The organism is Sporolactobacillus sp. PKPK-6 (genome assembly GCF_056678885.1).
This window is the reverse complement of sequence record NZ_JBWXPA010000001.1, coordinates 2,074,351-2,189,693: the sequence shown is the minus strand read 5'-3', so window position 1 is coordinate 2,189,693 and position 115,343 is coordinate 2,074,351. Positions and strand designations below refer to the sequence as shown.

The window sequence follows — 115,343 nt, the reverse complement described above, 5'->3', positions numbered from 1 at the left end:
TAACAAAAACGGAGCACCTCCGCCCAAGGAGATGCTCCATTTTGTGTCCAAGTGATTCCGTAGCTGCCAACTACGAATCTGCTATTTTTCGTATATATGTTTCAAATAATTTGCCAGTTCTTCTTTTAATTTGCCGTGCTTATGCTCATTAAAATGCTTTTCTTCGTCGTACCAATTTGATGAGTCATACAGCCAAACAGGCATTTTTCTTCTCTCATCTTTTTCCCATTCATATCTTGGAAAAATATGTGCATGTAAGAACGCGTCTGTATTCCCCAAGATATCATAATTGATTCTTAGAGGATGGCACACGTTCATAATCGCGTCTCCTACTAAACTCATGTCTGTGAGAAACTGCGACCGCTCATCAATTGTCAGATCATTGAGGCTCAATACTTCTTTTTTGGGCAGTAAGACACAATAGCCGGGTAAAAATTGTGTATCTCCGATAACTGCAAAGCCGCTCTTCATTTTTGCTAGAACCATTGGATTTGTCCCGTTTAGAGCAGACTCAACCCTATTTTCTCTCCAATCCATTGCAAAAGCCTCCAGTATCGTTCGAATTAAATAATACTGTGTGCCATTACGCGCGCAATGCGGCCATAACAACAAGCAGCCAGCTTGCGAGAAAGGCAACGCCGCCGATCGGTGTAATGGCTCCAAGCATGCGAACACCGCTCAACGTCAGCGCATACAAGCTGCCGGAAAAAAGCAGAACACCGACTGCCATCAACCATCCGGACCAAGAAAGCAACGTGCTCTGCCCGCTGAATACGGTCAGTGCGAGGATGCCGATCACAATCAGTCCCAGCGCATGGTACATCTGATAATGAACACCCGTTTGAAATACCGCCAAATCTTGTTCGGTGAGCCGCGTTTTCAATATATGAGCCCCGAATGCGCCAAATGCTACAGACAGGAAGGCTAATACAGCGCCAATTACTATAAAACTTTTCATGAGTTCAGTCCTCTCAACAACGATTCTTTTCTTATTCTAGCATCTGTCCAATGACTCGTCTCATTTGCGGCTCAGAGAGGTTTCTATTAATTAGTGGTGTGAAATTTTCATCGAACATTTCCGTTTTTTATAGTTGAGTTTTTATCACAGCTACTAGTATAAAAAATGCTCCCATTCATCTCACTTCTGTTTCATTATCCTGATCCTTCATTAGGTAACGAGTAAAATAAGCGGAGATTTTCCGGTTATATGCACCATGGAGCTTGTTTCGCCGGTGAATAAGGGTAATTTTTCCGCTTATGCAAAGCAAAACCCTCCATTTTCATGTTTTTCAATTCGATAAGCGGAATTTTTCCGCCTATTTAAGCTATTTTTTCGTTCATTTTCTAAATAAGGGTAATTTTTCCTTCTATTTATCAGATTGGACGCTTACCTCATCGCCCAACTGATAAGAGCAGATTGGGAATCAGCAGCTTATGAGGCTTATCGTCATACCAGCAAGACAAAACCTTAACTTTCTTTACTTGTAAGAAAAACCGGGCACAAAACGCCCGGTCCTTAATCTCCAGCCATGTGTGATTGGTTTGTGTCTTTACAGTGTTGAATCATCGCTTCGGTTGCTCGCATCAACAGAGCACGACCGCGGGCGCACCGCGAGCCTCCTCAGACAAGCAGAAATCTGCGGGGTCTCGCTGGCACCTGATCCCGCAGGCGTCTCGCACCTCCGCTTTGATTCTCGGTCAAGACACTAGTGGTTTATTCGTTTAAAAATGGGGTAAAATCTTATACTTTCTTATCTTGCAAAAAAGGCTGCGACATCAGCCGCAGCCTTTCCTTTTCACTATTTATTGATTCCAATATTTTTTGTAGATTGCTTGTGTTCCGCTGTTTTCTTCGCCTTGTTCGGCGAGCTCATCATAGATCTTCTTGGACAATGCAAGTCCCGGTGCATCCATGCCCATTGCTTCGGCCGATTCGAGCGCGATTCGTTCATCTTTAATTAAATGCTTGATATAGAAGCCCGGTTCAAAATCGCCTTTCAGCATTCGTCGGCCGAGATTGGTCAGTGACCAGCTGCCGGCTGCGCCTGTTTCGATGCTCTCCATCACCGTATCGGTATCAAGTCCGGCATGCTTTGCATAGGCTAATGCTTCCGCAACGCCGATCATGTTTGAGGCGATGGCAATTTGATTCGCCATTTTCGTATGCTGACCCGAGCCTGCTTTTCCCTGATACACGATTTTCTGCCCCATGGCTTGAAAAACCGGTGCCAGTGTCTCAGCATCTTTCGAATCTCCGCCGATCATAATCGACAACGTACCGTTCTTCGCGCCGACATCGCCGCCGGAAACCGGAGCGTCAAGTGCGTGCAAACCTTTTTCCGCGGCTGCCTTATAAATTTTTTCCGCAAGCTGAGGTGATGAGGTTGTCATGTCAATTAAATAGGCGCCTTTTTCAGCATGATCAATGATCCCGTTATCAAAATAAACGGAAGCGACATCCTTTGGATAACCGACCATCGTAATGACTGCATCCGCTCCTTCTGCCGCTTCCTCAGGGCTCGATTTCCAAACAGCTCCCTCCGAAACAAGATCATCTGCTTTACTTTTCGTTCGATTATAGACCTGAAGCGCAAATCCTGCCTTCATCAGATTGCGAATCATACCCTTGCCCATGACTCCGGTTCCAACAAATCCAATCGTTTTCACTGCCATTCATCCCACTCGCTTTCCTATGTGTTTACCTAGGATTAACCATAGCATGAAAGACGTGCGTTTTCACGTGATATGCAGGCCGATTAAACCTTGCGAATCTGGAAAAAGTGGGTGAATACCCATGGATACTGTGGCATCGCAAAATTAATTTGCCAGGTACCAATGCCGCCGATCCGCGAATTATAAACAATCTGCGCTTTTTCAAACAGGCTGCGCACATCTTCAAACCAGACAACACGGTTTTGCCCACTGTCATCTGTATAGTAGAAGTATGCTGCCTGATCTGCTGTCGAATAGTTAATCGGCACTTGTTCACTCATGGCAAGATTTACCGCTGCTTGATACGTAATCGCTCTGCCCGGATTTTGGCTGGAAAAAGGAATCGGCCAGTCATAGCCATAAAACGGCGTACCCATGATAATCTTATTGCGATCCATCACACTAGCTGCATAATTGACTGTAGCGATGACATCTTGAATCGGTGCGGTAGGTCCCGGCTCACTGCCTGCATAATGCCAATCATAAGCCATGATAAAAAATTGGTCGACAATGGCTCCGATTGCTGCATAGTCATAGCCGCGCACCCACGGCACCGTATCGTCGGTCTTGGCCGGAACCGCAATACTGAGATTCAGCCCGGCTGCCTGCGTGCGCTGCTGCAGCGCTTGGAGAAACATAACAAAAGCATTCCGGTCAGCCGGAAGGACACCTTCAAAATCCACATTGATGCCGCCGTACCCATCAGACGTGGCATAATTAATCATGTTGTCAATCAAGCGCTGCTGAACATCCGGTGTGTTCAGAACGCGTTGAACAAGAGCTGAATTAAATCCTGTCTCGGTCAAATTGGTAACGGTAATGACCGGTGTCACCCGTCCGCGCCAAGACGCAAGTACGGCTGCATTGTCATTGAGCGGACTCAAATCGCCGTTCCAATTAAAATGAGTTTCGAACAAACCAATATAGGTTAGATATGGTGCATTGTCCGCAATTACCGCTTGATCAATTGCCGGTGTCCGAAGCTGCGAGTAGCTGAAATGGGTCGCCACACGGCGTTCAATCGCCGGAAGATTAATTTTCTGACCGGGACTTAAGCGATCAGGATTAATCCCTGGATTCGCTTGACGCACCGCGCTTAACGGAACATACGCCATGCGCGAAATCGTCCAAAGACTGTCGCCCGGCTGTACTGTATAAACATCACTTGTCACGAGCAGCGACTGACCGGTGACGATATTCGTCGCCGTCAGTCCATTTACTGCTCTTAATGTATTCACAGGAATATCAAATTTCTGGCTGATTCCAAATAATGAGTCACCAGCCCTCACTGTATAGACAAACATAGTTCCACCCTTCCCGCTCCTGTCATTTGCAGGCCTATTCATTCTGCAGATGCATAGGCATTTCACACTATTTTATTCAGCATGTTCGGAACGGTTCCGGCAGGTAGATAAGAAGACAAAAAAAGGTTATTATAGGATACGTTGCGTGTCTGAAAGATTGATAGACCGCACCATGGTTTGCTCAATTCGCAGCGAACGATTTTACTTAATAGGTCATAGTGTATAGAAAGAATGTAAGGAAAAGAGGGTTATTTATGGCTGAATTCATCCCATCCCGGCAGGTTCAAGCACTTCCCGCCAATTACTTTACAAGCATTGATCATCGGATCAATTCGGTGGTCAAGCAAGGCATTGATGTCATTCATCTTCATACCGGAAGTCCTGATCAACCGACCCCCAAACCAATTATTCAGGCAATGAATAAAGCTGCTCAGCTTCATGAAAATCAAGGATATCCTCCTGCGGGCGGTACAGCAACACTCAAAGAGGCCATCAGTGAATTTTATATGCGCGAATACGGTGTTTCCGTTGATCCGGAGACGGAAGTAACCGTGTTTGACGGCGCAACCGTCGCTATTTCAGCACTTCCGCAAGCGATGCTGAATCCGGGCGACGTCATGTTGACAACCGATCCCGGCTATCCGCTCTATTTTGTTTGCCCGCACTTGGCCGGCGCTGAAACCTATGGCATACCGGTTCATGCTGAAGACGGATTTTTACCAAACTACCAAACGATTCCTGAAAAGATTCTGCAAAAGTCAAAGCTTCTGATGCTGAATTATCCGAACAATCCGACCGGAGCGATGGCTACAAAAGAATTTTTTGCGGATACCGTTGCTTTTTCACAAGCGCATCATATTCCGGTTGTTCATGATTTCGCCTATGCAGCATTCGGCTTTGACGGTAAGCGCCCGCTCAGCTTTCTGCAAACTCCTGGTGCAAAGGAACAAGGCATTGAAGTTTACACGTTGTCAAAAACCTATAATATGGCCGGATTCCGCATCGGGTTCGCAGTCGGCAATGCCTCAATTATTCGAGCTCTCAGTCAGTTCCATGACATTGATCATTCGGACGTGCCAAGCGCCATTCAAGATGCAGCCGCAGCTGCTCTGCTCGGGCCGCAGCAATCCGTTCAAGAATTATGCGCGCTGTACGAGCATCGTCGCAACGTACTCGTCTCCGGCATACGCGCGATCGGTTGGGATGTTATCGCACCGCAAGGCTCGTTCTTCTGCTGGTTCAAGGTTCCAAGCGGTTATACCTCCGAAACCTTTGCCGACGCTCTACTTGAACGTGCTCATGTTGCGGTGGCACCGGGTGCCGGATTTGGTACCCATGGGAATCAATTCGTCCGAGCCGGACTGCTCGAATCCGAGGAACGCCTGAAGGAAGCCGTCATACGGATCAAAGCTTCCGGAATTCTCAATGAAACCCCTGTGCAAAATTAACCAATAAATGAAAAGAACTTTTCCCAGCATTTATCGGGAAAAGTTCTTTTTTAGATCACATGATAACCCATCAGCAAAATCAAGATCAGAAGCACGGCAATCAAAACAAGAAAGATCCAGGATGATTCTTTTTTCTTACGTTTGCCCATCGCCACTTCCATGAGTCCGATTAAGGCGAAGGAAAGCACGCCTTTAATCGTCGGCACCAGTGGGAAATGGATTAAGAAGAGCATGACTACTCCGGTTATAATCATAACCAGATAAGCCGTCCGCAGAATCATACTCCACACTTTTTGCTCCGTGAGAAGATAGCTTAGGATAAAAAGGATCACGACAAGCCCCCAAACGAGGCCATGTATTTGCAGTAGTACATGCATGTTTTTTCCTCTTCTCTGAATCATTTACTAGACTTGTCTCTATTTTAACACGAACAAATGCTTTTCCCAGTATTTGCATGATGGCCTATCTCATTAAATATCGAGTTTCTCAAATTTCATCGGTGTCATCCGAATGACGCGACAGATCGCATTGATCAAGCGGAATCAATTTTGACTTCATCTTCCATTTGGCGATCAGCCAAACAGCAAGAAAAATCGGAATACCAATGTAGGCGGCAACAATTCCGCCCCAATCGATCCGGCCGCCGGAAAATGCGCCGAAGCTTTGTCCGATCACGACCACCATGCATACCGCAAAAGCGAACAACGGACCAAACGGGAACCACTTTGCCCGATAAGGAAGGTCACTCACTTTTCCTCCTTGTGCAACATAGGCACGGCGGAAACGATAGTGACTGATCGCGATGCCGAGCCACGCAATAAAACCGCACATGCCTGATGCGCTAAGCAGCCAGTTATAAACAATGCCGTCACCGAATCCGGAGGCAAAGAAAGCAAGCAGACCGAACGCAGCTGTAACGACAAGCGACCAGATGGGAATACCATGCGTTGTCACATAGCCAAGGAATTTCGGTGCTTTTCCTTTTCGAGCGAGTGCATAGAGCATACGCGTCGATGCATACAGTCCGGAATTTCCTGCCGAGAGCACCGCCGTTAAAATAACGGCATTCATCACCGACGCGGCAATCGCAAGCCCCGCCCTCTGAAACACAAGCGTGAAGGGACTGACCATAACCTGATCGGTCGCAGACAAATTATGACTCGTATAAGGAATGATCATGGCAATAACAAAGATTGCTAGAATATAAAACAGGAGTATCCGCCAGAAAATCGTGTTCATTGCTTTCGGAACACTTTTTTCCGGATGCTCGCTTTCACCGGCACTCACACCAAGCAGCTCCGTTCCTTGAAAAGAGTATCCGGCTGCGAGGAATACACCGAACGTCGCCAGAAATCCACCATGAAACGGCGCGTCACCAACGGTAAAGTTATGAAATCCGGGCACACCGCCGCCAAGAACACGGAAAATCATCAGCAACCCGACAACAATAAAAAGGATGACTGTTGCGACTTTAATAAATGCAAACCAATATTCCGACTCACCGTAGCCCTTAACCGTTAAAGCATTAAGTAAGAAGATAACAAGCAGAAATAGACCGCTCCAAAGCATCGACGAACTGTTGGGAAACCAGAATTTCATGATCAGTGTTGCGGCGGACAATTCGCTCGCAATGGTAATCGCCCAATTGTACCAATAATTCCAGCCAAGTGCGAAACCGAACGACGGATCGACAAAGCGCGTCGCGTAGGTGCTGAACGATCCGCTTGTCGGCATGTAGGTCGCCAGTTCGCCAAGACTGGTCATCAGGAAATAAACCATGATGCCTGTTAATCCATACGCGAGCAGTGCACCGCCCGGACCGGCCGTATAGATTGCGTTTCCACTGGCGAGGAAAAGCCCTGTTCCGATTGCTCCCCCAAGCGCGATCATCGTCAAATGACGTGATTTTAACCCGCGCCTTAATTGATTATTTCTCTTCTGCTGCACTTTTTCTCTCTCCCTCTCTGTATTTCGGGGAGATATGTGAAGAATATAATTCATGGTTACTAAAAACGCCCGCCAAGGCAAGATCATGCCTTCGGCGGACGGGAAACTTTTATAGTAAAAAAGAATAAGATCTGTTTAAAATACAGGCTTATTGATCCATTTACTCCTCGCACATCTTCCACCGATAGCACACCACATGCCTAAAAAACATGTGACAGTCCCGCCCCTTTCGAAAACGGACCCAGCACACTCGGCAAGAGAAACCGAATGTACTTCGGCAACAGTTCCTTACGCGCACCGTCCGGCTTCTCTTCGCCTCAGATGCGCTTATCTTAACTGCCGCGCCTCTACCCCCTCGTGATCTTGTGAGGAGATTTGTTAACAACAGGACTCATTGTACCTGTATCCGATACTATTTTCAACCTAGGCAAGCGCATTGCATTTTCTCATACCGGGTCCTTCTCCTCAGAATGTTCGGTCTGATACTCGGCAATTGCTTCCATGAAAGCTTGTCCGTATTTTTCTAATTTTTGCTGACCGACCCCCTTGATCATCAGGAAGTCATGGTCAGTCGCCGGCAGTCGCGCACTCATCTCACGCAGGGACTGATCTGAAAAAATGATGTATGGAGGAACAAACTCTTTCTGAGCAAGCGTTTTGCGGACCTGCTTCAACGATTCGAAGAGTGCATCGTCTACAGCCAGCCGTTCTGCACGAACGCGTCCTTTTTTGAGGACCTTTTCCTCTCCTTTAAGTACCGGCAGCGACCGCTCGTTTAAAGCGAGAACGGGAAAGGCGCCGCCCTGTTGCACAAGGTATTGCTCGGCTGTCAGGAAGTCGATAAATTCACTGATCTGCTTTTGCGTTCGGTCCTTCATAATGCCGTATGTGGGCAACCGGTCAAGCCGAAAAGAGAGCAGTTTTTGATCTGATGCGCCGGCAAGCACCTTGGCAACCATCATTTTCCCATAGCGTTCACGCAGACGCTTGACACACGAGAGTACCTTCTGTGCATCAACCGTTACATCTGATTTTTCACGTGTATCGAGACAGTTGCCGCAATGGGCGCACGGCTCAGGATTCTGCTCGCCGAAATAGCGCAAAATATAGCCCTGCAGACAGGTCTCGGTATGACAATAGCCAATCATCTGATCTAGTTTGTGGTACTCTGCTTGCTTCAGCGTATCGTCCATCTCAGATTGATCGATAAAAAACTTCTGCAACCGGATATCTTGCGGCGCAAACAAAAGAATGCAGTCACTTTTTTCTCCATCGCGCCCCGCACGCCCGGCTTCCTGATAATAGGCTTCAATGTTTCGCGGCATATTGTAGTGAATGACAAACCGTACATTTGATTTATTAATACCCATTCCAAACGCATTGGTTGCGACAAGCACCGTCAAGTCATCATAAAGGAACCGCTCCTGACTTGAAGCACGCTCCTGTTCGGAAAGACCGGCATGATAGCGTCCGACAGCAAGCCCCTTCTGCTCGAGTCGCGCATAAAGCCGATCCACTTCCTTGCGCGTCGCCGCATAAACAATTCCCGGCTGATCTTGATTCTTCTTCAAATAGTCAAGCAAAAAGGTATCCGCATTCTGACCGCGGATCACCTGAAAATTCAAATTATCACGAGCAAAGCCGGTCGCAATGACCCCGTTCGGCTCAATACCGAGCAACTGACAAATATCCGATGTGACGTTCGGTGTTGCCGTCGCTGTAAGGGCGACAACCGTAGGTCTTTGCTCAAATCGAGTAATCATTACGGGTATAGACCGATAACTGGGACGAAAATCATGACCCCACTGTGAAATGCAATGCGCTTCATCAATGGCCACGAGCGAAACATGCATACGTTCCAGAGCACGGACAAAATCCGGAACCTCTAAGCGCTCCGGTGCAATGTAAACTAATTTATAGTCTCCGTTCGCTGCAGCTGCAAGCCTCGACTTTCCTTCTGCAAAGCTTAGCGAACTATTTATGTAGGTTGCGTGAATCCCGGCGTTGCCAAGCGCGTCAACTTGATCTTTCATCAAGGAAATCAGCGGCGAGATCACCAGTGTCACTCCAGAGAAAAGCAGCGCGGGGATCTGGTAGCAAAGCGATTTTCCGCCGCCCGTCGGCATAATGCCGACCGTATCCCGACCATCCATTAACCGAGAAATGATTTGATCTTGGCCCTTCCGAAATTGGTCGTAGCCAAAATATTTTTTCAGCGCTTGATGAGCCGCGTCGATCATCGATGAAACCACCTTTTCGTCCTTAATAAACTAGTTTTATCTTATCACAAATTTAAAGGAGAAATAGGAATCGGATCATCACAGCTCAATATCCGTTTGTGCGCGTGTATCCGCGCCAAGCACCTGATTCATCATGCGCAGCGCATACTCATTGTCCTCTTGAACATTCGATGCGCAGCAATCCTGTGGAACGATCAGCTTATAATCACGCATGTATGCATCGTTCGCCGTAAAAAGCACACAGATATTGCCTGCCACACCGGTAAGGATCAGCGTCTCCGCACCCAGATCATGCAGCAGTGCATGGAGTGGTGTAGCAAAAAATCCGGAATGCTTGGGTTTAATAATGAAATAGTCGGAAGAATCAGGAAGGATGCGTCGAACAACTGACGCTCCCGTTCCCTTTAATGCCTCACGAATCAGATAATCACGATCAGATTCCCATCTGCCCGAATTATCATTGACGTAAATGATCGGGATGCCTTCATGGCGTGCCCGCGTGATCAGTTCCACCAGAGGGTCAATCATATGCTTCATACCGTTTAGCAGCAATCCTGCCTTGCTGAATTGAAGCGGATTAATCATATCAATGACCAGCAAAACCTTATCTTTTTTTACCATCGTTTTCTCCCCCTCTGCTCACCCATTATTTCCAAATCGCACGCTGAGCATTCGATCTGGTTCCTTTAAAACCATGAAACAAAAAGCATCCTAATTCATATGCTGATGTTAGATAAGCATTCAGGAGGAGGGGATCATAGTGGATAACAAAGACCCTAGAGAACCGCAGCAGCCAAAAAAAAGAAATCTGATGAATGATCTCGATGCGTTTTTTCAAAGTAATCCGTTCGGCGATGTGTTGAAATCAATCGACGATTTTTTCAGCAATCATTCATTTACCGGGTTTCCGGTCAGGCTCTATGATACAAAAGATGAATGGGTAGTTGAAGCTGAACTGCCCGGTGCAGATCGTGACAACATTCATATCGAGCTGCTTGGCGATAAGGTGAAAATTGCTGTGGAAAATGATGTGGAAATGGAATCGCAGCATCAGGAAACCGGCGCGTACAGTCATGAGCGCCGCTTCGATCATGCTGAACGCGTGGTGACTTTGCCGTATGCCATCAACCGAGCACAAACACAGGCTTCCTACACCAACGGCATTCTCAAAATTCACGGACCGAAGTCACCAAAAACCGGACATAATCTTTCCATTGATTAAAAAAGAGAATCGGAGCAAGCTCCGATTCTCTTTTTTGGTGTCCTTTTATTTAAAACCGCGCAACAAAACGTTCCAAGCGATCCAAGCCATCCTTCAAAACGTCCATTGAATAGGCGTAAGAGAGTCGCAGGTAGCCCTCACCATATGAAGAAAATGCGCTGCCGGGAACAGCTGCCAGCCGTTCTTTATCAAGCAGCTGCAGGGCAAAGTCCTCTGAGGACAAGCCGAACTTTTTAATTGAAGGAAATACGTAAAAAGCACCTGCGGGACGCACAACGTCAAATCCCATAGCCTCAAGTCGGCCAATCACATAGTCCAGCCGTTCCTTATACGCTTGCCGCATCGGCTCGGCGTCATCCTTGCCGACCGTCAACGCCTCAATCGCCGCATACTGAGTAATGCTTGTAATGCAGGAAATGCCGTATTGATGGACTTTGATCAGTTCATTGGCAATCGGATTATCAGCCAAAATATAGCCCATACGCCACCCCGTCATTGCATGTGATTTTGACAGACCGTTAATCACCAATGTCTTTTCTTTCATGCCTGGGAACGTTGCAATTGAAGTATGCCTTTGTCCATAGGTCAGTTCACTATAAATCTCATCCGACACGACAAAAACGGATTTATCTTTTAACACCTCGGCGATAGCCGCGACCTCCGCCTCGCTGAGCACACATCCGGTCGGATTAGACGGATATGGAAGAATAACTGCCTTCGTTCGCTCAGTCAGATGTTCGGCAATTTGTTGCGCAGTCATTTTAAAATCCGTCTCTCGCGTGTCAATGTAAACTGGAATGCCGCCGGCAAGTGTGATCGGTGCTGCATAGCCCGGATATGCCGGTCCCGGAAGAATGACCTCGTCACCTGGTTCCAATAAAGTGCGAAACGCAAGGTCAATGGCCTCGCTCGCGCCAACCGTTGTGATGATCTCAGAAGCAGGGTCATAATGCAGATCATATTTTTCCGCAACATACCCGGAAATAGCTTGTCTTAGCTCAAACAGACCCGCATTCGCCGTATACGTTGTCTTGTTCTGATCAATTGCAGTCTTTCCTGCTTCCTTCACATGTTCCGGTGTGGCAAAATCCGGCTGACCAATTGTCAGTGATACCGCTCCGGGGTAGTCCTTCACTTTATTAAAAAATTGTCGGATACCACTGATCTGAATAGCACGAACCCGTCTGTTAATCAAGTTTTCCATTGATGCCAAATCTCTCACACTCCCGTTAATAGAGAAAAAGCCCGCGCGTTTGCATGCACGCGAAGGCTTGGGTTCCCATGACCGTTAATCAGTAACCACTGCTTTTTTTTCCTTTGGTTTTTCTTCTGCTTTTGCTTCTTTTGGCTTATCTTCCGTTTTTACGGCTTCTGGTGCTTCTTCCGCTTTCGGTTGGACTTTTTCAGTTGCTTCTTCATGATCAACCTTAACTTCTTGAGTCCAACCCAGCTTGTCTTCGATCTTACCGGTCTGGATGCCTGTGAGTGTGTCGTACAATTTCTGAGACAGCTTGCCTGTTTTCCCGTTGGCAACCTTAATCACATGGTCTTCCCATTTCAGAAATCCGACTGGAGAAATAACAGCTGCCGTTCCCGTGCCGAATACTTCTTTAAGCTTCTGTTTTTCCGCTTTCTTGAACAGCTTATTTACAGAAATTTTCTTTTCTTTGACGGTTACGCCCCAATGCTGGAGCATTTCGATCACCGAAGCACGCGTAACGCCGGGGAGAATACTGCCGTTCAGTGCCGGGGTCCATACTTCGTCGTCAAATTTGAAGAAGATATTCATGCTGCCGACTTCTTCGATGTATTTGTGCTCCACACCATCGAGCCACAGCACTTGATCAAAGCCCATTTCTTCCGACTTAGTCTGAGCCTTGAGGCTGGCAGCATAGTTGCCCGCAGTTTTCGCATAGCCGACACCGCCCTTAACAGCGCGGACATATTCGTCTTCAACATAGATTTTCACAGGACTCATTGAATTGCCGAAATAGGAGCCGACAGGGGACAGAATGATCAGCAGCTTGTAGGTCGCTGAAGGATGCACACCAAGTGCTGAATCCGTACCAATAATGAACGGACGAATGTACAGCGATTGTCCCGGCTGAGATGGAATCCATGCCTCTTCAATGGCAACCAGTTTCTTAATTGCTTTAATCACAAATTCCTCATCAATTTCCGGAATGTTCAGCCGTGCACAGGACTGATTCATTCGTTCCATGTTCTTGTCCGGACGGAACAGCAGGATACGCTTGTCTTCAGTTCGGTAAGCTTTTAAGCCTTCAAAGACTTCCTGTCCATAATGAAAAATCGTTGCTGCCGGATCAAGAGTAATCGGTCCGTAGGGAACAATCCTCGGATCATGCCAGCCTTCATCCAAAGAATAGTCCATTTCAAACATGTAATCAGTAAAATGCTTGCCAAAACCTAACCCGCTGGCATCAGGCTTCGCTTTTAGTTGATCAGCTTTATGGAACGCGATCGTCTGCCCCATGATTCGAATCCTCCTAAAATTTGTTTTCCTTCTTTGATTATATCAATCCGTTATCAAGTGCGCCACTTCACGTATAAAATCGTTAAGGAGAATCAGACACACCGAATCTGATCCATTTCATACATTATTATTCATGTTTCGCTGCATTAATATTCCATACGTTTATAGAGAAACTTCTTGCCCAGCTTTACATAAAAAAAGCTTTGAAAACAAAGTGTAAAAAAAGCAAAAAAAATGAGTTAAAAAGCTTCTCTTACCGAATTGTTCCTGCTACAATGTTCTGGTTGACTTAAGAAGACTGTGACATTTCTATTTATTAATCTTTATTTTGAAAGGAGCGCTTGCTATGCGCCAATTTACCTTTGCCTCCTGTGCCCTGTATTTTCTTACCGGATTGACTGCTATTTCAATCGGATCCGTGATGCCTGAACTCTTAAGTTATTACCATGTATCATACACAATTGGCGGAAGGCTGATTTTTGTTGGCGCAATGGGATTTCTTGCAGGCGTTCTGCTTACTTCATATCTGAATCGCCGTTTTCACCCGAAACCGATCTTGACCATTTCTGCCCTGATTATTGCCTTGGCGCAATTCAGTATTTTACTGCTTCCGCCGTTCCCACTGTTCATGGCTCTTTATTTTTTGAATAGTGTCGGCTCGGCTGCGATCGGTATTGTAGTCGCAACGATGTTCATCGAAGTGTTCATTGGCCGGCAGGCAGTTGCGATGAGCTATTTGGAGGTTTCTTTCGGGCTAGGCGCATTCACGATGCCGCTGCTTGCCAGCTTCTTCATTGCACATGGCATCTGGCGTTACCTGTTTGTGGTTACCGCTGTGCTCGCCGTTGTACTTGCCATTGTCTGGACGCGAATTTCCTACTCCAAACAAATGGTGGATAATAGCGAGCCCTTGGACGCTTCCGGTTCAAGTGATACACAGCGGCCGCTGAGCACGCATCTAAAATGGATCGTGCTCGGACTGTTTGGTCTCATCGTATTCCTGTATGGTGGATTTGAAGGCAGTTTGAATAACTTCATGTCATCGATTTTTATGCAGTATCTGAACCAAGCTGCGTACTACGCCTCGATCAGCGTCGGCATTTTCTGGGGTGCGATGGTTATTGGGCGCGCGGCTACTGCACTCATTATCCGCAAACTTACGTACAGCACATATTTGCTGATGAGTATCTGCGGCTCGATTGTTTCACTGCTTTTGTTTATTTTTTTAAAAAATGCGCTGATGGGTTACGTCTTCGTCGGCACCCTGGGACTCATGATGTCCGGCATCTATTCCATTACGCTTGTCTATGCGAACTATTCCATTCCGAATAGCGCGCAGCTGGTCACGCCAATCATATCAGGATTGTCTGGCCTCGGTTCGGCCATTTTCCCGGCTGTCACCGGAGTAGCTATCGACCGCGCAGGCATGTCTGTGACTTTGTGGTATATCGTCGGCATAGCGACCGCTTATTTAGTCTTCCTGCTCGTAATCAATCGACTGCGCAGCGGACGTCCTACCCGCCTTATTTTACGATTCAGTCATCATCGCCGGATGCAGCCAGCCTTTGCGATGCGGCGTTCACGTTATAAATAATTGAAAAGATACGAGACTCGCACGGATTGATCCGTGCGAGTCTTTTTTATATTGTGACCCTTCCGTTAACTGCGAGCATCTCCTTTGAAACCAGTCTAAACGAACACTATGATGAACTTGAATCAAGAAATTCACCAAAGTGCATTTCCTGATAAATATACCTAGGAGGAATAGGAATGGCTGAAAAACCCGCTAAAGAAGTATTAAATCAATATGTGCGTCGGTATCTTGCTTGATCAGCTACAACGAGTGGACAAGCTGATAAATCGGATTGTCGATACGATAACCTGAAAAAAATATATATAGATGTAATAAAAAGTGGCCATGAATCCAAAAGGAATTACAGCCACTTTATTAAATTACTATGAGATTTTATCTATCTCTTCATATTTCTCTTCAACAAAGTAACTTTTAAATTTCAAATTTATCCCCCTTATGTTTTTTAACTCTATTCAGTTATAAACATAATAAACGCTATGAAGTCACCATCTTTATGAAAATTCATGTAAGAAATTCTCTGAGTGCAGTTAAAATGGGGCAATTGACGTTTTAATTGAGGGTTTTCTGAAGTAGCGTAAATACAAAGGAGATAAATTTTAGATTACTCAAAAAAACATCACGATTATGTGAAACTATGGACGTAAATATTGTTTTAAGGATTAATATGGTGAACTTCTGCTGTCACTCCACTTTCTTTTGCTTTTTTTGATAATCGTATCAGATACCCATCCTTATTATATTTTTCCACCTCTTCCGGACTTAAATTGAATTTTTTCCCTTCTTCTTGAGTCATCATATGGGCCTTTGAAGTACTATTGTTTTCTGCACCCACAACATGAACTGATATTGTAGAAATTAAAGCTATTAAAAGAATTGTAACTATAGGTTTCTTGAGTTTCAATGCCAACACTCCTCATTTTTTCTTATTATATGTATGAGATATTTTTTCTAATTAAATATTGAAATAATTCACATAAGATCACTAGCGTTGCAGTAATCAAAACTGATGATTCAAAATACTAGGAATAGTCGAATTTAAAGAGGCTAGCCAACAAAAAAATCCTTTACAATGGAAGGATAGGTGATTCTATCCAAATCCAAAGAAAAGGATTCACGCATGGATAAGAATACACATCTCTCTTCATTTTCGCAATGGTTAAATCAGATAAACTTTAAACAGCTTGACGAAACCCTCGGACAAACCGGCGGTGACAAGTACGTGAAAAAGCTGACGACAAAGGCTTATATGACCCTTTTTCTGTATGCTCATCTCCAGAAAGAAGACAGTCTGCGTTCGATTTCGGACTGCGTCTTAAGTGAAGAGCTTCAGAAAGCAACGGGTCTCTCGTCGATCAGCGCCTCACAACTCTCAAGAAAAAATAACTCGGTTGACCCGCAACTGTTGATGATGCTCTTTCTTGATCTGGTCGCCAAGATTAAAGGCAAACGAGCACCCCAAATGGATGAACAGCTTAGGGTTGTGGATTCGACGACGATATCCCTGAATGCTCAGCGCTATCCATGGGCTCACTTTCGCAAAACCAAAGCCGGCGTCAAGCTGCACCTTCGCCTTGTCTTTATGGGAAAAGGGCAAGTGTTTCCGGAAAAAGCAGTCCTTACATCCGCTCAAGTCAATGACCGCTCGCAACTCGATGTGCTCGTTGACGAGAAAGAAGCCATGTATGTCTTTGATCGAGGCTATGTGGATTACCAGGCCTTTGATCGTTTTTCCGAAGAGGGGATGTTCTTTGCTTCCCGTTTAAAAAAGAATGCCGTTATCCATGTCCTGCACAACTATAAAGTCCCCGAGAAAAGTTCTCTTTTATCGGATCAAATGATCCTGCTGGGCAGCATTCAAAACCAAACGGAAAATGCCTTCCGTCTCATCGTGGCGCAAGACGATCAGGGGAAGAACATTCGGATCATCACCAATCGTTTTGACTTGTCGGCGACAGAAATCAGTGATGTCTATCGTCATCGATGGGCCATCGAACTTTTTTTCAAATGGCTGAAGCAACATGTTCGGATCCAAACATTTTACGGACAAAGTGAGAAGGCTGTCCAGAATCAACTACTTTTGGCGTTGATTCATTACAGTCTATTCGTTTTGATTCAGCAGAAACTTAAAACGACGAGTTCAGTACTTCAACTGAACCGATGGTTCAAAGCTGTGCTTTGGAAATCCTGTGAGCAATGGTTCCGCCGTATTCGTTTTCAAATGAATAAAAGGAAACGAGTAACCTAAAGGCACCTTAAAGGCTGTTGACACTTGGACACTGATTAACTGGATAAAATTGTAAAATGGATCGAGTCACCTTTTAGGTGGACATTAACTTTTTTGGCTTTGGTAGAAAAAATACAAATTCTGAATAGTTCGTCAATATTTATGCAACGCTAGTGACATAAGATAAACAATACGGTCGGTCAAAGAGTAATAATGGCAATGTCCGCCTTGCCTGCATCGAATTTTTGTATTGCCTCTATATAGTGATCTTAATGTGTCGATCGTTCATCCTAGTGACAACAATCACTTGAAGCCCATCATCTTAGCACAAGCACTTTGCACGTTTAATGCATCCATCCTTTGCAAGTCCATGCAGCGTCTTGTAAACTTCAGAACGCGCGAGATAGTGATCTTCGTCTTTATCAAAGGCTTGCAAGGGCGAATGTTCTCATAATATGAGAAACAGTTTTCTCTAAAAATGATAAACTTAAACTAATTCAAAATAACGTCTGAGGTGATGACATGTATTGGAAATTGAGAATCCCGCTTTTCTTACTTACAATCGGTGTAATCTCAGGGCTTTATCAAAAATTCCCTTGGTTATTTCTTGTTGATACAAACTACTTCATACGCAGTGCTTTATTCATCGGAACAGTCGGACTCCTTTACATTCTGCTGGAGAAAAACAAAATAAATGATAAAAAAGTTCATTTTACAATTGGATTGCTTTTCATCTGTATTGGTTTTGCCTTTGATCATTTCATGGTCTGATGCCCCGCAACCATTTTAGTGGATTGAATAAACTAGGCATATAGAAGTGATTGGCTTGGGGGAGCGTTCGATGAACGAGCAGATGCAGGAGGCAGAATATGCGCTGATCAACGCGATCGGCACCATTGTCGCTGCAATTGGAGCAACACCCGATTTAACAATTCCCGACAATCTAAAAGATGGCCTGGGCATTACCGGCAATGCGCTTCAGGCCGCCGGAAGTGCACTGGACGCGAATATAAGCGACGGACTGGACGCGATCGGCGGAGGAACCCAGGCATTCGGCAACTCACTGGTTATCTATGGTTCAATCGCCCAATGTTCCGATGAGGAAAACCTTCGCGCAATCATCATCGGTAACTCGCTTCAAGCACTCGGCGGCTCACTGTCACTCCATTCGGGTCTCATTTCGGCAGAGCGGAACCGAGCAGTCGCTCTATCGGTTATCGGCAATCTCCTTCAGATCGCCGGCAACTCGCTTCAAGCCGTCTCCACCATTTTTCAATTGAACCAAACCGTTGATGATAAAAAATCAGGCCAGATTAATGCGACCGGAAGCTGGGTACAAGCCGTTGGCGCATCACTGTCGTTCTTAGCTGCGCTTGATCAAGTGGATAGTGGTGAAGGATGAGTTATTCATCACCCGCTGATCAGCTTTCGCTATTTTTTGTCAGCAGCTTGCTGAACAATTTTTCAAACAAATACGGAACAGCATAAAACAGAATGACTGTAATAAATCGAATATCTGCGTTACCGATTATAAAGAGCGCATACAACGATATATTTATAAGCACTTGCATGGTTGCATAGGCTTTAACCATTGATAAACGTGACGGTTCAACTTTAGCTAACGCAACATGAGTGATGACTAAAGTCAGATGTGATTTAAACTGTCCAAGATATATGTATATCAGCCCTAACATTTGAACAATAGTCAAAGTAGTGAATACTAAAATTAAAAAATAGTTCAGTACATCATGCATGGATATCCCCTTCTCGTTTCATCACATAAAATGAACTACTTCCCCCATTTTTCATTAGCCGTTTGCATTTGCGGATACAGCGTTTTTTCCAACAAACCGTCATCATCGATTACATTTATTGCGACGACCTTGCCATCGTCAGTGGTATTTATATCTCCCATGATAGTGGCAGTGTTTGTTTTGCCATTTTTAATGTAGTCCACATCAATTTTGAACGTGTACCCTCCGGACTTAGCTTTTTTTACTTCGATTGGTGTTGTCGCTTTCAATTGATAATCAGCCATAAATGCCGTTTGCAGAAAAATGGTTCCTTGATTAGAATTTATGAACTCTTGAAGGTACTGTTTTGCGATGACAGACTTATATTTTTCTTCTAAATAGGGGGTCAATGCTTGCGGATCTTCTGTAGCCTGTATCTTAAACAATTTCTTTTGTTCTGCATCCGGACCTGTGACTATACTTTTCAAAACCGTTCGGATTGTTTTCTCACTTTTATTATGCAGACTTGTGTCCTCACTTGAACAACCCGCAACAAAAATAAAAACAGATATAAGAATTGCCCATTTCGGTAAAACGCTTTTCATAGATTAGGTCCTCCTTGCTTTAGAAAAAGGTTAAATATGAAGAAAATCGGTGGATGTGATGATTTAAAGGCTGCATGTCGAATCGTAGATGCAGGCAATAACAGATCGTTTTGCAGAAAAGGTTTAAGCTGGGGTTGGTTCAGTTTAATCATTGTGACTGGTCTTACAGACTATTTTTCTAAATAATAACATTATAGGTAATAGTGAGTAAACAAAAAATGTAAGGTGATTCAATGAGTGAGCGATTATATTTACACATTCCTCTATTCAATGAACTCAATTATCGGCAAAAAATACTTGCGCAGCCTGACACGATGTCCTACAACAAAGGCTACGACCTGCAGCTTGACAATTATGATCAGAAAACCGGATGTATTGATTTTAGCAAAGACTATTGGACAGACTGGTATTCACGATGGGGCAGCCAAGCATCGAAGCGTTATTACGCGTATATCATTCAAAAAAATGAGCAACTGCCTATCGGTGATGCCGCACTTCGCTACGATGAAGAACAACGGGCCTACTGTGTCAGCTTAGTTATCGAGGCCAAATATAGGGGTTATGGATACAGTGAAGAAGCCTTGCGCTTACTTCTTGATGTAGCATTCAATCAGTTAGATGCAGAAAAGGTATACGATGATTTTCCTAAAACAAGAATATCGGCAGAGAAAGCGTTTCAAAAGGTGGGGTTCAAAAGAATTTCTGATGAAATTGTCGAGCTGACCAAAGATGATTATTTTAGTAAACTTTAACTCAATCGGTACATGAAAAATACAACTAGTTTTTTACCCAAGCAGATATTCCGTAATTCACCTACATACTTCATGATAAAGTAGTTTTTTCTGCTCTATAATTGAGGAAAATGACTACTGCGTGGTTGACGGAAGATGTGCAGCAAGGGCTGATTTAAATCAGCTAAAGTTCAACCTAACGAACGAAAAGATGAACCGAATTTCTGGAAATTTCAACCGAAGAGAAGGAGTTAGACCGAACGCCCAAAAAGTTAGGCCGAATCCGATAAAAATTAGACCAAACCCGTGAAAGGTTAGTCCGAACCCGATAAAAGTTAGACCGAACCTGGTGAAAGTTAGACCGAATGAAGCAGAGTAACGCAATTTTCTCATACATTTTGTGAATTTAGTAATTTTGCTTTAACTTTTGGAGGATTGGCTTTAAGTTTTCCATTGTTGGCTTTCACTTTTCTCAAATTAGCTTTAACTTTTGAGGTTAGCTTTCACTTTCGGTAGGTTGGCTTTAAGTTTTGCATCATTAGCTTTCACTTTTCACGGATTAGCTTTAACTTTTGTATTTCACCACTTTTCTCATTAACTTCACTGCATACTGCGCAGTGCGTAATTACTGCGCACTATCAAAAATGAAATGACCTCATTTGTAATGAACTATCTTCATGATCATTCAACACTCTCTTCAGCCCTTATAACAACAATCGTTGTCTATTGAGAGTAAACGTTAAATATCGTAGTCGTCAATGAGCGGACAACCCACAACACTGCCTTATGCCCTCGGAAAAATATTTTTCTACGCTCTCAAAGTAGTCCCGTCCATGAAAAGTCTTGTCCATCTCTGTATAATAGAGACAACTTGTCAGAATGAGATGTGAGCGTATGAAACCATTAACCGAAGAGGCGCACCGTCGTCTGATTGAAACTGCGCGTAAAAAAGAACCGGCATCCGTATATTTTCCAGATGCTTCTGTGCTTCATGTCTATTCAGGAATCGTTCAAAAAGAAAATGTATGGATCAGTGGCGATCGGATTGCCTATGTCGGTCCGGATGAACCGCTGATCTCAGATAAAACGGATATTTTCCATTTAAAAGAGAACCAGATAATAGTACCCGCTTATATCGAGCCTCATGCTCACCCGTTCCTTCTCTATAATCCGCTCACTTTAGGCACTTATTTAACGGAAAAAGGAACAATGATTTCGGTCAACGACAATAGCTTCGCATCTGCGCATTTAAATGAAGAGCAAATGCGTGCTTTTGTTAATGAACTGGATCAAACCGGGCACCACACATGGCTTTGGTGGGCGTATTTCGAAGAACATCTCCCCTCTACGGCTACACTGGAAAAGTGGCTGGATCAGCCATATGTGATGCAGGGCGGAGAACTCAGCCACTGGCTGCCGTTCAAATTAGGTTCACCTGATTTATATGAGAAGCTTTTCGCAGTCAGGCATTCTGGAAAACGGATGGAAAGCCACCTGCCCGGCTCGTCGGTCAATACATTAAACCTGTTCGCGTCCGCCGGCATTTCGGCTGACCACGAATCCATGACTGCGCGTGATGTCATCAATCGACTGAATCTCGGCTACTACACGGCGATTCGTTATTCTTCCATTCGTCCGGATCTTCCGGAGATCATGAGTGGATTAGCGGAACATCCGGGACTTGATTTGTCCAAATTAATGTTAACCAATGACGGTGCCTCACTCCCTTTCTTGAAGCAGGCAACACACGCCTCGATGATCAAGCTTGCAATGAAAAGTGGAATTTCAATGCCGGACGCGTACCGCATGGCGACTTTGAATCCAGCCGTGTACTACCGCATGGATGACACCATCGGAAGCATCTCTCCGGGAAGAATTGCGGACATCAATATCATCGAACGATTGGATGATCCGGAACCGACAAGCGTTCTTTTCGAAGGAAAATGGCTTGTGCGTGATGGGGAAAAAGTGGCGAACCCAGCAAGCTTTGCATGCGAACATTACTTTAATCAAGCGAATCTCGCGCACCTGCCAAACCATTGTCCGGAGCAAGAAACGACAACCATTGGTCTTGAACTCCAGAACAGCGTCATTACCCGCCCGTACACCTTTGATCCGAAGAGTACATTAGCGGAAAACGAGTGTTATTTAACGTATGTTTGCCGTACAAACGGTGCACATCTGAGCACGCGAATCAAGAACTTTTCGCATTCTCTCCGTGCTCTTGCAAGCACCTATTGTGCCTCCGGGGATATTTTGATTATTGGACGAGACAGAAAGGCAATGGCGCATGCTTATCAAACGATTCGTGATGGATTCCAGGGCATTACCGCGCAATTTGATGAGAGCGGCGCATTCTCAATTAATCTCGATCTACTTGGTGTCATGAGTAAAAAGTCGATGAACGCACTGAGTTCCGAGGCCGAGCAATTCATCGAACACATGAAAAAGAACGGATTCGCCTTTGACGATCCGTTCTTCTGCCTGTTTTTCCTGACCGAACTGCATCTTCCTTTTATTCGTCTTACGTCAAAAGGAATCATCGAGATCAAATCAAACGAAATTATTGCCCCAAACATTAATAAGTGATCTTCTCCAAGTACAGTGGTTTTGTTGTCATATAATCACCTTAACTATATAATGAATGTATAAAGAACATGCAGTGATGAATAATAAAACCATACGGATCTATTCATCCGTATGGTTAACAAGGAATCAAGCAATATCCGCGTTGAGCGGATGCAGCGCAAAATCAAAGCAGCACTACAGTGAATGATTCACTTCAATTATTGCCACTGCGAATGGCATATGAAGCGGATCATTTCTTTTTGTTAGACAGCATGAGCACCAGAACACCGAAAGAAATCATCAGAGTCAAGGATTGAAACACTGTCATGGCGCCACCCCCTTTCACAAGGGTGCTACCGTATCCGCTCATATGCACAGCTATTACTTGATCCTGTCATTATAACATCTAAAGAGCCTAAACCTGCTATTTACGGGGTGCGTTTATTTAATAAGTAATCTTCTCCAAATACAGTCCGCAGGCTTCGGCCATGCGGCCTGTTTGTATGCGTTCATTTGACGCCAGAATTTGCGGGATCGCAGCTGCATCAATCGCACCGAGTCCGACCTCGATTAATGTGCCGACCATTTTCCGAGCCATGTTGTAGAGAAATCCGTCGCCTGTTAATCGAATGTCGAAGAATCCGTCATACGCATCGATCGTAATCGCTGAGATTGTCCTCGCCATCGACTTTTTCTTTGATTTTGCATTTGCGTAAGCAGTAAAATCATGCGTGCCAATGAAGTCCTGGCCTGCCTGCTTCATCAACGCGACATCTAAGTTTTCAGCCACATGCATGCTGTATTTTCTCATAAAGGGATTGCTGATCGGTCCGTTCCAAATTTTATATAAATAGGTCTTTTCCTTAGCATTATAACGAGCGTGAAAACGTTCGGGCACAATGGCCACGTCAATCACGCTGATGTCCTGAGGCAGCTGATGATTCAAATGCGTATAAATATCTTCCTCAGTCAACAATTTCTTCGTTTTAAAATTGGCGATCTGACCAAGCGCGTGAACGCCGGCATCTGTTCTGCTGCAACCGACGATCTCAACCGGTTCGCCGACGAGCACCGTAAGTGACTGTTCGATTTTTCCTTGGATTGTATTCTTATCATCGCCCAGCCGCTGCCATCCTTTATAGCGGCCGCCGTCGTACTGAATCGTTAATTTGTAATTGTTCATATTTTGCACCCTCTGCGGTTTCAATGGTGACCGGCGCTTATGCTCGGTCTTCCGCATTGTCCCCCAATATCAACCTCCTGTCAATTTTCCCTCATTGACCTCGTTTCTAAGTAAGCTCCTTAATCGGAAAAGCTCTATGAGTTGTGCTACAATATGAGTGTTACTTTTGACAAAACAGTGACAAATCAACCTATTTATGAGAAAGCCAGGTGAACTCATGTCCACAATCGAGTGGAAAAAAGTGAAAGACTATGAAGACATTTTCTTCGAAACCTACGAGGGAATTGCAAAAATTACAATTAACCGACCGCATGTCCGCAATGCGTTTACACCGAATACAGTAGTTGAAATGATCGACGCATTCGCTTGGGCACGTGATGATGCATCCATCGGCGTCATTATCCTTACCGGTGCCGGAACGAAGGCATTCTGCTCCGGTGGAGATCAGAAGGTGCGCGGCAATGGCGGTTATGTAGGAAAAGACAATATTCCACGTTTGAATGTGCTTGATCTGCAGCACCTGATTCGAATCATTCCAAAGCCGGTTATCGCAATGGTTGCCGGCTACGCCATTGGCGGCGGAAATGTGCTTCAGGTCGTATGCGACTTAACGATCGCTGCGGACAATGCAGTCTTTGGCCAGACAGGACCGAAAGTCGGCAGCTTCGATGCAGGTTACGGCGCAGGCTATTTAGCGCGTATTGTCGGCCATAAAAAAGCACGTGAAATCTGGTACTTATGCCGCCAGTATAACGCGCAGCAGGCCTTGGACATGGGACTTGTCAACACGGTTGTCCCACTCGACCAGCTTGAAGAAGAAACCGTAAAATGGGCGCGCGAAATGTTGTCGAAGAGTGCCACAGCGCTCAGATTCCTCAAAGCGTCGTTTAATGCGGATACGGACGGACTCGCGGGTCTCCAACAATTCGGCGGAGACGCGACGCTGCTTTATTACACAACTGACGAAGCAAAAGAAGGACGCGACGCCTTTAAAGAAAAACGCGATCCTGATTTCAGCAGATTCCCTAAGTTCCCATGATCTCAGATACACAGCCGTCCATGCCGCAGTGGCTTAGCCAACGGGCTCGACTGACTCCGGATCGGATCGCATTTGAAACGGAGAATGAGCAGCTCACGTTCAAACAATTGCTGGCGCGCGTCCATCAAGCTGTATCAGCGCTCCGGTCCGCTGGGGTTCATCCTGCCGATCACGTCGCGTCGCTTCAAGGCAACACCTTGCCTTGCGCCATTACGGTCCATGCGCTTATGATGCTTGGCGCGGTTATGGTGCCTCTGAATACCCGATTATCTGTGGACGAGCTTGCCGGACAAATTGAGGATAGCGGCTGTCAACGCCTAATCACGGATCAGAAGTACGAACAAAAGGCAGCGCAAGCTATCGAACAAATCAACTGCGCGCTCATTCATACAGATAAATGGATAGAATGCGACCCCTTGCTGGACGATTTCGATACAGAAATCCAGTTAGGGAATCCATGCACGATTATTTTCACCTCAGGTACAACCGGACATCCGAAAGGCGTTGTGCTCACCTATGGGAACCATTGGTGGAACGCGAACGCCTCTCTAATTAATCTCGGGCTTACACCTGATGACAAGTGGCTCTGCTGCGTCCCGCTTTTCCATGTCAGCGGCCTATCCATTTTAATGAAAAGTGTGATTTACGGTATGCCGGTATATCTGCAGGAAAAATTTGAACCGCAGGCCGTCAATCAATTAATTACGGATAGCGGAATCACACATATCTCCGTCGTTGCCTCAATGCTACAGCGGATGATGGACGAGCTTGATGATCATTTTTCCTATCCAAAAACTCTGCGCTGCATCCTGCTCGGCGGCGGGCCTGTGCCCAAATCATTGCTTCAGCGTTGTCTCGATCAAGAGATGCCCATCTATCAAACGTACGGCATGAGTGAAACCGCCTCGCAAGCGGTCACTTTGCCGCCTGAGTATATGCTTAAAAAAGCGGGTTCGGCGGGACAGCCGCTTTTTCCGCTCCAAGTTCGCATCTCAGCGGAAGCACCCAATGAGCCTGGAGAAATTTTGATTAAAGGACCAACCGTTTTCAGCCACTATTTAAATAATCCTGAAGCAACCCATGAGGCTTTTGATGGTGAATGGTTTCACTCAGGTGATATTGGTTATCTGGATGAGGATGGATTTCTGTTCGTTCTGGATCGCCGAAAAGATTTGATCATTTCCGGTGGGGAAAATGTTTATCCTGCTGAAGTTGAATCCGTTTTAAATGGTTGCGCGGGGATTTTGAGAGCCGGAGTGATTGGTGTTCCGGATACGCAATGGGGATGCGTTCCCATCGCTTTCGTCAGCCTTAAAGAAGGCACTGGTTTTTCCGAATCAGAACTCATCAACGAATGTAAGCAACATTTAGCATCTTACAAGGTGCCAAAGCGTATTTTTACTCTGGCGGAATTGCCTGAGAACGCTTCGCACAAACTGCTCAGGCGCAAGCTTTATGAAGAATATGAGAAAATGAATAGCATTAAATAAAAACCGGGACAAGCCCGGTTTTTTATTTTAGCAATGAACGATCTCTAGCGATTGGAATCTCACGGACAACAATTTCTGCGTGGCAGACCGGACAGTGAATTTTTTTTACGGCCCACTCGCTTGAACGATGTACACGCATGTCCGCTCCACTTTGGTAACCATTATAGTGATGACATGTATCCATGACTGTTTCCTCCCTTCATTATCTGCTATACCCGCATTAAACCGATTTTCATGGATAACATCGTTATTTTCAGCACTTTCCTGTCTGTATCGATTACGACATAAATATGCCACAAATACCACTTATTTCCTTTTAAGATCATTTATCCGGTCATGTTATACTTTTACTAGATAGAAAAAATTGACTGTTGCACGAGCCTTCCAAAAAGGGTCAAATACTGCCTCAGTATCAATGAAAGGTGGGAACTATTTGGAAAAAAGACAACTCAATCCTAGAATTCTAACGATTTGGCGCCAAAGGGCAATTATGACACATCTCATTGTTTGGCTAATTATCGGCGGATTCGTCACAAGTATCTTCTTTTTTGACTGGCCGCACTTCCTGTTCTATATTGCCGGCGCTCTAGCCGCGCTCAACATTCTCCAGCTGATCCTTTACGTGTTTGTTTTTCCAAGCATCAATTACCGAACGTTTTTCTATGCAATTAGACAAGAGGATCTATTAATTCAAGATGGCATTTTTATCATTACTCAGACTGTTATTCCGTTTACCCGCGTGCAAAATGTAGAGACCGAACAAGGACCGCTGCTGCGCAAGCATCACCTGACTGCCGTATCCGTCACGACTGCGGCCGGTGAGCATGAAATTCCGGCTTTGGAAGAGTCCGATGCACTCGCTCTTCGCGATCAAATAGCGGAGTTGATTAAGGAGAATCCTGCCAATGAAATCTAAAGGCAAACATCTCCATTTCTTCGCAATAATCAGTGATGCCGTCTCAACACTGTGGAGCATCATCGTTCCGCTCGGCTTCGGCTTTGCATGGGGGATGCGTCATCTCGGTCAAATTACCGGCTATGCCCTCATCATTCTGCTTGTTATTATTGTCTTTAACTTTTTTAAATGGCTGCGGTTCAAATATGAATTCGTCGATGATCAATTTCATATCCGTTCAGGGGTTTTAGTGCGCAGCGACCGTTACATTCGCATTCAGAGAATTCAATCGGTGCAGATCAAAACGAATCTGCTGCTTCGTCTGCTCGGTGTGGTTCAATTAAAATTCGACACCGCGGATCAGGCATCCAAAGGCGACATGGTCCTCTCCGCGCTCAAGCTTGAGGAAGCGGAGAAAATCAAGGCAGAGGTCAGCCGTGGAAAAACGCAGAAGTCGATTATCTTTGCTGTAGAAGATCCCACCGAGGCTCCAAAGGTCGTTGATGACTCACCAAAAAAAGTCTATGCGCTCTCCGGAAAACGGCTGCTCGGCGCCTCGCTGCTCACCTCTAAAGTCGGTGTCGTACTTGCGGCAGTATTTGGTCTTTGGTCACAGGCCGATGACTTTATACCCGACAGCATCCAAGGGCAGTCATTGAGCTACCTGGAACATGCTTCGCTGGTCGGAATGATCATCATCATCGGTATGGTGATTCTTATGCTTTGGCTTGTTTCTTTAGTCAGCGCGCTGCTTCGCTGGGGCTTCTTCAAACTTTCCGTGCATGAAGGAGAATGGCGAATCCATCGCGGCGTGTGGGAGACCAGCGATGAAACCTATAAAACCGACCGAGTTCAAGCAATACGTATCAAAGAACAATGGCTGCAGCAATTATTCGGTTGGTGTACGGTCTATGCTGATTGCAGCGGCAGTATTGATTTGGAGAAAAGCAACGGCGGATCAGTTCTCGTCTTCCCGCTCCTTCGAAAAAAGGAATTGCCTGATTTTCTTGAAACAGCTATTCCCAGATTTTCCGGACCGATCAAGCGCCATCCATTACCCATGCGTGGCACGCTCTACCGCATGATTCTGCCGGCAATCTTTTGGATTGGTTTATGCTCCGTGCTTACTTGGCGGCTGGACTGGGGAAAATACTCACTTATTGCCCTGCCGTTCATTCTTGCCTATTTCTGGTTTAAGAATCGCTCAGAAGGCTGGGCACTTATGGACAAACGACTCATTGCGATCAACCGATGGCTGACAAAAACCACCACAATTACACGAAAAGAACATATTCAATCGTTTGCGAAAAGGCAATCGCGGATCCAAAAGAAGCTTCATTTATCAACGTGCTCGGCAACCATTCGCGCATCCACTGCTGAAATCATTACCATTCATCAACTCGATGAAACAGATGCGGACAAGTTATTTCAATGGTTTAGAAAAAAATGAGGGTCAGAGGAGGAAGCGGTCAATGAATGACTATTCTTGGATTATAATGACCGTAATTATTTTGTTTGCTCTCTACCGCCGCATTCGCCGTAACATTGGCTGGCAACTTTTTAAAGTCAGACGCATGATGATTCGACTATCATTGTGCACAATAATTGGTTTATTTTTTCTTTTAGGCAGCTTCTCTCATCCGATCAGTTTTATTTCGGATCTTATCGGGTTACTGGCCGGAGCATCTCTGGCTTATTACAGTTCAAAGGTGACACAGCTGGAGCATCGGAATGATCGTTGGCATTACCGGACCAATGTATGGATCGGAGGTTTGGTCAGTGCTCTATTTATCGGCCGACTTCTTTACAGATTCTATGAAGTTTATTCGAGCGGCGTACTCCAAGGAAGTACCGTCACCGCGCGGCAGCTGAATACGAACAGCACATGGACAGCCGGCTTGCTCCTAATCATGTTTGCCTATTACGTTGTCTATTATCTTCTGCTCCTAATCAAGCAAAAACAAGTCAGTCGCGCTTTAGAAAGTGCCGATCAATAATACTTGAATCTTTAACCCAATGAGGTAATGTTTCTGTAAAACAACAGTCCGCCGAGGCGAATCGCCTTGACGGACTGTTTTCATGACTTAGAAAGTTCCGGTTCTTCAATGGAAACCTGCCAGTTAATCGGCGTTTCGCCAACCGATTCCAGGAACTGATTGGTTCGCGAAAAAGGATGACTGCCGAAGAAGCCGTAACGAGCAGAAAAAGGGCTCGGATGCGGCGATTTAATGATGAAATGCTGTTTATTGGTGATCAATTCTTCCTTCGCCTGAGCATTCCGCCCCCAAAGAATGAACACGATCGGCTGCTGCCGCTCGTTCAAATCGCGGATCACAGCATCGGTGAACTGTTCCCAGCCCATCCCTTTATGCGAATTGGCAGCACCACGACGAACGGAAAGCACTGTGTTGAGCAGCAGCACGCCTTGGCGCGCCCATTCGATCAGGCATCCATGTTTCGGAATCTCGCAGCCGAGATCATCCTTTAATTCTTTAAAAATATTTTGCAGCGACGGCGGCTGTCTCACGCCGGGCATAACTGAAAAGCTGAGCCCATGCGCCTGACCCGGTTCATGGTAAGGGTCCTGCCCCAGGATAACCACCTTCACCTTTTCGTATGGCGTGTAATTAAGGGCATTGAAAAGATCGTACATATCAGGATAAATGGTTTTCGTCGTATACTCTTCTTTGAGAAACTGCCGCAGCTTCTGATAGTAGTCCTTTTCAAATTCCGTCTTCAGCAAGGGTTCCCAGTCATTTTTCAAAATGTTCTTTTCCAATTTTGTGCACCTCTCTGGTTATGATGAGCGCTAATCGCTAAAGGGTCTTCTATTAATAAATAAGCTTCCAGTTATGATCAACGGTTGCCTTGATTATTTTTTTCTCAAGTACTTCATTGGCAATCAGTTCCGTCACATCAACCGGAATGTCCTTGACAACCGGCTTGTTGCAGAACATGAAATAATCACCGCCACCGACTGCACGGTAATTGTTCATCACCACATCGTACTGTCCGTCCATTTTCACCGGAGTTCCATGATAGTTCAGTTTAACGACACGTTCTCCCGCGGGACGTGAGATGTCGATGATATAGTTAATGCCTTCCCACATATCATAGTTGTAATGCTGCGGTTTCGGATCGGTAAATGCCTTGCTGACCTTAATTGGACCGCCGGTATACGTCTCGAAATAGGAGGCTGAACGTTCGAGTGCGTCCAGCATATCCTGTCCGCTGATCCGCAGTACGCGCAGGGTGTTCGGATAGATGTAATTTGCGACGATGTCGCGCATCGACACATTCTCAGGCATCCCTGGTGACTCGTTATTAAAAAGTGCGGTTGAACTGATATCCGCACCGGATGCTTTCATTTGAAGCCGATTAATAAATTCAATCAGCGGATGATCTTGAGTACGCACCTTCATCGGATCGCGAACAAGCATATCGCCTTCAATCTTGCCAAGCGGATGATCCAGCCAGGTCTGCGCATCTTTTTCATAGGCATCCACATAACTGAGAAGCTGCGTATCTGCCTCTATTCCCTGGACGGGAAGGAGTTCGGATTTTTTCGATGTGATTTGCCAACCTTCAGCGACATTCTCCAATTGGATAGTTACTTTTCCCAAATGTGTGCCGTTGCATCCTGGCTGAATGACAGTCACTCCGTTAATTGTCTTTCCATAGATCATCCGATGCTGGTGTCCTGTAAGCAATACATCGATGTTCGGCACATCCTGACAAATTTGGTACGCTTGATTTTCGCCCTTCAATTCTTCAATCGCTTCGCCTGTATCCAAATCGCGTCCGAATCCGCCGTGATAAGATAAAATCACGACGTCCGCTTTCTCCTCATTTTTTAAAAACGGAACCCATTTATTGGCCGTATCCACCGGATCATCAAAGCGCATACCTTTAATGTGTTCCGGTTTCTCCCAGTTCGGAACATACTTCGTTGTCAGACCCAAGACAGCAACGCGAAGACCTTGAGCATAGTTTTTTATGATATAAGGTGTGCCAAAGAACGGTTCACCTGTTGATTCACGAACAATATTAGCAGCCAGCCATGGAAAGTCAGAGGCAGCAACCGCCCGATTCAGCACATCACTTCCAAAATTAAACTCGTGATTGCCAAATACCGCACAATCATAATTAAGCTTATTCGCAATAACCGCCATCGGATTAGGACGTTTATGATCAAATCGCGCATAATAATAAAGCAGCGGTGTACCTTGGATCATGTCGCCATTATCCACTAGTAAAGTACACGGATTCTCAGTACGCTCTTTATAAATAAGTGTGGCAATTTTCCCCATCCCAACATCCTTCGGACTGTTATCTGCGTATCGAATGGGGTAGATGCTCCCATGAACATCGCTTGTCTCCAAAATAACTAGTTTCATCGTCTCAGTGTCACCTCTCGTTCCACTACCATACTAACATGCTATGAACGATTTGCGTCAAAAAAAATACCCTTACATAAAATCATCAAAAAAGTGAGAAATTACACGTCAATGTAAAAAATTTGATAACTTTGTCACATTTAGTATTCTTTTGGAAAAAAATGAATTATGATTGATGAAGACGTTTTATGTCTACATCATTTAAACCCTCGGAGGCGATTTTTTTATGTTCAAGAAAAGCTTCACACTGTTTCTCGCTCTCGGTCTTATCGTTAGTATTCTAGCTGGATGCGGAAACAGCAACTCTGCCGAAAAATCCAAATCATATGTGCCTAAAAAGCTGGTCATCGGATTTGTTCCTTCTTCAAACGCAGATACCCTCGAAGCAAAAGCGAAACCACTTGGAGATCTTCTCTCTAAGAAACTCGGTATTCCGGTAAAGGTTCAAGTTACTACCGACTATAACGGCGTTATTGAAGCTATGTCATCAAAGAAAATGGACATCGGATTCTTGCCTCCTACCAGCTACGTTCTTGCCCATGAAAAAGGTTATGCAGACGTATTGCTGCAAGCACAGCGCTATGGTGTCAATCCAAAAGACGGATCAAATACAACTGAAAAAGTAGACTACTACTATTCTGGTATGCTTGTACGAAATGACTCAGGAATTAAATCAATCAAAGACTTGAAGGGTAAAAAAATTGGTTGGCAGGATGCTACGTCAACTGCCGGTTATGTATTCCCTGCTGTTGCAATGAAGAAAGCAGGAGTTGATCCGCAGAAAGATGTTACCGGTGTAACTCTTCAAGGTCATGATAAAGGCGTTCTGGCTGTTCTTAATAAAGATGTTGATGCAGCACCGGTATTCGTAGATGCGCGTAACATTGTTAAAGCCGAAAACCCGAATGTATTCAAAGACACACACTATCTCTTCCAAACAGAAAAAATTCCAAACGATACAATCAGTGTACGTCCGGATATGTCTAAGAAATGGCAGAAAAAAATCTCTGATGCATTTGTTTCGATCGGCAAAGATCCTGAAGGCGAAAAAGTCATCTATGCTATTTACAGCCATGTTGGCTATGCACCTTCCAAGGACTCAAACTTTGACACCGTTCGTAAATACAACAAAGAAATCGGCGAATAAACACAATAAAGCAAAAACAGCCCCGGTTCACTGCTTAGGCAGCTCGCCGGGGTTTTATTTTACACAAACAATAAAGTATAAAGATTTAACGGAATTTAGTGTAAGTGGTCCGGTAAAACGCCGCGTCCTGCGGCTCACCGTACCTAGGCCATCCATGGTCGTCGCAACTAAGCCTTCATCTTTATCAGAAGCTTGACGAAGCCAAGTTTTCTAATGTTTAAATATTGATAGGTTTAATCTAAGAAACTATAAAAAGCAAGGTCAAAGACGACTCATCGTCTCCAGCCTTGCTTTTATCTCATTACCGAACTTCATTCGTTTCCACTTTTCGTGATTCCGTTTCAACTTTTTTTCCGATTCGTTACAAGTCCGGACATCCGCACATCTTACGAGTTATTGCACCTCTTTCGTCAACGATGCAATAAACTATAATTTTTCTTTATCGGACAGAAAATATGTTTCAATTAGACCAATCGTTTGCGGATCGCACCCGAGATCAAGTCAATAATTGATACCATAACGATGATACCGAGCAGAATAACACCGACTCGATCCCAACGATGCGCGTTCAGTGCAAAGATGAGCGGGGCACCGATACCACCGGCGCCAACCATACCCAAGATAGCCGCGGAACGAACACTGATTTCAAAACGATAAAGCGTATATGAGAAGAATTGTGGCATGACCTGCGGGACAATCGCAAACCATAAGGTCTGAAATTTATTTGCACCACATGCCCGCAACGCCTCTGCAGCGCTAAAATCCATATCTTCAATGGATTCGCCAAACAACTTGCCTAACATACCGATTGAGTGAAAGCCCAGCGCAAGTACGCCGGCAAAGGCTCCCAGACCAACAGCTTTAATAAACAGAAGTGCCATGATTAATTCCGGAAATACACGAATCGCACTCAGAAAGATCTTTCCTGCCGAGGAAACAAAACGATAGCGGTTCATGTTTCTCGCTGCCCAGAATGCAAAGGGAACGCAAAGAATTGCGGAAATAAATGTACCAAGAACGGCGATATTAAAGGTTTCAAGTAATGCATGCAGTAAATCTTCACCGCCAGGCTGGCTGACATAGCCCCAATCAGGATGAGACATGCCGGAAAAAATAGCCTTAGCTGCTTGCAAAGCGGTTGGTTTTAATTCGAAATTTTTGAAGAAACCCGTAAATGCCCAAACATAGATAATAAGCACAATAAGAGCAATCGTCCAATTTCTGAGACGCTTCATAAGCGGTTTTTTCATCGTTGTATTCATCATATCAGCTTCTCCCGAATTCTATTGCTGAGTCCGTCAATGATCAAGACAACAACAAAGGTGTAGAGGATAATCGACATGACACGGTCGTATTGAAGAAAACCGAGTGTCCGGCTGAGATACAGTCCTATACCGCCGGCACCGACGTAACCGAGAATCGTTGCCGCACGCACATTGATTTCAAAACAGTAGAGGAAATAGGACATATATGGAGCAACTACTTGCGGGATAACACCGAGAAAAATCCACTGTAATTTATTTGCGCCAACGGCAGTCATCGCTTCAAGCGGGCCCTTGTCAATCGCCTCGATCGACTCGTAGGCAAGCTTGGCTATAACCCCAAAAGAAAAGACAGCCAGAGCAAATATTCCGGATACAAAACCAATGCCGAAGATCGGAACAAACAATGCCGCAAGTAGCAGTTCCGGTATCGTTCGTATTAAATTCATGACAAATCGGAAGGGAATAGCAATCCATCCTTTTTTCACAATATTTCGTGAAGCAAACAACGCAAAAGGAATCGCGACGATCCCGCCGAAGGTCGTTCCGAGCACCGCCATTCGAATCGTCTCCAGCATGGCCGAGGTTACATAGTTAAAATAGCTCCAATCGGGCGGAAACATTTGTGCGAGCAACGCACCCATATTCGATAAATTTGAAAAAAGTTCAACCAGCGACACTCCCGTCTGCTTCGAAGCACTCCAAATAAGCAGAATAAAAAATAGTATGATCAGACTTAGCTTGAGCTTCGCTACTCTCCGTTTTGCTAGATTCACCGACTATTCGCCTCCGCTCCCTGCCCTTTGCCGGAGCGTTGATAGATTTGATCGAACGTTTCATCAACTGCCTCGTCCACAGAACCGTCAAAGACAACTTCACCGGCGCGAATGCCGATAATACGCGTCGCATATTTCTTTGCCAAATCAACGGAGTGCAAATTGACGACCGTTGTAATGCCAAGTTCTAGATTCACGCGTTTCAAATCATCAAGAACCTGAACCGTTGTCACAGGGTCCAGGGACGCAACTGGTTCGTCAGCGAGAATAATAGTCGCCTCTTGGGCTAATGCGCGTGCAATCGACACACGCTGCTGCTGGCCGCCGGAGAGTTCATCTGCTCGAGAATAAGCCTTTTCTTTAATATTTACACGATCCAGCGCCGACAATGCCAGCGTAACATCCTGTTTCGGCCAAAGGCCAAGAATCGTCCGAAGCGTTGAATGATAGCCAACCCTTCCCGACAGGACATTCTTCAAAACTGAGGAACGTTTTACGAGATTAAAATTTTGGAAGATCATGCCGATATCGCGCCTCATGCGCAAGAGCCGCTTGCCTTTTGCCCTTGTGATCGAATTTCCTTTAATCACGATTTCCCCTTCAGTGATCTCATTCAAACGGTTAATTGAACGTAACAGCGTCGACTTTCCGGCGCCGGATAGACCAACAATGACAACAAATTCCCCTTTATCAATCGATAAATTGACATGCTTTAGTCCTTGAGTACCGTTTGGATATGTTTTCGATACATTCTTGAACTCGATCACTTTTTCCATATTGCTCGATCACTCACTTCCATTTTCATTTAAAACGAATAAATTATAATGACTATTCATGTCAAAATCATGATCATTATACGCAAAATACTAGATAAAATCTATGTTTTCAACCAGATTATACATTTTTTACAGAGTTTTAAAATTGTTATTAGCAAGTTTATCGGCATTTCGACATTCTATCCTATATAATAAGAATTGAGTAGCTAGTTGGACAACCCGCATGGAATCAGTATTGCTGGAATATATATGAGATGAATTGACCCCGTTCCGAACTTTATGGAGGTGTTTCCCTTAATGAATAAATATCAATTTAAGCTCCCCGTCCTCTTGATCATTTTCGCTGTCTTACTTCTCACACTCTCATCTTGCGGAAATCAGCCGACAGCAAAGGATCGTATGGAAGACTATGTCAAAGCATGGCAGAAACAAGACTTTTCCAAAATGTATAACTTTCTTTCAAACCAATCGCAAAAAAGCGTTAGCAAAACAGACTTTGTTTCCAGATACAAACGAATTTATGATGCAATAGAAGCAGGAAAATTGAAAACCAGCATTAAAGAAAACACGAAAAAAGAAGGAATTGTGCAGCTGAATGCAACGCTCAATACGGTAGCCGGCCCGGTAAAATTTTCTCAATCGGTACAATTAAAGGAAGAGAAACGTAAGGAAAAGCAGAATTGGTACGTCAGCTGGAAACCGAGCATGATTCTTCCGGGTATGAGCACCGGTTCCAAAATACGTGTCGATACGTTGGCCAGTACGCGCGGAGAAATCGTCGACCGCAACGGCAAACCATTGGCGATCAATGGAACTGCCGATCGGATTGATCTTATTCCCGGCAAGATGGGTTCGGACAGTGACAAGGCAGCCACAATCAAAAAATTGACCGAGCTGCTTGGTGTCAGCAAAGAACAAATTAATCAGGCTCTTGCCGCTTCATGGGTCAAGGTGGACAGTCTTGTTCCTATTACTACCATTGATGCGTCGAAAACCAAGCTGGTGAAAGATGTTACCGAATTGCCTGGTGTGGTTAAAACAGACGTTGCAAGCAGGGTCTATCCCGATAAAAATGCAAGTGCACATTTAACCGGATATGTTGGCAAAATGACTGCCGAGCTTTTGAAAGAGCATCCAAACGAGGGCTACAACGCCAACTCAGTGATTGGTAAAACCGGACTCGAGCTGCTGTTTGAAAAACAGCTCCGTCAGCACAATGGCGCAGCAATCCTTTTACTTGATCCAACAGGAGCAGCAGCCGGAACTATTGCGAAAAAAAATCCGGTTAACGGTAAGAATATTCAGCTGACGATCGATCGAAACGTTCAGGATGCGCTGTACGGCCAGCTTAAAAAGGATGCGGGAACCGGAGTTGCTATTGATCCGAGGAACGGCGATATACTCGGACTGGTCAGCGCACCATCCTATAATCCCAATGATTTCGTCCTTGGAATCTCATCGAGTGAGTACCAAAAATTGAGCAATGACAAGGAACAACCGTTAAGAAATCGTTTTACCGCTGCATCCGCACCCGGATCAACTTTTAAACCACTGACTGCGGCGATCGCTTTAACTCATAAAGCAATTAGTCCTGATACGCAGATTGCAATCAGCGGAAGCAAATGGCAGGAGAACAGTTCTTGGGGAGACTACTATGTCACTCGAGTCAATCATGATCCTAAGGTCAATCTGCAGACTGCGTTGTTCAAATCGGACAATATTTATTTTGCGCAGGCAGCACTCAAAATCGGCGGCTCAACTTTTGCCTCCGATGTCAAGAAATTCGGGTTTGGCGAATCCTTGCCAATTGAGTATCCGATGCGCAAATCGACCATCTCAAATGACGGAAAACTGGACAGTGAATCGCTTCTTGCCAATTCCGGATATGGTCAGGGCCAAGTCAGTGTCAACCCGCTTCATTTATCATTGATTTATTCAGCATTTGTTAATGACGGAAGCATGATCAAGCCGCGACTGATCAAAACCAATAATCCGCCAACTTTCTGGAAGAAAAATGTGATGTCTGCAGGTATTGCTCAACTGTTAAACAAGGATCTGATCCAAGTTGTTGACAATTCTTCAGGAACCGCACATGATGCGAAAATAAATGGTTTGACCCTTGCCGGAAAAACAGGTACTCCGGAATTCAAACAGAAACAGGGTGAATCCGGCCGGGAAAACGGCTGGTTCGTCGCCTATAATACGGATGACCCTAAACTGATGGTCACCATGATCGTTGAAAACACCGAAAAACACGGCGGCAGCCACTATGTCACGCCTAAGGTTAAAAAGGTCTTTGAGCAAATTCTGAATAAATAGTACGTAACAGATTTATGATGTGCACCGCAAAAGTTAGGCTAAAAAACTAACTTTTGCGGTGCTTTTTGAATTCTAAAAATGCATCCTCTATAAAACTTCGCCATTTTGGAACAGCATCTTTTTGTTGCTTTGCTATACTAAGCTTACCGTACGGTTGGAGGGAATGCTTTATGGACATGACAGCAATTTTGCAAGATACTCTGGAATATGTTGACGAGCATATCACAGACGATATCAACGCAGATCATTTAGCAGCACGCGCCGGGTTTTCGACTTGGCATTTTTGTCGGCTCTTTCAATGGGGCGTTGGTTATTCAGTGATGGCCTATGTACGAAACCGCCGCCTTGCTTTTGCAGCTTATGAGCTGACTTCCGGCCGGAGAATTCTCGATATTTCTCTGAACTATGGGTTTGAGACCCACTCGGGGTTTTGTAAAGCTTTTCGTCGTTATTTCGGCTGTTCGCCGGGAACCTACCGTTTGCATGCGCATTGTGATCGTCCGTTCCCGCCAAGCATTCCCCGCACAAACAAATATTTGAATGGAGGAATTATTTTGGAACCGAGATTTGTTACCCTTTCCGCTGTAAAACTCGCAGGATTTGCCCTCAAAACGACTTCATCCGATGGAGAAAATAGTAAAGAAATACCAAACTTTTGGAACAACTATATGAATGATGGGCGTATGGAAAAGCTTCACGCCGAGGGCTTTATCAAAAAACACGATGAGTACGGTGCGTGTTTTCCGGAAGATCCTGAAACCGGTGCATTTGACTATGTCATCGGTGTTGAACCCAAGGATGACGCAACAATTCCGGATAGCTATCACGTTTGTGAATTGCCGCCTGCAACTTATGCTGTGTTTTCAACACCGGCATGCAATGCCGAAACCTTCGTGGCTGCCATTCAGGGCACTTGGAACTACATCTTTAATGAGTGGTTTGCTCAATCCGGATACGAGTATGCGCCGGGGTGTGCCGACTTCGAACTGTATGATGACCGATGCATGTCGGACACGGGAAAGATATGTGACATTTATATTCCAATAGTAAAAAAACAAAGATAAGAGCTTCATACAAAAACGGATACCTCAACTTACAGGTATCCGTATTTTGCATTGCGCCGTACCAAAAAAATATTTTAAAAAAACGGACAAGCAGCCCATAATGGGCACCTGTCCGTTTTCTTTATTACTTAGAATCAGATCATTTTTGTTTTGACGTAGTCAAGCACTTCTTCAGCCGTATCAAGGTTGAGGAATGCTTCTTTGTGTTTTGCCAAGTCTGCCTTGGACAATTTCAGCAGCTGGCTTCTTGCCGGCAGAATCGATGTGGCACTCATGCTGAATTCATCAAGACCAAGTGCGAGCAGCAATGGAATCGCGGTTGCATCGCCGGCCATTTCACCGCACATGCCTGCCCAATGTCCTTCCGCATGTGCTGCGTCAATGATTTTGCTGACAAGGCGCAGAATGGATGGGTTACATGGCTGATAAAGATAAGACACGTGCTGGTTCATTCGATCCGCAGCCATCGTGTATTGGATCAAGTCATTTGTGCCGATGCTGAAGAAATCTGCTTCCTTAGCAAAACGATCTGCCGATACAGCAGCAGCAGGAATTTCCATCATCATGCCGACCTGAAGATCATCCGAAATCTTTGTCCCGGCGTCAACGAGCTTCGCTTTCTCTTCAAGAAGAATTGCTTTTGCCTGACGGAATTCGTCAATCGTCGCAATCATCGGGAACATGATGCGCAGCTTGCCATAAGAGCTTGCTCGAAGCAAGGCGCGAAGCTGTGTACGGAAGATGTCCTGACGTTCCAGGCAGAGACGAATCGCACGGAAGCCAAGGAATGGGTTCATTTCTTCTGGAAGCGGAAGGTAGGAGAGTTTCTTATCTCCACCGATATCGAGCGTACGGATAACGACCGGTTTATTCTCCATTTTTTCTAGAACTTCTTTATACGCATCAAACTGTTCGTCTTCTGTCGGGAGTTTATCGCGGCCCATGTACAGGAACTCAGTACGATACAATCCGACTGCCTCGCCGCCGTTGTTCAATACGCCGGTCACATCGCCAGGATTGCCAATGTTTGCACCAAGAATAACATGTGCGTCGTCCTTTGTTTTCGTTGTTTCATGAACAAGCTTCTTCCATTCCTCTTGCTGTTCTTTATAAGCAGCTTGTTTCGCTTTGTATTCTTTAACTTCTTCTTCGCTTGGATCAAGAATAACTTCACCATTCAATCCGTCGATAATAGCGAGTTGTCCTTCTTTAGCCTGCGCCATAACGGTTTTTGTTCCGACGACAGCAGGAATTTCCATTGAGCGGGACATGATCGCTGAGTGCGAAGTGCGTCCGCCGATATTTGTTGCAAAGCCTTTAACATATTTGCGATTCAATTGTGCGGTATCTGAAGGTGTCAGATCTTCGGCAATGATCACCGTTTCTTCAGTGATGCTCGCCGGAGACGTGAAGGAAACACCGAGCAAATGAGCCAGCAAACGTTTGGATACGTCACGAACATCAGCCGCGCGTTCTCTCATGTATTCATTATCCTTCATGCCTTCAAACATTTGAATGAAGAAGCTTGATACATCGTCAAGTGCTGACTCAGCACTCAGACCTTCATCATCAATTTTCGATGCAACCTGACCGACAAATTCAGGATCACTTAGGAACATGAGGTGTGCGGCAAATACTTCCGCCTTGTCTTTTCCTAGTTCCCTTTCAGCCGTTTCTTTAATGGTCGTCAATTCTTTTTTGGATACTTCAAGAGCGTCGTTCAGCTTTTTCTTTTCTGCTTCTTTATCGGTAACTGTACTTCTTTCAAAGGACAGATCCGGATTTTTAAGAATGAAAGTCTTGGCAATAGCAATACCTGCGGAAGCAGCAATACCAGTAATTTTTTCTGACATCTTTTCGTTCACCCTACCCTTCAGATATAAAAAGTTCAGCGATTCATTAATCGCTCATTCTTGTCACAGCGTATACGGCCCATTTGACATCGAACCGTTCTCATCAACACTCGCAACAGGAGATCATGCTGACATAACTTCACTTACACATACAATTGTAGGTCAAATGTATCTGCAAGAACTGATAAATCCGAAAAACCTCGAATTAATTTTCCCCAATAAACAAATGTTAGGAAAACGTAACAGTTATTATTATATCAAGAGTTTTTTCAAATTGAAAGCGAGTACAATTAATGTGTTTTATTTGTCAAAATTAACTGTATCAACTTTTTTTCTGTTTAATCATAAAAAATTAATTTATATGAAACCGCAGAGTGCAGGCGTGCTGCTCTTCTGCGGTTCATAAGCAATACTTTTAAAAAATCAAGTTACAACCAAATATTAAGCACTTTTCTGCTCTTTAAGTGGCTTTTTCCAAATGCCGTAAATAATTGCAGTGACGACCGTTCCAATGATAATTGCAAGTGCATAAAGGAACGGGTTTCCATTGCTGACCAGCGGTATAACAAAGATTCCGCCGTGCGGTGGACGAAGTCCGATGCCGAACAAAAGTGCTAACCCGCCGGCGAGTGCAGAACCGATCGTTGTTGACACCATGACCCGGATTGGATCTGCTGCCCCAAACGGAATGGCTCCTTCGGAAATAAAGGCTGCGCCAAGCACATAAGCTACTTTTCCAGCATCACGCTGAGATTTATTGAATTTATGTGCAAACAGTGTTGTGGCAAGTGCCATACCAAGCGGTGGCACCATACCGCCGGCCATAACTGCCGCCTGAGGGTAGAAGTTGCCGGCACTAATCATTGCAATGCCAAACGTAAAAGCAATTTTATTAAATGGTCCGCCAAGGTCAATACCCATCATACCGCCGAGAATCAAACCGAGCAGAACGAGATTTCCTGTGCCCATACTGTTCAACAGATGAGTCATTGCCTCCATAAAATCGCTTATCGGTTGATTAATTAGGAACATGAGTGCACCGGTAATAAAAATACCGAATACCGGATAAATCAGCACCGGTTTTAATCCATCAAGCGATTGCGGCCATTTCTGGAATGCCCATTTCACCAGTTCAACTACATAGCCTGCCAGGAATCCGGCAATCAAGCCGCCAAGAAAACCGGCATTGCTAGTCAGTGCCATCAGTCCGCCGACCATACCTGGCGCAAGTCCGGGACGATCAGCAATACTCATTGCAATAAAACCTGCCAAAATCGGTATCATCAAGTACATCGCGTTGCCGTTTCCGATAAAACTGAGCAGAGTTGGGAAATCATGAACATCCGCAACACTGGCTACATGTCTCAGTTCAACCCCGGTAAGTGATGCGATCAGATAAGAAATAGCAATCAGAATACCGCCGCCGACCACGAAGGGCAGCATATAGGTAACACCGTTCATCAGATTCTTGTATATATTTATCTTTTTTCCTTTTGATTCTTCTTCGGCAGCTGCTTTAGGAGCACTGCCGTCGCCTTGATAAACAGGCGCTTTGCCTTCGATTACTTCATTAATCAGTTCTTCCGGCTTACGGATACCATCAGTAACCGGTACCTGAACAAGCGGTTTTCCCTTAAATGGTTCTACGTCGATTTTAATACTGGCGGCAACAATAATACCCTTAGCTTTTTCGATTTCGTCCGCTTGAAGTCTGTTTTTAATTCCTGTCGAACCATTGGTCTGTACTTTAATTGATACGCCCATTTCTTTTGCTTTCTGCTTTAAGGCATCAGCAGCCATATAGGTATGCGCAATCCCGGTCGGACATCCGGTTACGGCTAACACTTCATATCCGTCCGTATTGTTTTCTGCTGCTTTTTTCTCTTCGGCAGCCACATTTTCGCTTTCTGATTCCTGCTCGTCAAACAAGGAAACTATCTCTTCGGAAGTTGCTGCATTCATCAGTTTTTCACGAAATCCTGCATCAATCAGGAAAGTCGATAAGGTCGACAGCGCTTCAAGGTGCGTAGCGTTGGCGCCGTCTGTAGCGGCGATCATGAAGAACAGGTGTGCCGGCTGTCCATCTAAAGACTGGAAGTCGACTCCTTCTTTGGAACGACCGAACGCAATTGCAGCTTCTTTAACAGCAGCTGTCTTTGAGTGAGGAATGGCAACACCGTCGCCGATTCCCGTTGTACTTTGTTCTTCGCGCTTGTCAAGAGCTGCGCGATATTCGGTCAGGTCGTTTAATTTGCCGGCCTTGTCCAGTGTTGACGCCAGTTCGTCCAATACATCTTTCTTAGTCGTGCTTTTCAAATCCAAATTAACGGTCGCTGCCGTTAACAGGTCCGTCACTTTCATTATGATTTCCCATCCTCTCTTATCTAACAATGGTTCCCAGTTGATTCTTATCAGTGGCGGAGTCCTAATGATTTCTCTTTAAAACTTTATGCCCATCTTTCTCAGCCACAACAGAGCTGCCTTTAGATCGTACTAATTTTAATTTGCGGCAGCATTTCTTCTACTTTTTCTTTTGTACACAGGTCAACAGAGAATGCTGTTGCACTACCTGATGCCGCGCCTTTTTGGAATGCTTTCTTGAAATCGCCGCTCACGGCATACTCAGATAAGAAGCCGCCAACCAAAGAATCTCCGGCACCGACTGAGTTTTTCAATTCGCCTTTAGCCGGCGGAGCATAGAGGTATTGATCCTTGTCTATGTAGATCGCACCTTTGCCGCCCATCGAAACGATGACATGGTCAATTCCTTTTTCAACAAGCTTTTTGCCATAGACTTTGACTTCATCGAAGCTATCGATTGTTACACCGAAATATTCGCCAAGTTCATGATGGTTCGGCTTTACAAGGAATGGCTTTGCTTCAACAATTTCACGGAAGGCCTTGCCACTCGTATCCACAATGACCTTTGCTCCACTTGCAGCCACGTGATCCATCATATCTTTATAAATGGTAACAGGGAGAGTGGCAGGAGCGCTCCCGGAAAGAACAAGGATATCATCGGCAGTCAGCTTTTCCAGCTTTGCAAAGAGAGCATTCAACTGTTCGTCAGTAATCTGCGGTGCAACACCGTTGATTTCTGTTTCTGTATCACTCTTCAGCTTTACATTAATTCGCGTATCACCGTCAACAGGAACGAAATCAGCTTCAATTCCCTCTTCAGCGAGCTTTCCTTTAATAAATTCTCCCGTAAAGCCGCCGATAAAACCGAGGCAGATGGAGTTCTGTCCTAAATGTTTTAAAACTCTGGAGACGTTGATGCCTTTTCCACCGGGCATTTTACGGTCAGCTTTGACATGGTTCAATTCACCGGCTCTGAAATTGTCCACTTGCAGAAAATAATCAATCGCCGGATTCAGTGTGCACGTATAGATCACGAATGATCAGCTCCTAATTAAAATTTTTATTATAATCACGAATTGCGGCCTAAAGTTCAAACGATCAAATAGAGAGCGGATTCATTACTAAGATCGGTTAATCTTTTGTATTGTCTGCCGCTTGACACAGATCCATACCCTTCAGGCCGCGATTTCCCGGTTTCCCAGGGAATCGCTTGCATATTTACAGACCGCCTCTATTAAAAACCCGAAAGGTCTCTCAAGTAATTAATTATAAAGTGAAAAACGTTCATTATCAATCAAATAAATTCATAAGTATTCACAAAATGCCGTTTTTTGACTGATTTATGAACTTACCCATATATTTTCTTTGCGCAGAAAAGGCGGGGCAACAAGCGCTCCGCCTTAATTTTAACATAGTGCGCCTTTTTACAGCGCGTAGGCTAATATCCATAATGTTCCGCCAACAACGGCAAATGCAACATAAATACCAAAAAGAATGCCAATGAGTTGATGGACAGGCTCAGTTCCTTCTGTCACATGCATAAACATGAACAGCTGAATGAACGCCTGAAAAATTGCTAATCCAACAATAATTGTTAGGGTAACATGCACCGGCAACGACAAACCAACAGCAATCCACAGGGCGATAAAAGTAAGTGCCAGTGAAAGCAGCAGCCCAATGACTTGCTTCCAAGGAAAACCTGCCCGCACCTGTTCCGACATTTGATTCTGATTTTCATCCATTTTAAATCACCAACCCTGTCAGATAAACAGCTGTAAAAATAAAAATCCAGACAACGTCAAGAAAATGCCAGTAGAGACCGGCCATGAATGCCTTACGTGCTGTGACCGGCGTAATGCCTCGCTTTCCAAGCTGCAGTAAAATACCGATAATCCATATAATACCAAGCGACACGTGACAGCCGTGTGTACCAAGCAGAACAAAGAATCCGGAGAGGAACGCGCTTCTTGATATCGGTGCCCCTTCATGAACTGCATAGGTATAAAATTCGTTGACCTCAAGTCCGACAAACACCAGACCAAGCAGAATGGTTACAATCAGCCATCCGATCAGTCCTTTTTTATTATGACGGCGAAGTTCTATTGTGCTTAATCCGCATGTAAAACTGCTTACCAGAAGTACAATCGTTTCAGCCATAACCGGACCGATCTCAAACAAATCCTTTGCCGTCGGACCGCCGGCTGTGTGACTCTGCAGCACAAGATAGGTGCCGAACAAGGTGCCGAACAGGACCAATTCGGCCGCAAGGAAGATCCAAAATCCGACAATACGAAGGTCGCCTTCCTCTGTCGTGTATTCAAGAGGCATTTTGCTTCGATCTTTTTCATGCAGGCTCAGTGTTGATTCCGTCATTAGGATAACCTCCCCGTGGCAGCTTCGGTTCGTTTAATTTCCTCAACTGAGATGTAGTGATGATCATTGTATACAAAGGAACGTGCGATCATACACGCGATAACACCGATAACGCCTGGAATAGCCATCCAGTACCACTCAAAAACACACCCGAATCCGGCCACAAACATAAACGAAGCCATGATGACCGGAATACCGGTATTATTCGGCATGTGGATCGGTGCATAAGATTTAACTGTTCCTGCATTTCCTGCTTTGCGTTTTTCCTTTGTCACAGCAAATGCGTCTCGTTCCGAAACTTCAGGAATATGTGCGAAATTATACTCTGCAGCCGGTGAAGCAGTTGACCATTCCAAAGTGCGGCCGTTCCACGGATCGCCGGTCGCATCCTTTTTCCCATGCATCGCGCTCCAAATAATATTGTAGGCCATTAGGACAAATCCTGCGCCCATACCAAAGGCACCGATGGTCATCACCACATTGATCGGAGTCCATCCAAGTCCTGCAGGGTACGTATACATACGACGGGTCATGCCCATCAAACCGAGGAAATACATCGGCATAAAGCAAACATTAAAGGAAATCATGAAAATCCAAAACGACCATTTTCCCTTTGTCTCATCCAGCATGTAGCCGAACATTTTTGGCCACCAATAATGCAGACCGCAAAAGATGCCGAACACGGTACCGGCAATCAGGGTACTGTGGAAATGGGCAACCAGAAAGTAGCTGTTATGATATTGGTAATCGGCAGGCGCCATCGCCAGCATTACGCCGGTAACACCGCCAATTGTGAAGTTCGGAATAAAGGCCAATGCCCAGAGCATCGGAGTTGTAAATTGAATACGCCCTTTATTCAAGGTAAACAGCCAGTTAAAGATCTTCACACCGGTTGGTATCGCGATGAGCATCGTCGATATTGAGAAAAAGGCATTAACAGGAGCCGTATTGCCCATGGTGAAAAAGTGGTGCAGCCAAGTAATAAAACTGAGCAAGGAGATTGCTACCATTGACCAGACCATGACGGCATACCCGAACAAAGTCTTATGTGCAAACGTGGCAATGACCTCGGAAAAGATGCCGAATACCGGCAGCAACACAATATAAACCTCCGGATGCCCCCAAAACCAGAACAAATTGGCCCAAAGCATCGGAGAACCTCCGGCAGCAATCGTGAAAAAGTGAGCACCAAACAATCGGTCAATAGTCATCAGAGCCAGCGCAACCGTGAAGGCCGGAAATGCGAAGACAACAATAACCGATGTAATCAATATGGACCACGTGAACATTGGCATTTTAAACAACGTCATGCCCGGAGCACGCATTTTTAAAATGGTCACAAGGAAGTTGATTCCCGTAGCCAGCGATCCAATCCCGGAAATCTGCACACCGAGCAAATAGTAGTTCTGTCCAACGCCGGGGTTCATTTCCACATCCGCATACGGAGCATAGCTTGACCACCCTGCATCCGGTGAACCGCCAATGACGAACGATAAGTTAAACAGCATTGCTCCGACAAAGAACAACCAAAAGCTGAGTGCGTTCAAAAATGGGAAAGCAACATCGCGCGCGCCGATTTGAAGCGGCACAGCTATGTTCATTAAACCAAAAATAAATGGCATGGCAACAAAAATAATCATAATTGTGCCATGGGTCGTGAATACTTGATTATAATGTTCAGCATCAAGAAAATGCAGATTAGGCAAAGTCAGCTGTGTACGCATCATCAAGGCATCAACACCGCCTCTGAAAAGCATCAGCAGCGCTGCAATAATGTACATAATGCCGATTTTCTTATGATCAACTGAGGTCAGCCATTCTTGCCACAGCCATTTCCACTTTTTAAAATAGGTTAAGACAGCAACAATGCCAATTGAAGCTAAAGCGATTGAAGCGTCCGCGCCATAAATCATCGGATCTCCGGTGACAAAAAACCAACCCATAAACGATTTAATGGAATCAATCATTGTGGTCATGCCCCCCTTTCCCGTTGTTCTCTTTATCCATATCCATACCATTCATTTTGTCTGTTTCGACCGGATCGCCATTCATCAGCGCTTCCATCTGTGCTTTGTTCAAATCCTTCGAAACAAGTTCCGGATAGGACGAAAACTCTTGCGGTTTCACCGTATTCGGCTTAAGCAATTCCATATATTTTTCATGTGTCAGAGCCGGTTTATTGCTTTTCACAGACTGTACCCAGCTGTCAAAATCCGTGGCTGATCGCGCCATCACTTTAAAGGTCATGTGTGCAAAGCCCTTGCCGGAATAGTTGGAGCTGCGTCCATCATAGTTGCCAGGTTTATCTGCCTGCAGCCATAACTTCATTGGCATATCAGTCATGGTATACTGCTGGCCTCCCAGTTCCGGCACCCAGAACGCATTCATTGCATCATAGGCATGGAGACGAAATTTGACCGGTGTACCTGCCGGAATCACAACATAATTAACGGTCTCAATCTTTTGATTCGGATAACGGAACAGCCATTTCCACTGGACCGAGGTCACGTCGATCGTGAGCGTTTTGCCCGCCGTTTTTGACTGCATCGCCGTGGCCTTCGGAGGATTACTCAACGAAAATAGTGTTTTCACCGTTGGTACTGCAAGCAGCACGCAGATGACCACCGGAACAATCATCCAGATTATTTCAAGTTTCCTGTTTCCCGTATCATCAGGATCGTATCCGGCACTTTTTTTACGTCCATACCGTGCCAGCACATAAACAAATAGTATAAGAACAATGGCGAGAACGAAGCTCATCATAATTAATGACCAGATAATCAAATGATATTGTGATCTGGCTACAGGTCCCTGCGGATTCAGCACAGCAATCTTGTCTGAGCACCCAGTGAGCATCGGTACCGCCAGCAGGAGAAGCATAGGTTTTATGAGTATTTTTAACTTCTTCACGTTTGCTCTTCCTCCCCTCTTTTTCTCTCTTCGTTTTACGCACAAAGTAAACATTGACATTATAGCATAAACTTTAAATTATAACTTTAATAAAACTGTTTTAAAGTGATTTTTGTTACAATATGTTGTCATATTCTTTATTTTATATATTATTACTGTTTTAGACACATATCGTTCACTTATTATTCACATTATAGAAGGTTTTCTTCAAATTTTAAAGCGTTTTCACTCGTTTCTGGTTAGAAGCAAACCGTCTGTACATACGAACAACTTCATACGCGGTTAAGGCAATAAATGTCGCTTCACTAATGATACGGTTCAGCGTCACGTATCCAGGGTCGGTCGATCGGAGTATGCGCCTATTCTGATAATAGACGGAAAATTTTCGCTTAAGAACCCGAATGCTTTATGAGTCAGAAGTGAGACGGATGACGGGCATTTTTTATTAGCTCAAAAACACCTTTCAGGCGGGTCATGACTGTTATTTACCTGCCAAAAAAGCCCGGGACGGATATGTCTCCGTCCCGAGCTTTCTCTTTTATTTTATTTCACAGTCACATGGTGCCGGGAATAATCAAATGCTGTCCAGGATAAATCAGTATGGATGATAGATTATTCGCTCGCATTAACTGATTCACGGTTATGCTATGGAGTGTTGCAATTTCCCATAGGCTGTCGCCTTTTTTCACTTTGTAATCGCCGCTTGAACTGGATGACGATTTTTGCGTTGTCGTTTTGTATGAGGTCTGTGTGGCAGTTGAAGCAGACGATGCTGCTGTCTTTGAGAGCTTCAAGGTTTGTCCGGGAAAAATCAGATCCGATGTCAATCCATTAGCAGATTTCAACGTGTTCACTGATATTCCGTTCTTACTGGCTATTGCCCAAAGACTGTCACCGCTTTTCACCGTATAGGTTGAAGCAGACGAGCTCTGTTGATTCGATGAAGTCGATTCGGACGATGGCACAGAACTCGCACTTTCTGTTGCGGCAGATGCGGATGCTCCTGATAATTTCAACACCTGCCCCGGATAAATCGTATCTGACTTCAATCCGTTAAGAGATTTCAACTTAGATACCGACATACTGTTGTGATTCGCAATTGCCCAGAGACTGTCGCCGCTTTTCACCGTATAGGTTGAAGACGCAGTGCCCTCTGTTGATGATTGTGCCGCGTTAGAAGTTTGGCTGCTGCTTGAAACACTCGAAGCACTGCCTGTGATCCGGCGAGCCGTTTTGAATTTCGGTTCCCAGTACGACTGTGAACCTCCTCCGCTGAATACATTTGTGACGTGAACTCCAACTGTGACTTCAGAACTGATCATCTGCCCGTTACCGACATAAATGCCGACATGATGAATACCTCCGTCACCTGATGTATCGAAGAAAAGCAGATCGCCTGGCTGCAATTGACTTCTCGACACGCTTACTCCTTCCGTTGCCTGCGCCGCAGAAGTTCTCGGCAAGGTCACATTCATAACCTTTTTGAATATGAGCTGAGTAAACGATGAGCAGTCAAATACAGATTCAGAATAAGCCGGTGCACCATACTCATATGACTTCCCCTGATAGTTCAACGCTTGATTCACGACATCCTGCCCTGACGCAGCCAGAGCCTGCTGTCCGGTCGCTGAAAGTAATAGTCCGCTCACTAAAGCGGTAGGCACAATCATTTTTTTCATGAAAAAAGCCTCCTAATTATCTGCGTACTTGAACACGCACACTATTAATAAAGTAATAGTCCCATCTTCCGCTCAATTTTCCAACGTAGTCATCTCACTGATTTGCTCATGAATCGGGGCGAGCTGTTCAACAAATCGTTCAGCATTTAAAGGACGGGCAAACAGATATCCTTGAGCAAGCGCGCAATTTGTTTGTTTCAAAAACTGCACATGCTCAACCGACTCGACACCTTCAGCGACCACTTGCAAGTTGAGCTCATTTGCAAGCGCAACAATCATTCGGACGAGCGCAACATCTTGATGATCGTGGCGATTGCCCCGGATAAATGATTGGTCGATTTTAAGCTGTCTCAGCGGCAATTGTTTCAGATAGTTTAAAGAATTGTACCCTGTTCCAAAGTCATCAATGCTGATACCGACTCCGATCTCCTCAAGCGCCTGAAGTTTCTGAGACATCACGAACAGGTCTGCGCCGGCCGTCTCCGTAATCTCAAGCTGCAAGCGCTCTGCCGGAAGACCTGATTCGGTCAAGGCCGACTGAACTAAATCTACCAGATTCTCTTGGAACAACTGCTTCGGTGACAGATTAACAGATACATTAATTAAAAGTCCTTGGTCATTCCATTGCTTGGTCTGCCTGCAAGCCGTCCTCATCACCCATTCGCCGATTTGCTCAATGAGTCCTATTTCCTCGGCAAGCGGGATGAATATACCCGGAGAGATAACCCCTCGAATCGGATGAATCCAGCGGATCAGTGCTTCGGAACCGACAACCGTTCCCGCCTTAAGATCAATTTGCGGCTGATAGTGAAGTGTAAATTCACTCCGCTTCACCGCATGACGCAAGTCCATTTCCAATTCAAGCCGCTTGCGCAGACTATTGATGATTCCCGGATTGTAGAATTCATATTTGCCACGGCTGTTTTTCTTTGCGTAATGAATCGCTGCAATAGCAGAATCAATCAATTTACCTCCGCTGTCGGCATCCTCCGGAAAAAAGCTCACACCCATCGTGATGGATTCGTACCAAGGAGTATTATGTATCTGAATCGGCGCTGTAAACGAGTTCATGATCCGTTTCATGTGCATTTTCAAATCGGCTCGCGTACGATTTTTGAATAAAATAGCGAATTCATCGCCTCGATAGTGATAAACGCGCTCCCCTTCGCATTCTTTCAACCGTTTCGCCGCTTCTTGGAGCAGCTTGTCCCCGGCATCTCTACCAATAGTGTCGTTCACTCTGTTCATGCTGTCAATATCGACAAACACCAGTGCAAGCGAAAGGGCCGTATTTTCAACCGTTTCGTGTTCTAGTTGTTTACGCAGCGCGAGGCTGCCCGGGAGTTCGGTTACCGGATCGATAAGGCTTTCTTTACCGTCACCGCTCTGTAGATAAGCGCGATCCTCAACATCAGCGGTCCCGACATAGACGAGCGAATGACGCATATCGCTAATTTTTTGGCTTTTGACAACCAGCGAGACTCTTAATCCGTCGCCGCGGATCACAACAATTCGTTCCTCGATCGCGTTGGTGCGTCCCTCTCTCAAATCATTAATGACGGCTGCCGTTCCTTCAAAATTTTGCAGCGAGACGACATCTTGCCATTTCATCTGCTTCAATGTTTCGGCAGAATAGCCCGTTAACTCACAGAGCCGATTGTTCACGTAAATGAAAGTCCCGTTTTTTATAATAAACGCACCGATATGCAAGGTATCGGTTATTTTTTTTATGATTTTTTCCCCTTCCTCTTTCTTCCTTAATCTCTGAATGCGAAAAAACATCAGCAGAGATACAATTGAAAGAAGAATCGCCAGGAAGGCGGCAAAAGTTATGAGCCAATCACTGTCTCCAGACATAATCCAGAAAGCACCTGCCTTCCACCACCAACCATTAATCCTCTGTTAGTGACAGTAGTCTACATCTTTTTTATCGGCTCGCATATCCATCGATTTAATGCATAATCACAAAAAAATTTCGACAAATATCCTCCAAATGATTTGAAATACAATTGGGACAAATACTGAACATAGTTTTTTTAAAAAATACTTACTATAATAGTAAACAAAGATAGGTACGAGGAGGATGGTTGATGAACACAATTCACAAAGCAATGACCATTGCAGGGTCAGATACCAGCGGCGGTGCAGGGATGCAGGCCGATTTAAAAACATTTCAGGAGCTCGGTGTTTACGGCATGACCGCTCTGACCTGCATTGTAACGATGGATCCGTACAAGCATTGGTCGCACAGCGTCACCACGCTTGATACGGAATTACTAAAGAAACAGCTGGATACGATTGTTGTCGGCATTGGTGTTGATGCGATGAAAACCGGTATGCTCGGCTCACCGGAAATAATAAAAATCGCTTCTGACACCATTGAAAAGAATCACTTAACACGTGTGGTCATTGATCCGGTCATGGTCTGCAAGGGTGCCGAAGAGGAAATTCAGCCGGAACTGCAGCCGGAGAATACGGCCGCAATGCTTAAGCTGCTGATTCCAAAAGCACTCGTCACCACTCCGAATTTATATGAAGCTGCACGGCTGACCGGCATGCCAAGGATTACAACTGTTGATCAAATGAAAGAGGCGGCACAAAAAATCGTCGCACTTGGAGCAAAAAATGCATTGGTGAAAGGCGGGAGCCGATTACCCGAGACGGATCAGGCCATCGACGTTCTTTATGACGGCAAGGATTTTCATATCATTGCCGATGAACGCGTGGACACACCAAATATTCATGGAGCAGGCTGCACTTATGCGGCTGCCGTCACCGCGGGACTGGCTAAGGGTCAATCGGTACTTGAAGCTGTTAAAGTAGCTAAGGCATTTGTCACTGCTGGAATCCGCGCTTCATTCAGCCTTAATGAGTACACCGGCCCAACTGATCACAGTGCGTATAAAAAGGAATTAGCAGCGAAAGGTTAATGAATGATTGGATACAAAAGAGTAAGCGCATGGAGTAAGAAGTCATGATGTGTTTCCGATCGGCCGAGACGCATGCCGTCGTTTCAATGAATAGCGAAGTATAGTCTTGCACTCTATATATTAGATAAAAATCGCTTCACAATTTGTGAGGCGATTTTTATTTGCGTTCATCTGGAAAACCAAGGCCCAACGCTCTGAGTGGCCCGCGAGTCATAATAAGAAAAAGCTTTTCCGCCATCTCCCGCTCTGAAATCCGCATTTGATTTTCAAACCACCAGCTGACGAGCCCGATCATCGCTGATGAGATAAAGATCGGCAGGATTTCAAGTATCAAAGAATCCGCTTTCTCGGACGGAACCTGTAATGGTTGAATCTCTGTTCGGAATTTTGCTAGAAAAAGCGATTGCATCCGATGACGGAACATCGGGATTCCCTCGTTAAATAACATCGCTCGAAAGAAACGATCATGCTTCTTAAAGTGTTGAAAAATGGTTAATGCAAAGCCGACGACTCGTTCGGGGATTACTTTGTCATCCACAAAATACTCATGCGGGCGAAATTTATCGACAGTCTCTGCCAGACCTTCCTCCATAACGATTTCCAGCAAGTCATATTTGTCTTCATAATGAAGATAAAAAGTGCCGCGTCCGATTTTAGCGGCTGAAGCTATATCTTTAACTGTAATCTCATTAAAATTCTTCTGCAGCAGCAAATCGAGAAAGTGTGATTGAATGGCCGCACGTGTTTTAAGTACGCGCAGATCTGTTGAATCGGATGCCATAAATCCCCCTCCGGAATCATTGACGTTCAAGACGATGATCAAACAAAATAAGACAGATAATCAACGTTTTGCTTCAAAGTGTTCAATAATGACCATTTTCTCAAACATTGACTATTGAACATTTTCCCCACCCATTCTATCATAATTAATGAACACAGTGTTCAATAGCATGCATACAAAGGATGTGATGACAGTGAGCTACCCAATCAAGGGAGACCATCTGCACAAACGGTTCAAGAATCAAATCGTACTGGATGATGTGTCTCTCACGCTTCAAGAAGGGGAAATTTATGGCCTGATTGGTCCGTCCGGTGCCGGAAAGACGACGCTTGTCCGGATCTTGCTCGGCCTTGAAAAAGCAGACAGCGGCAAGGTTGAATTGTTTGAACAGCGCCCGACCCTGAACGCATTCCGTTCGCTCGGCTATATGGCTCAGTCCGACGCTTTATATAACGAATTAAGTGCTTATCAAAATCTTGAATTCTTTGCCTCCATTCAAGGGATGCGCGGCAAGGAGAAAAAGCAGCGCATCTACGAAGTGGCCAAAGCAGTTGATTTAGAGAAGGATTTGAAAAAAAATGTGTCCAATTTTTCTGGAGGTATGAAACGACGCCTCTCACTGGCGGCGGCTCTCGTCCATCGTCCGCGGCTCTATTTGCTTGACGAACCAACAGTTGGCCTCGATCCGATGATCCGGCGCAAGCTGTGGACTCTTTTCCATTATTTAAAAGGAAAGGGCGCAACCATTATCGTGACCACTCACGTCATGGATGAGGTCGCACAATGCGACCGGGTCGGACTGCTCAGCGAAGGGAAAATAATTGCTGAAGGCGCCCCGAAAGCATTAACCGAACAATACGGCGTTCCTTCTGTGGAAGATATCTTTATCACGATTGAGAAGGAAGGCGCAAAGAAATGAGAAATCTGTTTGCTATGGCGCGGCGCATCATTCGCCAGATTGTCCGCGATAAGCGCACCCTGGCTCTATTGATTATCGCGCCGCTTCTGATCCTGACACTCGTCTGGTATATTTTCGGAGCGAAAACCGCCGAGCCGAATCTTGCCATTATTCATTATGAGTCTTCCGATTATCTGTCTGCTTTTAAAGCATCCGACTACATGCGGATGAGTCCGCTTCAAGCGCGGCAATCTCTTGCTGACAAGAAGATCGATGCCTATGTTGATTTGAAGAATCCGATTAAAGTACATTTAGAAGGCAGTGATCCGTCACGTAACGGTCTCGCGATGAGCAAGATCCAGAAGTCGATGCAAACGATTCAACAACTGAACGTTACATCCATGAAGAAGCAGCTCACGGATGTCATTAACGCACAGCAGAAAGGAATTCAGGCCCAGCAACAAACTATGAAGCAGATGTCCGAAGCGATGCAGCGCTATGCGCCTTCAGCGCTTGCCTCAATCATGCAGAATGCACCAAAAACGGAGCAGCCGAACCAGGCAAATGCACCAGACAAAGTGAAGCTGGATGTCTCCTATCTGCATGGCAATGCCATTCTGAACACCTTTGATTCCTTTGGACCCGCCATGGTCGGTATCTTTGTCTTCCTATTCATTTTCATGATCGGTGGCGTGTCCTTCCTTCGTGAGCGGACAACCGGAACCTTAGATCGTTTGATGGCTTCCCCCATAAAGAGCTATCAGATTATCTGGGGCTACATGTTCGGTTTCGGACTGTTTGTCATCGTCCAGTCCTTTGTCCTCACCTGTTATATTGTCTATGTGCTGAATATCTACAACATCGGACATCTGCTGGACGTACTGATTATCGTGTTCATCCTGTCCTTCAGTGCGCTTTCGCTCAGCATCCTGCTTTCGACCTTTGCATCGAATGAGCTGCAGATGTTCCAGTTCATTCCGCTTGTCATTGTTCCGCAGGTCTTTTTGTCGGGACTGTTTCCAATTGATACCCTGCCCAGCTGGGTGCGTGCGATTGGCAATCTGATGCCGATTCATTACTCGACCGAGGCCTTGAGAAATATCATGATCCGCGGCACCGGCTTTTCCGGGTGGTGGCTCGATGGATTGATTCTCCTGCTTTTCTCTGTCGTCTTTATTGTTATCAATGTTCTGGTCATCCGCCGTTCGCGACCGATTGCCGATTAATTACAGATATGTTTAAAGACCGAGCTGCTCGCTCGGTCTTTTTATTGCATCATTTTTCATTTTTCAACAGAAGCGAATCATTGATTTAATCGTTTCGTACGAATTATATGCCGTTCGGCAATGGTTTTTCAAGATTCATTACCATTTATGATTGAATCGATACTTTATTATTTTCCACAACAACATGCTCACCATCATTCAAATTGGTAAACACAACAGAAGTAATCGTCGACGGAACCTTATCCGAAATCTTGGAGAAATCGACCTGCAGCAGACGATCCCCCTTCTTCACAGCAGTACCATCCTTTACAAGCGATGTGAATCCCTCTCCTTTAAGAGAAACCGTTTCCAATCCCACGTGTATTAAAATCTCCCGACCATCGTCCGACTTGAGCGAGATCGCATGTTTCGTAGGAAATATATTCGTTATCTTACCATCGACAGGAGAACGGACAATATCATTTTCCGGAATAATCGCAAAACCGTCTCCCATCATTTTTTGAGAAAACACAGGATCCGGCACCTCTGTTATGGACACAACTTTTCCCTTTAACGGGATATAAAATTCGCCGGAAGCAGCAACTTCTGCATTACTTGGTTCCGCTTGATTCGCATTCAATTCACTTTTCTTAAATAACTTTTTTAAAAAACCCATCCGTGCTCACCTCCGAAAACAAAGTGCAAAAAGATTTCTTAATATAACTATACTGTTCGTCATCTATGAACGCAAACATGGCGCATTCCCTAACTATTTGTTAGATTTCTAAATATGTATGGGCTTTCTTTACTTAATTAATCTCATCTACTAAAATCGATCTATATTAAGAAAAATCTCAGATGCACCACAACAAACGACGTCATCATGGAGGTTTTGTCGTGATCAATTATGATTCGAAAAACAAGATCTTTCATCTGCAAACCCAAAAGGCCAGCTATGTAATGCACATAGACAGCGGCTATCTGCTTCATCTCTATTGGGGTAAGAAAATAAACAGATACCGCGGAAGCAGACCACTCACCGAGATGCCCAGATCGTTCGCACCTTATACGGATCCTGCGCGGCGCGGATTCACGCTGAGCACACTGCCCTTAGAATATCCGGCATACGGGAATGGCGATTATCGTCATCCCGCCTACCAGATCCAGCTTGAGAACGGATCGACAATCACTGATCTGCACTATGCAGGCCATGTGATCTACTCAGGAAAGAAGAAACTGGATGGTCTGCCCGCTACCTATATAGAGCAGGAACAAGAAGCTCAATCACTGGATATCATGCTGCAGGACCCGGTGGCCGGTCTGTCCGTTGTGCTCACCTATAGTGTGTTTCGCAATTTCGACGCGATCACCCGATCCGTGCGTTTCGAAAACATTGGAGCCGGCGTCCTTCGCATTCTGAACGCGGCAAGCGCTAGTATCGACTTTCGTGATGATGAATATGACAGCCTGAGTTTCTATGGCTCTCATAATAACGAGCGCAATATGGACCGCCGGCCGCTCGCACCGGGCAGTCGTGTGATTGAGAGCGTACGCGGCGCCAGCAGTCCGCAGCATGATCCGTTTTTCGCCTTAATGCGCCAAAATGCAGATGAAGCGAAGGGGGAAGTGTTCGGCTTCAGTTTCGTATACAGCGGCAATTTTCGATCACAAATCGAGGTCGATCAATACAAGACCACACGCGCATCAATTGGATTAAACCTCTTTGATTTCAGTTGGAGGCTGGATCCGGATGATACCTTTCAAACGCCTGAAGCAGTTCTTGTCTATTCCGATCAAGGACTTGGCGGCATGTCACGAACCTATCATCACCTATATCGGGAACGGTTAGCCCGCGGGAAATACCGTGATCAGTTGCGCCCGATCCTGATCAATAATTGGGAAGCCACTTATTTTAAGCTGAATGAAAAAAAATTGCTGGCAATTGCCAAAGAAGCGCAAAAAGTGAACATCGAACTTTTCGTGCTGGACGACGGCTGGTTCGGCCATCGCGATAATGACAAAAGCTCACTTGGCGATTGGTTTGTCGATAAACGCAAGCTGCCGCACGGACTGGCATGGCTTTCCAATCGCATTCACGAAATGGGGCTTCAATTCGGTCTCTGGTTCGAGCCCGAGATGGTCTCTCCGGACAGCAATTTATACCGTGCGCACCCAGACTGGTGTCTGCATGTCCCGAATCGTCCGCGCAGTTTAAGCCGCTACCAGTTCGTACTTGATCTGTCGCGCAAAGATGTGCGCGATTATCTTGAACATTCGCTATCCTCTATCCTCTCAAACGCGAATATCAATTACGTCAAATGGGACATGAACCGCCATATGACCGAAATCGGCTCAGCACTGCTGCCGCACGACCGCCAACGCGAGACAGCTCACCGTTATATGCTTGGGCTTTATGAATTGATCGAACGTCTCACCAACGCATTTCCAAATATTCTGTTTGAGAGTTGTTCAAGCGGCGGCGGACGCTTCGATCCCGGAATGCTCTACTACATGCCGCAGACGTGGACCAGTGACAATACTGACGCCATTTGCCGATTAAAAATTCAATACGGAACCAGTGCTGTCTATCCGCCGATTGCCATGGGTGCACACGTCTCCGCAGTACCCAATCATCAGGTCGGCCGTATCACATCGCTTGCCATGCGTGGAGCCGTCGCCATGTCTGGAAACTTCGGCTATGAGTTGGATCTCACGAAACTGACCGATGAGGAAAAAGATGCAGTAAAAAAACAAGTGGCTTTTTATAAAGAAATTCGCCCTCTGATTCAATTCGGCGACTTCTATAGGATCACAAGCCCATTTGAGCGTGGCGATGCCGCTTGGTGCTTTGTGTCACCAGATCAGTCCGAGGCGATCGGCTTCTATTTTACCGTGCTCGCCAGTCCTTCTCAGGTGCAAAAGTCATTTCGTTTTCAAGGCCTCAATTCGGAATTTTTGTATGAAAACAACGAAACTGGCCATGTGTACGGGGGCGACGAACTGATGAACACAGGACTGAATGTGCCGATTGAAAAAGGTGATTTCCGCAGCTATGTGTGGCGGTTCAGGAAAGTGGTGGAGTGAACGGGGTCGCAACAAAAGATGCACCTGCATAAAAAAAATTCACTAATAAATGATCCTGGCCCAAGTGCGCTGCTTGTGCTAGGATCATTGCTTTCTTATGGGTGTTGCGTAGTAAATAGGTACTGTGCAGCAATGGACTACATGAAAATCACCTTTACAAAAAACGGATCAAACCAACGTTATGGCTTAATATATGCGTAGCCACTGCTTTGCTTTTTCACTAATTCCACAACTCCTGCCGGAACGACAGATACAAATTCAGGAAGATCCTCTTTCAGGATATGTTGCGCATTTAAAGCGTTCTGACAAGCGACGAACTTGGCTCCTTGATCACTCAGCTCTCTCATCTGATCGATGAACGCTCCAGACCGATAGCCGTTGACTGCCGCTGCATTAGCCAGCACTTCAATTTCAGCGGCCATATGATCTGCCATGAAATTTTTCACATTACCAAGCACCAATGGCCACTTTTCTTTTTCATCAATATGGAAAATAACATGATACATTATTAATCTCCTTCTTGCTTGTTTTTTCTGACAGCCTTCATTGATCATCTAAATTTAAAGAAAGCAAAAATCCGTACAATGGATTTTTGCTTTACATTTATTGATTTTCAATTTCTTCCACTTTTAGCGACAGCTCGGTCCATCGCTCCATCGCCTGATCCAGTTCGGCTTCGGTACTCTGCTGCTCGGCAAAAAGATCTTGCACTTTTCCGGCGTCGCTGCCTGCTTCGACAATTTCTTGCTTCAGCTGCTCTACGCGGTCTTCAAGAGCAGCGATCCGATCTTCAATCCCGTTCCACTCCTGCTGTTCTTTATAGGTCAGCTTCTTTTTTTGAGACGTTTGCCTGCGTGCCGGGGCTTCCGTTTTTTCTGATTTCGCTTTGCTTGCCGCTGCCCGCTCAATTTTCCGTTCATCCACATACTCGCTGTAGTTACCTTCATAGCGGCGAATGATGCCGTTACCTTCAAAGGCAATCAGACGATCCGCAATTCGGTCCAGAAAATAACGATCATGGGAAACCGCAAGAACAGTTCCTGGGAATTGAAGCAAATAGTCTTCCAGAATCGTCAGTGTCTCGGTGTCCAAGTCATTGGTCGGTTCATCGAGAAAGAGTACATTCGGCTCGGACATTAGGATACGCAATAAATACAGCCGCTTATGTTCGCCGCCGGACAGTTTGCGGATAAACGTACGCTGCCGCGGTCGTGAAAAAAGAAAGCGTTCCAGCATCTGTTCGGCCGTCACTTGTTGTCCGTCATCTGTCCGCATCACCTGTGCAGCCTCTTTAATATAATCGATGACCGTCAAATTCTCATTCATTTCCGCATGTTCCTGCGTATAGTAACCGATTTTTACCGTCTCGCCAATTTCAACGATGCCTGAGTCCGGTTCGATGCGTCCCGCAAGTATATTGAGCAGTGTGGTTTTACCGCAACCGTTGCTGCCGATGATCCCCAAGCGTTCACCCGGGGTCACGAGCAGATCAAAGTCATGAATGAGCGGCTGGCCGTTAAAGCGCTTAGACACCTGCTTCGCTTCAATGACCTTCTTGCCCAAACGCGTGGATCCAATCGCGAGATCCACCGATTGCTTTAACTCCGGGCCCTTTTGCTCCTGCATCTCATGCACGCGTTCAACTCTTGCTTTTTGTTTCGTCGACCGAGCTTTGGCGCCACGTCGAAGCCAAGCCAATTCCCGGCGCAGCTGGTTCTGATGCTTTGTTTCCCCAGCAACTTCCTGCTCCTCGCGCTCCGCTTTCTTCTCAAGAAAGAGTTCATAATTGCCGTCATAAATATAGAGATTGCCGTGATCCAATTCAAAAATCTTACGTGTTACGCGATTAAGGAAATAACGATCATGCGTCACCATCAATAACGCGCCAGGATATTGATTCAGTGCTTCTTCCAGCCAGTCGATAATGTCGTTGTCTAAATGGTTCGTCGGCTCATCGAGAATCAACAGATCTGCAGGTTGAATTAATGCCCTGGCCAGCGCAATGCGTTTTTTCTGCCCACCGGATCCCTCGCTTGCCGGCGTCTCAAAATCATGAATGCCAAGACGTGTTAAAATGCTTTTCGCCGCTGCTTCAGCGTCCCAGGCACCGGCCGTATCCATTTGCTGCTGACATTTCAGCAACTTTTCCTGAAGCGACTGATCACTCGTATTCTTCTCCAGATCACGAAGCGCTTGTTCATAACTTCGCACCGCTGCCATGATCGGTGAGGTCCCACCGTAAATATAGTCCAGCGCGGTGACTCCCGGTTCAAAAATAGGTGTCTGCGGCAGATAAGCAAGTCGAAATGCATTGGCGTGGCGTAAGTTTCCGCTTTCTGCCGAGTCCTTTCCGGCAAGTACATTCAACAAGGTCGATTTGCCTGTGCCGTTGACACCGATCAATCCAATCCGTTCGCCCTCCGAGATCGAAAATGAGAGATGATCAAAAAGTGTTTGCGTTCCATACGTCTTATATAAATTTTCCACATCGAGAATACTCAAGCTGTATCATCCTGTTCTAAAAAGCAATTATCAATCACTATTTTTTTGATATGGGCCACAAGTTACTTATGAACTGCCTCTCGCACTAATTTCCCAGTAACTATAAGTCGATTCGGAGTTCGGGTCGGTTTGTCACAGGTCACGAGTGTAATCTGTTTCTTTTTCGTTTGCTCAATAACATCGCCCTCAGTCTCTGAAACCACTTTTCTGTTGACAATCCGGTAAATATAGTCCTTTTTCAAATCAGTAATTACAATTTCATCGCCGATTTTCGTCTGCATCAACGGACCGAAAAGCAGATTTTCTCTGCGCATATGGTGACCGGCGAGTGGGTAATTTCCCTCTCCCATTTTCTGATCCGGCCGCATGGTCGTCGCGCCGATCAATAAATTGGCACTGGTCGTCCCTTTTAAAATGGGGAGGTTGATCCCCACACGCTTCACTTGGATACGGCCGATCACAGATTTAGAATTAAAGTTCGTCCCCGCTTTTACCGTCTCAAAAAACGAAGGAGGCTGGATTTTACTGAAATCATAGGATGCACCGCGCTGATTATTTTTTTCCAGCTGCGTCGCCGTTAGTTTATCCGTATTATACTTTGCACTCAGGAATCCAATCAAACTTTCCTTTAAAAAAGGAGAGGCAATCAAAAGAAGCCCTGCTGCAATCAATACGGTGATTAGCACTTTTCGCCACATATACACAATCCCGCCTTTATCCAATAAAAAGCACCTGATCAAATCTTACCATGATCAGATGCTAAATGTTATCTTAACCATTCAATCAACGCATTTTCTTTGTTTTTCTTCTTCTCGCAAAACCGATGATACCAGCTGCAAAAATGAGCAGTGCACCGAACCAATACACAATTGAATTGCTGCTGTCTCCGGTGATCGGCAGCGTGCTTTCTTTTGTCGGCACAGAATACTGTGTTTCCGCTAGAAAACCTCGTTGCATCATTGGTGCCTGCGTTGCTTGATCCGTTGGCGTTTGACCGTCAGGCTCGGAAGCAATCGGCTGATCTTGTACTTGTTCTTCACCCATAACGCCGCGTTCAAGTGTCGGTGTCTGAGAAGGGACCGCCGGCGTTAACGGCTGAAGTGGAACGATAGGCTGTGACGGCGTTGGTGGTGTCGGTGGAACCGGCGTCACCGTTTCAGAAATTATCGTATTTTCAAAAGTTATACTGAATTGCTGATTGCTTTGAGTCAGAGTGAACTGCTCAGGTTTTGCGGATAGCGCATAACCAGTGGGTGCCTGGATCTCTACCCATTGATAGGTGCCTATCTCCAATCCACTCTTTGTTATTTTGCCGTTCTTATCGGTTGTCAGGGTATACAGTGTTTCCCACTTACTTTGATTGTTCAGCTTTTGAAGCTCGAACACTGCTCCTTCAAGCGTTTGATCCGGATTCGCTGCATCTACTTTTTTCAGCGTAACAGTGCTAAGGACTTCTTCCGGTTGTTTCGTGTTTTCAAAGATGGTGCTTGCTTTCGGGTCGCTCTGGGTCAAGGTCACTTGTTCTGTCTTAGACGACAAGACATAACCCGTTGGTGCGGTCTTTTCTACCCAGCGGTATGTGCCTAGTTCAAGTCCGCTCTTTTCAATTTCGCCTTTGTCATCAGTGGTCAGTGTGTACAGCGTGTTCCACTGACCGCTTTCACTCAGCTGCTGGATATCAAATACCGCTCCTTCCAACGCCTGATCCGGATTCGCTGCATCTACTTTTTTCAGCGTAACAGTGCCAAGGACTTCTTCCGGTTGTTTCGTATTTTCAAAGATGGTGCTTGCTTTCGGTTCATTTTGGGTCAAGGTTACTTGTTCTGTCTTGGACGACAAGACATAGCCTGTTGGTGCGGTCTTTTCTACCCAGCGGTATGTGCCTAGTTCAAGTCCGCTCTTTTCGATTTCACCCTTGTCATCCGTAGTCAGCGTATAGAGTGTGTTCCACTGTCCGCTTTCATTCAACTGCTGCAGGTCAAATATCGCTCCTTCAAGTATTTGATCTGGGTTCGACGAGTCTACTTTTTTCAGTGCAACAGTGCCAAGGACTTCTTCCGGTCGTTTCGTATTTTCAAAGATGGTGCTTGCTTTCGGTTCATTTTGGGTCAAGGTCACTTGTTCTGTCTTAGATGACAAAACATAGCCTGTTGGCGCTGTCTTTTCTACAAACCGATACGTTCCTAGTTCAAGTCCGCTCTTTTCAATTTCGCCTTTGTCATCCGTAGTCAGCGTATAGAGTGTGTTCCACTGACCGCTTTCATTCAACTGCTGCAGGTCAAATACTGCTCCTTCCAACGCCTGATCCAGATTTGTCGAATCAACCTTCTTTAGTGATAACGAGCCGAAGACTTCTTCCGGAATCTTGGTATTTTCAAAGGTAATGTTTGACGTCGGGTCGCTCTGGGTCAAGGTCACTTGCTCTGTCTTAGATGACAAGACATATCCTGTCGGTGCTGTCTTTTCCATCCAGCGATATGTGCCTAGTTCAAGTCCGCTCTTTTCAATTTCACCTTTATCATCAGTGGTCAGCGTGTAGAGCGTTTCCCACTGACCGCTTTCGTTCAACTGCTGGAGGTTAAATACCGCTCCTTCCAACGCCTGATCCGGATTCGCCGCATCTACTTTTTTCAGTGCAACAGTGCCAAGGACTTTTTCCGGTCGTTTCGTATTTTCAAAGATGGTGCTTGCTTTCGGTTCATTTTGGGTCAAGGTTACTTGTTCTGTCTTGGACGACAAGACATAGCCTGTCGGTGCTGTCTTTTCCATCCAGCGATATGTGCCTAGTTCAAGTCCGCTCTTTTCAATTTCACCCTTGTCATCCGTAGTCAGCGTGTAAAGCGTGTTCCACTGACCGCTATCATTCAGCTGCTGGAGATCAAATACCGCTCCTTCGAGCGTTTGATCCGGATTCGCTGAATCTACTTTTTTCAGCGTAACGGTGCCAAGGACTTTTTCCGGTATGTTTGTGTTTTTAACCGTAACTGTCTTTTCGTTGTCACCCTTAGTTAGATCGAACTGCTGTGGATTAGCTTCTTTTTCATAACCGTCAGGAGCTTTTGTCTCCACTAATCGGTACGTTCCTAAGGGCAAATTATCTTTGGATATCGTGCCATCATGTCCGGTTGTCAGCGTGTCAACCCTTGTCCAGCTGTCTCCGTCCTGTTTCTCAAGATCAAATACCGCTCCTTCGAGCGTTTTATCCGAATTTGCAGCGTCTACCTTTTTTACAGTGATCTTACCGAAGACTGGGGTCTCCGCGTTTTCCACCGTGATCGATTTCTCATTGGCGGCCTTGGTCAGATCAAAAGCCAGTGGATTAGCTTCTTTTTCATAACCGTCAGGAGCTTTTGTCTCCACTAATCGGTACGTTCCTAAGGGCAGATTATCTTTGGATATCATGCCATCCTGTCCGGTTGTCAGTGTGTCAACTTTTGTCCAGTTGTCTCCATCTTGTTTTTCAAGATCAAAAACTGCTCCCGACAAGGTTTTATCCGGATTCGCTGCATCCACCTTTTTCACGGTAATCTTACCGAAGACTGGGGTTTCCGCGTTTTCCACCGTGATCGATTTCTCATTGGCAGCCTTGGTCAGATCAAAGGCCGCTGGGTTGGCTCCTTTTTCATAGCCGGTTGGTGCTTTGGTTTCCACTAGTCGGTACGTTCCTAAGGGCAGATTATCTTTTGATATCGTGCCATCCTGTCCGGTTGTCAGTGTGTCGACTTTTGTCCAATTGTCTCCATCTTGTTTTTCAAGATCAAAAATTGCTCCCGACAAGGTTTTCGAATGGTCTGCTGCATCTACCTTTTTCACAGTCACTTTTCCTAAAACAGTTGTTGGGGGAAGGGTGGGCTTGAAAAGGGCAAAGTGGACCTCCATGCTTCCATTTGTATTATTAAAATTGTTGGCAATCAACGTACCATTCAGCTGTCCCCAGCTTGCATTAACCGTGGCTTTTGGTGCTAAGACAGATCCAAAGATCCCGATGTTACCTAAATTAATCGTTGTGGCATCGGGAAAATTGAACAAAATTTTAGCTGCTTGATCATCTCCATAATTCATGCCTGATCCATTAAAAAATTGTTGACCACCGGGCCAATTGATCGTTGCGCCTGTAATATTGATCACAATTGTTTTCCCTCTAGGGACATTAAAATTTATTTCTCCCGCTTGACTAAATTCCGAGGAAGACAAAGAAAATACAACAAGGTCTGAGCTACCACTGTAGCTGAACGTCAGTCTGCTTCCAGATTTATTGATTGTTCCGTTTGGTTGGGATGCTGAATAGCTCTGGTAGTTTTGACTTATCCCAATTAATTGAGTTCTCGCTTCCGCGAAACTTGCAACCTGATTATCTACAAAATCCTGGACATCCGAAACCTTTTTATCGGTCACTTGCTTTGCGCGCAGGTAATCACTCACATCAACAATTGGCGCCGGTCCGCCGTTTTCACCAATAACAAAGTGTCCTTTCAATTCGCCGTTCTTGTAGTGCAGCTCATTTCCCACGACAAGATTCACGTCATCATTGTTGCTTAACTTCGAAGCTATACCGTAACTGCTCACATTCAACGAGTTGCCAACTGCCAATCGTCCTTCCGAATCCGTGTTAGGCATGGTCATGTTATTTAAAATAAACGCATTAAAATTACTTGCCACCCCTAACGAGTGATTTACATCAATTGGCGCCGAGGGATCAGCCGCTTTAGCATTTTGTGGATGAAAGGTGCTATTGAAAATCAGTGAAAAGAACAGCAACATAGTGATCAGGCTTCTCAAAACAATTATGCGTTTTCTTTTGTTTTTAAACATAATTTTCCCTCATTTCACCTTAATCGAATGTTATAAAATGCGGCAGAGGCAGATAAACAATGTTGAGAACAGATGATTCCGATGACACTTTTTACTATTCATTGACAATCTATGAATAATCGTCCATTCACTCATTTCTCCACTATAATTAATGTAAATTGGAGTAGTATTCAATTAATTCAGAACAATTTTCCTACGACTCAACACCCTCTCATCTATCAATTAAAACTATTTCTTAAACTTGATGTTTTTTGTATAGTAACTCCATTTCATTTACAATCGATTTTTTCCAGAACGATTTTTACTCTATTCGGAGACAAAAGAAAATATGCTGGATCTGAACACAACTCTGCAAGTTCATTTAAAAAATTTACAAGAATATGCAAAGAGATCAAGGAATATAGGTTTCGTTTTAAGTGGGATGGGACACGTCCATGTTAACGTTTACATTTGAGGCGATAGATCTATTTATAGTTTAGTGCTGTCCTCTATACAATTTCTGAACAATATCTGAAATTTGTGTTTATACTAATCGTGATAAATGCAAAAAGGCACTCGATCTCTATTTTGATCGAGTGCCTTCAATGTACCATTAAGCTATTTTTTGATTCTCTTAGTTATTTTTGCGTCTTCTTGAGAAGATGGTTAAGAATCCACCGCCTAACAAGAGAATCGCTCCGGCTGCCATCGTCATAAAGTCATTAACATCACCGGTAATCGGAAGACCCTTAGACTTCTTAGTCGTTTGCACTTCCGCTTCGACACCGCGTACGAGTACAAGATGGTATTTTCCAGTTGCAAGACCCTTGAAGTTGACATTGCCCTCTTCATCAGCCATCACACCACGAGTGATCACATGGCCGTTTTCATCAACGACATTATACGTTGCACCTGGTTTGCCGTCCAGACTCTTCGTTACTTCGAGCGGTTTATCGGTTGCCGTAATTTCAACTGCCTTTGCCTGGCCTTTTTCAATGACAAACGAGATTGGTGTATCATCCAGCGCGTAATTCTTTGGTGCCTTTGTTTCAATAAAGAAATACTTGCCTGGAGCTAGCCCCTTCACTACGAATTGACCGCTGTTGTCAGTTGTCAAACCAGTTTTCAGTGTCTTTCCATTGCTGTCGGTTAACTTGAATACCGCACCTTTGAGCACTGCATCTTTGTCATTCCGATCAACCTTAGTCAAGCGCACATCACCCGGCGTCAGTTTATCCGTTGCTGTGATTTCGATCGCCTTCACATCCGTAGCCGTCACTTGGAACGGAATCGGTGTCGCATCCAGATCATAATCCTTCGGTGCTTTCGTTTCAATAAAGTGATAATTGCCAGGTGCAAGACCATTGATCGTAAATTGACCTTGGTCATTCGTCTTCCATACATTTGGAAGTGCTTTTCCATTTGCGTCTTTTGCGACGAGGTTGCCATTAATGTCGTACAACTTAAATTCAGCTCCGGCAAGAACAGCATCCTTATCATTCTTATCCGCTTTGGTTAGTATGATGCTGTTAATCTTGTCAGTTGCTGTGATCTCAACCGCCTTCACATCCGTGTTTGTTACTTCGAACGGAATTGGTGTTGCATCCAGTTCGTAACCATTTGGCGCCTTGGTCTCAATAAAATTGTATTTCCCAGGAGCCAAACCGTTGACCGTGAACTGACCTTGATCATTTGCCGTCCAAAGTTTTGAAAGTGCTTTGCCGGTCGCGTCTTTTGCGACTGTGTTTCCATCTTTATCGACAAGCTTGAACTCCGCACCTTTTAGAACGGCATCTTTATCATTTTTATCGACCTTGGTTAGAACAACGCTGTTCAGTTTATCCGTTGCTGTGATCGGAATCGCCTTAACATCTTTATTCGTTACCTCGAACGGAATTGGTGTTGCATCTAATTCGTAACCGTTTGGTGCTTTAGTTTCAATGAAGTTGTATTCACCTGGTGCAAGACCATTAACGGTGAATTGGCCTTTGGCATCTGTAGTCCAAACCTTTTGCAAATCTTTTCCTGTTACATCTTTTTCTACGACCTTGCCATCCTTATCAACAAGCTTGAATTCTGCTCCTTGGAGCACAGCGTCTTTATCATTCTCATCAACTTTGGTAAGTACGGCACTGTTTAGTTTATCTGTTGCTGTAATCTCATGCGCTTGAACATCTGTATTCGTTACCGTGAACGGAATTGGTGTTGCATCCAGTTCGTAACCATCCGGCGCTTTTGTTTCAATAAAACTGTAGCTACCAGACGAAAGCCCACTCACTGTGAATTGACCTTTGTTGTCTGTTGTCCATGTCGTTTGCAGCGATTTTCCGGCTACATCTTTATCAACAACATTCAGGTTGCTGTCAATAAGCTTAAATTCAGCACCTTTAAGTACTGCATTCGCATCATTTTTGTCAACCTTAGTGAAGACAACTTTATTTAGATTATCAGTTGCCGTAACTTCTTTTGCCTGTGCATCTGTATTTGTTACCGTAAACGGAATTGGTGTTGCATCCAGTTCATAACCGTTCGGTGCTTTTGTTTCGATAAAATTGTAATCTCCTGGAACAAGTCCACTGACTGTAAACTGACCTTGAGCATCCGTCGTCCAGACTTTCGGTATCGTTTTGCCGGTTGCATCTTTTTCAACTGTGTTTCCATCTTTATCAACGAGTTTGAATTCGGCCCCCTGAAGGTGGATGTTGTTGTCGTTTTTATCGATTTTAGTAAGGACTGCGCTGTTCAGCTTGTCAGTTGCCGTAACTGGAATTGCCTTTGCATCCGTGTTGGTCACGGTAAACGGAATTGGTTCTGCATCCAATTCATAGCCATTTGGTGCTTTGGTTTCGATGAAATTGTATGTTCCTGGTGTAAGACCATTGACGGTAAACTGACCTTGATCATCTGTCGTCCAGGTGGTCGGCAGTGTTTTGCCTGTGATGTCATTTTTAACTACATTATTTTTGCTGTCGACAAGCTTAAATTCTGCTCCCTTGAGAACTGCATTCTTATCATTCTCATCAGATTTGGTTAGAACAACACTATTCAATTTATCTGTAGCTTGCAGTTCTTGAGCTTGAACATCTTTATTCGTAACCGTGAATGAAATTGGTGTTGCATCTAGTTCGTACCCGTCTGGCGCTTTCGTTTCAATAAAGCTGTATTCACCCGGTGCCAACCCGTTAACCGTGAACTGACCTTTGTTGTCTGTGGTCCAGGTTGTTTGCAGCGATTTTCCGGATGCATCCTTTTCAACCGTATTTCCATCTTTATCGACAAGTTTGAATTCAGCGCCTGTAAGAACGGCATCTTTATCATTTTTATCGACTTTGGTTAGGGTTACGCTATTAATAGCATCCTTTTTACTCTGAGAAATGGTTTTCGGTTCCCCAGCAAATGAGTTATCAATAGTGTATGAAACCGGTGTTTTGTCCACCAGATACCCGTTTGGTGCTGTTAATTCGATAAATTGATATTGACCAGATGCAAGTCCTGATATTGTCGTTGTTCCTGTATCTTTTAAAATATCTAATTCGTTATTTAAATAAGGATAAGTTTTCCATGTTCCATTTAAATATTGTTGAAAATCAAAAGTTGCCCCCGTTAAAACTTTGCCATTGACATCCGTTTTTGAGAAACTTATTGATCCTTTATAGTCCGTTGCTTTTACCGAAACCGGATCCGGTTCACCTTTTGCGTTACCTGTAATGACAAATGAATCTGTTGGTGTATTGTTGATCAGGTACCCTGCTGGTGCCTTGGTTTCTGCAAAGCGATAAGTTCCTGGTGCAAGGCCATCTAATGTAAACTTACCATTAGCATCTGTGGTCATTTTGTTCTTATCAAATTCTGTCTGTGTGTCCCAATCTGAATCCTTTGCTGTCTTTACATCTAGCCCATCTTTAAGCTTTTGCAGCGAGAACTCTGCTCCCGTTTCTTTAATCGCAGTTCCTGCTTTGTCCTGTTTCGTTAGCGTGACAGATCCTTGATAGTCAGTTGCTGTTACCGAAACCGGATCTGGTTTATCTGCTGCACGATCCGTAATAACAAATGGATCTGTTGGTGTATTGTTGATCAAGTAGTCTGTTGGTGCTTTGGTTTCCGCAAAGCGATAGGTTCCTGGTGCAAGGCCATCTAATGTAAACTGGCCATTAACGTCTGTTGTCATCTTAATATTTTGGTCTTCCCAATCAGAATCCTTTGCCGCATTTACATCTACCCCATCTTTAAGCTTTTGCAACGAGAACTCTGCTCCTGATTCTTTAATCGCATTTCCTGCTTTGTCCTTTTTTGTTAGCGTGACAGATCCTTGATAGTCAGTTGCTGTTACCGAAACTGGATCTGGTTTGCCTACTGCATGTTCCGTAATGACAAATGGATCTGTTGGTATATTGTTGATCAGGTACCCTGCTGGTGCCTTGGTTTCTGCAAAGCGATAGGTTCCTGGTGCAAGGCCATCCAATGCAAACTGACCATTGGTATCTGTGGTCATTTTGCTCTGATCAATTCCTGTCTGTGTTTCCCAATCAGTGTCCTTCGCTTTCTTTACGTCCACTCCATCCTTAAGTTTTTGAAGTGAGAATATTGCTCCGGACTCTGTTATTGTATCTTTATTCACTTTTTGCTTCGTTAAAGTCACTGATCCCTTAAAATCTTGAAATTGAATTGGATTGGTTATTATATTGCCAGTCGAGTTGACAATCTGGTTATTTTGATTTACTGAGAATGAAATTTTGTTGTCATTAATTAAATATCCAGTTGGCGCTTGAGTTTCTGATAAATAATAGTCACCTTGAGGTAATCCGGCTACCACAATTTTTCCACTTTCATCATTAATAGCAAATACTCCGTTATTCCCCATAGTGGTATCTACACTATAGTCGCCATTCAAGTCCTTCTTATAAAGTGTGAATTGTGTTCCTTTTGCTGAATCTCCATCATTTACTAGCTTTTCAACAGACAACTGATTTTGATTATTAACTACAGATACCGTACTTCCACTTGCAACTTTACTAGTATCTATTTCCTGTGGAGCGTTAACTACATAGCCATCTAAAGTAGACGTTTCTATCAATTTGTACTTAACAGAACCAAAAACTAATTCACTGAAGGTTAGATTACCCTTGTCATCTGTGGTGCCCGTTCTAAGAAGTGTCTCAGGCGTTCCGTTTTCATCTTCACTCCAAAGTTCAAAAGTGACATTTTTAAGTGGAGCATCACCTAGCACTGTATGCCCTGTCTTGTGAATGGTTAAATTACCGGTGGTTCCTACAGCCCATCCACCTGCGCTTAAGTTAACTACATTAGTGTTTTGGTTATTTGTATCTTGGGTAACCTGCGAGTTATTTCCATTAAATTCAGCACTATTTGTTAACGTGCCAGTAGACTTAGAAATATTAATTAACGATTTGTATGAAACAACATACGCAGTCGCATTAATTTGTTTATTAAACGTTATGGTAAACACTTGCTTACCTGATGAATCCGGTGCGGGAACATTAACAGAGTAATCACTTGCGCTTAACGGATGATCCGTATCAGCGACTAACTGACCGGAGCCCATTTGAACGACTCCATTAGTTACCTTTGCTGGATAAATCTTAAGCGAATTCTTATCTACAATTTGACCGGACGAGGAAGTATCCGTGATTACAAGTCCCGGATCAATAACTGAAAGACTTTTATTGACTTCCAGTGTCCATGCAACATACTTTCCGTCTTGAGTTCCGTACTTTCCAAGCCATTGTCCACCATTCTTTGGTTGGACGGAATCGATTAAGGTTCGAGCTGGATAGTCACCATTTTTAAAGGTTGCATTATTGGTATAGCTTGACTGAACTACTTGCCCGCGCAAGTCTGTCGCGAAGCTGACCATATAATGTCCCTTATCACCGTTCAAGCCACTAAAATCTACTCTTAAGGCATTATTTTCTGAAGTAGGTTTCGTAATGGTAAAACCTGAGGTTATTTCCCGTTCATTTGTTACGCTTCCATCACTGTTAATATCATATTTATAGACCTTAACTGGTACTGTATCATCAAACTTCATTCCATCTGGAATTGGATCATTGATATAAGCATTATCAAGTGGTTCTTCATTGTAATTCACATAAACCTTCCACAGAACATTCTGATTGACTGGATCATAGTTCTCATGAGTTTTGAATCCATTTGTTTGTGTATGCTCATTGGGCGCAAAGTTATCATTTGTCGTCGTTTCATGTTTTTTATTTGTTGTTACTTCATACCAATCTAATATTGAATTATTAGAAATTGTCGTAATGTTGCCAGAATCATTTAAAGGTGTATACCCATTAAAGTTGGTTGTGTAAGTGATCATAAATGTTTCATTAGTATTGTAATAGGTAGAGCCTGATTTAGGTGCTATTGTAAAACCTGGTTTTCCTTTACTATTTGAAGAACCAATATTGAAATCACTTGTTACGTCAGAACCTTTAGACCAAGTAACTGCTCCATTTGATTCGGTGGAAGATGTTGCCGTATAAACTTTCAAGTTGGACAAATTAGACAGTGGGTATGAGAATGTATCATCTAGAGACCAATTATTCAGTGGATAATTCTTCTCATTAACCATAATTTTCCAGTCAACTGTTTTTTGTTTATAATCAACATTGCTATGTGACTTTATCAAGCTTTGCTGATCAACATGACCTTTTATACCACCAGTTGAAACAGTTCCAGTCCCTGCTGTGTTATAAACGTCCATACCTTGATCAATATATACAGTTCCTGGTTTCACAGCAAGATCATAAGTAATCTTGTAGGCTGAGGTAACACCCTGATCGAAAATAATTTGAAAACCATTTGAAATTGAATTTACGTGAAAGCCAGTTGTTATCTCAGAATAAGTTGCTGGGGTTCCACCACTATTCCAAGAAGTAACTTTTTGTATTTTTATATTTAAATATTGAAATGTATTTGTATCAAAGGTATCTGTTATTACCGCTTGATCTTGCGAAATTGTCTTTTCACCATAATTATAATCAAGCTCCCAGTGTGTGAGCTGCTTATTATTAGCATCCTGTCCAATAGATGTCTTAGTGAGCAACTTACCATAGGTTGCTGGAGCTTGTGCTGGATCTGACCCTAGCGTTGTCTGACCGTCTTTAAGTGTAGCCGTATTGGTGAATGTCTTTGATCCACCATTACTAGGTATCTGATCATTATTGATCTTCGTTTTATAAACAAGTCGATAAGCTCCGGTTATATGGCCCAGCGTCACTGTACCTGTACTTTTATCAACTGCATATTTACCGTGATCTCCATCAGCACTTGTGCTTTCTGATAAAGGATGAATGGTATCCACACTATCAATGGTACCATTTACCGCATTTGTTGATAGGGGATATACGGTCACAGAGTCAAATGATAGACCTTCACTCGCTAAATCTTCAACTACCTGTGCGTCTTGTAATTCATTCTTATTAAGATTGACATCGACTTGCCAAGTAATTTCTTTTGGGTTATTGCTACTATCGAAGTTAAGAAATTTTTTCTGAATTGGCGTTGAAAATCCATCTTCAAAATATATGGTTGCTGTTTCAGATTTTCCATTAATCGGAAAGTTTATTACCTTTGTTGTTGAATCACCTGTATTTTGTTTATTAATTTGAGCTGTAACATACATACCAAATGAAACATCGTTATGGTTTTGGAATTCCTTACTAAAAGTCATAGTTACCTTACCACTTGCATCAACAGTAAATGAACCATAGTCGACTTTATTTTTGTCAAGCAGTTCCCCGCTTAGCGGTGCTTGATTAGAAGGAATTGAGAATATGTCGGGTAAAGTAAAGGAGAGTGTGTCACCTTCTTTTATAGTTTGTCTTACACTTTCCGGAACATCCCAGGCATATTCGATTTTCACTGATGAGTCAGGCGTTGCTGGATAATCTGCGGTATATTCCTTGTCACCATTATCAGGGTCGACAAGTTTAATACTGCTTGGTTGCAGAGTTGATACTGATTCTGTTTGCGCAGAAAAAAGTGAACTTTGTTGTTGTGAGGATACATTTTTTGTGCTTGCATCAGATGAACTTGCCTGCCCTTCATCCGACCCATCTTTATTCGCCTGCACACTTGAACCATCTGTGCTGCTGCCGTCTTTACTGCTCGATGAATCACTTGCCTTTGCTTCATCAGTGCTTGACGCATCCGCTTTTGTCTGATCATTTGTACTTGAGCCATCAGATGATTTGCTTGAGCCTGAACTTGATGCATCGCTTGCTGCCGTTTTACTATCCGATGATGCAGTCTCAGTTTGCTCAGCCTCTGCCTTTACCGCAACGTTAGCGGTCTGCTTCTGGTTGTTGCCTAGATCAAAATCAATGGTATCCGTTGTTTGATCGGCTTTAATTTCGTCATCGAATACTGCCGGGATCACAAGCTTTCCGCTGGCACCGGTGAGATTTTGTGTTTTTTCGCTATCAAAATGAATGGTCAGCTTGTTGGCATCTGCCGCAGCATCGCTTGCTTTGACTGTATAGGTGCCGATGACCGTTGTGTTATCGGTAAGCTTAACATCACCTGTTGCATCGGCGGTATATTTTCCATTAGCATCCTTCGTCCCAAGCTTGAACTGGCTTGGAATCTGGATCGTAATATCCTTATCAGCGGACAGTTGTTGTCCTGCCTTCTGTGTCCACGAATAATCTAAATTAACTGCGTCGCCTTTTTTCAATGGATTGTCAGCACTGACATCTTTGGCTGTATCATTCTCACCGGTTGTCAGTTTCACAGAATCAAGAAATTGCTGAGTGTTGCTGTTATTATCCTCAGCAAATGCTTTTCCCAGTGGCGACAATGACATTTGGCTGAAAATGACGAACAGCGACAGTGCGGCGATCATCAGTCGCTTAATCACTTTTTTATGTTTCGTTTTCTTAAGTCCGAGCGGCAGTCTTTTTGCTCTCAATAGTCTTCTCCCCTTTTTCTGTTCTCTCAGTCCCAGTGCAATGATCTCTGTGTTCGTATAGTAGTGAGTATTTTGTGGATAATCTTACGAAGTCGTAAGCAAGATTCCTCATTACGGAATAGAGCGATATGGCTCAGGATTCTCTATTCGTTCTATGTAAAAACCGCGCAATAATGCCGGGAATTTTGCTCATGATTAGTTTACGTTCAGGTCCTATACAATTTCTGAACAAATGGTGAATTTTGTCAAATAAGCGCTTTTAGTGTAAAAAAAGTCATATACAAAAAGCCGCAAATCCTCTTTCATGGATTTGCGGTCCTCATATTTTATATATCTCGCAATCAGTTCATCGCGTCTTTTACTTCTTTGTAGCGTTCGTACATGCGGATGGCGCCGTCAACATTGCCCATTTCATTGTAAAGCTTGATTGTCAGCTTCATGTTGCGCTCATCATCGGGTTCGATGCGCGCGACCTGTTGGCAGATGTCCAGCGCTTCCGTCCTGTTATCTTCTTTAATCAGAAATTCAACAAGCGTATAGGCGTGCTCAAGCCAAAGCTGTGACAATCGGACACGCTCCGGTTCTGCCCAAAGATAGCCGTACTCGTTAAAATAATGATTTTTATAAGCCTTGAATAATTGAATATGTGTTTTATAATTACGAGAATCAATCGGGGGCAATAATGCAAGATCTCTTCCCCATTGTTCAACATCAATAGTTGCTCCTGACAGGGTAAGTGAGTAGCCGATATCATTTTTAATAATGTGATGATCAAATGGCAGTTTTTCCATGAGTTTGCGAATCTGGTAAACTGTTGTGTACAGTTGCGTCGTTCCCTTCGCATCATCCACACCTGTCCATAGCAAATCGATCAAAGTTTCTTTACTGACAAAACGATCATGTTCTTTTAACAAATACGCATAGAGTTCGCGTGCGCGCGATGTGCGCCATTTGACCGGTATGTATGTCTTCACATCGTTTTCGATTTTATAAAATTTAAGACTGTCAAAGCATTCGATACCGAACGCTGTCTGCAACGGCTGAGCGGCGGCAGCCTGAACCTTCTCACGATTTTTCAACAGACGCTCTACAGCCTTAGTCAACCGCGGCTTCATGATGGGCTTCAGTAAATAATCAATCGCATTTAATTCGAAAGCCTTGATTGCAAATTCATCATAGGCAGTTGTAAATATGATATCAATATGCTCGTCCGTTGCTTGCAACGCCTCCGCAAGTTCAATTCCGTTGAGTTCAGGCATCTCTATGTCTAAAAAAGCGACATCCGGGTTCTGCTTCTGAGCTGCGTCAAGCGCTTGCTCGGGATCAGTGAACGATTGAATGGATCGAAATTTTCCTGTTTCCTGCAGCATTTTTCTGAGCTGGTTGCATGCGAGTTCTTCATCATCGACTACAAAAGCTTCCATTGTTTTCCTCCTTTGCATTGAGCGTGCAAACGGGCATTTTCCGAGTATTACAATTTTGTTACATTGATTATACCACTAGCCATGAAAACAAGAACGAACTTAAGTTATATTTATCTTCATACGGCTATTCAATTTGCGAAACCGAACTGATAGAATTACAAGTAGTCGAACAAGTTCAGGAGTGACCCTACTATGCATCGTGTGTTTGCCTTTTTTACCGTCCTCTTTTGTTATATCGGTCTCTTTTTAATTTTTTTATCTTTGGCGCATTTTTACGATGTCAACGGGCCCACGGCAAAGAATGGAGTCATCAACCTCGATCATTGGAATTTTGAAAAAAGCGGCAATGTCCGATTAAATGGTATGTGGCAGTTCTATCCCAATCAACTGCTTACACCCAGGGCTATTCATTCCGGACAAGGCAAAAATCCATTGATGGTAAATGTTCCTGAAAACACGCGAAATCCTATATCGAAAACCAGTTCTGAGACGCAGGCAGGCACGTATCGGCTCTTAATTCATTCGGAGCGCGGCGGTCAAATCTTTGGTCTGCGCACAATCGTCATTTACAGCTCAAATCGGGCTTATATGAATGGGCATTTAATTGGGCAAAGCGGTAAACCATCTCTTGACAGCACCATGCAGGCATCGCTTCGCCCCTATGTGACTTACTTTCCATTAAAAAAAGGAATAAATGAACTCGTAATCCAAGCTGCCAGAGCGGAGGGCAGCAGCGGTCAAGGAATAACGAAACCGATTGTATTGGGTACACAAGAAAAAATGGCGCGCAGTCACGACTTTGCTTTATTTAATGATATGCTAATGATCGTCGCCTTCTTTTTCATGAGCCTGTACTTTTTCGGTTATTACTTTCAGCGCAGGAAGGATATTCATCTGCTGTTCTTTTCAATATTTTGCTTATTCTTTGCAGTTGTTATTTCCTGGATCAGCCAGAGCCGTGTTATCTATCTTTTTAACCCAAGTCTCTCATTATCAGACCTGACAATAATAGAGTGCGCGACCACGATCGGCATTGGTATTTCAGTTCTTCTCTACCTTTATTACGCCTATCCGAAGTTGGTTTCCAAGAAGATTTTGATCTTTGGAGCAGCACTCTCGCTTTTCACGCTGATCCTGGATTTTTTGCCTTTTGATTTTCTGTCATCATACTTGGCCTACTATCTTCACTCGTTTTTGGCCGTATTCATATTAGCTTATGCTTCCTATATTTTTGTTCTTGCGATCATCCAGCGCATGGAAGGGAGCATTTACCTGACAATCGGCACATTTTCAATGAGCACCTTTGTCATTATCACCACCATTAGTGCTTACAACTCTAAAAACTCTTTTTCGGTGTACTCCATCTTTTCATTAATTTTCCTGCTCATGCTTTCACTCATGATGTCCAAGCGGTTCTCGAACGCTTTTGCGCGGAGCGAGACATTGGCCGAGGAACTAATTAAAAACGACAAACTTAAGGATGAATTTATCGCCAAGACCTCCCATGAGTTCCGGACACCGCTCAACGGAATCATTAATACTGCGCAAACTCTGCTGGCAGGAAAACGCGATCGAAAAATTAGCGAGGAAGCCGATAAAATTCAAATGATCACGCGGATCGGCTATCGACTGTCCGCCTTGGTCAACGACATTCTGGATATGGAAAAGATCAAGCAAGGCAGTCTGACGCTTAACCTTATTCCATTAGAAGTCGCTACAACCGCGAAAACAGAGCTGGCTTTCTATAAATTGCTTGCTGAAAAAAAGGGATTGACGATTGTCAATGAGATTCCTTCAAACCTGCCGCTAGTCTATGCCGATGAGAATCGCTTTCGACAGATTCTAAACAACCTTGTGGAAAATGCGGTCAACTACACTCAGAGCGGACAAATTACTTTACGTGCTTGGCGAAAGGGACGCGCAGTTGAAGTCACGGTTTCCGATACCGGCATCGGTATTCCTTCCTCAGAATACGAGCGGATTTTTAACTCCTTTGAACGAAGCGATGAACTCAACCAAAGCGAAGGCGCTGGGCTTGGTCTCAGCATTGTCAAACAGCTCGTTGAATTGCAACAGGGGACAATTTGGTTTGATTCGGTAGTTGGAATTGGAACGACTTTCCATTTCACCATTCCTGTTTTTGATCGACATCAAACGATCAAACCCGGAGCGGCAGTCCGTCTTGTCCCAACGCAGTTGAATTTGAACGCAACCAGTGATTCAGCTGTTCCAATTCTTGTTACTCCTTATCACTCACGTTCCGTTCATGCGCCTACCATTTTAATTGTTGATGATAACTTGGAGAATCTCAAAATATTGATTGATATGCTTGAGAATATTCCATACAATGTCGTTGCTGTGAAGAATGGAATGGAAGCACTGACGAGCGTGTCACATGCCAAGCCGGATCTTGTTATTCTCGACTTAATGATGCCGGGCATGTCCGGATTCGATGTTTGCCGAAAAATCCGCGAACAGTACAGCCTAATCGAATTGCCTGTGTTGATGCTGACCGCGGCAATCATCAATGATGACAAGCATTACGCATTCCGAGCAGGTGCCAACGATATTTTGCAAAAGCCTTATAATTTTTCCGAGTTTTCCGCTCGTATTCGCGGATTGATCTTGATGAAACAGGTAGCCAATCAAGCGACAAACATGGAGGTTGCATTCCTTCAGTCACAGATTCGCCCCCATTTTCTCTATAATGTCCTTAATTCAATCATTGCGCTGAGCTATGAGGATATTGAAAAATCACGTGAAATGACGGCTCAGTTCGCGGCCTACCTGCGCGGGAGCTTTGACTTTCAAAACACCTCCGCGATGAGCACATTCAAAAAGGAATTAGCACTGGTGGGATCCTATTTAAAGATTGAGAAAATGCGTTTTCAAGACCGGATTCAAATCAGCATGGATATCGATGAAACGATCGATTTTCCATTGCCTCCGCTGATGATCCAGCCGCTTGTAGAAAATGCCGTTCAGCACGGCATCGGCAAACGAAAAACAGGCGGGCGGATTACACTATCTGTCGCGCAGCATGATCATGAATATGAGATTTCGGTAACAGATGATGGCGTTGGTATGAACGAAGACGAGATAAAAAGCATCCTGTCACAAAATCACGGCCGAAGCGTCGGTTTGAAAAATATTAACGAACGACTGAAGCACTATTTTGGATCTAAGCTCATGATTCAAAGTGCCGTCGGTCATGGGACAAGCGTTTCTTATAAAATAAGTGTTAATCAACCATCAGAAGAATCGAGCAACTGATTGCGAACGGGACAACTTAGATTTTTACAGAAGCAAGGGATGCCGCAATGAAAAAAATAGCAATCTTAAGCTTTATAATACTCGGCTACACTGCTTTGTTCTTAGTCTTTCTTGGTCTTTCAAATTTATCGGAAAACAGCCATTTCAAAGCAAAGCGCGGCGTACTCAATCTGGAACATTGGAATTTCGAGAAACAAGGAAACGTACAATTAAATGGTGAGTGGACCTTCTACCGTAATCAATTATTAACGCCAAAGGACATTCATTCCGGCTCAGGGAAAGATCCCATTTTCACAAAAGTTCCTTACAACAATATTGGTGATCCTTCTAGCAGACAGCGTCCCGATTCCGGCACCTATCGACTGATTATACGGACAGATCTGGAGCATCAACTATTTGGAATTAAAGTGCCAATTATCTACACGGCTAATAAAGTATATATAAACGGTCAATTAATCGGTCAAAGCGGGCAGCTCGACCCGGAACATTTCGAGCCGAAAACCGCCCCCTACGTTCGCTATTTTCCAATTAAAAAAGGCAATAACGAACTGATTATTCAATTTTCCAATTATAAAATTATAAACGGCTGGGGGATTGCCAAGCCGGTCTCGTTTGGTACAGAGCAGCATATTTCTCAAATGAGAGACTTTTCACTGCTGGCAAGCTGTCTGGTCATCGTGCCCTTTCTCATAATGGGTTTATTTTACTTTGGTCATTATCTCCAAATGAGAAAACAGAAATCCTTTTTATACTTTTCCTTGATGAGCTTGTCTACCGGAATTATGCTCGCCACGTTCGATCTCGAAGGAATTCTCTATATTCCTTTCCCGTGGCTTCCCTTTTGGCTGCACGCACGTTTGGAAGGCACGTTTACCGTTCTAGGCTTGATGATGATCATAATGAGCCTCGCCTCCTCATATAAAGAGCTGACTTCAAAGAAAGTCATCCTAGCTGTTCATAGCATTGGCAGTGCTCTGATCTTTATCAACCTGGTTTCTATAAAATTGACAACCAGTTATTTTTTAATTTTCTTTGGTTTGCTTGCCGTATTTACTCTGATTTACACCACCTACATATTTATATTAGCCGTTATGCGTCGAATGGAAGGCAGCGGTTTCCTTATTATCTGTGCCTTTTCATTGAGTTTCAGTACACTGACTTCCATACTCAATGCATACAATGCTGGACAAATTCTTGCGTTGAACTCAATTTCGGCCGTCGGCTGCATTCTTTCGCTATCTCTTCTGATGTCGCAGCGTTTTGCTCGTGCATTTCATCAGACTGAGGAGTCGACACAGAAACTGTTGCGAATTGATACACTCAAAGACGAATTCATCGCCCGCACTGCCCATGAATTTGAAAAACCGCTTGGCGGAGTTCTTACAACTTCTCAAGCGTTGCTGAAAAGCAAGGGCAGCCATTTGGTGAGAGAAGAGCACGATAAAATTGAAGCCATCATTCATATGTGCTACCGCCTCTCCGATCTTGTCGGCGATATTCTGGATCTCGAAAAAATCAGTCAAGGAATGATGACGCTGAATAAGAGTCTCATTGACATTTCCTCCTTGATCAATCTCGAGATGTCCTTTTACATACAGCTTGCTGAAAAGAAAGGATTGCATATTGAGAGCATCTTGGCCGATGACCTTCCACCTGTGTGGACTGACGGCAATCGATTGCGGAAGATCATAAACCATCTATTGGATAACGCTGTAAAATACACCCATCAAGGAAAAATTACAATCACTGCAAAACGGCTGGACAATGAGGTGGAAATCATCGTGGCCGACACCGGAGTCGGAATTCCCAGAGCAGCATATCAAGCGATCTTTGATCCTATACAGCAGGCAGAGACCCATGAAAAAGAGGGAATAGGTCTCGGCCTAAGTATTACAAAAAAACTAATTGAACTTCTGGGCGGAAAAATTTGGTTTCATTCCATGATTGGTACTGGTTCTGATTTTCATGTTACAGTACCGCTCTTAAATCAAAAAAAGGAAAAGGTCAGCAAACCGAATCGGATGAATCATAAAATCACAGAGCCGGTTCCGGTAAAACCCTTGACCACACCTTACTATTCTCAGCAGACAAACGCACCGACTCTCTTGGTGGTCAATGATGATCCTGAAGATTTAAAAATGCTTGTCACGATGCTGGAGAAAGTTCCCTATAACATTATTGCTGTAGAAAATGGCAAGGAGGCTCTTTGGGTCATCTCCCATGAAAGTCCGGACCTCGTTATTCTGGATTTGGTCATGGCCGGCATGTCCGGATTTGATGTCTGCCGCAAAATTCGCGAACAGTACACCATGACCAGCCTGCCCGTATTAATGCTGACTGCCGCAAGTATAAATACAGACAAACATTATGCGTTCCGCTCGGGTGCAAATGACATTTTGCAAAAGCCTTATAATTTTTCGGAGTTCTCAGCGCGCATTCGTGGACTCTTACTTATGAAAAACGCAGTGCGTCAAACAACAAATATGGAGGTTGCTTTTCTCCAATCACAGATTCGTCCGCATTTTCTATACAACGTTCTTAATTCAATTATTGCCCTCAGTTATGAGGACGTTGAGGAGTGCCGTGAAATGACTGCGCAATTTGCTGCGTACCTGCGCGGCAGCTTTGACTTTCAGAACACATCTGAAGTAAGCTCGTTTAAAAAGGAACTGGCTCTCGTCCAATCCTATTTGGCAATTGAAAAGATGCGATTCAAGCACCGGATTCACGTTACTGTTGATGTCGATGATTCGCTTGATTTCCCGTTTCCGCCACTTATGATCCAGCCCCTTGTCGAAAATGCCATACAACATGGGCTTGGCAACCGCAAGAAAGGCGTTCAAGTAGCTTTGACCGTTCGCCGTGAAAGCAAAGCCTGTATCATTCAAGTTACGGATGACGGCGTTGGCATGACCGATGAACAGATACAAAGCGCGCTAAGTAGAAATAATGGACACAGCGTCGGATTGAAAAGTATAAACAGCCGAATGCAACATCTCTACGGCACCGGATTGCTGATCAAAAGCGCGGTTGGACACGGTACAACGGTCACACTGCGTATACCAGAGAAGTAAAGGATGTGCCGATCGAAACACGTATTCTTCAAAAAAGAAGCCATTCACTGCATGCAGCGAATGGCTTCTTTGACTATCTATAGGATGAAACATTTGATTCGTTCTAAGTATTTACGCGGGCTGGTTCTGTTCTTTACTTGCTGAGGATCTTCTATTTGTTAAATAAACACCAATGACGACCAGTACACCGCCTAGGATTTGCGGTATCGTTATCGGATTGCCTAGGATCAAGCTGATTAATGCAGTAAACACAGTCAGCAGGTTCAAGTAGATGCCGGAGCGGCTGGCGCCAACAGTGTGCACAGCACGGTTCCAAAAAATAAACGAGCAGACCGATGGAAGGAAGGCGATGTACATGATGCCTACGGTGGCCGTACCACTCAGATGGTAGGAAAAACCCGACACCAAAAAAAATGGAAACAGCACAATTAATCCAAGCATCGCTGACACTGCCGTTGCGGCAATCAGCGGAAGCTTTTCCATCTTCTTACCAATTAAAGTGTAAAAAGTCCAGACGGTTATTGCTAGAATCATAAGCAGATCACCCTGATTATAGTGAATGGTGAACACATGCAGCAATTCACCGCGTGTCAAAACGAGCAGCACACCAATTAAGGAAACAAACAGACCAAATCCGTTCACATGCGACAGCTTTTCCTTCAGTAACCACACTGCAAAAATAGCAATCATCGCCGGATTTATTGAATTTACAAGGGCGGCATTTAACGATGTTGTGAAACGAAGTGCTTCGTACAGCAGCACATTGTAGCCGACAATGCCGAGCAAGGAGAGAATCAACAAGATCTTCCAACGTTTCCAAACCTCGCGCCATTTTGGTTTTTCGATCACCTGTGCCAGAGGGAACAAAACAAGTATGGCTAGTGCCCAACGCACAAAGGTCATCTGAATCGGCGTCATTTCACTCACTACGTACTTGCCAAATACATAATTTCCCGCCCAAAACAGGTTGGCGAGGATAAGAAAATACACAGCTTGATACTTCTTCACAAGTACAGTTCCTCCCTAATGTAAAGTTTGCAAACATGCAGACCCTGCGAACGGCAATTGAACGTGCCCTCCGCCTTTCTAGTGTATTAAAAAAGGGAGTGGCAAAAAATGCCACTCACCAGTTAGCCTAAATAAACTTGTCCCTTCAAACAATCAAAATGCTACTCGCTGATGCGTGTTCGCAAATAGTGTTCGGTTGGAACCGAATCAAGGAACGGACTCGCCTCGCCGCTGGAGAGCAGAACCAGTTCATGCATCGCACGTGTACATGCTGTATAGAAAATGGTTCGCTCGCTTTCACGACTATAATTTTCGGATGAAGCGTCATAGATAATCGCCGCGTCGAATTCAATTCCCTTTGCCAAATAAGTAGGAATGATGATAAAGCCTTTATCAAATTGATAAGTCGCTTGAGTAATCAATTTAACATCAATCTTCTTTTTCAACAACCTATAGGCTTCCCGGCATTCCTTCATTGTTTTTCCGATTAGGGCAAAGGTTTCAAAGCCATTCTGCTGAAATGAAGCAATTTTATCCAAAATGATTGATACTTTATCCGATTTACCCGCTGCATCAATCCATTCAGGAAGCTTTCCACTGCGATCAAAGGGTTCGATTTGTTCGCCTCCCGGCACAATTTCCCGGGCAAAATTCATAATTTCCTTTGTCGAACGATAGCTGCGCAGCAGCGTCAGCTTCTTCACATCCTCAGCATTATAGAGATGTTCCGAAAGCATTGTGTCTGCGTCTAGACTCTGTGCGTAAATCGCCTGATTCAAATCGCCGAGAATCGTCATCCGGCAACGTGGAAAAGCGGCTTGAAGGTAAGCTAATTGCGCCGGTGAATAATCTTGCGCTTCATCAATGATCAAATGGCGGATTTCGTGGTTCCCTTTTCTTCCTTGAATCTTTTCTTTCATATAGAGATAGGGTACCGCATCCTCCCACGGACAGTCGCCTTCCTCAAAGCGCATCCGTGTTGAACGGCAGATGTCTGCCCAACGGTCAGGTGCTGAATCCTCGTTATAATTCTGATAGAAAATTTCACTATACACTTTTTGGCAGTTCACAAAATCGAGCTGCTTTACTCGTCGTCTCAACTTTTTCATTCGCCGATTCATGACAATTTTGCGCAGCAACTGTTCTTCACGATCATAATCATCAAATGTTTCCTCACTGAACTGCTTTTGTTGCTGCAGTTTCTCGAAGATGCTCGCATAGTCCGATTTGTCCAGCAGTTCTGCCTCTTCAAGTACCCAGTCTTCTTTTCGTTCACGTTTTGAAAAAGCGGCCATGCGGCGCAGCAGCCAATCACGCACTTGTTCCAAACGGTTCAGCAGTGTTTGTTCATGCGGCAGCGCATAGAAATAGTTCCCGACTTCCTCCCCGGAAACAATCACTTGATCGCGGAATGTAATGTTTCGAAAAATCATTCCTTCAGACTTCAAGTGCTCCAACCAATGATCAATCATATCTCGATAAGCAAGCGACGCTTTAAAACGAATACCGGTTAGTCTCGTCTTTAATTGTTCTCCATCGGCCATCGTTAGGCAGCTTTCCGTTTGATCAAATGGATTTTCCAATTGAAGATCACTGCCGATACGTTCCTCAATAAAATCCTTGAACGTTGTCTGCACCACATTTTCTTCACCTAATTCAGGCAATACATTAGAAATAAAGCTGGAAAAGAGTGGATTTGGTGAGAAAAGCAGCATATTGTCCGAACGCAGTGTTTTGCGGTAACGATACATAAGGAATGCGACTCGCTGTAATGCAGCAGATGTTTTTCCACTGCCCGCAGCTCCCTGCACGATGAGGTAACGATCCGTTTCATTTCGAATAATTTGATTCTGTTCTTTTTGTATTGTTGCAACGATACTCTTCATTTGAGAGGAGGCACGACCGCCGAGTACAGCTTGAAGCAATGCATCGCCAATCGTTAGCCCCGTATCAAACATGCCCTTTATTTTGCCTCCGCGAATAATAAACTGGCGCTTTAACGTCATATTTCCACGCACTTCTCCATCTAATGAGGCATACTTCGTTGGACCCGGTGCGTAATCATAGTACATACTTGCAACCGGCGCCCTCCAATCATAAATTAGAAAGTCCTCATTTTTCGCGTCCATCAGTGACCCAATTCCGATATAGAGATGTTCTGCCCGACGTTCATCTTCTTCACGGAAATCAATACGGCCAAAGTAAGGCGTGTCTTGAAGTCTGAACAACGTCTTTAACTCCTTATTCATTTGCCCGTGGCGGCGTTCGCGTTCCGACAGCAATTCGGCTTGCTGCTTAATGCTTGCCTGAGTTTCATATACGTCGTCTGTTTCATCCAAGTTGACTGTGACGTCATCCCAGAAATTTTTTCTCAAATCAACGATTCCTTGCTTAACATCGCTTTTTTTCCCCGTGATCTTCTCAACTTTTTCTCCAATAACATCTATAACCTCATTAATGCGCTCTTGTTCTTGCTTTCGTTCACTTTGAGCCATAAAAGGAACACCTCTTATTGTTTGATCTTTATAAAAAATGGTATATTTTATGAAAATCAATCTATTTCACTTGACTTAAATAAGATATTATGGTATATTAAACTTTGATTTTTTAATTTATAAATTGACCCTTATTGAGTTATAACTATAACATGCACCGACGGAAACTTCAATATCCGTGCACATTCCGATGTGATTTTTTCGGTCAGTTTCTTTACTATATTCGGTCACCAGCCGGAATGAATCATAAGGCGCGCATTGAATAAAAAGAATCATTTTACAGCGTGCTAAAAAAAGGTTACTCTTAATGTGTAACCTTTTTAGAATAGGCTTCAGCAAGTCATTGTTTAGAGAAATACAATTATTGATGCAGTTTAGTAATAACGGCATCGGTTTATAATAAGATCGCTTAAAAAGCAAACGCTTTCTTTTGGCGAAATGATGAATTTAGGACAGACAATGTTTCGGTATGCCAGACGAAGGCATATAATTAGAAGGGATCTTTTCCGCGAGGATCCAATTGACGAGGAGGGTTTCATTCGATGAAAACAATCAGCAGCATTCAGGATCTCAGAAAAGCACAAACTGCCATTGAGAATTTCAAGGAAAGCTACCCGAACACATTCTATCGGCTGTTGCATCTTGTGAATTTCACACGGCAGCTTCAATTTAAATATGAGTACCTTTGCGGTCTGATGCTGGGAAAAGATGCCTATGCCCTGCAATACGCCCCCCACTTTGTTCAAAGATCAATTATTGATCTGTATAAAAATGAAATTGAAAAAATTCACAAGCATCCTCAAGGACTGCGTGCTTTGGAACAACTGATGAACGCCCATCTTGAGATCGGCTATGAAAATTTTTGTTTGCTTGTTCGCGGAAAATCACCTGAAGAAATTAAAGGAATTTATTCAAACAATCGAATCATTAATTGATTTTTTATATTTGGAGCTAAGAGAAAAAGAAATTCGGTTAGAGGGGCGCTCCTCCGGCGCCAAGTTTTCTCATCTTTTGTTTTTAACCCGGGAGCGCGCTCCCATTGCTGCATTGGAAGAAGGAAAATGATATGATTTGCGCTCCTGTATTTTTTAATAATGCGACGTTCCCAGTCTTCATGTTTTATTTCCTTCCGCCTTTGTTCGGTTTGGCTGCAATAGCAAATTTGGTTCTAAATGGTATCGTTTTTTTTCTGTCCACTAAATTTTTCAGTATTAAAGCTCGAGGTACCGAGTCATTTCGCATGATCTTCGGTCTCTGGCTGATCAGCCTGATTGCTAACTTATTTGGATCACTGTTTCTTGCCTCTGTCGGTGTACTCAGCAAAAGAATTCATGTAGCGCTCATTGATTTTGACACCATCTATTCATCACCGATAAGTACCTTGATGTTTGCCGTTGCCGTTCTGCTTTCCGGTTTGATCATCTATGCATTGGACTATTTTTATTTGAGTACCTATCTCACAAAAAAACAAGCCGCAAGAGTTGCGCTTTTTTTCGCAATTCTTACGGCACCTTATCCGTTTTTAATTCCTGCATCTCTTATTTATTAAATGTTCATTATCTAATAATGTCTGCCAATTCAGCATGTGCCGCCTTCACTAAGTCGTCAACATCTAACAGGATTTGTACGCCTTTTTTACCACCACTGACAATGATGGGATTAATGGATTGTGCCGAGGCATCAATCACTGTTCTGTATTCCTTCTTCATCCCGATTGGCGAGCAGCCTCCTCGTACATAGCCCGTATGTTTCTGAATATCTTTGACATGTATCATTTCTACCTTTTTTTCAGATACTCTTGCTGCTGCTTTTTTTAAATTGAGCTCTTCAGCAACAGGAACAACGAATACGTAGTATTCGCCGCTATGGCCTTGCGTCACGAGTGTCTTGAACACCTGCCGGGGATCTTGTCCCAGCTTCTGAGCAACAGACACACCATCAATAAGTCCATCACTAATGTCATAGGTTTGCACGTCATAGCTGATCGCTTCTGAATCCAATAAACGCATGGCGTTTGTTTTCGCTTTTGCTTTCGCCAACTTCTCACATCTCCTCTAATACCGGGTGCTGCCTCTATATTATCACCATATATTCCTATATGTGTCCAGCCCATATCAGCTAAAGTCACAGACGATTTCTGCGAATGAATTGAGCCTCTTTTAGGCATTGGTTTGTGTCTTTACGGTGCTGAGTCATTGCTTCGGTTGCTCGCATCAACTGAGCGCGACCGCGGGCGCACCGCGGGCCTCCTCATACATTTTCGTATCTGCGGGGTCTCGCTGGCACCTGATCCCGCAGGCGTCTCGCTCCTCCGCTTTGATTCTCGGCCAAGGCACTGGTTTATTCGTTTAAATACGGGGCAAAATCTTATACTTTCTTATCTTGTAAGAAAACCGAGCAAAAAATTCATTTTCTAATTAAACGGAATTTTTCCGTTTAGTTCTCAGATCAGCCGCTTACCTGATCGCCCAACCGAATCTTATGACCATATCATCGTACCAACAAGCCAAAACGATAAACTTTCTTACCTAAAAAAAACTGCAGCGATATCCTTGATCGCTGCAGTCAACATTTTCTCTCTGTAGTTTTTTGTTCGATTAATTATTGCACTTCCATGTGGAGGTCGCCGGCTTTAACCCAACCGAACAACTTGATCACACGATAGAGCACGATGGTGATGACACCGGGAATTAAGACGCCTGCGACAACAAATGCCATCAGACCTTTAACTCCTTGTAAGGCCAGTATGTTCAAAGGAGCGATGAATGAACTGAGGCCGAGTCCGCCAAGTTCGTAAGGCACCTGGAAATGAAGGAGCATGGTTGCGATTGGTGCACTGACTACCGCCGCAACGAACGGAGGAATAACAAGCTTCGGATTTTTCACGAGATTAGGGAATTGAACCTTAGGTGTAACAAGAGCTTGTGCAAAGAAACCGCCAAAGTCATTTTCCTTAAATGACATCACTGTAAATCCAACGAATTGAACCGTACATCCGATCAGCGCGGCAGCACTCGAAACCGGATCAAGCTGAAGCGCAATCGCCAGTGCCGCTGATGAAGCAGGCGACATCAGGAATATGCTCCAAACCAGTGCGATAACCATCGAAGCGATGAGTGGGGAACCCTGTACAGAATGGGTAATCATCGCACTTACTTGGTTCAGCGCCGGTGTTACGACTAGTGCAAGACCGTATCCGCAAATTCCGCCTACAAAAATGGAGGCAAACGGAATCGCCATCATATCGAATTTCGTTCTTCCACTGATTTTCTTACCGACAAAGACCGCGATCACGGCTGCGATAACACCACTGACCGGCTGTCCGGGAGCTATCGTTAATACTTGGGGTACGGCCGACTGAATCACGATAGCATTGGCACCAACTGCCGCGCAAGCCATCGCGCTAAACATGGTCAATGTATTTGCCCTTAATTGATAAGCAATACCTGCGCCGATCGCCGGAGCAAGCAGTACTTTGGCTGCGCCGCCGATTACCATAAACGGATGGTAGCCGGTAAATTTGCCCAATGTTTCAAAGAGAAGCCCCATACCTAATGTTACTAAGATTGCGTTGGCAATACCCGCCGAACACTTATACATTCGATCCATAAAATAATCCTTCATTTTCTGTTTCCTCTCTGCATTCATCCTTTTTCGCTCCTTAATAATTTTTTTCTCTTATGATTTAAATAATCAAAATATTCCGCCACAAAAGACCCCAATTAAGAATAGATATGACACTTTGCAACCCACTTGACTGATACCACTGATCGAACACCGAAAATCCGAATAAAAAAACCCATCCGTGATTTTCTCGGATAGGCGCTTCTTCGCGATTGCTTGAGCGCCTATTTTTGACGATGATAAGCTAGACTCAAACAATTCCATTTTAATTAAATGGTCTTTGCTTCAGTCTTTTATGTGCGCAATCGCAAAATAATTCGAATCAAGCCTTTCACTCGTATGTTGTTCACAACGTGTGCCATTATTCTCACTTCCTATTTTTCTGACTTTTTGTGGTTGACACTGATATTATCAGACTTTATCAAAGTTGTAAATACCTAATTTGCAATTTAAATTAAAATTTTCTGTGAAAGCCCTTTTAATTAAAATTTCCCATTCTATCAGCATTTTTACTTATTTTTACTGTTAGATTATCTAACATTTCTTTACTTTTCGTGTTTTGGAGACATAAGGATTACCGGAAACCCAATAGCGCCATGGATAAAATCGTGCATCTCCCGTATTGTCAATGCCGACACGCGGACCGCTTTCAATTTGGTCGGGAACAAATCCCGCCGCAATATAAATTGGCGCTTCCGTTAACAGGCGTCCATAATCTTCCTTGGTAATATTCAGCGCCTCGGTCAGCTTGCCTGGCCCGTTGGTTCGATTTACAGCCTGTTTCACGCGATGCCGCCTTGATTTAATGAGTTGCAATCCGTCGCACGGCTCTACAGCACGGATCAGAATCGCTTCCGGAATATTCGTCAGCCCGCTTACAACATTGACCAGTGTATGTGTGTGCATCATAAAGGTATAGACATGTCCTGCAGATGCAAACATAATTTCCGTTCGCTTCGTTCGTCTGTTTCCAAAGCTGTGCGCTGCACGATCTCCAGCGCCCATGTAGGCTTCCGTTTCAACGATATATCCTGAAGCTGCACCCTCCGGCGATTCTTTAACAAGCAGACAGCCAAGCAGCGCCTTCGCCAAATCTAGAGTCGGCTGTTGATAGAATTCGATTGGCATAGGTTGGTAAATCATGTCTGATCCTCCAAACATTGTGAACGATTTGTTCAGCGTACAGGTTCGATGCCTCGGTACAGGGGAGCAGATCGATGCTCCTCGGCCCATGTGCGGTCGCCATATGAATAATGCCACCATTCCGACGGATTATGCGTGAATTCGGCGCCCTCCATTATGTTTTTCAGAAAACGGCGATTGTCACGAGCTCGCCGTTCTTGGTCAGAAAGACCTTCTTTGTCTTCATAAAAATCCAGATAAGCCTCTTGGTGAAAATCATCGAAATCGGTCCCCATCTCCAGCCACCCATTGTTATCAGCAAGGGTCAGATCGATCGCAGAACCGGTGTAATGAGGTGCCGGCTTAAGCGGATCCGTTGAGGGATAGGCAACAAAACCCGGCATTTCTCGAGTAATTTTCTCTTCGGAGTACCCGGCGTCCCGAAATTGGGAAATGGTACGGTCATAAATAAATCTCTGCGTCTCGATCGACCGCCATCCATCGATCAACACAAAGGACATGCCTTCCGGAAGCCGTTCGACAAGCGTAATTATTTTTTCTGCTACGCCTTGACGAAGAAATAAATCTTGCGAGGTTCCCGGCATTTTTTGTAAAAAATAAGAAGGATAGATGTTAATTTTTGATGAACAATGTGCCATAGAAACCAGTGGCTCGTCCTGCTTCATCCATGTTTGACGCTCATTCATGCAAAACACCTCCGACTATTCAGTAAATCAAATTCCCATGATCCATCACTTTTTGGCCATCGATCCATAGGTCCGGCTTGGAAAATACACAATCAATGTGCACACCGGCATCTACCGTACCGCCAAAGGTTAAATTGCTGCCAAAGGCAATATGCACCGTTCCGTAAACTTTCTCGTCCTCCAGCACATTCCCGGTGATACGTGCCCATTTGTTTGTTCCAATACCGAATTCCGCTACCGAACGGCCCTGGTCTTCCCCGAGAATTCGGAGAAGAGTCGCTTCACCTTCACCGTTTGCATTTATCAATCGGCCATTCTCAACCGTCAAGATAAGCGGGTGCGTCAATTTTCCAACACCGACAACTGATGCGTCGACAAAGATTTCGCCGGATGCACTGCCTTCGATTGGTGCAATAAACGCTTCGCCCGAAGGTAAATTGCCTGATTCTCCAGGATTTAAATAAACACCAGGACTGGGAACACCTTTTCTGTCCTTTATTGAGAAGGTGAGCGCATGCCCTTCCTTCTCGATTCTTACGGAACTCCCCTGATCCAGCAATTCCGTCATATGCAGCGTCAAATCGCGAACCTTTGCGTAATCAGCGGTGATTGCACCGTTCACAAACATGTCTTCAGTAATACCCGGCATCGTCGCCAGCCTTGTTCCGGCTGCTACTGCCTGTTTCCGTGCCTTGGTATGCGTCATTGAATACTGCGTGATACATACAGCTGCATCGGCAGCCGTAAGAGCTGCTGCCACAGCGATCGGAGGTTCCTCACCGGAACGTTTCCGCTCTTTTATCACCAGCAGCAAGGATTCAGCACCGATTTTCTGACCCGCACGATAAAAGGGCTCCGCTAATTTCCGCTCCAGCTCATCGGTCACGACCAAAAACTGCTCACCATCTTTTAAGCCCAGACATTTTCTAAGCAAATGTTCACATACTTGATCTAGATCCATTTATTCCATCTTCTTCCATTTTATTTCCTGTCATGATCGCGCCGCCATAACCTGTTCATATGCGTGCTTGATTCTCGCTATCTTACTGTTAGCTTCTTTAATACTGGCTTCAGAAGCCCCCCGGCTCATCAATCGATCCGGATGATTTTCTTTAATCAGTTCGCGATACTTTTTCTTTATTATCTGATCCGAATCATTAGGGGTACATCCAAGCAGCTGATAACAATTCTCCAATCCAGCTCCTCGTGTACTGCTGCCTTCTGATGAAGATGAGCGTCCAAAAAACTGTGCCTTGATCGATTCATATTGATCAGCAAGACCAAAGATTAAAGCCGCCGATCGAATCATTGTCTCTTCTTCCGTGCGTAACGCGCCGTCGGAGGCTGCAATGGCCAGTAAAGCGATAATTGTGTCGACGAGTATGTCGCTTCGACCGCGAACCGATGCATATAAATTTTGAGCGATAATCTCAAAGGATTCATCTGAATAGCGCGATTCGTTAAAGAGCGCCATAATTTTCCGAAGCTGCTCCTTGGTTGGCCTGAACGCTTGTCGGACGATCTGATCGACTTGGCGCACTTCGTTTTCAGAGACAACTCCGTCCTTCTTTGCCATTTTAGCAAACAATTTGACCATCAATTCCATTTGAGGCATTAATTCATCTTTATTTGACGCGAAAACGCGACCGTCCGAACTATATGTAAAAGTCTGTCCACAATTAGGACATGTCCAGTTTCCAGGAATATCGTCAAAGGTAACAGGATTGCCGCAATACGGACATGAGCGCGATACTTTTTTGTGCCAGTGAGCCCCGCTGTCTCTGCTGCCCCCTCCTCCGACAAACATACGTCTCCCGCTGCCGCCTGGGAGGATAAGGATGACGATCAACGCAATCCACTCAAAAAAGAATCCCGCGATAAACCAAAGTACTGCATTTCTTTTCTTTGCCACAGCCAAAACAGCCACGGCGATAGCGAATAATAATCGCCACGTCACATCAATCAAACCTTTCTGTCGCTCCGATATTTCCAGGCAGATTCTAATTTAATAATAGCAGAAATCGATGACCGGTCGCGCAGAATACGGTCAAGTAAGACCGTTCCATTGTGTCATGGTCTCATATTCACAATTACTTATCACAGTAGTATTTTTTTCAAGGTTGCGCAAGTTAAGAAGACTGTACATCGATTGCTTGCTGCTCAACGATTCACAGGACACCATATCAGTAAAAGTAGGAGGGATCACATAATGTCACGAACAATCTACATATTGGCCATGATCAGCTACATTCTCGCAACACTATTTGTACACGTGCCCATTTTTAAACTCTTCGTTTCAATCATGTGCCTTCTTGCCGTATGTACCGGTTTGCGCCGCGCCAAAGGCCTTGCTCTTTTATTCGGACTGTTCTTCTTAGGAGCAGGCAGTCTGATGCTTGCAATCAGCGGTGCCGGTCCCAATCAATTTGTCCGCTCCTTTGGAGAAATGATTCAGATGGTCACACTTTTCGCGCTCATCCCTATTCTGTCATTGCCTATTCAATTAGGCCGTTATGCGGATGAAATTCAGATGCTGGTCCAGAGAAAAGTAAGCAGCCGCAGTCAATTCTATGCACTCATTTCGGGTATCTCTTTCTTTTTCAGTTCATTTCTGAACTTAGCTGCCCTTCCGTTGACGTACCACGCGATTGGCCCGTCATTGTCCCATTTCTCGATTGCACGTAAAAATCGGTTTCTTAGTCAGGCAATCACGCATGGCTATGCCATGCCCTTGTTATGGAGCCCGATCACACCGATCGTGGGAACTGTCTTATATTTAACCGGGACAACTTATTCGCGTGTTCTGCCCCCGCTTATCTTATTAAGTATTTGCGGTGTTGTACTTGACTGGACAACATCAAGACATTCGCACATCAATTATCATTCACAAAACAAAGTGATCAGCGAAACCGCAGCAGGAATCATGGCACCGGCAGACAAGGGGCATCCGGAAAAATTATGGCAAATCGCATGGGTGATCCTGCTTCTGAACGCCATAATCATCGTGCTTGATCATTTTCTTTCATTCAATTTTTTGTTTCTCGTCAGTTTGATTGTGATTCCGTTCGCCTTTGTCTGGTGCGCGATGCTGAGCCAAGTTCCCGCTTTCTTTTCAGGAGTTCGTCATCATTTCCGGACCTATATTCCACGCATGCAGAATCAATTTTTTATTTTCCTTACCGCCGGATTCTTCATCACCGCACTTCGTATCTCGCATATGGATACCTTTGTGACGCGCGGGATGGACTCCGTCATTCAGTTTACCGGTTTGCGGCTTTTCCTGATCATGCTGCCGCTCATTCCATTCGCACTCGCTTTTATTGGGCTGCATCCTGCCGTCGGCCTCGCATTGATTTCGGAAGCCCTTCGTTCGCAGGCACTCCACCAGGCTCCAATTATCGTGACCGTAGCCATGCTTGGCGGAGCGGTCCCCGCTTTTTTAATGGGACCTTATAATGCTACACTCGGCATGATGTCCGGACTGATCAATGAAAAACCGACGACGTTATCTCATTGGAATCTTCCATTCACTTGGCGCTATCTCATTTTACTGACCGTGTTTGTGCAAGCCATTTATGCCAAATAAGCTGTACCTGTTTTGCGGCAGTAGTCACTACACAAAGCATCGTAACACTTATGTATTCGAAAAACCGAGCAATAACCGCCCGGTCCTTACTTCCGCAGGACGTGATGGCTTTCGCGTTGCATACAGGACGTACTTTCACAGGACGTGATGGCTTTCGCGTTGCATACAGGACGTATGCGTATTTAGCGAAAGTTCCTTTACTCCTTTACATACAAAAGTCTTACACTTGTGAAAGTTCCTTTTTTAGCATTGGTTTGTGTTTTTACGGTGCAGAATCATTGATTCGGTTACTCGCATCAACTGAGCGCAACCGCAGTGCACCGCGAGCCGCTTTGGCCATACTCGTATCTGCGCACCTGAGCCCGCTAACAGCTTCTGGCGCGCCTCACTTCCACTTCATCATGCATTCTGGTTCTTCATTAAGTAACGAGTAAAAAATAAGCGGAATTTTTCCGGTTATTTGCATCATGGCGCTTCTAGCACGAGTAAATAAGGGTAATTTTTCCGCTTATTCAAAGAAAAACCCTCCATTTTCACGTTTTTCAATTCAATAAGGGTAATTTCTCCGTCTATTTAAGCGATTTTTCCATTCATTTTCAAATTAAGCGGAATTTTTCCCTCTATTTCTCAGATTGGGCGCTTGCCTGATCGCCCAACTGATAAGTGGGATTGGGAATCAGCCTCTTATGACCTTATTGTCGTACCAGTGGGGCAAAATCTTAAACTTTCTCTATGTATAAGAAAAACCGGCACTGTTGAATGCCGGTTTCCTGTTTACTTCTTATCCTGTGCTTTCTTCACAAATTTCATATCCACAAGCTTGCTGTACTTATAGCCGTGCGTGTAGATGCCCGTTTTCTTGACAACATCCAATGGTTTAGCAACTGATGCCTTGGTGATGTAGCCATCCTTGCTCCAAAGATTATCCTTATAGGCGCGATCCATCGCTGCCTGCAGGCTCGCTTTCGGTGTTGTTGGGAATTCCTTTTGCAGGACTTTGAATGCTTCTGCTTTGTTATCATTGACAAGCTTCAAGCCTTTCAGCATCGCATTGACAAATTTTTGGACGGTTTGCGGATCTTTTTTAATGGTTGATTCCTTAACGCTGACTACGGAGTACGCATAATCGCCGAGACTCGGGAATCCGTAGAACGGTTCGCCCCACGCACCCTTTTTGATGCCTTCGTTGATTTGCGGTTCGGCACCGTTCGCCATATCTGCTTTGCCTTGAGAAACAAGCGAAACCACAGCCGCCGCATCCGCAGGTTCATCGAGCTTCACATCTTTATTCGGATTCAAGCCAACCTTCATCAGCAAATAGCGAGTTAATAGGTTCGGACTGCCACCGTAACGTCCGGCAGCAATTGTTTTGCCTTTCATGAAAGCAGCAAGATCCTTATCACTGTCACCCTTTAAAGTCAGCTTCTTATTAGCCATCAAGTAGACATTGGCGCGGTTAACCACATTGACGACAGAGGTAATCGGATCCTTGCTCTTATAATTTGCAATCTGGTTGGATTCAGGGCCGCCAATTACGCCCCAAGCATCGCCGCTGACCACCGAAGTCACATGGGCACCGCCTGTCGCAGTGATTGTTTTGACATCGAGGCCTTCATCTTTAAAATAGCCCTTATCAATCGCAACGTATAGCGGAAGATAAGCGATCAGATGCACCGGTTCGGCGATCACAATCTTTTTCACTTGTTGTTTGGAGCCGTTTGAAGCGCATCCGCTCAATACCATAGCAAACAAGAGCAGAAGACTCAGCGCCCATTTTATTTTTTTCATCGTGCAAATCCCTCCAATTATGATTTTGGTGTTCTTCCTTTCATCAGTGCATGCTCAAGCCAAACCGTCCCTAAGTACATCACAATCGATAATAGGGAAAGAACAACGACGCCTACCCATACGAGATCGATATCAAGCACTTGGCCGGCATATAGGATCATGCGCCCGATGCCTTGCCTGGAGCTAATAAATTCACCGACAATCGTGCCTGCCAGTGCAAGTGAAATATTGATTTTCAGAATGCTGACGATCCATGGAATCGTCGTCGGCACAACCACCTTCATAAAAACGTGCCGCCGCTTCGCTCCGAGTGATACCAGCATTTTCTCAAGATCACGGTCGACGCTTTGCACGCCGCTGTATGCAGCGATCGCCGCAACGATAATAGTCATAAGGAATGCCAAAATGACCTTGGAATCAAACCCAATCCCGAACATGATCACAAGCACGGGTGCGAGCGCGAGTTTGGGAATCGCGTTAAATGCGATCATATACGGCTCGAAAATTCTGGAATAAAGCTCCGACCACCAAAAGGAAAGGCCAAGGATGTAACCGGCTGCCGTACCCAGCACGAACCCGAGAATGGTTGATCCCGAGGTATAGGCTAAGTCCTGAAGCAGTGTTCCTTGGGTGATCGCTTTCCACCCGGTGTGCACGATCGTGCTCGGGCTGCTCCAATAATAGCTGTCAAGCCAGCCGATACGGGTCAGAAATTCCCACAGAAAGATAATGATGACACCAACCAGAACCTGCCCAACAAATGCTCTTCTTCCCAATTTGGTCGTCTGGATAGTCGGGTCTTCAATAAACGGCTCATTGTTTTTTAATTTATCCGGCAACGTTTTCACCTCCGTTCACCATACATGTAACATCTCAATCAGACGAAACGCGCTCTTCCCTCAGCATCAGAAGCAATTCTTTTTTTAATGTAAGAAAACGGTCGTTCATGAGTGTCTTTTCACTGCGCGGCCGCGGTAAATCGACTTCGATCGTTGCCTTGATTTTTCCCGGACGATGAGTAAACACGTGAATCTCATCCGACAAATAAATAGCTTCATCAATGTCATGCGTGACAAATAGAATCGTTTTCTTAAAATCCTTCCAAATCTCAAGCAGCCAATTCTGCATTTGCATGCGCGTCTGCGCATCAAGCGCTCCGAACGGTTCATCGAGCAAAATGACATCCTTGTCGTAAAGAAGCGTTCGAATCAACCCGGCACGCTGCCGCATGCCGCCGGACAGTGCATCCGGATGATCATATTCAAAGCCGCCTAATCCGTAATTTTTGAGCATGGGCAATGCCCGCTTGCGTGCCTCTTTCTTGGGGATGCCGCGAATTTCCAGCCCGATAATGACGTTGTCGAGAATCGAGCGCCAGGGAAGCAGCAAATCCTTCTGAAGCATATAGCCGACATGGCCGCTTTCCTGTGTGATGTCTTTGCCATCGAGCAGGATCCGGCCGCTGGACGGCTTAATCAGTCCGGCAATGATGTTGAACAAAGTCGATTTTCCGCAGCCGCTCGGACCGATGATGCTGACAAAGCGGCCGTTTTCAACACGCAGATCGGTGTCCGCCAGCGCGCACATCGGCACACCGTTTTTTTTATAATATTTACTGCAACCTGCAATTTCGAGCTCGCTCATCGATGACCACATCCTTTTCGTGGTTTGCGGGAAATAGGGGCCGAAGTATACTTAATCACCAAACCATCGCCTCCATAGTCAAAATAAAACCCGCATCTTTCTGTTGAATAAAGCAGCCGGATCAGCCGAACCGCCGATCCGGTTCATGTTACTAAAATTGGGCTCTGATATTGATATATGCTCTGGGCTCCTGCCGTGACACATATTTGATAAAACGAAAAGGCATTCATTTTAAAAAAAGGCGGTCAAACGTGTCCTTTGTCAGAATTTCGGCGATTTGTCACGGACAATACGCTTAGGAAATGATAATCTAGAATTAATCATTCAGCTCGGGAGATGAGGACAATCGAAACAAAACAATCCGTTGTTTTATCTTTGGAAGATTTAACGATGAACTACAGCGGGAAATTGGTTCTGAAAGGGCTCAATCTTGAGGTTAAACGCGGACAAATCATTGGTTATATCGGTCCGAACGGGGCTGGAAAAAGTACAACGGTACGAATCTTGCTGGGGCTTCAACAAGGCTATGGTGGAACGGCGCGTCTGTTTGGCGAAGACATTCGAACAAGCGGCGTTGCGTATAAAAGCCGGATCGGCTATGTCCCTGAAACAGCCGAGGTTTATGACATGCTTACCGCCCATGAATATCTTGTTTTTTCCGGCGGGTGCTATGGGATGGACGAACAAAGGGCGGAACGCAAAGCCCGTTTGCTCATGGACCAATTTGGTCTTGCCGATGTCTTTGATACCCGCCTCTCTTCTTTTTCAAAAGGCATGCGGCAAAAAGTACTGATTATCTCCAGCCTGCTTCACAACCCCGATCTGCTTTTCTTCGATGAACCTTTGAGCGGATTGGACGCCAACAGTGTTCTTGTCTTCAAAGAGATACTTGCCAAGCTAGCCGTGCAAGGGAAAACCATCTTTTACTCATCACACATCATGGATATTGTTGAGAAAATCAGCCACCGCATTGTGCTCCTTTACGATGGACAAATTGCAGCGGACGGTACGTTTGAAGAATTAAAAGCACAAAACAAAGAAGGTAGCCTGGAGGAAATATTCAATCAGCTGACCGGCTTTCATCAGCACGCGCAAATCGCTGAGGACTTCGTTTCCATAGTGGAAGAGGTGTGATCTATGGAAGAGAACTTTTTCTTAAAAGTGCTTGATCGTTTGAAATGGATGTTCAATCGTATGCATGTGGATTATCCGGTCATGCGGAAGGTGCTCGCCGCCAAATTGCTGATGGATGCTCGACGAACGCCAGTTGTGCTCGGCAGCAGAGCTCGGAATAAGGAAAAAGAGGGCAATTTGTTTCTTAAATCACTTTGGGTCTATGCACTAACCGGGCTGTTTATTGTCCCAATTAATTTTCTCGGCAGTGACTATTTATTCAAAATGAGTCTCGTGTTCAGTATCATTCTTTTCATGGTCATGACCGCGATGATTGCAGACTTCTCAGCGGTGCTTCTCGACACGCGTGATCAATCCATCCTAGGGACGAAACCCATTGATTCCAGGACACTTCACGCGGCGAAAACCGTCCACATCTGCATCTATCTCATCTTATTGACCGGAACAATGGGCCTCCCTTCGGCAATTGTCGGTCTGATGCGCAGCGGTCCGCTGTTTTTCCTTCTATTCTTATTAAATCTTGTACTGATTGACTTGATCGCCATTTCCTGCACAACATTCATCTATCTGATTGTGTTAAAGTTCTTTGACGGCGAGCGACTGAAGGATGTCATCAACTATGTGCAGATTTTCCTGTCATTCGCGATTGCAATTGGCTACCAGCTCGTTATTCGCGCGTTCGATATTACGGTAAGCCACATCAGTCTGTCTCTGTCCTGGTGGCAGTTCTTCGTTCCGCCGCTTTGGTTTGGCGCAATGACCGAATGGCTGATTGGCGGGCATCATGAGTCGCAATTTATCTTTCTAGGTATCCTCGGTTTCGTTGCGCCTATTGTGCTCATTTTGATTTATCATGGATTCAGCGCATCCTTTGAACGCGCCATCATTAAATTATCCGTGCAAACCGGAAAAAGCAGACAGAAGCTCGGGTGGTTCAACCGATTTCTCGGCAGACTGCTCTGCCGTAAACAAGAAGAGCGCCATTTCTTCCGATTCGCTTCCTTAATGATGAAGCAGGACCGCATGTTCAAGCTGAAGGTCTACCCCTCACTCGGAATGTCACTGGTCTTTCCCTTCATTTTTTTAATGAATGGCTTACAAGGCTCATCATTGGATCAACTGGGTAAAGGATCAGGATACTACTATGTCTATTTCAGCTTGCTTCTGATTCCTACTGCTCTATTCATGCTTAACTATTCAAGCGCATATAAAGGTGCATGGATCTACGGAACCGCGCCGATCGCCAATCGCACGGCTATTTTTTCCGGAACACTCAAAGCAGCTCTCACGCAGCTTTTTCTTCCGGTGTTCCTAATTTTATCCGTTCTGTTCCTGTTTCTTTTTCATTGGCGCATTCTACCGGATTTAATTGCGGTACTCTTAACCGCTTCGATCTTCACCGTCATTAGTTACCGATATTGTTTAAATGAAGCGTTCCCATTCTCAAAGCCTTTTGACGCCACTCCAACGAGCGGAAATATAATGATTTTCTTCTTGTTTCTCATTGCCGGATTGTTCGCCGCAGGTCACGCCGTCATTCGCTGGGCTCTTCCCGGATACGGTATATTGATCTATATTGTCTGCCTACTGATCGCGAATGTGATTGTGTGGAAAACGGGGCTGAGGAAGGAATTTTAACTATGAGGTGTCCAGTAAAGATGCAGTGAACTATTCTTAAAACATAGTCATTCTATAGAAAATAATCTGACGGTATTTTCAAATGTCCCTATCAAAGCACTAAAAGCCTATATAATGGGCTTAACTATACTATATTGACTGGTGGAACACAATGAAATTTATCTTCGTTTCCGTTGAAGCTCTATTAAACTTCATTCTCGGTTTGTTATTCTTTTATGTCATCTGTTTTTGGATTCTAGGTATACCTTATACTGCTCAAGATTTAGGTTTAGCATTTGTTGATCCCAATTCAGAGCAAGGAGACGGAATTTTATTCCTTTTGATCGCTTTGTTCATCAGTTTGTTTTACTTTCCATTATTGATATTTGCCAATAGAGCACTTTATAAAAAAATAAAAATGAAAAAGAGGTATTACTTTCTTACCCTTTCTCTTAGCTTCCTGATTGGATTTTCATTGATACCTTTTCTTCAACTACATTCTTTCATTCAATAGCTTCTTTCTCCTCAATATCGCGAGAAATCGAGGGTACGTGTCACATTGATCAACGCTCCGCTGCAATGGAGCGTTGTTTATCTATTCATCTCAAGATTTTTACTGCCCTTGATAACCCAAATACATTAGGAAAAAAATAACAAGAACATCCAGAAAGCATTTTCTAACACACTTTTGAATCAAAGAACATATAAAGAAGCACAAGCGATAACGCAAAAAAAGAACTCCCGATATTTTTTGATATTTAATCACCCATTTTCTTTATTGATGAATTATCTATATTTCCATTATTTTCGTAGATTTTCAATCGTCTTCCGTTCGTTTGTAAGTTGTGAAAAGTCATAATTATTCTGCCAACGAGTCAATATGTCAGCATAAACTTTTCGATGTTTCAGTCTGGACTTGTTAAGAAACACAGCATATGTAAGCCAGTCGATACGTTGTCTTGTCCGTTCCTTTGGGTTATTGATCATGCTCAATAAATATTTTTGTGCACGTTCATCGGTAATGGTAGCGCGATTAATCATTTTGTCCCCGAAAGGATTCGGTGCCTGCACACCATCAAGGCCGACTTTCTGATACTTTTTGTCAGAGTTATAAATGGCGTTGGCTTCATAAAATGACATAATCTCACCATTCGTTTTATTTCGGTTATATTTGTATGAACCAATAGGTTTCGGTTTAATCTTCCAATTGGATAATTCTGAAAGAGCATTCTTAGTTGCCAAATTTTTTTTTGTTTTCTTTTTAATCGATGCTAATTTTTTGGAGTAATCGTCAACCTTTTTGGCGAGCACACTAGCATTCTTTGTACTATTCGACCAGTTAAGAGCAAGAGTAACATTCACAGCAAGGCTAATTATAAGGATGATCAGAATCGTTAAATGGATTTTCTTCATTTTGATATAAGCACCTCTCATTGATTAGAACTATTTTAAAGGCAGCAAAGCGGATCGTTGGCGTACAAAAAAACAAAAAAAGCTCAGATTTGCCGAATCACTGATTGTAGAGTCGCAATGTCTCAACTGATTATCTCATGCTGTATTCCTCTAATTGTAATTGAAGTCAGAAAAGTTTGAAATGGGTGGACGCACGCACTTTAACTATGTTTATTCGTTTTGCTTATACATCAGCCTTCTCACCGAATTTATTAGGACCCCTTGACGGAAACAGTGAAAGGACAATAAAAATCAAAGCCCAAAATGGGACAACTTGCCTGAGAGAGTGAAAAATAAAACTGAAAAAGATTAGAGTGATCGTACCAAGCACATACCACCAAGCAGTTAAACCGATATCATGAAGGCGCCGAGATGTTAGACTCATTGAAGGAATTAAAAAAACGTATGTTAAGACTGCATTCAGTAATAGAATACTATAGACAAAGATTAGAAATATTCCAAAGGTCAAGTTGGCATTTTCCGCTTGTACTGTTGAAGCTGACGGTATCTTTATAAATCGAGGGAGTTGCGAAATAATAATATGCGGTGCTAACCATAATTGTACCCACCAATAATCCGCTCTGCTACTTCTTCCTTTAAAATTAAAGTAATTTTTCCAATACGATACAAATGATTGCCATGGTCCCAAGTCATTCACCTCTTACATCTTTTTCATCAACAGATCATATACCATTATAGTAGATTCTTCTAACTCTAAACCAAGATTCAGTATAATTAAAAGGTGTCTCATAGTCGAAAATCGACTTTGAGACACCCTCCTCATTCAATGGACTTTTGCGACTTCCTGAGCAGATGATGGATGTTTATTAGTTCATCATGGACAAGAAAATTCGTCAAATATGAAAGCTCTTAGTTCTATAGATTAAGGACTTTCTGCTTGTCTGATCCAAGATGCGAAAAGTCTTCGTGTTTCCAACGGTTCAGTATTTCACTGTAAACGTCTTTGTGCTTCAAACCTATTTTATCAATTGCCAAGGCGGACAACAGCCATTCAATTCGATCATCCGTTATTTTCTTCTTATTGCCTGCCATTAACAATAGGTAACGCTGAAAGTCACTATCATCGACAACGCCGCGATTTTTATTTTCATCACCGAAAGGATTTGGATTCTGTATCCCATCAAGCCCTTTCTTTTCGACCTCTTTCGGAGTCTCAGGTGATGGGAACTTTTTCACATATTCTTCCGGTGTCATTCCTAATTGCTGCGGAGACAGCAATTCTGATTTGGTTGCATTTTGTTCTTGTGCGCTTTCGGAGTATGCGTTCTGATGATCGTAAGTCACATGCTCTTTCTTTTCGTTCACTTGTTTATCCGCTTTTTCCTGGTCATTGTCGGGTAGGTTGAATACGAGGAAAAATAGTGCGGTGAAAACAGCTGCTGCTGATACTCCGGTTATGATCAATGTTTCTTTTTTCATAGTTACTCCTCCTATTTTCATCCGGTATAAAAAATCATCGATCAAAAATAGAGAAACAAAAGCCGGCATCCTTTAAGTTATTGGACCAAATCCAGTATCTCGTTTTTAAAAAAGATAGGCAATGAAAATCCATAGTATTTACAATACTTTAACTTTATTCAACATATTTCGACTTTACCTTTTACTACCGTCCGCCGGTTTTAATCGATGCGTTTAATCACTGTCTAAGCCCACCTCAATATCTAGCTGTTTACATAGCTTGGAATAATAATTGGCAGTGTCCTGATAGTTTAAATTGATAAACAGCTGTAGACGTTCTTCTAGTTTCGTTCCAGACTCTTTGCCCAACAAAATGTTCGCCATGTGTTCCAGGGTCTCACTGATCAGTTGATTGTACAGATCATGGTTTTTAACCGTGTAGCCTTGCGAAACCCGGCAATACGCCAAAGCGGTTTCATATTCATGATTCATTAACGCCATTTCAGCTAGATTGTTGAAGAACATGGGTATTTTGTATGCGCCGGAATGAGAGCGGCGATCATTGAATTTAGAAATAAATTGTTTGGCCAGTACTTTTGCAACGGAATAGTTTGCAAGGAAAATAGAGTTACTTAATAGAGCGAGCTCATAGTGACGCCAATTTTGACATTTTAATAAATAGGTAAACAACGACTCATATTTGGCATAGTTAATATGACCGTTGTGTCGAATAAAATCGACTAGTCCCAACATATTTAAACGCTTATGTTCGAGACGAAGTGAATGCTTCGCAACGCTCTCTGTAAACTCTGCTTTCAGAAACGTTGCCAGCTCATCAACTTTACTTTCTGTTGAAAGATCATTCGCACGTTGAATATAGTAGTCCTCAAAAAAGAGCTCGTTCTGATGCAGTTCGCGTTCAAACTCTTCCAAAGACAACCCCATTCTATTAATTAGCAGGATCATTTTGTCATAGGTTGGGTAGTAGTTATTATGTTCAAGCTCCGATAAATGGGAACGCGAGAGAATACCTTGAGCCGTTTCTTTTTGTGTCATGCCCTTATCCAATCTGATCGTTCTGATCAACGCTCCGATTGTCATCATATTTATCTCCTCACTTCATGTCGATATAAGTAACACGATGCTAAGCTCATTATGCCAACCCTTTAAACTGTTAGCAACACATGAACAGTATTTAGGAAGAGGTTGGGCGTCTTAATGGTTGGGAAAGAGGAAAAGTCAGCACCACTCACGCATAGTCATTGGCGCAGATTAATGCTTATTTTGTTGTTTGGCAATATGGTTGCGGGAATTGCTTTTAGTGAAGTAATGCCGTTTTTGCCCTTTTTCTTGCGCGATTTGGGGAATTTTTCAACGCATCAGCTTAATAGCTTTAGTGCCCTAGTGTTCTCATCCACTTACTTTACTGCCCTTTTTCTCTCACCAGTTTGGGGGAAACTGGGCGATCGGTTTGGAAGAAAACCGATCCTGTTGCTAAGTGCTATGGGGGCCGCACTAACAATCGGTGCTTTTACTATGGTGACCAATGTATGGGCATTCATTGGCTTGCGCCTTCTACAAGGTGCGTTTGCCGGCTATTTCAGCAATACGAATGCTTTATTGGCGGCGGAAGTGCCTAAGGAGAAGGGCGGTTATGCCCTAGGTACACTGGCGATCGGCTTCATAACAGGCTCACTGCTTGGTCCTTTAATAGGAGGCGTGATCGGCTCACTGGTTGGTTACAGATTAACTTTCTTGCTCGCCAGCTTTTTATTAATTGGCGTCTTCTTTATCAATCTGTTCGGTGTTGACGAAACGAACCGTCGCCCATGGAGAAAGCGCTCATCGCTGCAGCACGTGAGATTTAACGATTTTCCGAAGAAGAAAATCATTGTGAATTTGTACCTGACCGCCCTGCTGATTCAAATCGGAAACAATTCGATCAGTCCAATACAGCCCTTGTACGTGGCACAATTAATGAATAATACCGGAAATGTTAATTTAATGAATGGCTTGGTTGCTTCGGCACCTGGTGTTTCTTGTTTATTGATGTCATCCTATTTTGGCAAGCTAGGGGATCGTATAGGTACGGAGAGAATCCTTAAAGTGAGCTTGCTGGCATCCATTTGTTTCTTGCTGCCAATGGCTTTTGTCACGAACATTTGGCAATTAGTAATTCTGCAACTGCTTATTGGGCTCTCCGACTCGGCATTAATGCCGGCAGTTAGCATTCTGCTTGCTAAAAATACACCGGTCTCAATTTCCAGCAGTATTTTTGGATATAACCAATCCTTTCAATCTGCGGGAATCGTAATCGGTCCGTTTCTCGGCTCCTATACAGCTAATTTATTTGGGTATCGGGGTGTGTTTCTCATGGCGGTTCTAATATTCTGCGCTCTTGTAGTAGTCAATAAATCCACAAGATATCAGTAATCATCAATTTTGAAAGGAAGGTTGGATATGGCAGATTATATTAAAAGCATCAGAAAGTTCGTAGGACATACACCGATTATTTTAAATACAGCGACCGGAATTGTTATGGATCATGGTAAGTTGCTCCTGCAAGAACGGGCTGGTGGTGGTTGGTGTCTGCCTGGAGGCTATTTGGAGTATGGTGAATCCTATTCGGAGGCATGTAAAAGAGAACTACTTGAAGACACCGGATTTAATGTCAAAGTTGTTCGGCCACTAGGTGTGTTTGACAAGTATTTCATGGAGTATGCAAATGGAGATAAGCTGCAAAACATCGGTATGTTATTTTGGTTAAACCAATTGGTGGATGTCTGCTCAGTAAACAAACCAAGGAAACTTGGGGGCTCAAATACTTTGATATAAATCATACCCCCGATCTCGTTTTCAAACAAAATCAGGACATGCTTGATTTGGTGAGAGACTTAGTTCTTCATGACAACTTGATGTAGCATGCTCATTTAAATTAAACGAGAAAGGCTGGGGAAACATTGGATTACATTAACTATTTGAGATCAATGGTTGGTCACGAAAAGGTGTTAATGGTTGTTTCAGGTGCAATCGTTTTTGATAAGGAGCATCGTGTGCTGATGCAAAGACGTTCTGATAATGGACAATGGGGATTCCCAGGCGGATTTATGGAATTAGGGGAAAGCATTCAGGATACAGCTAGGAGAGAGGTTTATGAAGAGACAGGGCTTCAATTAGGAAAGCTTGAACTCCTTAGTATTCATTCAGGTCCACAGTACGATAAAACTTTTTCTAACGGCGACCAAGTTTCATTGGTTCTTATTTCTTTCACTTGCACGGACTATACAGGTGAATTCATTGAGCACAACGAAGAGTCACTGCAAAATAAGTTCTTTTCACTTGACGCATTACCCGACAATCTATTTACGGAACATAAAATGTTGATTAATGCGATCTTGTCAAACAGACGTTATCCCATTATTGAATAACTAATTCTTATAGAAGGGGTTAAAAATGACTAGCATCTGAAGCAGTTATTAACGAATGCATCAGATTACCGCCACAAGGTTGCATGCACTTTGATCCAAGTACTGATGTCCTGGATCGCTATTTTATTTTGCTGATCAGATAATTCAACAGTAAAATTCTCTTTTTCTTTTTGACTTGCCTGGATGACATAGCCATTTTTTCGCAAAAATAATTCCAGGGCAGCATAGGCAGTCCGTTTGTTGGCATTGTAAAACGGATGATTCTGAGCTAAGCTCTGAAACAATGCAGCCGCTTTTTGACAGAGTGTTGGATACGCATCTTCGCCCAAAACCGATTGCTTTGGGCGGTTAATCGCGCTATCCAACAAACTTGGTTCTTTAATGCCAATGTCCTCAGATGGCGAAAAACGCTTAATCAATACTGCATTAAGATAAATAACTTGGTTTTTATTTAAGTATTCGGTCATCGATCCACAAGGCCTCGAAACACTGCATCATTATCCTTGATTATTTGATCCACCATTTTAATGAACTCCTGATCAATACCAACCGGAAGGTTTACCGCCTTGCTTTTGCGGATCTTCACAGTCCCGTCATCCAAATTCTCAAAAACAATTTCGTCCCCGGGTTTGACATGCAAATGTTCGAGCACTTCTTTCGGGTACGTTGATCCATAGCTGTTGCCCATCTTAAAAATTTTCCGTTCCAAAGCTGCAGCACTCTCCATAGTTTTTCCTCCTATTCTATGCAAATGTTATTATGTGTATACGTTATCACGTAATCATTGTAACTACAATATAACCATTTTGCATTTTCAATGTTTTTACTTGCGCTCGTAATTCCTCACTGCCGCGCTTTCTTCGCAAGGTCAACGATTGATTCAAAAAACGCATCAGCGTTCACGTCATAAACAATCTCAACCTCACGCCCATCCACGGATTCTTCAATTCGTCCTTGGCTAGGTTCCTCCGTATGGACAATTGTGCGCACCTTCTTCGTCTGTACCAGATCAGGATTTCCTGCGGCCATTGTCGTCAGAACATCCCACAGGTAATACGTCGAATTGGTTTCAAAGTGAACGAGCGGCGGCACCGCTGCGTAGCATTGGCCGAGAAAATCGATACCTGTATATTTTCGGAGTGACGCCCAGTGATTGCGAATCGGCACGGTCAAAGGCACTTGATTGGTGCTCTCAAGTGCGACCATGCGCACAGGAATACTGCTTTGCCATACACGCGCCACAGCTTCCGGATCCCAGAATGCGTTCCACTCGGCTGTCCCGTCATGCTCCGGCTCTTGCACGTTACCCACCGGATTCAGCGTACCGCCCATCCAGATTAACCGCTCGATTTTCTCCTCAATATCAGGGGCGAAGTCGAGGGCACGCGCCACGTCAGTCAATGGTCCGGTGCATAGGAGTGTTGTTTTTCCCGCACTTTCTTTGACCGTCTGCGCTAAATGCTCATGCGCAGGCAGCGTACTCAGCGGTGCTTCCACCTTTCCCGATTCATTCAATAAAGGAAGCGCGTCAACGAAAAACGGATGCATGCGCCATTCCTTCGGAAACGGATTGTGCCCGCGTGAGTTTGATCGCGCAACCTCAATAGGTTTTCTTCCAAATCGATCAATGATTTTCCGGCTTGCCTCAATGCCCGGTGTTAAATAGCCATCGGCAGGAATGACCGATACGCCGGTGACCTCCACCTGATCCATTTGCAGTAATAAAAATAAGGATACAAGGTCATCAATCCCTGCATCATGATTAAAATAGACATTCATTTGTTTCATCCCAGCACGTCCTTTTGTCTGATACACCCTGTCCTTTAAAGTAACAGATCATCTCATCCGGGTGCAAGCAAAAAAGCAATTGAATCTCTTTTTCGTGCATAGGAGCATCGGTTCCATTCATAGAGTCGGCTCCGATTCGCGTTCGTGCATTGGATCACTGGTTTCGTGCATAGTATCGACTGTAGAACGCGTTCGTGCATTGGCCTCTGTTTTTCGTGCATTGAATCACATTTTCCGTGCATAGGAGCACCGGTTCCATTCATAGATTCGGTTCCGTATCGCGTTCGTGCGTTGGAATCTGATTTTCATGCATTGAATCACGATTTTCGTGCATTGGATCACTGGTTTCGTGCATAGTCTCGGCTCTAGAACGCATTCGTGCATTGGAATCTAATTTTCATGCATTGAACCTTGATATTCGTGCATTGAATCCTTTTTTTCGTGCATGGGAGCATCGGTTCCATTCATAGAGTCGGCTCCGATTCGCGTTCGTGCATTGGAATCTGATTTTCATGCATTGAACTCTAGTTTTCATGCATGGGGGCCACACGGTGCCCCTTGTTCGTGCGCTTATATCGCGGTTGTGCTTTGTCGCGATTCAATTTTACACAGCTGCCTCCTGCTGACATGATCTGACGCCTTTGAAGTGGTAAGATAGAAAAAGATTATTAAGGAAGGTGACCCTTTTGAAAGAAGATCTGATTAAACGCTTCACTTCATATGTAAAAGTCAATACACAATCCGATGATGACAGCCCAAGCTGCCCATCAACGCCAGGACAGCTGACACTTGCTCGCCAGCTTGTTGCCGAACTGAAAAGTATCGGCATGCAGGAAGTCACAATGGATGAAAACGGCTACGTTATGGCCACCTTACCCGCAAATACGGAGAAGAATGCTCCTGTTGTCGGCTTTATGGCCCATGTTGATACAGCTACCGATTTCACCGGCGATGGGGTTAACCCGCAATTTGTCGAAAACTATGACGGCGGCGACATTGTCTTGAACAAAGATCTGAACATTGTCCTCAGCCCGAAGACATTCCCGGAATTGCTCAATTACAAAGGCCATACGCTGATCACAACCGACGGCACCACACTGCTTGGCTCCGATGACAAATCCGGCGTTACTGAAATCATCACCGCCATGGATTATTTGATTCAGCATCCGGAAATCAAGCACGGCAAAGTCCGCGTCGCATTAACTCCGGATGAAGAAATCGGCCGCGGTCCGCATAAATTTGATGTTAAAGCTTTCGGTGCATCGTTTGCTTATACCGTTGACGGCGGCGCGCTTGGCGGACTTGAATACGAGAATTTCAACGCCGCAGAAGCGAAACTGATTTTCAAGGGCAGCAATGTCCATCCCGGTTCCGCCAAGAACAAAATGCTCAATTCAATCAAGATGGCTGTTGATTTCCAAAACCAACTGCCTGCTGAAGAAGCACCTGAGCTTACTGACGGATATGAAGGCTTCTACCATCCGCTGACCTTCACCGGAGACGTGGAACGAACCAAAGTCGTTTACATCATCCGAGATTTCGACAAGGACAAATTCGAAGCGAAAAAAGCATTCGTTCAAGAAACCGTAAAGAAACTCGAGAAAAAATACGGTGAAGGCACGATTGAACTCCAATTGAAAGATCAGTACTACAACATGAAAGAAATCGTTGAACAGCATAAAGAAGTTTTTGATGTTGCGTATCAGGCCATGAAAAATCTCGACATTGAACCGCAAGTCCTGCCGATTCGCGGTGGTACTGACGGCGCGCAGATCTCCTATATGGGACTTCCGACACCGAACCTGTTCACCGGTGGAGAAAATTTCCACGGCAAGTACGAATACCTGTCCGTCAACGATATGATTAAAGCGACCCAGACAATTGTCGAAATCGCTCGTTTGTTTGAAGAACAAGCCTAAATATCGAAAAACGCCGCTGAATCCTTTTTAAGGATTTTAGCGGCGTTTTTTTATCCCCACGTTTCGATCATCATTGCTTACACAATCTTCCCACGTTTAACCAACGTCTTCTTCACCGAATGAATATCACGAACATTATATTTAGCCATAAACACGTAGCATAGTGCTGACGGGATGAGTGGGATCTGTAAGAGGCTCATCGTCAGAATATAATCACCGGGACTATGCAAATAGATCGAGACAATCGCATAGACCGCCCCCATACCAAGGTTTCCTACCGTTCTCCCCAGGCTGTTCGCCAGATTGGCAATACTGAATACGGTACCCCGATGTTCCGGCAGATTCACATCGGTAATCAAAGCCAGCCAATTCGGCGTATTCGCTGATTGCGCGGCCGACGCGAACAGAGAAATGACAAAAAGCGACAGAATCCAAGGGTTAGAAATCAAGTCCCCAAGCAAACTAACTAAAACTTGAAACATCAAAATTAGTCCTCAACCCTAGTCACATAAGGGTTTAATGCAAAAATAAAAGCATGAACACCGACAACTCGGTATAATTGAAGTGTCGAGTCCCAATTAATCGAGGAGTGTTCATGCCATGAAAATTATATCACGAAACGACCATCCATCTCTTGGAATTTTAGCTTCAGTACAATCATTTTTTGCTCGATTTCACTTGGCTCAAATTGCGCGAGCTTCAAATGTCACAAAGGCAAAGGGGGTTCCCTTTCACGTGCTGTTCTGCTATTTGCTCAGCACAATTTTTTCAAACAAGTCTACCTATCGTGATTATCTGAAACATCAGGATCAACTAAATTTCTCGGATAAGACCTTCCGTAACTTGCTTAACACGGGCAAGATTAACTGGCAAAAGTTCCTGATTCTGCTCTGTCGTCAGATCATTCAGTTCCTCAAACCCTTGACGGATCAGACACGTCGGAATGTGTTCATTGTCGATGATTCCATGTACGAGCGTACCCATGCGAAGCGAGTGGAACTGTCAGCGTTTCAGTTCGACCACGCCAAACATCGGCATGTGCGCGGTTTTCGTTTTCTCCAACTGGGTTGGAGTGACGGCAACACCTTTCTTCCGGTGACCTTTTCCCTGCTTTCTGGACGGAACCAGGTCTGTGGCATGAACTCGGTCGATGGCCGAACCTATTCTGGAAAGCGTAAGCTTCAGGCCCAGCGTAAAGCAACCGATGTGGTTCGTGAACTGCTTTCATCCGCAATGAGTCAGGGTGTTCATGCTTCGTACGTCTTGTTTGATTCGTGGTTCTCAAGTCCCAAGATGTTTCATCAACTGCGTGTGATGAAGCTTCATACCGTTGCCATGGTGAAACGATCGAAAAAAATTTATTATCGATTCAACGGTCAACTGATGGATGTCAAAGACATCTTCAAGACTCAGAAGAAACGTCGTGGCCGTTCACGCTATCTGCTCTCTGTCAGGGTTGAAGCAGTTGTTGAAGGGGAAAAGGCCTTCCCACTCAAATTGGTTTATGTCCGTAACCGCCAAAAACGGAATAAGTACCTCGTTTTGGCATCAACCGACACCCAGCTTTCCGAAAATGAAATCATCCAACTTTACGGAAAGCGCTGGTCAATTGAAGTGTACTTCAAGATGTGTAAACAGTATCTCCGCCTGGCGCGCTATCAAGGATTATCTTATGATGGCATCTTTGCGCATACGGCTTTAGTTGCCATAAGTTACTCACTTCTTGCCGTACAGCATCGTGAACAAGCCGATGATCGGACTCTTGGTGAACTCTTCTACCTGATGGTCGATGAGTTGGCTGATCTAAGTTTTACCGAAGCCATCCGGCAATTACTTAACCTGTTTCAAGAAGCATTTGAAGATGAGTATGTGCTCTCTGAGAGAGTCGTTGATCAGATTATCGAAAAGTTTCTTGGAAAGTTGCCTGTCAGCTGCCAAAAAGTGCTGGCGAAGGCGGCATCCTGACCTATTTTTTTCATCGAAACCGCAGTGCTGTCATGGGGTTGGAATACTTTTTCAACTTTCAAGTTTTAGTAATAAATAAAGTTACCGAATTTGTTGTGTCCGGGAGTGATAATTGATCGATTGGAAAAATAAATAATAAGATATAGAGAGGCATGGTCAGAAAAACGAACACCGCAGTAATCAGTGCGCGCGCCTTATAACTCCTTCTCTGCATTTTATCCCCAAGGTAACCGAAAAAGGAGGACAGGGTACCGCCGATTTGAAAAATACCGAACAGGAAGGCGGCGACAATCATCGCAATTTTCGTTCCGTAACCAATCTCTTCAATTTTAGATATGTAAAGAGTGGGCAGCCAGATCAGACTGCCGGTTGCGATATTCATGAAGAACCCTTGCAAGAAGAGCAGCAGATTGCTTCTCTTACCGATCATCGTTAAAATTTGGCTCATTCCGATGCGGTATGTATAGTTCATGCCGCGATCCATCAGCTTCTTTAGTTCCGGTTCCGCACTGCCAAAGCGTGGTTCTTCCACAAAAAAATAGAAGACAATGAGCAGCAAGCCGATTATCGCCAAGAGTTCAAAGGGAAATCTCCAGCTGGACATAGTCGAAATAATTGAAGCAATGAGTGCACCGGCAATGCCGCCAAAGCCCTGAGACATGCCCCACAAACTTAGAATCATGCCTCGAGAGTGATAGGGAACATAATCAGTCAGCGCGCTGAAGCCAATAGACGCAATGCAGCCCAAACCAACGCCTGTGATAATTTGAAAGATCATGAGATGGATATACGAACCACTGAGTGACGTTAGGTAAACACCGGCCACCCAAATCAATGTACCGACAATGACCAGCCGTTTACGGTGATGCTTTCCGGACAAATAACCCCAAAACAACGAGGAAAAGGCAGTCACCAGAATATTAACCGCTGAAACGACACCCATGGACGAGATCGGCACCTGCAAATCGTGTGATATGATTTTGAAAAGCGGCGGAAACAAACCAATAACAATATTGTCAAACGCCGCCAGACTGACATAGACGGATATAGCGTACACAGTCTTAAATTTCTGAAGTGACATACAAACGTGATCTCCTTAAGTTTATGTTGCGTTATAGTAAGCTTTTTGTTACGATTGTTCAATAACTTCCAAAAAAAATTGTTTCTTGTCCCAGTTTAGCATACAATGTAAGGTAGACAGAAGAGACTGCTTATCTAGCGAGTCAGTCCAATTGTTAGAGAAAGGATATCTTCGATGATTAAAAATATACTCATCATATCTTCAAATTACACCGGACACGGCCACAAAAGTATTACAGAATCCCTTAGTGAAAAATTTGATATTGTTCCGGATGTAAAGATTCATGTGGTTGATGGCTTTTCATTAGGCGGTAACACATTGCT

Annotated in this window: 89 protein-coding genes, 1 pseudogene and 1 riboswitch (1 of these 91 running past the window's edge); of the genes and pseudogenes, 33 read left to right on the top strand and 57 right to left on the bottom strand. The window is 44.3% G+C overall.

Annotated features, from left to right (window positions below; translation table 11 throughout):
* Positions 1–81: 81 nt before the first annotated feature.
* From AC1MBV_RS10600 to AC1MBV_RS10585, 4 genes are all read right to left on the bottom strand, one after another.
* A complete protein-coding gene (locus tag AC1MBV_RS10600; RefSeq protein WP_255747731.1) occupies positions 82–537 on the bottom strand; it encodes an HIT family protein in 456 nt (151 codons plus the stop codon).
* 46 nt (positions 538–583) lie between these two features.
* Positions 584–958, bottom strand: a complete 375-nt coding sequence (locus AC1MBV_RS10595) for a DUF423 domain-containing protein (protein WP_255747732.1) — start codon at positions 956–958, stop codon at positions 584–586.
* A gap of 845 nt (positions 959–1,803) precedes the next feature.
* Positions 1,804–2,673 (bottom strand): NAD(P)-dependent oxidoreductase, encoded by an 870-nt coding sequence (locus AC1MBV_RS10590; protein ID WP_255747733.1) that lies wholly within the window; start codon positions 2,671–2,673, stop codon positions 1,804–1,806.
* A gap of 83 nt (positions 2,674–2,756) precedes the next feature.
* On the bottom strand, positions 2,757–4,016 hold the full coding sequence (locus tag AC1MBV_RS10585) for a glycosyl hydrolase family 18 protein (RefSeq protein ID WP_255747734.1): 1,260 nt from the start codon (positions 4,014–4,016) through the stop codon (positions 2,757–2,759).
* 254 nt (positions 4,017–4,270) lie between these two features.
* On the opposite strand from AC1MBV_RS10585, the gene AC1MBV_RS10580 reads away from it, so the two are divergent.
* Complete coding sequence (locus tag AC1MBV_RS10580) at positions 4,271–5,464, top strand: aminotransferase class I/II-fold pyridoxal phosphate-dependent enzyme (RefSeq protein WP_480948221.1); 1,194 nt, start codon at positions 4,271–4,273, stop codon at positions 5,462–5,464.
* Positions 5,465–5,514: 50 nt separating this feature from the next.
* Here the strand turns inward: AC1MBV_RS10580 and AC1MBV_RS10575 are convergent, their stop codons facing one another.
* The 4 genes from AC1MBV_RS10575 to AC1MBV_RS10560 form a co-directional block, all read right to left on the bottom strand.
* Positions 5,515–5,841, bottom strand: coding sequence for a DUF1516 family protein (locus AC1MBV_RS10575; RefSeq protein ID WP_255747736.1), 327 nt, complete (start codon positions 5,839–5,841; stop codon positions 5,515–5,517).
* Positions 5,842–5,950: 109 nt separating this feature from the next.
* On the bottom strand, positions 5,951–7,354 hold the full coding sequence (locus AC1MBV_RS10570) for an amino acid permease (protein WP_480948284.1): 1,404 nt from the start codon (positions 7,352–7,354) through the stop codon (positions 5,951–5,953).
* A gap of 234 nt (positions 7,355–7,588) precedes the next feature.
* Positions 7,589–7,769: riboswitch (Lysine riboswitch) on the bottom strand.
* A gap of 88 nt (positions 7,770–7,857) precedes the next feature.
* Positions 7,858–9,651, bottom strand: a complete 1,794-nt coding sequence (gene recQ, locus AC1MBV_RS10565) for a DNA helicase RecQ (protein ID WP_480948220.1) — start codon at positions 9,649–9,651, stop codon at positions 7,858–7,860.
* Between the two features lie 78 nt (positions 9,652–9,729).
* Complete coding sequence (locus AC1MBV_RS10560; RefSeq protein WP_480948219.1) at positions 9,730–10,272, bottom strand: cysteine hydrolase family protein; 543 nt, start codon at positions 10,270–10,272, stop codon at positions 9,730–9,732.
* Positions 10,273–10,411: 139 nt separating this feature from the next.
* Between AC1MBV_RS10560 and AC1MBV_RS10555 the strand changes: the two genes are divergently transcribed.
* Positions 10,412–10,873, top strand: a complete 462-nt coding sequence (locus tag AC1MBV_RS10555; protein ID WP_480948218.1) for an Hsp20/alpha crystallin family protein — start codon at positions 10,412–10,414, stop codon at positions 10,871–10,873.
* Positions 10,874–10,922: 49 nt separating this feature from the next.
* On the opposite strand, the gene AC1MBV_RS10550 is transcribed toward AC1MBV_RS10555, so the two are convergent.
* Both AC1MBV_RS10550 and AC1MBV_RS10545 read right to left on the bottom strand, forming a co-directional pair.
* Positions 10,923–12,077 (bottom strand): aminotransferase A, encoded by a 1,155-nt coding sequence (locus tag AC1MBV_RS10550; RefSeq protein WP_255747931.1) that lies wholly within the window; start codon positions 12,075–12,077, stop codon positions 10,923–10,925.
* 84 nt (positions 12,078–12,161) lie between these two features.
* Entirely contained in the window at positions 12,162–13,367 is a 1,206-nt protein-coding gene (locus AC1MBV_RS10545) for a branched-chain amino acid aminotransferase (RefSeq protein ID WP_255747741.1), read from the bottom strand.
* Between the two features lie 346 nt (positions 13,368–13,713).
* Here AC1MBV_RS10545 and AC1MBV_RS10540 point away from each other — a divergent pair, with 346 nt between their 5' ends.
* Positions 13,714–14,961 (top strand): MFS transporter, encoded by a 1,248-nt coding sequence (locus tag AC1MBV_RS10540; RefSeq protein ID WP_255747742.1) that lies wholly within the window; start codon positions 13,714–13,716, stop codon positions 14,959–14,961.
* A gap of 652 nt (positions 14,962–15,613) precedes the next feature.
* Here AC1MBV_RS10540 and AC1MBV_RS10535 read toward each other — a convergent pair.
* Positions 15,614–15,862: a hypothetical protein gene (locus AC1MBV_RS10535; RefSeq protein WP_255747743.1), complete on the bottom strand. Its 249-nt coding sequence runs from the start codon at positions 15,860–15,862 to the stop codon at positions 15,614–15,616.
* Between the two features lie 216 nt (positions 15,863–16,078).
* Here AC1MBV_RS10535 and AC1MBV_RS10530 point away from each other — a divergent pair, with 216 nt between their 5' ends.
* The 3 genes from AC1MBV_RS10530 to AC1MBV_RS10520 all read left to right on the top strand — a co-directional run bounded on the left by AC1MBV_RS10530 (position 16,079) and on the right by AC1MBV_RS10520 (position 18,587).
* A complete protein-coding gene (locus AC1MBV_RS10530; protein ID WP_480947342.1) occupies positions 16,079–17,206 on the top strand; it encodes an IS4 family transposase in 1,128 nt (375 codons plus the stop codon).
* 501 nt (positions 17,207–17,707) lie between these two features.
* On the top strand, positions 17,708–17,956 hold the full coding sequence (locus AC1MBV_RS10525) for a hypothetical protein (RefSeq protein ID WP_255747745.1): 249 nt from the start codon (positions 17,708–17,710) through the stop codon (positions 17,954–17,956).
* A 70-nt stretch (positions 17,957–18,026) separates the two neighbouring features.
* A complete protein-coding gene (locus tag AC1MBV_RS10520) occupies positions 18,027–18,587 on the top strand; it encodes a DUF6944 family repetitive protein (protein ID WP_480948217.1) in 561 nt (186 codons plus the stop codon).
* Positions 18,588–18,606: 19 nt separating this feature from the next.
* On the opposite strand, the gene AC1MBV_RS10515 is transcribed toward AC1MBV_RS10520, so the two are convergent.
* Positions 18,607–18,939, bottom strand: coding sequence for a hypothetical protein (locus AC1MBV_RS10515; RefSeq protein WP_480948216.1), 333 nt, complete (start codon positions 18,937–18,939; stop codon positions 18,607–18,609).
* A gap of 35 nt (positions 18,940–18,974) precedes the next feature.
* On the bottom strand, positions 18,975–19,523 hold the full coding sequence (locus tag AC1MBV_RS10510) for a hypothetical protein (RefSeq protein WP_255747749.1): 549 nt from the start codon (positions 19,521–19,523) through the stop codon (positions 18,975–18,977).
* A 233-nt stretch (positions 19,524–19,756) separates the two neighbouring features.
* On the opposite strand from AC1MBV_RS10510, the gene AC1MBV_RS10505 reads away from it, so the two are divergent.
* Positions 19,757–20,275, top strand: a complete 519-nt coding sequence (locus AC1MBV_RS10505) for a GNAT family N-acetyltransferase (protein WP_255747750.1) — start codon at positions 19,757–19,759, stop codon at positions 20,273–20,275.
* An 873-nt stretch (positions 20,276–21,148) separates the two neighbouring features.
* Positions 21,149–22,843 carry an adenine deaminase C-terminal domain-containing protein gene (locus AC1MBV_RS10500; protein ID WP_480948215.1) on the top strand — a complete coding sequence of 565 codons (1,695 nt, stop codon included), beginning with the start codon at positions 21,149–21,151 and terminating at the stop codon, positions 22,841–22,843.
* A 424-nt stretch (positions 22,844–23,267) separates the two neighbouring features.
* On the opposite strand, the gene truA is transcribed toward AC1MBV_RS10500, so the two are convergent.
* Positions 23,268–24,005, bottom strand: coding sequence for a tRNA pseudouridine(38-40) synthase TruA (truA, locus tag AC1MBV_RS10495; RefSeq protein WP_255747753.1), 738 nt, complete (start codon positions 24,003–24,005; stop codon positions 23,268–23,270).
* A 217-nt stretch (positions 24,006–24,222) separates the two neighbouring features.
* Here truA and menB point away from each other — a divergent pair, with 217 nt between their 5' ends.
* Entirely contained in the window at positions 24,223–25,044 is an 822-nt protein-coding gene (menB, locus tag AC1MBV_RS10490) for a 1,4-dihydroxy-2-naphthoyl-CoA synthase (RefSeq protein WP_255747754.1), read from the top strand.
* Positions 25,041–26,534, top strand: coding sequence for an o-succinylbenzoate--CoA ligase (locus AC1MBV_RS10485; RefSeq protein WP_255747755.1), 1,494 nt, complete (start codon positions 25,041–25,043; stop codon positions 26,532–26,534). The genes menB and AC1MBV_RS10485 overlap by 4 nt, the downstream gene beginning before the upstream one ends.
* A 22-nt stretch (positions 26,535–26,556) precedes the next feature.
* Here the strand turns inward: AC1MBV_RS10485 and AC1MBV_RS10480 are convergent, their stop codons facing one another.
* Positions 26,557–26,718: a hypothetical protein gene (locus AC1MBV_RS10480; protein WP_255747756.1), complete on the bottom strand. Its 162-nt coding sequence runs from the start codon at positions 26,716–26,718 to the stop codon at positions 26,557–26,559.
* A gap of 249 nt (positions 26,719–26,967) precedes the next feature.
* Here AC1MBV_RS10480 and AC1MBV_RS10475 point away from each other — a divergent pair, with 249 nt between their 5' ends.
* From AC1MBV_RS10475 to AC1MBV_RS10465, 3 genes are read left to right on the top strand one after another with little or no spacing between them, the layout of a single operon-like run.
* Entirely contained in the window at positions 26,968–27,450 is a 483-nt protein-coding gene (locus AC1MBV_RS10475) for a PH domain-containing protein (RefSeq protein ID WP_255747757.1), read from the top strand.
* Entirely contained in the window at positions 27,440–28,879 is a 1,440-nt protein-coding gene (locus AC1MBV_RS10470) for a PH domain-containing protein (RefSeq protein WP_255747758.1), read from the top strand. Before AC1MBV_RS10475 ends, AC1MBV_RS10470 begins: the two co-directional genes overlap by 11 nt.
* Before the next feature lie 22 nt (positions 28,880–28,901).
* Positions 28,902–29,426: a CcdC protein domain-containing protein gene (locus tag AC1MBV_RS10465; RefSeq protein WP_255747759.1), complete on the top strand. Its 525-nt coding sequence runs from the start codon at positions 28,902–28,904 to the stop codon at positions 29,424–29,426.
* A gap of 80 nt (positions 29,427–29,506) precedes the next feature.
* Here the strand turns inward: AC1MBV_RS10465 and AC1MBV_RS10460 are convergent, their stop codons facing one another.
* Together AC1MBV_RS10460 and AC1MBV_RS10455 are read right to left on the bottom strand one after the other, a co-directional pair.
* Positions 29,507–30,208, bottom strand: coding sequence for a uracil-DNA glycosylase (locus tag AC1MBV_RS10460; RefSeq protein ID WP_480948214.1), 702 nt, complete (start codon positions 30,206–30,208; stop codon positions 29,507–29,509).
* 52 nt (positions 30,209–30,260) lie between these two features.
* A complete protein-coding gene (locus AC1MBV_RS10455) occupies positions 30,261–31,826 on the bottom strand; it encodes a bifunctional metallophosphatase/5'-nucleotidase (RefSeq protein WP_255747761.1) in 1,566 nt (521 codons plus the stop codon).
* 226 nt (positions 31,827–32,052) lie between these two features.
* Between AC1MBV_RS10455 and AC1MBV_RS10450 the strand changes: the two genes are divergently transcribed.
* Positions 32,053–32,973, top strand: a complete 921-nt coding sequence (locus AC1MBV_RS10450; RefSeq protein WP_255747762.1) for a phosphate/phosphite/phosphonate ABC transporter substrate-binding protein — start codon at positions 32,053–32,055, stop codon at positions 32,971–32,973.
* Between the two features lie 464 nt (positions 32,974–33,437).
* Here AC1MBV_RS10450 and phnE (AC1MBV_RS10445) read toward each other — a convergent pair whose 3' ends face one another.
* The 3 genes from phnE (AC1MBV_RS10445) to phnC are packed head-to-tail and all read right to left on the bottom strand — an operon-like array spanning position 33,438 to position 35,778.
* A complete protein-coding gene (gene phnE / locus AC1MBV_RS10445) occupies positions 33,438–34,238 on the bottom strand; it encodes a phosphonate ABC transporter, permease protein PhnE (RefSeq protein WP_255747763.1) in 801 nt (266 codons plus the stop codon).
* The gene (phnE, locus tag AC1MBV_RS10440; protein ID WP_255747764.1) at positions 34,235–35,011 is read right to left on the bottom strand and encodes a phosphonate ABC transporter, permease protein PhnE; all 777 of its coding nucleotides are present in this window, start codon (positions 35,009–35,011) and stop codon (positions 34,235–34,237) included. The genes phnE (AC1MBV_RS10445) and phnE (AC1MBV_RS10440) overlap by 4 nt, the downstream gene beginning before the upstream one ends.
* On the bottom strand, positions 35,008–35,778 hold the full coding sequence (gene phnC, locus AC1MBV_RS10435) for a phosphonate ABC transporter ATP-binding protein (RefSeq protein ID WP_255747932.1): 771 nt from the start codon (positions 35,776–35,778) through the stop codon (positions 35,008–35,010). Before phnC ends, phnE (AC1MBV_RS10440) begins: the two co-directional genes overlap by 4 nt.
* Before the next feature lie 306 nt (positions 35,779–36,084).
* Here phnC and AC1MBV_RS10430 point away from each other — a divergent pair, with 306 nt between their 5' ends.
* Positions 36,085–38,106 carry a penicillin-binding transpeptidase domain-containing protein gene (locus AC1MBV_RS10430; protein WP_255747765.1) on the top strand — a complete coding sequence of 674 codons (2,022 nt, stop codon included), beginning with the start codon at positions 36,085–36,087 and terminating at the stop codon, positions 38,104–38,106.
* Between the two features lie 170 nt (positions 38,107–38,276).
* Positions 38,277–39,170 (top strand): effector binding domain-containing protein, encoded by an 894-nt coding sequence (locus AC1MBV_RS10425; protein ID WP_480948213.1) that lies wholly within the window; start codon positions 38,277–38,279, stop codon positions 39,168–39,170.
* A 134-nt stretch (positions 39,171–39,304) separates the two neighbouring features.
* On the opposite strand, the gene ptsP is transcribed toward AC1MBV_RS10425, so the two are convergent.
* From ptsP to AC1MBV_RS10380, 9 genes are all read right to left on the bottom strand, one after another.
* Positions 39,305–41,023, bottom strand: a complete 1,719-nt coding sequence (ptsP, locus tag AC1MBV_RS10420; protein WP_255747767.1) for a phosphoenolpyruvate--protein phosphotransferase — start codon at positions 41,021–41,023, stop codon at positions 39,305–39,307.
* 441 nt (positions 41,024–41,464) lie between these two features.
* Positions 41,465–43,384: a PTS fructose transporter subunit IIABC gene (locus AC1MBV_RS10415; RefSeq protein WP_255747768.1), complete on the bottom strand. Its 1,920-nt coding sequence runs from the start codon at positions 43,382–43,384 to the stop codon at positions 41,465–41,467.
* 122 nt (positions 43,385–43,506) lie between these two features.
* Complete coding sequence (gene pfkB / locus AC1MBV_RS10410) at positions 43,507–44,418, bottom strand: 1-phosphofructokinase (RefSeq protein WP_255747769.1); 912 nt, start codon at positions 44,416–44,418, stop codon at positions 43,507–43,509.
* Between the two features lie 390 nt (positions 44,419–44,808).
* Entirely contained in the window at positions 44,809–45,126 is a 318-nt protein-coding gene (qoxD, locus tag AC1MBV_RS10405) for a cytochrome aa3 quinol oxidase subunit IV (protein ID WP_255747770.1), read from the bottom strand.
* A gap of 1 nt (position 45,127) precedes the next feature.
* Positions 45,128–45,757 (bottom strand): cytochrome aa3 quinol oxidase subunit III, encoded by a 630-nt coding sequence (gene qoxC / locus AC1MBV_RS10400; RefSeq protein WP_255747771.1) that lies wholly within the window; start codon positions 45,755–45,757, stop codon positions 45,128–45,130.
* A complete protein-coding gene (qoxB, locus tag AC1MBV_RS10395) occupies positions 45,757–47,700 on the bottom strand; it encodes a cytochrome aa3 quinol oxidase subunit I (protein WP_255747933.1) in 1,944 nt (647 codons plus the stop codon). Before qoxB ends, qoxC begins: the two co-directional genes overlap by 1 nt.
* Positions 47,701–47,716: 16 nt before the next feature.
* Positions 47,717–48,667 (bottom strand): cytochrome aa3 quinol oxidase subunit II, encoded by a 951-nt coding sequence (gene qoxA, locus AC1MBV_RS10390; RefSeq protein ID WP_480948212.1) that lies wholly within the window; start codon positions 48,665–48,667, stop codon positions 47,717–47,719.
* 554 nt (positions 48,668–49,221) lie between these two features.
* On the bottom strand, positions 49,222–50,346 hold the full coding sequence (locus AC1MBV_RS10385; RefSeq protein WP_480948211.1) for a C40 family peptidase: 1,125 nt from the start codon (positions 50,344–50,346) through the stop codon (positions 49,222–49,224).
* Positions 50,347–50,418: 72 nt separating this feature from the next.
* Positions 50,419–52,203 (bottom strand): putative bifunctional diguanylate cyclase/phosphodiesterase, encoded by a 1,785-nt coding sequence (locus tag AC1MBV_RS10380; protein WP_480948210.1) that lies wholly within the window; start codon positions 52,201–52,203, stop codon positions 50,419–50,421.
* 233 nt (positions 52,204–52,436) lie between these two features.
* Here AC1MBV_RS10380 and pdxK point away from each other — a divergent pair, with 233 nt between their 5' ends.
* Positions 52,437–53,276, top strand: a complete 840-nt coding sequence (gene pdxK / locus AC1MBV_RS10375; protein WP_480948209.1) for a pyridoxine/pyridoxal/pyridoxamine kinase — start codon at positions 52,437–52,439, stop codon at positions 53,274–53,276.
* Positions 53,277–53,433: 157 nt separating this feature from the next.
* Here pdxK and AC1MBV_RS10370 read toward each other — a convergent pair whose 3' ends face one another.
* Entirely contained in the window at positions 53,434–54,057 is a 624-nt protein-coding gene (locus AC1MBV_RS10370; protein WP_480948208.1) for a TetR/AcrR family transcriptional regulator, read from the bottom strand.
* A gap of 193 nt (positions 54,058–54,250) precedes the next feature.
* On the opposite strand from AC1MBV_RS10370, the gene AC1MBV_RS10365 reads away from it, so the two are divergent.
* Positions 54,251–54,976, top strand: coding sequence for an ABC transporter ATP-binding protein (locus tag AC1MBV_RS10365; protein ID WP_480948207.1), 726 nt, complete (start codon positions 54,251–54,253; stop codon positions 54,974–54,976).
* Positions 54,973–56,181, top strand: coding sequence for an ABC transporter permease (locus tag AC1MBV_RS10360; RefSeq protein WP_480948206.1), 1,209 nt, complete (start codon positions 54,973–54,975; stop codon positions 56,179–56,181). Before AC1MBV_RS10365 ends, AC1MBV_RS10360 begins: the two co-directional genes overlap by 4 nt.
* Before the next feature lie 145 nt (positions 56,182–56,326).
* Here the strand turns inward: AC1MBV_RS10360 and AC1MBV_RS10355 are convergent, their stop codons facing one another.
* The gene (locus AC1MBV_RS10355; protein ID WP_255747782.1) at positions 56,327–56,836 is read right to left on the bottom strand and encodes a PTS sugar transporter subunit IIA; all 510 of its coding nucleotides are present in this window, start codon (positions 56,834–56,836) and stop codon (positions 56,327–56,329) included.
* A gap of 182 nt (positions 56,837–57,018) precedes the next feature.
* Here AC1MBV_RS10355 and AC1MBV_RS10350 point away from each other — a divergent pair, with 182 nt between their 5' ends.
* On the top strand, positions 57,019–59,244 hold the full coding sequence (locus tag AC1MBV_RS10350) for an alpha-galactosidase (protein WP_480948205.1): 2,226 nt from the start codon (positions 57,019–57,021) through the stop codon (positions 59,242–59,244).
* 179 nt (positions 59,245–59,423) lie between these two features.
* Here the strand turns inward: AC1MBV_RS10350 and AC1MBV_RS10345 are convergent, their stop codons facing one another.
* From AC1MBV_RS10345 to AC1MBV_RS10320, 6 genes are all read right to left on the bottom strand, one after another.
* Entirely contained in the window at positions 59,424–59,750 is a 327-nt protein-coding gene (locus AC1MBV_RS10345; RefSeq protein WP_255747785.1) for a DsrE family protein, read from the bottom strand.
* A 97-nt stretch (positions 59,751–59,847) separates the two neighbouring features.
* Complete coding sequence (locus AC1MBV_RS10340; RefSeq protein WP_480948204.1) at positions 59,848–61,746, bottom strand: ABC-F family ATP-binding cassette domain-containing protein; 1,899 nt, start codon at positions 61,744–61,746, stop codon at positions 59,848–59,850.
* A 62-nt stretch (positions 61,747–61,808) separates the two neighbouring features.
* Positions 61,809–62,444, bottom strand: a complete 636-nt coding sequence (locus AC1MBV_RS10335) for a class A sortase (protein WP_480948203.1) — start codon at positions 62,442–62,444, stop codon at positions 61,809–61,811.
* Between the two features lie 85 nt (positions 62,445–62,529).
* Complete coding sequence (locus AC1MBV_RS10330) at positions 62,530–66,558, bottom strand: SpaA isopeptide-forming pilin-related protein (RefSeq protein WP_480948202.1); 4,029 nt, start codon at positions 66,556–66,558, stop codon at positions 62,530–62,532.
* Between the two features lie 613 nt (positions 66,559–67,171).
* Complete coding sequence (locus AC1MBV_RS10325) at positions 67,172–75,295, bottom strand: SpaA isopeptide-forming pilin-related protein (RefSeq protein WP_480948201.1); 8,124 nt, start codon at positions 75,293–75,295, stop codon at positions 67,172–67,174.
* 518 nt (positions 75,296–75,813) lie between these two features.
* On the bottom strand, positions 75,814–76,896 hold the full coding sequence (locus AC1MBV_RS10320) for a response regulator (RefSeq protein WP_480948200.1): 1,083 nt from the start codon (positions 76,894–76,896) through the stop codon (positions 75,814–75,816).
* Between the two features lie 192 nt (positions 76,897–77,088).
* On the opposite strand from AC1MBV_RS10320, the gene AC1MBV_RS10315 reads away from it, so the two are divergent.
* Positions 77,089–80,169, top strand: coding sequence for an ATP-binding protein (locus AC1MBV_RS10315; protein WP_480948199.1), 3,081 nt, complete (start codon positions 77,089–77,091; stop codon positions 80,167–80,169).
* 47 nt (positions 80,170–80,216) lie between these two features.
* Entirely contained in the window at positions 80,217–83,243 is a 3,027-nt protein-coding gene (locus tag AC1MBV_RS10310; protein WP_480948198.1) for an ATP-binding protein, read from the top strand.
* Positions 83,244–83,354: 111 nt separating this feature from the next.
* On the opposite strand, the gene AC1MBV_RS10305 is transcribed toward AC1MBV_RS10310, so the two are convergent.
* Complete coding sequence (locus AC1MBV_RS10305) at positions 83,355–84,251, bottom strand: DMT family transporter (protein WP_480948197.1); 897 nt, start codon at positions 84,249–84,251, stop codon at positions 83,355–83,357.
* Positions 84,252–84,412: 161 nt separating this feature from the next.
* Complete coding sequence (gene helD, locus AC1MBV_RS10300) at positions 84,413–86,746, bottom strand: RNA polymerase recycling motor HelD (RefSeq protein WP_480948196.1); 2,334 nt, start codon at positions 86,744–86,746, stop codon at positions 84,413–84,415.
* Positions 86,747–87,288: 542 nt separating this feature from the next.
* Here helD and AC1MBV_RS10295 point away from each other — a divergent pair.
* Together AC1MBV_RS10295 and AC1MBV_RS10290 are read left to right on the top strand one after the other, a co-directional pair.
* On the top strand, positions 87,289–87,681 hold the full coding sequence (locus tag AC1MBV_RS10295; protein WP_253060569.1) for a hypothetical protein: 393 nt from the start codon (positions 87,289–87,291) through the stop codon (positions 87,679–87,681).
* Between the two features lie 104 nt (positions 87,682–87,785).
* Positions 87,786–88,295, top strand: a complete 510-nt coding sequence (locus AC1MBV_RS10290) for a hypothetical protein (RefSeq protein WP_255747797.1) — start codon at positions 87,786–87,788, stop codon at positions 88,293–88,295.
* 7 nt (positions 88,296–88,302) lie between these two features.
* On the opposite strand, the gene ybaK is transcribed toward AC1MBV_RS10290, so the two are convergent.
* From ybaK to AC1MBV_RS10260, 6 genes are all read right to left on the bottom strand, one after another.
* Positions 88,303–88,755 carry a Cys-tRNA(Pro) deacylase gene (gene ybaK / locus AC1MBV_RS10285; RefSeq protein WP_255747935.1) on the bottom strand — a complete coding sequence of 151 codons (453 nt, stop codon included), beginning with the start codon at positions 88,753–88,755 and terminating at the stop codon, positions 88,303–88,305.
* A gap of 592 nt (positions 88,756–89,347) precedes the next feature.
* Positions 89,348–90,370 (bottom strand): PTS sugar transporter subunit IIC, encoded by a 1,023-nt coding sequence (locus AC1MBV_RS10280; RefSeq protein WP_480948195.1) that lies wholly within the window; start codon positions 90,368–90,370, stop codon positions 89,348–89,350.
* Between the two features lie 534 nt (positions 90,371–90,904).
* Positions 90,905–91,513, bottom strand: coding sequence for a DNA-3-methyladenine glycosylase (locus AC1MBV_RS10275; RefSeq protein ID WP_480948194.1), 609 nt, complete (start codon positions 91,511–91,513; stop codon positions 90,905–90,907).
* Positions 91,514–91,545: 32 nt separating this feature from the next.
* Complete coding sequence (locus AC1MBV_RS10270) at positions 91,546–92,199, bottom strand: M15 family metallopeptidase (protein ID WP_255747801.1); 654 nt, start codon at positions 92,197–92,199, stop codon at positions 91,546–91,548.
* A 19-nt stretch (positions 92,200–92,218) separates the two neighbouring features.
* Positions 92,219–93,160 carry an aminopeptidase gene (locus AC1MBV_RS10265; RefSeq protein ID WP_255747802.1) on the bottom strand — a complete coding sequence of 314 codons (942 nt, stop codon included), beginning with the start codon at positions 93,158–93,160 and terminating at the stop codon, positions 92,219–92,221.
* A 30-nt stretch (positions 93,161–93,190) separates the two neighbouring features.
* Positions 93,191–94,156 carry a TerB family tellurite resistance protein gene (locus tag AC1MBV_RS10260; protein ID WP_255747804.1) on the bottom strand — a complete coding sequence of 322 codons (966 nt, stop codon included), beginning with the start codon at positions 94,154–94,156 and terminating at the stop codon, positions 93,191–93,193.
* 252 nt (positions 94,157–94,408) lie between these two features.
* Between AC1MBV_RS10260 and AC1MBV_RS10255 the strand changes: the two genes are divergently transcribed.
* The gene (locus AC1MBV_RS10255) at positions 94,409–95,785 is read left to right on the top strand and encodes a hypothetical protein (RefSeq protein ID WP_480948193.1); all 1,377 of its coding nucleotides are present in this window, start codon (positions 94,409–94,411) and stop codon (positions 95,783–95,785) included.
* 774 nt (positions 95,786–96,559) lie between these two features.
* On the opposite strand, the gene AC1MBV_RS10250 is transcribed toward AC1MBV_RS10255, so the two are convergent.
* The 3 genes from AC1MBV_RS10250 to AC1MBV_RS10240 are packed head-to-tail and all read right to left on the bottom strand — an operon-like array spanning position 96,560 to position 99,217.
* Positions 96,560–97,573: an ABC transporter substrate-binding protein gene (locus AC1MBV_RS10250; protein WP_255747808.1), complete on the bottom strand. Its 1,014-nt coding sequence runs from the start codon at positions 97,571–97,573 to the stop codon at positions 96,560–96,562.
* A 17-nt stretch (positions 97,574–97,590) separates the two neighbouring features.
* Positions 97,591–98,412: an ABC transporter permease gene (locus tag AC1MBV_RS10245; RefSeq protein WP_370645979.1), complete on the bottom strand. Its 822-nt coding sequence runs from the start codon at positions 98,410–98,412 to the stop codon at positions 97,591–97,593.
* Positions 98,413–98,446: 34 nt separating this feature from the next.
* Entirely contained in the window at positions 98,447–99,217 is a 771-nt protein-coding gene (locus tag AC1MBV_RS10240) for an ABC transporter ATP-binding protein (RefSeq protein WP_480948192.1), read from the bottom strand.
* 336 nt (positions 99,218–99,553) lie between these two features.
* On the opposite strand from AC1MBV_RS10240, the gene AC1MBV_RS10235 reads away from it, so the two are divergent.
* Positions 99,554–100,351 (top strand): ABC transporter ATP-binding protein, encoded by a 798-nt coding sequence (locus tag AC1MBV_RS10235; RefSeq protein ID WP_480948191.1) that lies wholly within the window; start codon positions 99,554–99,556, stop codon positions 100,349–100,351.
* Positions 100,352–100,354: 3 nt separating this feature from the next.
* Positions 100,355–101,989, top strand: coding sequence for a hypothetical protein (locus AC1MBV_RS10230; RefSeq protein WP_255747814.1), 1,635 nt, complete (start codon positions 100,355–100,357; stop codon positions 101,987–101,989).
* A 780-nt stretch (positions 101,990–102,769) separates the two neighbouring features.
* Here the strand turns inward: AC1MBV_RS10230 and AC1MBV_RS10225 are convergent.
* From AC1MBV_RS10225 to AC1MBV_RS10210, 4 genes and pseudogenes are all read right to left on the bottom strand, one after another.
* On the bottom strand, positions 102,770–103,381 hold the full coding sequence (locus AC1MBV_RS10225) for a hypothetical protein (protein ID WP_255747815.1): 612 nt from the start codon (positions 103,379–103,381) through the stop codon (positions 102,770–102,772).
* Between the two features lie 223 nt (positions 103,382–103,604).
* Positions 103,605–103,970, bottom strand: a pseudogene (locus AC1MBV_RS10220) (DUF805 domain-containing protein); the annotation flags it as partial.
* Between the two features lie 326 nt (positions 103,971–104,296).
* On the bottom strand, positions 104,297–104,860 hold the full coding sequence (locus AC1MBV_RS10215) for a DUF6241 domain-containing protein (protein ID WP_255747816.1): 564 nt from the start codon (positions 104,858–104,860) through the stop codon (positions 104,297–104,299).
* Between the two features lie 213 nt (positions 104,861–105,073).
* On the bottom strand, positions 105,074–105,943 hold the full coding sequence (locus tag AC1MBV_RS10210; RefSeq protein ID WP_480948190.1) for a helix-turn-helix domain-containing protein: 870 nt from the start codon (positions 105,941–105,943) through the stop codon (positions 105,074–105,076).
* A 114-nt stretch (positions 105,944–106,057) separates the two neighbouring features.
* Here AC1MBV_RS10210 and AC1MBV_RS10205 point away from each other — a divergent pair, with 114 nt between their 5' ends.
* From AC1MBV_RS10205 to AC1MBV_RS10195, 3 genes are all read left to right on the top strand, one after another.
* Positions 106,058–107,272 (top strand): MFS transporter, encoded by a 1,215-nt coding sequence (locus AC1MBV_RS10205; RefSeq protein ID WP_255747819.1) that lies wholly within the window; start codon positions 106,058–106,060, stop codon positions 107,270–107,272.
* Positions 107,273–107,299: 27 nt separating this feature from the next.
* Positions 107,300–107,674, top strand: a complete 375-nt coding sequence (locus AC1MBV_RS10200) for an NUDIX domain-containing protein (RefSeq protein ID WP_255747820.1) — start codon at positions 107,300–107,302, stop codon at positions 107,672–107,674.
* Between the two features lie 125 nt (positions 107,675–107,799).
* Complete coding sequence (locus AC1MBV_RS10195) at positions 107,800–108,267, top strand: NUDIX hydrolase (RefSeq protein WP_255747822.1); 468 nt, start codon at positions 107,800–107,802, stop codon at positions 108,265–108,267.
* Positions 108,268–108,332: 65 nt separating this feature from the next.
* Here the strand turns inward: AC1MBV_RS10195 and AC1MBV_RS10190 are convergent, their stop codons facing one another.
* The 3 genes from AC1MBV_RS10190 to AC1MBV_RS10180 form a co-directional block, all read right to left on the bottom strand.
* Entirely contained in the window at positions 108,333–108,734 is a 402-nt protein-coding gene (locus AC1MBV_RS10190) for a type II toxin-antitoxin system death-on-curing family toxin (protein WP_255747824.1), read from the bottom strand.
* Complete coding sequence (locus AC1MBV_RS10185) at positions 108,731–108,994, bottom strand: AbrB/MazE/SpoVT family DNA-binding domain-containing protein (protein WP_255747826.1); 264 nt, start codon at positions 108,992–108,994, stop codon at positions 108,731–108,733. Before AC1MBV_RS10185 ends, AC1MBV_RS10190 begins: the two co-directional genes overlap by 4 nt.
* A gap of 116 nt (positions 108,995–109,110) precedes the next feature.
* Entirely contained in the window at positions 109,111–110,046 is a 936-nt protein-coding gene (locus AC1MBV_RS10180; protein WP_480948283.1) for a nucleoside hydrolase, read from the bottom strand.
* A gap of 695 nt (positions 110,047–110,741) precedes the next feature.
* Between AC1MBV_RS10180 and pepT the strand changes: the two genes are divergently transcribed.
* Positions 110,742–111,974 carry a peptidase T gene (pepT, locus tag AC1MBV_RS10175; protein WP_255747828.1) on the top strand — a complete coding sequence of 411 codons (1,233 nt, stop codon included), beginning with the start codon at positions 110,742–110,744 and terminating at the stop codon, positions 111,972–111,974.
* A gap of 77 nt (positions 111,975–112,051) precedes the next feature.
* Here pepT and AC1MBV_RS10170 read toward each other — a convergent pair whose 3' ends face one another.
* Positions 112,052–112,456 (bottom strand): MFS transporter, encoded by a 405-nt coding sequence (locus AC1MBV_RS10170; RefSeq protein ID WP_480948189.1) that lies wholly within the window; start codon positions 112,454–112,456, stop codon positions 112,052–112,054.
* Between the two features lie 118 nt (positions 112,457–112,574).
* Here AC1MBV_RS10170 and AC1MBV_RS10165 point away from each other — a divergent pair, with 118 nt between their 5' ends.
* Complete coding sequence (locus tag AC1MBV_RS10165; RefSeq protein ID WP_480947419.1) at positions 112,575–113,939, top strand: IS4 family transposase; 1,365 nt, start codon at positions 112,575–112,577, stop codon at positions 113,937–113,939.
* A gap of 58 nt (positions 113,940–113,997) precedes the next feature.
* Here AC1MBV_RS10165 and AC1MBV_RS10160 read toward each other — a convergent pair whose 3' ends face one another.
* On the bottom strand, positions 113,998–115,020 hold the full coding sequence (locus tag AC1MBV_RS10160) for an MFS transporter (RefSeq protein WP_480948188.1): 1,023 nt from the start codon (positions 115,018–115,020) through the stop codon (positions 113,998–114,000).
* 174 nt (positions 115,021–115,194) lie between these two features.
* Here AC1MBV_RS10160 and AC1MBV_RS10155 point away from each other — a divergent pair, with 174 nt between their 5' ends.
* Positions 115,195–115,343: the beginning of an MGDG synthase family glycosyltransferase gene (locus AC1MBV_RS10155; RefSeq protein WP_255747832.1), read on the top strand. 1,021 nt of this gene lie beyond the right edge of the window; only the first 149 of its 1,170 coding nucleotides appear in the window; the start codon lies at positions 115,195–115,197; the stop codon falls past the right edge of the window.

Coding starts and splice junctions, on each gene's coding strand:
- AC1MBV_RS10600 (WP_255747731.1), bottom strand. CDS start 537: ATGGATTGGAGAGAAAATAGGGTTGAGTCTGCTCTAAACGGGACAAAT.
- AC1MBV_RS10595 (WP_255747732.1), bottom strand. CDS start 958: ATGAAAAGTTTTATAGTAATTGGCGCTGTATTAGCCTTCCTGTCTGTA.
- AC1MBV_RS10590 (WP_255747733.1), bottom strand. CDS start 2,673: ATGGCAGTGAAAACGATTGGATTTGTTGGAACCGGAGTCATGGGCAAG.
- AC1MBV_RS10585 (WP_255747734.1), bottom strand. CDS start 4,016: ATGTTTGTCTATACAGTGAGGGCTGGTGACTCATTATTTGGAATCAGC.
- AC1MBV_RS10580 (WP_480948221.1), top strand. CDS start 4,271: ATGGCTGAATTCATCCCATCCCGGCAGGTTCAAGCACTTCCCGCCAAT.
- AC1MBV_RS10575 (WP_255747736.1), bottom strand. CDS start 5,841: ATGCATGTACTACTGCAAATACATGGCCTCGTTTGGGGGCTTGTCGTG.
- AC1MBV_RS10570 (WP_480948284.1), bottom strand. CDS start 7,354: ATGATCGCGCTTGGGGGAGCAATCGGAACAGGGCTTTTCCTCGCCAGT.
- recQ (WP_480948220.1), bottom strand. CDS start 9,651: ATGATCGACGCGGCTCATCAAGCGCTGAAAAAATATTTTGGCTACGAC.
- AC1MBV_RS10560 (WP_480948219.1), bottom strand. CDS start 10,272: ATGGTAAAAAAAGATAAGGTTTTGCTGGTCATTGATATGATTAATCCG.
- AC1MBV_RS10550 (WP_255747931.1), bottom strand. CDS start 12,077: ATGGAAAACTTGATTAACAGACGGGTTCGTGCTATTCAGATCAGTGGT.
- AC1MBV_RS10545 (WP_255747741.1), bottom strand. CDS start 13,367: ATGGGGCAGACGATCGCGTTCCATAAAGCTGATCAACTAAAAGCGAAG.
- AC1MBV_RS10540 (WP_255747742.1), top strand. CDS start 13,714: ATGCGCCAATTTACCTTTGCCTCCTGTGCCCTGTATTTTCTTACCGGA.
- AC1MBV_RS10530 (WP_480947342.1), top strand. CDS start 16,079: ATGGATAAGAATACACATCTCTCTTCATTTTCGCAATGGTTAAATCAG.
- AC1MBV_RS10525 (WP_255747745.1), top strand. CDS start 17,708: ATGTATTGGAAATTGAGAATCCCGCTTTTCTTACTTACAATCGGTGTA.
- AC1MBV_RS10520 (WP_480948217.1), top strand. CDS start 18,027: ATGAACGAGCAGATGCAGGAGGCAGAATATGCGCTGATCAACGCGATC.
- AC1MBV_RS10515 (WP_480948216.1), bottom strand. CDS start 18,939: ATGCATGATGTACTGAACTATTTTTTAATTTTAGTATTCACTACTTTG.
- AC1MBV_RS10510 (WP_255747749.1), bottom strand. CDS start 19,523: ATGAAAAGCGTTTTACCGAAATGGGCAATTCTTATATCTGTTTTTATT.
- AC1MBV_RS10505 (WP_255747750.1), top strand. CDS start 19,757: ATGAGTGAGCGATTATATTTACACATTCCTCTATTCAATGAACTCAAT.
- AC1MBV_RS10500 (WP_480948215.1), top strand. CDS start 21,149: ATGAAACCATTAACCGAAGAGGCGCACCGTCGTCTGATTGAAACTGCG.
- truA (WP_255747753.1), bottom strand. CDS start 24,005: ATGAACAATTACAAATTAACGATTCAGTACGACGGCGGCCGCTATAAA.
- menB (WP_255747754.1), top strand. CDS start 24,223: ATGTCCACAATCGAGTGGAAAAAAGTGAAAGACTATGAAGACATTTTC.
- AC1MBV_RS10485 (WP_255747755.1), top strand. CDS start 25,041: ATGATCTCAGATACACAGCCGTCCATGCCGCAGTGGCTTAGCCAACGG.
- AC1MBV_RS10480 (WP_255747756.1), bottom strand. CDS start 26,718: ATGGATACATGTCATCACTATAATGGTTACCAAAGTGGAGCGGACATG.
- AC1MBV_RS10470 (WP_255747758.1), top strand. CDS start 27,440: ATGAAATCTAAAGGCAAACATCTCCATTTCTTCGCAATAATCAGTGAT.
- AC1MBV_RS10465 (WP_255747759.1), top strand. CDS start 28,902: ATGAATGACTATTCTTGGATTATAATGACCGTAATTATTTTGTTTGCT.
- AC1MBV_RS10455 (WP_255747761.1), bottom strand. CDS start 31,826: ATGAAACTAGTTATTTTGGAGACAAGCGATGTTCATGGGAGCATCTAC.
- AC1MBV_RS10450 (WP_255747762.1), top strand. CDS start 32,053: ATGTTCAAGAAAAGCTTCACACTGTTTCTCGCTCTCGGTCTTATCGTT.
- phnE (WP_255747763.1), bottom strand. CDS start 34,238: ATGATGAATACAACGATGAAAAAACCGCTTATGAAGCGTCTCAGAAAT.
- AC1MBV_RS10430 (WP_255747765.1), top strand. CDS start 36,085: ATGAATAAATATCAATTTAAGCTCCCCGTCCTCTTGATCATTTTCGCT.
- AC1MBV_RS10425 (WP_480948213.1), top strand. CDS start 38,277: ATGGACATGACAGCAATTTTGCAAGATACTCTGGAATATGTTGACGAG.
- ptsP (WP_255747767.1), bottom strand. CDS start 41,023: ATGTCAGAAAAAATTACTGGTATTGCTGCTTCCGCAGGTATTGCTATT.
- AC1MBV_RS10415 (WP_255747768.1), bottom strand. CDS start 43,384: ATGAAAGTGACGGACCTGTTAACGGCAGCGACCGTTAATTTGGATTTG.
- qoxD (WP_255747770.1), bottom strand. CDS start 45,126: ATGGATGAAAATCAGAATCAAATGTCGGAACAGGTGCGGGCAGGTTTT.
- qoxC (WP_255747771.1), bottom strand. CDS start 45,757: ATGACGGAATCAACACTGAGCCTGCATGAAAAAGATCGAAGCAAAATG.
- qoxB (WP_255747933.1), bottom strand. CDS start 47,700: ATGGGTTGGTTTTTTGTCACCGGAGATCCGATGATTTATGGCGCGGAC.
- AC1MBV_RS10385 (WP_480948211.1), bottom strand. CDS start 50,346: ATGAAAAAAATGATTGTGCCTACCGCTTTAGTGAGCGGACTATTACTT.
- AC1MBV_RS10380 (WP_480948210.1), bottom strand. CDS start 52,203: ATGTCTGGAGACAGTGATTGGCTCATAACTTTTGCCGCCTTCCTGGCG.
- pdxK (WP_480948209.1), top strand. CDS start 52,437: ATGAACACAATTCACAAAGCAATGACCATTGCAGGGTCAGATACCAGC.
- AC1MBV_RS10370 (WP_480948208.1), bottom strand. CDS start 54,057: ATGGCATCCGATTCAACAGATCTGCGCGTACTTAAAACACGTGCGGCC.
- AC1MBV_RS10360 (WP_480948206.1), top strand. CDS start 54,973: ATGAGAAATCTGTTTGCTATGGCGCGGCGCATCATTCGCCAGATTGTC.
- AC1MBV_RS10355 (WP_255747782.1), bottom strand. CDS start 56,836: ATGGGTTTTTTAAAAAAGTTATTTAAGAAAAGTGAATTGAATGCGAAT.
- AC1MBV_RS10350 (WP_480948205.1), top strand. CDS start 57,019: ATGCACCACAACAAACGACGTCATCATGGAGGTTTTGTCGTGATCAAT.
- AC1MBV_RS10345 (WP_255747785.1), bottom strand. CDS start 59,750: ATGTATCATGTTATTTTCCATATTGATGAAAAAGAAAAGTGGCCATTG.
- AC1MBV_RS10335 (WP_480948203.1), bottom strand. CDS start 62,444: ATGTGGCGAAAAGTGCTAATCACCGTATTGATTGCAGCAGGGCTTCTT.
- AC1MBV_RS10330 (WP_480948202.1), bottom strand. CDS start 66,558: ATGTTTAAAAACAAAAGAAAACGCATAATTGTTTTGAGAAGCCTGATC.
- AC1MBV_RS10320 (WP_480948200.1), bottom strand. CDS start 76,896: ATGGAAGCTTTTGTAGTCGATGATGAAGAACTCGCATGCAACCAGCTC.
- AC1MBV_RS10315 (WP_480948199.1), top strand. CDS start 77,089: ATGCATCGTGTGTTTGCCTTTTTTACCGTCCTCTTTTGTTATATCGGT.
- AC1MBV_RS10310 (WP_480948198.1), top strand. CDS start 80,217: ATGAAAAAAATAGCAATCTTAAGCTTTATAATACTCGGCTACACTGCT.
- helD (WP_480948196.1), bottom strand. CDS start 86,746: ATGGCTCAAAGTGAACGAAAGCAAGAACAAGAGCGCATTAATGAGGTT.
- AC1MBV_RS10295 (WP_253060569.1), top strand. CDS start 87,289: ATGAAAACAATCAGCAGCATTCAGGATCTCAGAAAAGCACAAACTGCC.
- ybaK (WP_255747935.1), bottom strand. CDS start 88,755: ATGCGTTTATTGGATTCAGAAGCGATCAGCTATGACGTGCAAACCTAT.
- AC1MBV_RS10280 (WP_480948195.1), bottom strand. CDS start 90,370: ATGAAGGATTATTTTATGGATCGAATGTATAAGTGTTCGGCGGGTATT.
- AC1MBV_RS10275 (WP_480948194.1), bottom strand. CDS start 91,513: ATGATTTACCAACCTATGCCAATCGAATTCTATCAACAGCCGACTCTA.
- AC1MBV_RS10270 (WP_255747801.1), bottom strand. CDS start 92,199: ATGAATGAGCGTCAAACATGGATGAAGCAGGACGAGCCACTGGTTTCT.
- AC1MBV_RS10265 (WP_255747802.1), bottom strand. CDS start 93,160: ATGGATCTAGATCAAGTATGTGAACATTTGCTTAGAAAATGTCTGGGC.
- AC1MBV_RS10255 (WP_480948193.1), top strand. CDS start 94,409: ATGTCACGAACAATCTACATATTGGCCATGATCAGCTACATTCTCGCA.
- AC1MBV_RS10250 (WP_255747808.1), bottom strand. CDS start 97,573: ATGAAAAAAATAAAATGGGCGCTGAGTCTTCTGCTCTTGTTTGCTATG.
- AC1MBV_RS10240 (WP_480948192.1), bottom strand. CDS start 99,217: ATGAGCGAGCTCGAAATTGCAGGTTGCAGTAAATATTATAAAAAAAAC.
- AC1MBV_RS10235 (WP_480948191.1), top strand. CDS start 99,554: ATGAGGACAATCGAAACAAAACAATCCGTTGTTTTATCTTTGGAAGAT.
- AC1MBV_RS10230 (WP_255747814.1), top strand. CDS start 100,355: ATGGAAGAGAACTTTTTCTTAAAAGTGCTTGATCGTTTGAAATGGATG.
- AC1MBV_RS10225 (WP_255747815.1), bottom strand. CDS start 103,381: ATGAAGAAAATCCATTTAACGATTCTGATCATCCTTATAATTAGCCTT.
- AC1MBV_RS10215 (WP_255747816.1), bottom strand. CDS start 104,860: ATGAAAAAAGAAACATTGATCATAACCGGAGTATCAGCAGCAGCTGTT.
- AC1MBV_RS10210 (WP_480948190.1), bottom strand. CDS start 105,943: ATGATGACAATCGGAGCGTTGATCAGAACGATCAGATTGGATAAGGGC.
- AC1MBV_RS10205 (WP_255747819.1), top strand. CDS start 106,058: ATGGTTGGGAAAGAGGAAAAGTCAGCACCACTCACGCATAGTCATTGG.
- AC1MBV_RS10200 (WP_255747820.1), top strand. CDS start 107,300: ATGGCAGATTATATTAAAAGCATCAGAAAGTTCGTAGGACATACACCG.
- AC1MBV_RS10190 (WP_255747824.1), bottom strand. CDS start 108,734: ATGACCGAATACTTAAATAAAAACCAAGTTATTTATCTTAATGCAGTA.
- AC1MBV_RS10185 (WP_255747826.1), bottom strand. CDS start 108,994: ATGGAGAGTGCTGCAGCTTTGGAACGGAAAATTTTTAAGATGGGCAAC.
- AC1MBV_RS10180 (WP_480948283.1), bottom strand. CDS start 110,046: ATGAATGTCTATTTTAATCATGATGCAGGGATTGATGACCTTGTATCC.
- AC1MBV_RS10170 (WP_480948189.1), bottom strand. CDS start 112,456: ATGTTTCAAGTTTTAGTTAGTTTGCTTGGGGACTTGATTTCTAACCCT.
- AC1MBV_RS10165 (WP_480947419.1), top strand. CDS start 112,575: ATGAAAATTATATCACGAAACGACCATCCATCTCTTGGAATTTTAGCT.
- AC1MBV_RS10160 (WP_480948188.1), bottom strand. CDS start 115,020: ATGTCACTTCAGAAATTTAAGACTGTGTACGCTATATCCGTCTATGTC.